Genomic DNA, 115,343 nt, shown 5'->3' with positions numbered 1-115,343 from the left:
TATTATCTTCATGTCTCCTCCTAGCTTAATACTGATCTTGATATTACAAGTTTATGTATTTCGGATGTTCCTTCGTATATTTCAGTTATCTTTGCATCCCTATACATTCTTTCCAGCGGATAATCCTTCATGTATCCGTATCCTCCATGTATCTGTAATGCTAGGTTGGTAACGAACCTGGCCGTTTCCGATGCATTCAATTTGGCCATGGCAGCTTCCTTTGTATGAGGTTGACCGGTTTCTTTTAGATAAGCAGCATAATAAGTAAGCCACTTAGCCGACTCTATTTTGGTTGCCATATCTGATATATACCATGTCAGTCCCTGCAATGCTGTCAAAGGCTTTCCAAACTGAACTCTGGTATTCATATATTTAACACTTTCTTCAAGAGCTCCTTCTGCTATTCCCAGTGCCTGGGCTGCCACTCCTATTCTCGCTCCATCCAAGGCAACCATTGCAATATTGAACCCCTTTCCTTCTTTTCCAACAAGGTTTTCTTTAGGCACCCTGCAATTGTCAAATATGAGTTCCACCGTTTCAGATCCGTGTATACCCATCTTCTCCTCTATTTTTCCTATTGTAAATCCAGGAGTTCCTTTTTCAACTATTATGCATGACAGGCCTTTAAGTCCCTTGGAAGGGTCTGTCAATGCAAATACCGCTACATACTGGGCCTGTCCTCCTCCCGAAATGAAGCATTTTGTCCCATTTAATACATATTCATCCCCGTCAAGTGTAGCAGTAGTTTTCGCTGCTCCGGCATCCGAACCTGCATTCGGTTCCGTAAGAGCAAAAGCCCCTACACAACCTCCACTTGTCACTCTAGGCAGATATTTTTGCTTTTGCTCCCCGGTTCCATATTTCTGTATCACCTGTGCAAATATGGTGTGGATTGAAAGTATGGCCGCTGTAGCCCCACATTTCTTTGCCAGTTCCGATACTACTATTACCTTCTCCGTATCGCTTCCCCCTGCTCCACCATATTCTTCTGGTGTTCCAATTCCTGTAAACATTACTTCCGTCATCTTGTCAAATGTTTCCCTGGGAAATCTTCCTGTTTTATCTATTTCCGCAGCAATCGGCGATACTTCGTTTTCTGCAAATTCCCTAGCTACTTTTCTTAACATCTCTTGTCCATCTGAAAATTTAAAATCCATATTCATATCTCCCTATTAAAATCTTGTTGCTTAATATGTCATTTTTTCTAAACAAACTCCCTCTCATATGCTACGCTTTTTATGAAATTTGCCTCTTCCATTTCTTTTATCTCATCCATTGTATATCCAAGACTCATTAAAATCTCTTCGTTATGCTCTCCAATCAGTGGAGCGTCGCTTTTTACATTAACGTTGACATTATTGAACTTAATTGGCGGCATTGCCATGAAGCTTCTGGTTCCGTCACGATTCTCCACCTCATGGATATAATTATTTGCAAGAGCCTGAGGATCATTCAGCACATCCTCTACTCCTTGAATCCTTTCGTGTGCAATATCAACAGCTATCAGTTTATCGTGCATTTCATCCTGGCTCCAGTTCTTAAAAGCATCAGAAATGATTTCAATTAATTCGGGAGAATTTTCCTTAGCTCCTGCTCCTGTACAGAATTTCTCATTCCCTATAAGATCTTCTCTTTCAATAACCTTGCAGAACGAATCAAAATATCTTTCATGTTCCAAAATAGCCAAGAATATCCATTTTCCATCCTTACACTCATAAGAATTGATAACCGGTGAATTAGCCATGGTTCTTGTTTTTGGATACTTATCGCCGTATTGAACTGAGGCAACCAATGAACTTAAGTTCCATATTGCTTGGGTAAACAAGGATACCATTACTTTTGCACCAACACCAGTTCTTTGCTGTTCGTAAAGAGCCGCTGCAATTCCTCCTGCCAGACTGCATGAGGTTGTAGCATCACCAAATCCTATTGGAGGATTGACTGCTGTTCCAATTTCTGCAGCATCAGACATGGCTCCGCTACGTGCCCAGAATGCAATTACATCAAATCCAGGATTATCTTTTGCCGGGCCTTCATCACCGTATCCATTTATTTGCGCCCATACAATTTTGGGATATTTTTCATGTACGGTTTCATAGTCCAATCCCAGTTTGTTAAGAGCTTTTGTTCTGTAGCTGCTGACAAATACATCTGCTGTTTCCAGCAACTTATGCAGAATCTCCATCCCTTTTTCAGATTTCAAGTCAATTGAAATTCCTCTTTTTTCCGAATTGTAGCAACTATACAGCGGGTTTGCCCCAAAATCTGCAGGAGCACCCATGCCTGCACCGGTAGTTCTTCCAGGATCTCCCCAAAACGGTTCCACTTTTATTACATCCGCACCCCAATCTGCAAGTATTCTTGCTGTTCCTGGACCAGCTATGAAATATGTTAAATCAACTACTTTTACTCCTTTTAATGGCTTATACATAATATCCTCCTATAATTTAAAGTTTTTAATGTTTTTATTTTATTACGGCAACATCGGAAACAATGAGAACAGAATAACTGCAAGCACAGAACCGATAAACGGTGTTACCACTGTCAACCAGAATATCAATCCATAGGCATCCTTATGTGTCTCATTGCACAATCCATTTGTTACTGTTACAATATATCCATTGTGAGGCAATGAATCCAGAGCCGCTGAAGATATGGTCATTGTTCTGTGGATAGCTCCTGCAACTGCTCCTCTTGCCAAATATACAGGTGCAAGCAATGGTGCCGCTATTCCCAATCCTCCTGATGCCGATCCTGTTATTCCGGCTATTACTGTTGTTCCCACAGCTATACCTACATAGTCAGGTCCTGGAATGTTCACCATTGAATCCACTACTGCAGGGAATGCCGCTGCCGCTTTCACCATTGCTCCAAATCCTACAACTGCACATGTATTCGTTATCGAAACTATGGACATTTTACTTGCTTCTCCCAGATGGAAAAGTATCTTTTTGTTGTCCTGGTATTTGTTGAGCATTATTATTACTAGAACCGCACCGATAAAGACTCCCGCTTCTATAGGTACTAATGTTTCTCCTCCAACCTTTATGTTTATTATCAATATCGTAACTATAAGCGGTATCAGCGCCAATATTCCACTAGGATACTCTGCATCATCATGGAATGAATCCACCGCTATTGCTGCAAACGCTTCTCCTTGCGTCATGGCATTGTTCACTACCCTTATCAAGATGACTGATCCAAGTACAAGGATGAAGCCGGAACATATGAACCCTATTACTGTTCCAGCCATCAAGTCGGTTCCCAGTGCTCCTGCTGGAATTATATTGTGTATCTGCGGTGCACCAGGTGCTACCATTGCAAATGTTGAACATCCGAATGTCAATGCTCCAGGTATGAACCTTCTTGGGTATCCAGCCTGCTTGAACACCTCCAAAGCTATGGGGAATACTGCAAAACTGGCAACAAATACGCTTACACCACCGTATGATATGATTCCGCATGCTAACGGTATTGATATCAGCGCCATCTTGTTCCCGAACTTGCTTACTATCATGCTGGCTATTGCCTTTGCTCCGTTGGTTACCTCATATGCCTTTCCCATGATGGTTCCAACCAGAAACATCAGGAAGTACTTCTGGAAAAATCCAACAAAACCTCCAAGATAGTTGACCTTTAATCCATCATATAGATTTATACCTCCTGTAACGGCTACTATGGAAGAACATATAATTGCCGTAACATATATGTTTATACCTTTCATAATGAATATGACTAAAAGTACAAATGCTATAATGATACCTACCAAACTTATAAGTATATTTCCTGACATTGATTTCTATTCTCCTTGATTTTTTATTGTTTTTTGTGTCTAATTTTGCAGAATTGCGTCTCTAATTTGATAATTCTAACAATTCTTGAAATTAGCGTTTCTTTTTTCAAGAAATGCATTCATCCCCTCGTCCTTGTCATCTGACGCAAAAGTCAATGCAGCCAAATCTTTTTCAAGTTCCAGCGCTTTCCTCAGATCCATATCAAACCCCTGGTTTATAGATATCTTGGAATATTTTACAGCCATAGGAGCTTTTGCAACAATCATTTTCATCATGTCAAGTGATTGGTTAACAAGCTCTTCCAATGGAACCACTTTATTAACCAATCCCATGCTGCAAGCCTCATCTGCCTTAACCATCCTTCCCGTAAAAATCAGTTCCTTTGCTATTCCTGTTCCCACAAGTCTTGATAGACGCTGTGTTCCACCAAAACAAGGTATTACACCAAGATTAACTTCAGGCTGCCCAAATACCGCCTTATCCGAAGCTATTCTTATATCACAACTCATAGACAGTTCACAACCGCCGCCAAGAGCATATCCATTAACCGCTGCTATTACCGGTTTCCCCAGATCTTCGATTTTGTTAAATATACTTTGTGCAAATTCAGCATAGTTTCTGCCTTCTTCTGCTTTGTAGTCCTTCATCTGTGCAATGTCCGCTCCAGCAACAAACGCTTTCCCTTCACCGGTTATTATCATTCCGTATACATTTTTGTCCATCTTAACTAGTTCAATTATTTGTTCTAACTCCTGAAGTGTATTGTTGTTCAGGGCATTCATAGCTTCAGGCCTGTTCATGACCACCATAGCGATACCGTCTTCAATATCTAATTTGATATTTTCAAGTACCATATCTTCTTTTTTCAATAAATCTATCATTCTAACCTCCTGAGTATTTATTTTACAAAAGATAATGCAAAATCCTTGCCAATTTTTTAACATTTATATTCTTTTAAAAATTTATCTCATTCATTTTTGTTGATAACCAATATCGATGCCATATATTATATGCTATTAAATGGTTAGTCTACATACCTCCCACAAATGAACTGATTGCTTTTCTACTTATTCAGCTTACAGCAGGACAGCTGTTTCCAATGAAGGAATCATTACTATAATTTTTAATCTGGTAATATTCCGATTATTTCTTAAATTGATTTCAAGTACATTAAAGCTTAGAATAATTAAATGAATATGATGTTGCCTACTAAACATAATAATATCTTTCATAATATGGATTTCTTTTACAATTCATTATTTTTTGTCTCATTTTGTAGAAACATGTCTCAATTTAGATAATTCAATAGTGATACCAAGCATCCATTGGTATTCTTAGTTATTTTATTAACAATATAATTAAAATTATTCTTTTCATGAATTTTTGTCTCAATTTTGATAATCTTAACAATTTATGAAATTTGCTGCTCTTTTCAGGAAAATATCAAATAATATAGATTTCAGCTTCATATATGACCTGGTAAAGGATAAGTACTGCGAAAACAACGGAAGACCAAGCATAGATCCAGTTGTTCTGTTCAAGATGATATTCATAGGATATTTGTTTGGAATAAGATCAGAAATAAGGCTTATAGAATAAATAAAATACAACATAGCCTACCGATGGTTTTTAGGAATGGGATTGGATAAGTTGGGAGTCCTAGGAGCAATAACAAAAAGGAAAGAACCAACACCAAAGGGAAAGATGTCCAAGTTGAATTTCACCTATGTAGAGGAATGGGATGTAGTAATGTGTCCACAAGGACATTCCATGGAATACAAAACAACGACAAGACAAGGATATTTAGAATATCACAGTAATAAAGATGTATGTATCAATTGCCCTAAGAAAGAAAAATGCTTGTATGAGAAATCTAAGAAAAGGATAATAAGGCTCCATGTCTGGGACAAACATCTTAGGGAGATAGATCAATTCACAAAGAAAACTGATTTGGGAAAGAGGATCTACAAAAGAAGAAAAGAAACGATTGAACGTGCTTTTGCCGATTTGAAGGAATTGCACGGATTTCGTTATGCCCGATTCCGGGACTTGAAGGAAAACCCGTATGAAAATGGGAATTTGAACTAACCCCTAAAAGTTAGACCTAAAAAATCTAACTTTTAGGAGGTCTGTTTTTTAATGTTTAAGATGATAAACATTTTATTAGCTTGGCACACCCGGAATAATTTAGGTTTCGTGAAAAGCCAGGTATTCAATATTCACATGCTTAAAATCACTTGTAGTGGATGTCACATACTGCATCTATGATTTTGTTCAATTGGCCATAAATCTCTGAGTCTTTGCCAGACAACATTTCTTCATCAAAAGGATGTGGTGCATTGGTAGCAAATATCATCAAATTTTGAGATTCAGATTCTCTGTTTTTTCCATTTCCAGTAGCCAAAAGACATGCAGAATTAAATATGTCTTTGATGTTTTCATACTCACAATGATAGGCCTTGGATTCAGTAAACTTAAGATAATCCAATATGTTTATAATGAGCAGACCCTGTTTATCCAGGTGGGATTGATACCTATTATAATTGCCTTTACCAAGAAAACGGTCTTTTAATTCTTGATCCAAGCATGGAATATCCAAAAATACAATATCATATTTCTTGTCTGATGTTTCCAAATATTCAAAGGCATCTATTATTTTGACATTAATTTTATTTTCATATTTATCAAATCCAAAATACTCTTTGGCAACAGAAAATATTTCAGGATCAATCTCACATACATCTACGTTGCAATCCGGAAACAAAGCCTTAAAATAGAGCGGAGTTACAAAAACACCACCACCAAGAACAAGAATGTTTTTAGGTAGCATGTCCATTTTCTCAATTAAACGAATATACTGCTGATGCTGTTGTAAGTAAAAAGAATTCCTCTCAATATCAAAAACACCGCTAATGCTATAATCGGTGAACAGATATCGTATTCCGTTTATATCCATAACTGCAATGGTTTGAAACTCACTTTGCCTGACAGTTATTAAACGGTCTATTGAAAATGCGCTATCATTCAGTAAATAGTCAACCTGCTGATCGTTAAGCCCAATCTTCAGACATGCTTTATTTATCCATGCCTGGATCTCTTTAGACTCATAAAGACTACCGTCTTCATTTGTGATAAGATATCCGTTTTTTGTTCGTTTGGCGTTCTTTTGAATTGACTGCCTAATCAGTTCTTCCAAATCATTTCTAAGCGGAATTTTCAAAAATGTATCTTTATCCTCCAAGTAATAATTAACATATGCACCGTCTTCTTGCCAAAATATATCAGAGCACTTCAATGCTGCCACCTGACTTACATCAAAAAAATAATAGATCATCAGAGAGATGGCAATTCTGATTTCAATTGGAAGATCCGATAATGACAATAACTTTGATATTTCTGTTGAAGTTAAAACCCGTTTATCTTTCATCTCATATCCTTAAAATAGCTTTATTAATTTCAAAAGCACTTCCACTTACCGATACCGATAAGAAAAAGTGCCTCATTCGTAACAATTTAATTTTTACCTTAATCAAATACTATTGATTAATCTGCTGATTTATGATGGCACTATCAACTTCATTATCAATATCAGTCGCATCAATATTTTTTTCAAAATCCAAAATCACAAATTGTCCAACATGATCAAATTCTCTTCTGTTATCTGCAGCCATTTCAAATCTCCTCTATCAATATTTACATAATACTTTTTTTATTATATACTACATATGATTATTGTGTCAATAAAACTTAACACTTCATATTTCAAAAGGCGGACACTATTAATGGAAAAAAACAACATGAAAATTCTACTGCATTATTTTGCAAAATTCAGGAAATCAATCATCCTTGGCGTTGTCGGGATTTTTGTTCTATCTTTATTCTTATTGCCAACACCATTTATTACAAGGTATATCATTGATGATCTGATTCCAAACAAAAATACCACAATGCTCATCAGTCTGCTTTTAATATTATTGCTTTTTATTATCCTTCAGAAGGTCATTAGTTATCTTACAAGCTATATCTTTATAAAAATCAACTCAAAAATCATTATTGACCTTCGAAGCGATCTCTTGAAAAAAATATTAATGATGAAAGTAAGAGAGAAGGAACAATTTACAACCGGATACCTGATATCGAGGATTCAAGACGATACAAAGGCTTTGCAGTCTCTTTTCGTCAATTCATTTGCAGGAATACTAAGGGAAATCTTAAAATTCATATTCGGATTTATTGCACTGCTCTACCTTGATGTAAAACTGGCATTAATTACATTTTCCCTGCTACCAGTCTATATTATGTTGACTTATCATTACACTGTTAAGATAAAACAAAAATCATCCGACACATATGAAAAGACAGCACTCATGACTTCTCAACTTGAAGAATCATTATCGCTTTCCGATGTCTTTAAAATATTCGGAAAAGAAATTTTAGGAGTAGAAAAATATCATACTCGTTTAATTGACAATTATACTTCCTATATGGAACTATCCAGGAATGTGATATTAAATGGGGTGCTTCCCGTTTTTATCCTTGATCTAATTCCAATTATTATCATCGGTATTGGAGGGCTGAGAATCATTGAAGGAACTTTTACATTAGGAAGCTTGGTTGCATTTACCAATTTTATCTCTTTCATTTTTGGGCCTGCCAATAGAATCATAGGCACCAATATTCAAATTCAACAAGGCCTTGTAGCCTTAGATAGAGTGGTTAAATTCTGGAATATTCAAGCGGAAGAGAGCGGAACAAAGACTCTGCAAAAAATAAGAAACATTGAATTTGATAATGTTTCCTTCCGTTATCCGCAATCTCCAGACAAAATAGTAATTCAAGATTTGAATCTTGAAATAATGGATTGCAATTGCATAGGACTGAAAGGAATCTCCGGAAAAGGAAAGTCTACAGTTGCCAAATTAATGCTGAGGCTTTATTCACCCCAGTCAGGTCTAATCAAAATCAACGGTCTTGACATCATGGAATATGATGTCAACAATATCAGAAACAAAATAGGATATGTTGCCCAAGAGCCTTTATTAATGAACGACAGCATTTTAAATAATGTTTTGCTTGGATTGGATAAAGACAAGGAAGCAGAACTCAGCTTTGACGATAAGAAACTTATGGCCATGAAGGCACTGGACCTGTCAAGCGCCGGTTTTGTTTATGAACTGCCTGACGGTATCTTTTACCAGGTGAAAAACTACGGAGACAGTCTTTCAGTAGGACAAAAACAGAGAATAGCAATTGCACGTGTTCTAATCAATCAACCTGACGTTATTATATTGGACGAAGCAACCGCCAACCTTGATTCTGAAAGCGAAGCGAAAATATTTGAAACCTTCAATCGATTAGCGAAAGATATTATTACAATAATCATAAGCCATGATATGAAAATACTATCAAACTGTGATAAAATTATAGAGTTGTAGCCAAAAAAGAAACGAGCCTCTGAAACCTTCAACCTTCATCAGAGTCCATGGCACTAACAAAGCTAAAGGAGTAAGATAAAAATGCGAATTCTAAAAGAAAACACGGGAGCAATAATAATCGACCTGCAGGAAAGGCTGGTCCCACACATGCATGAAAAAGATGAGCTGCTTAAGAATACGGAAATACTCATTAAAGGCTTGACGGCTCTTGGGATACCCTATTTTGTAAGCGAACAGTATCCCAAAGGGATTGGACACACTGTGGACAACATATCCGAAATACTTGGAGAATGTGAATATCTGGAAAAAATGTCATTCAGCTGCTGTGATGAAGCATCCATAGATGGAATATTGAACAAAATGGACAAGAAATGGATCATCGTAGCGGGTGTAGAATCACACATATGCGTTCAGCAAACAGTCATAGACATGCTGGAAAAGGGCTGTGTTCCTGTTTTAGTTGAGGATTGCGTATCCTCAAGGAAGGAAAACGACAAAAGAATAGCCGTCGAAAGAATGAGACAGGCAGGAGCTATAGTTACAACCTATGAATCCATACTGTTTGAGCTGTGCAGATATGCAGGCAACAGTACGTTCAAGACCATTTCCAACCTGGTTAAGTAACTAAAGAACAACTACTTTTTTGATCAATATGGAATACATGATATAGTTCCTACCAATTATCAAGTCGACAAGAAAGCAAGGTGAATTTAAATTGAGATTTTAAATTCACCTTGTTTTTTATGTCCTGCCATATACTACTTCAATCTCTTATACTCGACTAAAAATACAGTGATATAATATAACTATGAAGGTGATATGTATGAAGCAAATAATCATTATATTTCTAATGACATTACTAACTATTTCTGTGACATATCCGTCTGCAAACATAGAAGCACATGCATCCGATGGTATACACCTTGTTGTGGACGGCAATGACATAACGCATCTGTCTGAACCTGTAATCGAGAATGACAGAACCCTTGTACCCATACGGTTTATTTCCGATGAAATAGGGGCTGAAGTTTCATGGAACAGTGAAACCAGGACTGTAGAAGTAACAAGGGGAGATGACAATCTCAGGCTTATGATCGACAGCAAGCTTATTCAATACGACAGGGGTATTCACTACCAGATAAGCGACGTGGCTCCCCGCATCATTAACGACAGGACCTATGTCCCCCTGAGGCTTGTCAGCAATGCCCTGGGAATAGGAATAGAATGGGATAAAGATGGAAGAATAGTATATGTGGATTCCAACAAATCCTCAGAGATTGAACCCTTCTACGGCCTCGACATCGTACTGGAGGACGGAACAACCATAGGGGGCTCAAGAGAAATAACAGTAGACATACCTGGAAAATACACAAGCATGGACGGAGAACTGAGGCTTCTGCTTCTCGACAGTAAAACGGGGTCCGGATTCATACGGGGACGTGGCAAGCTTTCCGATTCCACCTTCACCTTCATTCCTCATATGGAAGACAAGGGAGACATGGTCCTTGTTGCAGTGGTCTGTGATGAGGATGGAAACATCATTGAAGCCGATGCTGCAGCCGTAACAATGGATGTGGAACCTGAAGTCGTTCTTCCTGAAATAGCCGACCACAGCAGACACTACGACAGTATAACCATGACACCGGAGATGAACTTCCTTGCATCATATGTGGAATATGAATTCGTAAATCTGGAAAACAAGAAGATAATATATAGCGGTACAGTTGACCCCTACGACAGCTACACATGGACTCCCGGCTTCTACGAATCCGGCGACTACATCATGACGGCAATTGCCTACGATAATGACGGAAACATCTATGAAAGCGAAGATGTCTATATAACAATGGATGTAAAAAGGATACTGAAACTGAAGGGCGTATCGGAAGGAATGATTATAAACACTCCCGTAACGCTCATTGCATCCAGGAATTTCGATGTGGATGAAACACAATTCATCGCTGTTGACAGGAATACGGGAGTGGAGAGGATACTGAAGACAATACCCTACGGAAGCTATGAATGGTTTCCTTCCGCCGCAGACGGACTGGAAGGCGAGTTCGACCTTAAGGTACGAGTAAAGGATTCAAGAGATGGCAGCATGCCTGTCGCTTCGAGAAGCACCGACTATGCCAAAGAAATGGATGCAAAGGAACTTGACGGCAGCTATTATGAAAGTGCCCCTGTCCATGTGACCGTGGACACAAGCCCAAACCTTATCATAAAGGGCATAGGACCCAACCAGGTCATCACTTCCCCTGTGGACATCTATTCCGTCAACAATGCAGGGATGGAAAATATACAATACTATTTGAAAAACAGGGACACAGGTGTCTTGCGAATGCTGGGGGAAATCGACAGGGACAGCAAGCTGAATTATGTTCCAAAGGAAGGAGATGCAGGAAGGGTCAGCATCTTTGCAAGAGGATACATGGAAGGCAGGGCAATAGACAGTGAATACATGAACCTCAGTGTATACACTGGAAAAACCTACAGTTCAAGACCCCTTATGGACAAGTCGGAATTCAAGGATTTCGTATCTGAAATGGCTGTGGAGTCATACAAAAAAACAGGAATGTCGGCTGCCTTTCAGACAGCCCAGGCAATCCATGAATCGGGATGGGGCCAGTACATACCTGTAGACAAGTACGAAGGAACCTTCTCCAACAACCTTTTCGGAATAAAGGGGACCGGAACAAATGGTTCAATCATAGCAAACACCTGGGAGGTCTACAACGGCGTTTCCTTCAGGGTCGACGATTACTTCAGGTCATACAATACGCCTTATGAAAGCTGGAAGGACCACAAAGCCTTCCTTCAAAAGGAAAGGTATGCAGGATTCAGGGAAGTCATGCACGACTGGACTCTCGGAGCCTATGCCATCAGGAGGGCAGGCTATGCAACGGATCCATCCTATCCTATGAAGCTTATGAACATCATAAAGAAATACGGCCTCTACGAACTCGACCGGATATCAATTTAACTGCAGTGCAATAAGGATTCCAAAAAAATAAAATTGGCGGGCAAGGCCCGCCGTTTCCATCTTCGTAAGAACTTCTGCAGCACAGTCGATTGTCTGCTGCAGTGTTGCATATTTTAATCATTCCTTTTTCAATTACCCGCGTTTCCGATTCTCTTTTTGTCCCCCCGGACATCAAGTCTTCCGATGATGGCTGTTTACATCTTCAAATACGTCTAATGTATTACGTCTTCTATTATATTATTCAAAATAGAATAAAAATCAATAGTTCACAGCTATTTTTAACGCTGGTTTACAATATTTTTACATATTTTTAATCTCCAATATTCAACTAAAAGCTCTCAGCTTTTTCATATATCTCTTCTATGCTCTTCCTCGAGAGCATCCTGTTTATTGCGTAGGAGATTATTATTATACCTATGACGTCAACTACCAGTCTGGTTACTGCAAACCTTGGCCCAAGGGAATTGAACTCGAACATGAACATGGGTACCTTGGTTGTCGACCATGCCCCTATGAAAATGAGTATGTTTGAGAACTTCGCTCCCTTTTTCATAAGAACGGCAGCCACGGGAAAGGCACCGTAGAGAGGACCCATGGTTGCCGAACCCATTATGAAGGAAATTATGACTCCCCTTATTCCCGAATGCTCGCCAAGATACTTTATCATGGTCTCCCTTGGCACCCATACATCCATAAGGCCTATGAGAATGAACACCGCAGGAAGGACAGACAGCATTTGAAAAAGGGAATCTGTCGTTACGGTGACAGCCTTTTTCCCCAGCTCTTTGTCGACTGCAAACATGACTGCCATTGCTATTATAGCTACGATTGGAAATCTGTATTTTTTTAGAACCATACTCCACCTACCACCTTTCCTATAATATATGCTACTATGAAAGACAGAAAATAGGACATTACATTCCTCATTATGGCAACCTTTTTGCCGAAATATTCCACTTCAACCGGGAATGTAGCTATACCAACCATCATCAATGTAGATATGAAGACACCTATCTGCATTATGCCTGCTCCGTTGTCCAAGAGGACCTTTGCCATGGGAAATGCTATAAACCCTGGAATAAGGGTAATTGATCCGACTATACTTGCAATGGCTACTCCCAATGCTCCCGACTCTGCCCCTATGACCCTTGATACCGTTTCTTCATCAAAAATCGCAAGCATGATTCCCACAAAAATTATTACTCCCAGAAACTTGGGGAAGATATTTGCAAAGGACTTCCACGCCTTTTTTAATGCCATTTTTGTTTTTTTCCTGCTTTTAAAAAATGACAATGCCAGAAAAACACCTGCAATATAATACATCTATTTACACTTCCTTTCGCCCTCACCTTTTTACTCATAAAAATTGATCCGTACTTTATATTATAAACCCATTTCAGACATATGTCATTAATTGATTCCAGGATAAAATTCTTGTATAGGTACAGTTTGATGATATAATATAGACCCAATGAAACTTTAATTTAAATTTTTTGGACGGTCAAACGATGATAAATGAATTTATTAAAGCCTTCAGTCTGATATTCCTGGCTGAAATGGGAGACAAGACACAACTTCTTGCACTGGCCTTTGCAACACAGTACAGACTGATAAGCGTACTAACCGGCATAGGAATAGGAGCATTCCTGAATCACAGCCTTGCCATAGCTCTTGGAATATATATATCCAGCTTTATAGATGGAGTAATAATACAAATGATTGCAGGGGCTGCCTTTGTGGGATTTTCCATATGGACATTGAGAGTTGAGGATGAGGATGATGAAGATTCCGGAAAAACAAAGGGATTTGGTCCTGTTTTAACTGTGGCTGTGGCATTTTTCATAGGCGAACTCGGCGATAAGACACAGCTGACCGCCGTTGCACTTGCAATAGATTCATCAGTCCCGGTTCTTACCCTTGCGGGAACTGTTTCAGGAATGCTTGCCACAGGACTTCTTGGTATAATAGTAGGCCGATATATAGGCGGAAGGATTCCGGAGCTGACAGTTAAGATTTTTGCATCTGTCATATTCATGGGATTAGGCCTGGTTAAGCTATACAACTCTGTTCCCGTAAGATATCTTACAACAACCAACATTGTACTGTTCCTGTTGATAGTATCTGTGGCATTGGCAATGTCAACCTATTCCATTGTCAGGATGAAAAGGCAGGGAATGGAATCCGCACTCAAGGCAAGGTTCAGAGAACTCCAGGAATACTATGTTTTGATGAATTCAAAAATAGATTCAGTCTGCCTTGGTACAGGAGCATGTGTAAACTGCAAAGGTCCTGATTGTCCCGTAGATTGCATCAAGTCATTAGTCAGATGCCGATTGAGGCTGGGAACTGATATGGAACTGGATTATTTGTCCCAGGATTTTGAAACTTCAGGAAAAAGCTTCGACAAGGAAAAAGTCATTGATTGCATAAGACTTACCGAGGAAGCAATGGAGATAGAAAGAAATTCCGATGAAACAAGGGAGCTTGAAACGGTTATGGCATTGCTCCGGGAACTGTTGGATTAGGAAAAGGCTTTGCAGATTGCTGCAAAGCCTTTCTTGTAGTCTACATACATGTTTAATTTTTAATATGAGATTTACTTCTCCAGCCTGGCCTTCTTGTAAGGCACTATTCCTCCGGCATCCAGTACTTCCTTCAAAAATCCTGTCATTGGAACTATGGAATATTCCTCGTTCTTTGTCTTGTTGACTATCTTTCCCTTGTCCAGGTCAATTGATATTTCATCAAGGTTGTCAATCCTGTCCGCCTCGGGGCACTCGATCACCAGTATTCCAAGGTTGATTGCATTCCTGAAGAATATTCGGGCAAAGCTCTTTGCGATTACAGCTTCAACTCCCAGGGCCTTCAGAACTGCAGGTGCCTGCTCCCTTGACGAGCCGCATCCGAAATTCTCCTCTGCCACTACGAAGTCTCCGCTCTTGAAGTTTTCCGTAAAATTGGCATGATGCTCGAAGGTGTACTGCTTTATTGCATCTATGCTTGGCAGGCTCAGATGCTGGCTTGCAACGATCTGATCCGTATCTATGTTGTCTCCGAATTTTATTACCTTGCTCATTACAGCACCTCCCTTGGATCGCTTATCTTTCCTGTTATTGCCGACGCAGCCACTACTGCAGGGCTTGCCAGGTATATGAATCCGTCCTTGCTTCCGACCCTTCCAATAAAGTTCCTGTTGGCAGTTGAAAGAAGCCTTTCACCGTCTCCAAGAAGACCTTCCGACCCGAAGCAGGTACCGCAGCTTGGATTTGAAATCATGGCTCCGGCGTCCATGAATATCTCAAGGAGTCCTTCTCTTGCCGCCTTCTTGTATATCTCCCTTGATGCCGGAGTAACTATGAGTCTTACATTTGGCGCTATGGTCTTTCCCTTAAGTATGGCCGCTGCCACCTCAAGGTCCTCGTAACGTCCGTTGGTACATGCTCCAATGAAGAATTCATCAATCTCCATTCCTTCAACCTCGCTTAGGTCGCATACATTGTCTACTGTATGGGGGCATGCTATCTGTGGCTCTATTTCCGAAACATCATAGTTTATGATCTGCTCGTATTCTCCGTCTGTGCATTCTTCATCGTCAAAGTCGACTTCCCTTCCCTGGGCAGCCATGTACTCCCTCACCTTGTCGTCAGGCTTGATGTATGCAAACTTTCCTCCCGCCTCGATCACCATGTTGCAAAGAGTGGTCCTTTCAGATATGGACATTGCCTCAACCGCAGTCCCCTCGAAAAGGACGGCCTTGTATGTAGCTCCCTTTGCAGTCATGTCGGCAATTATCTTCAGTATCATGTCCTTGGCGTAGACGCCCTTCGGTATTTCACCGTCAAGTATGATCTTGATGGTTTCAGGCACCTTCAGCCATGTCCTTCCATCCATCCACGACACTGCGATGTCAGTGGATCCCATTCCGGTGGAAAGGGCCCCTACGGAACCGTAGCTGCATGTATGGGAGTCGGCTCCAATAATAAGCTGTCCCGGCTCCACATGCTTTTCAAGCATTAGCTGGTGGCATACTCCTACTCCGTCGTAGACATATTTAAGGTTGTTCTTCACTCCGAATTCCCTCATTATCTTGTGGGAGTTTGCAGCAGCGATGGTATTGCTGGGTATATAGTGGTCCATTATCATTATGAGCTTCTCATTGTCCCAAACCTTGTCGCATCCGAGCTGGTTTTCGAATATGTCTATGTTAAGGGCCGTAGTTCCGTCGTTGGTCATTACCAGATCCACTTCCACTTCCACTATTTCTCCCGGCTTCACACTGTCGACGCCGGCATGTTTAGCAATGATTCTTTCTATTTCATTCATGTTTTCACCTGTCCTCTATAGATATTGTTTACAGTCCGTCTATGCCTTTTCCGCCATTTCCTTTCTTACGGATTCGATTATTCCACCGTCCTGGAGAAGTTCAAGAACCCTTCCGGTCATGGGCTCGAAAGCAAGGTCTTCTCCAGTTGTATGGTTGCGACACTTGCCCGTCGTTATGTTGAAGGACACTACATCCTTGTGGTTTATCCTGTCATAGAGATCATCGCCTATCTCCAGCGGGCAGATTCCATTGTTTACACAATTTCTGTAGAATATCCTTGCAAAGGACTTCGCAGCAACAAGCCTCACCTTTGATCCCCTGATGGCTATGACTGCCTGCTCCCTTGAGCTTCCGCATCCGAAGTTGGTATCTCCCATTATTATGTCTCCGTCTTCAACAGTTGATGCAAACTCCGAATCGATATCCTCCATACAGTGCTTTGCAAGTTCGCTTTCCACCTTTGTAGTGAGGCATCTTGCCGGTATTATCACGTCGGTGTCGACGTTCTTTCCATATTTGTATACTTTTCCCTTGAATTCCATTATAGGCCCTCCTGATATTCCGTTATGACTCCTGTCAATGCAGACGCTGCAGCCGTAATGGGTGATGAAAGGTATACAAGGCCCTTCTTGCTTCCCATTCTTCCAACGAAGTTTCGGTTTGTTGTGGACAGGCATACCTCTCCGTCTCCGATTATTCCGAAGTGTCCTCCGAAGCATGCACCGCATGACGGTCCGTTTACAAAGGCTCCGGCATCTATGAATATCTTCATGAGTCCTTCCTCCACAGCCTTCATGTACACTTCCTGCGATCCAGGAGTTATGAAGACCCTTACGTCCTCGTGTACCTTCTTGCCTTCAAGGATTTTTGCAGCCTTTCTGAGGTCCGAAATCCTTCCGTTCGTACATGACCCTATGTATACCTGATCGATCTTCGTTCCAACAATCTCGCTTACAGGGACCACATTATCAGGAGACGACGGCTTTGCAACCTGCGGAGTCAGTTCGCTTAGATTCACTTCGATTATCTCGTCGTATTCAGCATCATCATCTGCTGTTACAAATTTGAAGTCCTTTTTAAGAACGCCTTCCAGGTACTCCCTTGTAATTTCATCCTGCTCTATTACACAGTTCTTTGCACCGCCTTCTATTGCCATGTTGGCGATTGTAAACCTGTCGTCTATGCCAAGATGCTTAAGTCCTTCTCCGACAACCTCTATGCTCTTGTACCTCGCGCCCTCGGCGCTTATCTGTCCAAGGACATTGAGTATTACATCCTTCCCCTGGATATTGTCTCCAGGCTTCCCTGTCAGCACAACCTTTATTGCACTGGGGATCTTCATCCAAAGATGTCCCGTAGCTATTGCAGCGGTGATATCCGTAGTTCCCAGTCCTGACGAGAATGCTCCAAGGGCTCCGTAGGTCACAGTGTGTGAATCGCTGCCCAGTATTACGCTTCCCGGTGAAACATATCCCATGTCCGGAAGTATGGTGTGGCAGACTCCCTGGTTTTCGATTACATTGAAGCCGTATCTCTTTGCATGCTCCCTTGTGTACTTGTTCTGGTTTGCAGAACTTATATTTGGCGCAGGCGCATAGTGGTCTATTACAACCAGTACATCCTCGGGACTGTGTGGCTTCTTGCAGTTCATGCTCTCCAATATGTCCGGTACCAGTGGAAACATTACATCCGTCACCATTACAAGATCAACATCTATTTCCTGTATCTCTCCAACCTTGACTGATTCCATGCCGCACGCCTTAGCAAGTATCTTCTGTGTCATTGTCATGCCCATGATATCACCCCGTATTTTCCATATTTATTCATATAATCAAATCTCCTTTCAAAAATATATCCAGAAAATATAACGCTCTTATTGCAGAAACTATTCCGTGACATATATTTTATGCTATTTATGAACAAATTAAAACCGTAAATTACAAAAAATTAATATTTTCTTCAAACATTTTCCCATTCATCATCCCCCAATCATATTTCAGTCTTAAAGCTCCCTTCGTGTCTGAAAACGAGGAGTTTTTTATTGTCTTTTGTGCTATACTTTTAATAACGAAATCAAGAAATGTTATAGAAAAAGATTAAGGGGTGAAGTAATGATCTACTTTAAACGACATACAAAATGGGGCGACATAACAGTTTGTATTGATGCTGAAGCTAATATTGCAGGTTTGTGGTTCGACGGGCAGAAGTACTTCCCTGACATTCCTGAAGATGCCTGCTGGATTGAAGACATTCCCGAAAATTCGAGCAGCGATTTTCCGGCTGTTCAGGCTCGCGTCGACAGACAAATGGAAACCATAAAACAATTCGATATCCAAATGATGGAATACGAAGAAGGAAAAAGAAAGTCCTTCGACCTTCCCCTGTGTCCTGAAGGAAGTGAATTCAGACAGGCCGTGTGGAACGAACTCCTTAAGATCCCCATGGGACAGACTTCCACCTACGGTGAAATCAGCGCCAGGGTTGCAGCCCGACAGGGGAAAGAATCAATGTCTCCGCAGGCTGTCGGAGGTGCTGTTGGTCACAATCCCATTTCACTGCTAATACCCTGCCACAGAGTAATTGGCGCAGACGGCAGTCTGACCGGTTATGCCGGCGGTCTTGACAAAAAAGCCGCACTTCTGAAACATGAAAGTTTGAAAATATAAAAATGGTGAGCTCATCATGTAAAATTCCATAGTGAGCTCACCATTTTATATTTCCCAGGAAATATTACTATTCATTTTCAGAAGTCCAATATATGATATTGTTGGAATCCCTTCTTCAAAAAAATCATAATCCATCAGATCTTTCTGTATATTTTAAGTAACACTTTTGTCACCCAAAGTAAACACTCCCCCTTTGCCTCAACTTATATGCATTGATATTTCAACGTATTTCCAAGAAATATGATGGCACGGATTTTGCTTCAAAATCATTGAGGTGATAAAATGAAAAATCAAAAACGAATCAAATACATTATTTTAAACACATAGTCAATATTATAATATATAATTGAATTAGGAATTTTAGGTGGTGAAATATGAGCAAATCGATAATTACACGTATCATTCTAATTTTTATACTTCTCGGAATCATACCCCTTGTATGGGTAAACATACTGTACTTCAGCGTTGAACAAAAGGAAAATGAAAATTTCTCAAAAGAAAGCCTTGGCAAACTAGTCGAAGAGAAAAGCACTGTACTCTCCCAGGACCTTAAAAGGGTGGAATACGAAATTCTTCATCTAGCAAAATTAATCGAACTCACCTTTGAAAAGGAAACAACAAGCAGCGTTTACTCCGAAGCAGGCACCATCAGCATCTATATACCTACACCGGACAATATCACCCAGTACCAGAAAACAACAATGGAGAAATTCGAAGAAATCACTCCACTCTTTGCAACAGCCCGAAACAGATTATCCGACATGGGATGGATATACTTCATTACCCCTGACAACCTTATGTTTCTGACCCCTCAATCAAACCTTGACAGTTTCGGATATGATCACAACTTTGAAAACGACATATACTATTCTATAGCAACGCCTGAAAACAACCCTGGCAGACAGCTTTTATGGACAACTCCCTATACGGACTGGCTGGGCAAGGGATGGACAATAACCTGCTCATACCCTGTTTACGTCAACGATGAGTTTCTGGGAGTATTGTCGGCAGATGTAACATCAAAGGATATAAGCTCTATCCTTTCGGATTTCAGATTGTCAGATTCGGGCTTTGCGTTTCTCATCGACAGTTCGGGAAGCGTGATATACCATCCTGAATCAGAAGCAATTAGCAGGGACAAGGGAATGCCCTTGTCAATGAACCTCATAACCGAAAACCAGAACAAGGAATACGAGTCTATCCTTCTCGATATGGCAAACGGAAATAATGATTTCAAAAATTACATCAACAACACAGACGGAAAGCTGCATGCAATAGCCTACTCAAACATAGACTATTCAGGCTGGTCCCTTGGAATTGATGTCAACTGGGACATGTATAAAAATATCACGGGTGCAAACAAAAATTATCTGCTGCTCATCAGTTTTGTTTCCATATTTATATTTACAATAATTGGGATCCTTCTTTACAGATTGATTTCCCTGCCCATAAGCAAACTTGTAACACATACACGCACCATCACTTCAGGCGATTACTCAACCAGAATACATATCGGTTCAAATGATGAAATAGGAGAACTGGAAAGTGCAATAAACACTATGACCGATTCCATAAGTGAATATACTGAAAATATGAAATACAAGACAAAAGAAATGGAAGCTGTGTTTAATAGTTATCCACAGATCATGATGAAAATCGACAAGGATTTCAACATACTTCTCATGAACAACAAGGGCATGGACATAATATCAGAACCTTCAGATACAGGAAAGGAAATAATCGGGCAAAAATGTTATTCGTCAATCTTCAACCGTTCCGATTCCTGTGAAAACTGTCCATTGAAAAACAAGCTTTCATCGACAGAGGAAATAACCAGAGAAATAACAAATGGGACTCAGCTCCATAGAATCACCAGTTACCCGATAACAGCCAAAAGCGAGCCTGTCAGGGAGTGGGTTGTATTCAACAGCAATATTACAGAAAAATACCTTCTGGAAAAGACTCTGGTACAAAGAGAAAAAATGGCAGGAATAGGTCAGATGATGGCAGGGGTTACCCATGAACTCAAAAATCCACTGATGGTGATTAAAGGTGCTGAACACCTGCTTAAACTTACAGTTTCCGAATCTGTGTCCAGCAAGGAAACTACTGACGAGATTAATGAGATTTTTCACATGATAGACGAAAGCGTGACAAGGGCTGAAAATATAATAAGCAATGTTCTTGATTTTTCAAGAAAATCAACAGAAAATGAAGAACTTGTCGATATCAACAAAATCCTTGAGCAAGTACTCCTGATTGAAAGCCACTCAATGCTGAGGAGCAGCATCATCATCAATACAAAATACGATAATGAGCTATCCAGGATTCATGGAAACAGGGACATCCTAAAACAAATATTTATCAATCTCATATCAAATGCCGTACAGGCACTCCCCAAAGAAGAACCGAGGCTTGATATATCTACTCGTTCACTGGGAGAGAATGCTGTTGAGGTCAGGATTGCCGATAACGGCTCGGGAATTCCGAAAGACATAATGGATAAGATATTCAAGCCATTCTTTTCAACGAAAGGAAAAGAAGGATATGGTCTTGGGTTGTGGATTGTCAAAAGAGAGATGGACAAGATGGGTGGTACAATAAAAGTCATAAGCGATGATGAAGGAACTGAATTCACGCTTATATTCAATAAACGGGAAGGTGATGCACATGATAGCTAGCAATATTGTACTGACTGATGATGATGCCGGAATCACCGGCATATACGGAAAAATTCTGGAAAAAGAAGGATATACGGTACATACGGCAAATGATGGTGAGGAAGGTTTGAATTTAATTGAAACTTACGACTGCGATCTCATAATAACCGACATGTACATGCCCAAAATGGGAGGACTTGAATTCATCAGCAGGATCAGACAAATAAACAAAGAAATACCGATTATTGTAATAACCGGAGAAGGTTCCATAGAAAATGCAGTCAAAGCTGTCAAACTCGGAGCTTTTTCGTACATACAGAAACCTCTCGATGTGGAGCAGTTTGTAATCGAAGTAAAGAAGGCAACAAGCATTGCAACAATAGACAAACAGAACAGGTACATGAAAGAGACATTGACCATTGCAGCCGACTCGTTCATCGGTGACTCGCCGGGAATAAAAATAATCAAGGATAAAATAAATATAATATCAAAAATCGACTCCAATGTATTGATACTGGGAGAAAGCGGTACGGGTAAAGAACTGGTGGCACAAAGCATTCATGACAACAGCAGCAGAAAAGACAATCTGATAGTGAAGGTAAACTGTGCGGCGCTTAGTCCCACACTTCTTGAAAGCGAACTATTCGGCCATGAAAAAGGATCATTCACAGGAGCTATTGCAAGAAAAATCGGCAAGTTTGAAATCGCAAACGGAGGAACCCTCTTCCTTGATGAAATCGGCGAAATGAACATGGATATGCAAGCCAAACTTCTTAGAGTACTTCAATACAAAACATTCGAGCGCGTAGGCGGAAACATTCAAATATCCTCCAACTTCAGACTTATTGCCGCCACCAACAAGAACCTGGAGGAAGAAATATCCAAAGGTAAATTCAGGGAAGACCTGTATTACAGGCTCAATGTCATTCCTCTCAGGATACCTCCCTTAAGAGAAAGAAAAACCGATATCAAGCTATTGATAGACTATTTCTCGAAAAAGTTTGCTGCAGAGTTCTGTAAAGAACCCATTGTAATTTCAGATGAAATTATCAATAAATTCCTTGACTATGAATGGCCGGGCAATATTAGAGAGTTAAGGAATGCAATAGAAAGGCTCTCGGTATATTCATTGAACGGGGAAATAATCTACGATGAACTGCCTTCCAGAATTTCAAAAAAAGAAGATCTCAAAATCAACTTAAATAACAATCTGTCCGAAGCCAAAGGAATTTTCGAGAAGGACTATATACGAAAATCCCTCGAGATGAACAACTGGAACGTAAGCAAAACAGCAGAGCTGCTTTCCCTGACCCGGAAAAGCCTCTACGAAAAAATCAACAAATACCATCTGAAATCAAATGAATAGTGTATATTTTGCGTAAAGGATGTTACTGAAAGGTAACATCTTTTTTATTGCAGCATTTCACCCTACTTCCTCACACACCTTGCAAACACTCACTCTTGGGCAAAATACTTTTTTTGGCATGATACTTGCTTATTATATTGTCATAAGATTCCCGGGAAATATTCTTAAAGATTTTAAAGAGAAGAGAGGTTTATCATGTTTGATGAAAGGAAATATGTTTCGTTCTATTACGAAACAGCAAAAGATCTACCAAAAGTAAAACCAGACCCGGCAACAACTGCCATGCTCGTTGTCGACCTTCAGAATGAGTTTGTTCTTAAAGACTACGGCGAAGGAAAGATGTTTAAGGAAATGGGCGAATGGGACAGATGGGAACCATACTTTGACAGACTTCACGATGTTGTAATACCTAACAACAAGAAGCTGATCGACTATTTCAGAAACAACAGCATGGAAGTTACATATGGAAGGATAGCCTGCCTGAAAAACAATGGCGAAGACAGGTCCCCAGTACAGAAAACTCCCGGCTGGAATGGAATGTTGATACCTGTCAAGTCTTTCGGAGCACAGATGGTTGAGCCACTGACACCTGAGGAAGATGACATAGTCGTAAACAAAACAACAGACAGCGTTCTAGCTGGTACAAACTACAGCCAGCTTATCGCGAACATGGGAATAAAAACGGTTGTTGTAACAGGTATTGTGACAGACCAGTGCGTTGCTTCCACTGTAAGGGATCTTGCCGACGAAGGATTCAAGGTAATAGTAGTCGAAGACTGCTGTGCTGCCGCTACAATGGAACTGCACGACGCAGAACTTAAAATCATGAACAACATCTACTGTCAGGTAACGGATCTTGAAGGAGTAATAAAACTTCTAGAGGAGAACAAATAAACAAATAAAATAACGGAGGAATTTATAAATGTCAAATCAACTGAAAAAAGAATTGTCAATGCATCAGGTAATTGCAATGGCAGCCGGTGGAATGATTGCAGCATGGATGGTTGAAATCAAATATTGGTTTGAACTTAGCGGTCCCGGCTCTTTCTTGGCACTGGCGGTATGTGCATTATTCGTACTTCCATTGTGTCTGGTTTATTCGGAAATGACATCCATGCTTCCCTTTGCAGGTGGCGAAAATGTATGGATTTCAAATGCATTCAACTGGGATATAGGATTTTTCTCGGGATGGGCTTTAATACTTCTATACGTAATGGCAATGCCAACAGTTTCATACGGAATTGCAACAATGTCAGGATACATATATCCCCTTGAATTCAATCAGGTTAAAGTAATAGCCGCAATCATACTGGTTTTATGGTATATTCTGACCAATTTTGAAATAAAATGGCTGGCAAGAATTCAAAGCGTTATGTTCTGGAGTACACTTTGCGTATCGGTATTTGCTTCAATTACATTCATCACAAGCGACAGCTGGAGCTATGCAAACCTTGCAAGCAGCCCAAGCTGGTTCCCCAACGGTTTTACAGGATTTTCAGCTGCAGTTGGACTTCTGATAATGAAATTTGTGGGATTCGACCTGATTCCACAATTGGCTGAAGAAGCTAACTTCCCTACCAAAAAGCTATGGAAAACATTTATCATATCCCTTGGACTTACACTTCTTGTTTATGGACTTGCAGTATTCGGAGTAGGTGGAATAGTAACATCTCAATGGGTAATGGAAACAGACATAGTCGACCCGAGAGTTGCAGACATAATAGGAATGCACTGGCTTGGACTGGCTATAGTAATAATGGGAACAATAACCTGTATTACAACACTTTCAGGCTTCTGGCTAAGTGCATCGAGAACAATATACGGTGCGGCCAGACAAAGACAGCTTACATCTAAACTTGTAGCAATCAACAAATACGGTCAGCCGTGGAAAGCAAATCTGGCAGTTGGAGTATTGTCAATATACTTCACAGTATTCGCTCCTGAAAGCTGGATAAACTATATCTATTCAATCTATGGAGTAACTGCAGGACTGGTATACTTCATGGTTGCAGTATCCTTCCTGATTTTGAGAAAGAAACAACCAAACTGGGAAAGACCTTTCAAAGCACAGGCAGGAAGCTTCATCGGCATAGTAAGTGTTCTATTCACTGTATATATTATCTACACATGTGCAGCAGCAATGAGTTTCTCATCATGGATGGTACTTCTTCTGTACTTCGCATTAGGATTTGGATTCTATGTATATGCTAAAGCAAAACAAAAATCAGATCCTGAAAATTGGACGGCACACATACTTACACCGGATGACAAGGAACAGATTGAAATAGACTCAGCACAATAAAATAGCCAACCATATCCAAAGACCTCCAAGCAGGACAATCAGTTCTGCCGGGAGGTCTTTTTATCGTAATATTCTTCCCCTTAGCTACCCCTGGAAAATTTCACCCATCCTACAATAGTAGCTGCTACAGCAAAAAGCACTACTGCGGCAGAAAAGTATACAACTATATCAAAAACCATCACGAAACCTCCTCTTCAATATCTTCAGGTTTAAAATAGCCTGTTGCCGTTTTTCTGCCAGCAATGGCTTGCATCAGAGAAAAGACTATGAGGTTTGCGATTATTCCTGCAATAAGGGCAGGTACTCCCATTGGCTCTCCCAACCCTATGGGACCCCAGATCAATGTGACTGCCATGCCTGAAACGATAGCCGGCAGACCTGCATAAGGCGAAACCTTCCTTTCAAGAGCATCCCCCCATAAAAGAGCTATGACAATAGGCGGAATAATTGAGGGAGCCCAAAGATAGTAGGTATATATCATCAGGTCCATAACGCTTGGCACCGTGATGGCAGCAATTATTCCCCCTGCTCCCACTATTATGGTAACAAGCTTTGATACCTTAAGCATAGTTCTGTTATCTGCTTTTTCATTTATAAACTTGTGATATATGTCTCTCGTAAAGATCACTGCAGTATTGTTCAGGATGGAATCCCCCGTTGACATTATTGCTGCAAGCATTGCTCCGAAAACTATGCCTACAACGCCTGTAGGAAGAAATTCCTTTACCACTGTACTCATGACCATGTCGGGATCGATATCCGGCAGCAGAATCACTCCCGCCAAACCTATGACTATGGCCAATATGGTGAAAAATCCGTAATAAAGTCCAAATAATGTCACTCCCTTCCTGGTGCTTCCCGGGTCTTTTGTTGTCAAGTATCTTTGCACATAAAAAGGTGCAAGGGCTTCCCCAAGAAGGAAGGTAAGGAAAAATGCAATCAACTTGAGCATGGGCCAGCCTGCCGTTATGGATAGATGCATCTCGTCAAGCCCAGCCATCAATGCATCTCCACCTCCAACCCTTGAATACGTCAATAGAGCAGCCATGGTGATTCCCGTTGCAAGTACTATGAACTGGACAGCATCGGTATAGATGACTGCCCACATTCCTCCTGCCCAAGTGTACAGCACGACGATTGCGGAAGCTCCAACAGTCAGGGGAATAAGTCCGAATCCGGTTATGGTCTGAAGTATCTTTCCCATGGCAAGTATCTGTACTCCGAAAATACTGATACTGTAGACAAATGTGAAAATTCCGGTTACAAGTCTACCGGCCTTGCCGTAATAGTAGCCCATTATGTCTCCGACCGTATATATGTTGCCCATTTCTCTCATCTTTGGCGCAATGAAAACTCCCGTGAGCACCTGGTTCAACACAAATCCTATGGTTACAAAAAAAATGACTATTCCTGTATGATAAGCATAGGAAACCCTTCCTATGGTAGCTCCACCACCTGTTGCAGTGGCCGCCATTGTTGCAAAAAGCAATGCTGTAGGTATCTGTCTGCCTGCAACTGCATAGTCGTCGAAGGAGTCGATTTTTTTTGAAGACATAAATCCTATCCCCAATACTGAAATGAAATATACAACAATTATAGCCATATCAAAAAAACCTAAACCCATTGGATACCTCCTGCTTTTAATTACTATTTATTATACCATTTTGACATGCCCTTTAGAACTTCAAAAGAATAAATGCGCTGAAAAAGACCGGGACTCATTTATCCCGGTCTCTGTAAACTATATGACCTTTCTTGTTTTATCGTATCCTGCCAGTCTGTAATCCGTCCATTTTGAACTGACAAATCTGGCAAGTGCCAACATGTTCAGAGATGCCACTACGAAAAGCAGCAGATCCACTATGTCAAATATTATGTCGAATCCGAATACAGCCAAGGTTCCAGCTGCTGTTATTATCCCAAGATATATTCCTATGTTCAAGGTTTCGCTGTTGTCGAAAAGCTGTCCCAGGTAGAAATAACTTCCCAGAAGAGTAGTCATGGCTGACAGCAAGGTGAAAATGCAAAGGACGACCAATCCAAACATTCCTGTAACCTTTTCAGCCGTTAGGAAGTAACCTCCCAGTCTCTCGACACCGCCTGCAGGCAATGAAAAGTAGCCATTATGCATGCCGTATGATGTAATATAGCTGGTTACAACTATAGCCACCAGAATGGTTGTGATTGTAGGTATCAAGGCTATCTGCCCCGCTTCTCTCGGCTTGCTGTCCGCTTCTACAGCTGCCATTGCCATTGCTCCTATGCCCGGTTCGGCAGTCTGCATCACACGCTGCATCCCCAGGATGAATCCTGTTGGAACGCCCAGCATCGCATTTATGGGTTGGGTCAATCCTTCCATCATGCTGTTGATGAATACCGGCATAAAGGATGTTGTTCTGGCAATGAAGATGCCAAAGAATATGAAGTACAGCATGACTGCTGAAAAAATCATATATGTCATGCTGTTTATAAAGACACTGTGTTTCCTCGACAACACTATCCCGGCAATTATGGTTATCATGGGTATGACAATAAATACATATCTTTGGAACTGAGTCAGCATTATGCCTGACGACCTGCTGGTTATGATGGTCACCACACTGTCTATTCCCGAGAATTGGAAACCTCCAAATCCAAGGATATACAAAGTTGCAAAGGACAGGCAATAGAGCATTCCTGCCCTTGGTCCAATAAAGGCAGCTATGTACTTCTTCGGTGTCATGTTGATTATTTTCGAGATGACAGTCTCGCAATAACTGACCGGAACCATTATTATGGAGCCTATAACACCCCACACGGCCATGGCTTCAATGTTAACCTGCCCGTTACCGTAAAGTTTCGACAAGCTTCCCAGAACTCCTATGATTGCACCTGTACCTACCATGGCACCCAGACTGATTGATGCGGGACCTATGACGTTCTTAAACTTCAGATTGCTTTTTCTGCTTGTTTGAGGCTGAATCCTGAATATAAACCTGATAGTCAGATACAGCCCAAGAAGCAGCATGAAAGGAAGAAAAACCGGCCAAATGGTATCCGATACCACACCTATTCCTTTCTCAACTATTTCAAACAAAACTTCCATACTTCAAATCCTCTTTTCTAATCATTTGTCAAAGCTGTCTCCAAGGCTTTGCCTTTGTTTGCTTCGGCATCCTTGCCTATTCTGGCAATTCCGAATCCTGTAAATGCACAGAACATAGACATTACAATTCCCAGATAACAAGATATTGCCCATATTCCATAATGCGCCACATCTACTCCAAGCACTTCCATGTAGAATATTCCGGAAGCTCCCCAAGGCACGAATGGAAGCCACATTGTAGCGGAATCTTCCAGGGTTCTTGAAAGGTTCTTTGCATGAAGTCCCATTTTCTTGTAAGTATCCTTCAAAAGTGTTCCTATCATTATGAAAGCCACTGAAGCAACTCCCGCAGTGAATACCATCACGAGACTGCCTATGATTGTAACTCCAATCAGCTGCCATACCTTGCTTATCTTGGCGCTGAACAGTTCCATAATCGCTTCCAGACAGCCGATTTTCTCTATGATTCCTGCAAAGGAATAGCCGCATATGATAGTGATGACAATGTTCATCATGGACTTGATTCCACCGCGGTTTGCCAGTTTAAGCACAGGTGCTATTATCGTATCCGGATTCAATCCCTTAGCTGCAACCATATTTACATTAAAGCCCGATACCATTGCTGAAACTCCATCGCCTAAAGCAAATCCATGGATGGTCGCACCAAGGATAACAGCCACAACAGAAGACAAAAGCATTAGAGGAACAGTAGGCATTTTTTTCATGGATCCTACTAATATTATGGCTACGGGAAGCATCAACAGTATGCTCCAGTTATACATGGCATCAAGATTAGCCATTAATAGTCCGACACTCTCGCTGTTTCCTGCCTCCATTCCGGCAAAACGGCTGCCCACTGCAAAATATACTACCAAACTTATGATTGCTGCCGGAATAGTGGTATAGAACATGTGCCTGATATGCTCGAATAATTCAGCTCCGCTGACCATGGGGGCAAGATTTGTAGTGTCTGACAGTGGTGACATTTTGTCTCCGAAAACGCCACCTGCAATTATTGCTCCTGCTGCCATCCCCAATGGTATACCCATCTGGCTGGCGACGCCCATAAGAGCTACACCGGCAGTTGCCGTAGAGCCCCACGCAGTACCGGTAGCAGTTGAAACTATACCGACAATTATAAATGCAGTTACCAAAAACAGGGACGGACTGATGAGCTTCAATCCATAATAGATCATCATGGGGACCGTACCCGAATATATCCATGTTCCAACAACAATGCCCACTGTCATGATTATGTACATTGTAGGCATACTCTGTTTCAACTTCTCGGAAATGCCTTCCTCCATCTCCTGATATGAATATCCAAGCCTTTTACCCAATACTGCTGCATATGCAGCACTTAGAAGCAGCAACTGCTGAATACCAAATTTAAATATTCCCTTGCCTATACCTATGGCTGCAAACATAAAAACTATACAAGACAATGCTTGACCAAAAGTCGGTTTTTTCTTCATTAGAATTCTCCCTCTCTTTCATATACTAACAGTTTCCCTTTAATCCCTCTTAAGTCACTATCAAGTACTGATGAACCGGGGAATCGGGTTAAGGACCCGACTCCCACTATGATTAGACGCTGGCTATAAGATCTTCGAGACTGAATCCGTCAAAGCCAAGCTTGTCAAGGGTCAGCCCTTCTTCCCTGAAATCCCTTTGAAGCATTGTTCCACCGAGAGTTATAACAGAGTTGATGTTGGGTGTAGGGATTCCTGCAACAAGTCCCAGATCCGCCCAAAGCACCAGACCTGTAGATATGTCTTCTGTGAAATATCTTGCTGTACAGCTTGTCGGTCCCTTGATTTGAGTAAATACCGGACTGGTATTGAAAAGTTCCTGAAGGTCATCCTCTTCATTCACGAAGTAGCCTCTCCTTGCTCTTGACTGTACGGCATCTTCAATTTCAAACCCAAAAGCCTTTCCTATGGCCATCTGCTCCCTTTCAATCCCTCTGAGAACATTGGTAGTATGTTCAGTAATACCTTCCTTGTAAAGCCAGAAATCACCATTGGAATAATCAATCCGTCCTGCATTCAGGAGACATGGTCCAGGATGCACTACAGGATTTCCATTCTCCAGGGTTACATGCCATATGTTCTCTGCTGCAACAAGTCCGTCATAAAGTTGCAGGCAGGCATCAAGCAGTTCCTCCGTATCCTCCTTTGGATATGCAGCAACAAAAAGCTTTTCAACCCTCAATGACAGTTCCACTTTTGCTTCGTCATAGAATGCCCTTGTACCGTATGTAAGTGAATTGGCCTCGCATATCTTGAACCTCTTCTCAATGCCCATCTCTCTTGCCTTGTTGACAAACCTTACACATCCCATGGCAGCCGCACCATTCATGAATATAACCTGATCTTCTTCGACAACAGGCGCCAGTACCTCAGCAAATGTCTCAATTGCAAATCCAGGTATTACAAGCATAACAACCTGTGCATCCTTTATGGCCTCTTCGATATTATCTGTAACTGTCGCTATCTGGACAAATTCCTCACCTCTGTCATCTTGAAGCAAAGCACCTCCCTTTTCCTTGATTGTGCTCAGATTCGAAAAAAATTGGGGCAATTCATATAAAGAAGTCTCCAGCCCCTTAGTCTTCAAATCTACTGCTGCAGTAACTCCTCCGTTACCTCCGCCCAGCACAGCCACTTTTTTAACTTTCATAATAATCCTCCTTGATTTCAACCTTTCGTATGTAACACTCTGTTCTGCAACTTAAGTATAGCAAACGTTTTCTCGGCGATATACGGACTTTTACCCAAAGTTCTTTGTGCTTCAGCACATATTTTTGTTAAATTTTTATCATTATCGCATAAAATGAGGATATCCCCAAAAACTAAAAAAGAGCCTATCATATTTGATAGACTCCATTCCCAATGCTACTTGGTCATGATAAAAGGTTCTCAATGCAAAATGCCAGGTAAACCCTTACAAAATCCTCAGTATCGGACAAGTCACAGTCCAGTAGCTTCTTGATTTTTGATATTCTGTAATTCACTGTATTTCTGTGCAGAAACAGCAGTTCGGCAACTTTCTTCTCGCTCCTGTTATTGTTTATATATAAACGAAGCAGTTTTTTTAATTCCGTATCTTTCAATTTATCATATTCATCCAATACACCAACGGTATCCTGGTAGTACTCCTTCAACAGCTTGTAATCAACGCGCGACAGGATTTTGTATACTCCAATATCCTCGAAATGTACAATACTGTTCTTCAAATTCTTGTTTCTTCCAATCTTGATGCACCATTTAGCCTGCAGGTAAGAGTCGGATATTTTTTCTGCCCCTTTCTGATTCATGCCTATTCCGATGTTGAAGTCATAGTCAAGAGAGTTCAATGCATCCAACAGTTTTTCAACAACCTGATTTATCACGTCAATTGAGTAATCGGCAAAGAGAAGGACAAGGTTTCTTTCCAATTCAATAAAAAACGATTTTGTCCCTGCAGACAGCAGTATCATCCTTATTTTTCTAATTATCTGTTTTTTCCTATTGTCCTTTGGAAGTTCTATTCCTTCACAAAATTCAAATATGGCAACACCATAGGTATCATTCTCCCTGCATCCGTGCTCCTTGAACATAGGCAGATACAGTTCAGTCTTCTCACTATAGGATATGGCATTTTTAAAGGCCTCTTCCAATTCCTTGTCAATGCGGTCGTATTCCAGAAAAAGCATGCTGAAGTCCTTCATCATCATGGGAAGACTGTTTTCCCATGGAACCTCCATCAACGGATAGTCATGTTCATTGCAATAATCAATAATCTCCTTAGGTATCTCCTTGATGTTCTTTCCAACATGGAGCACCGTTGCACTGGAATTCGCCTCATGCTGATTCTTGACAAGATTGAACAACTGTTTTTTGCTCTTAATGGCCAGGCCTGTGGTAAACAGCAAAAGCCCTTCCTCCAAATATTCGAGAACTTCACAACTCTCCATTACACGGAACCACTTCACATCCCTGTTCAATCCCTTTTCACCCGCCACAAGGCTGATGCCGTGCTCTTTGGCAATATCCAATACATCATATACTTTGACTGTCATTTAATGTATAACCTCCATCTCTAATGCTTTCTATTTAATACTCCCAAGTATTCGTTTTGCTATGGCTTCATATCCCTCATCATTTGGGTGAAGTCCGTCCACTGAAATGTACTCATTTGAATTGTACTTGAAAAGATCGTAAGTCGGAACATACAGGGTGTTTTCATACATCTCCATGAGCTGCCAGGTTCTATTGTTCCATTCAAGCAAATACATGTTTCTTGTCTTGTCATCACCGTCACCGGGATTAAAGAGACCGAGGAATACAACAAGTCCCCCTTCATTGGCGCTTCTTATGCTTTTTAGTATGAAATCAACATTGTACAAATACGCCCCCAAGGCAGATTGAAATGCTTCCGCCTGATCAACGGCAGACTCATTCAATATATCCCTCAAGTCATTTCCCCCTATTGATATTATTATTATGTCAGCATCAGCAAATCCTTCAACCGTTTGCGGATCCTTCACCTGTTCAACCAGTTCGATGGAACGCATGCCCTCCACAGACAGATTGTAAAGATTGACAGGTTTACCTCCGTTGAGGTCGCCGCTTTCAACCATCCTTCCTACAAATCCTTCTCCTGAAATGTCCCCCGTACCTCTTGCCAGGGAATCCCCCAAGGCAATTATTCGATACTCTCCGACATATTCCTGGGGTTTTTCCACTTCAACATCCTCCTCGTCAACCGTCTCCTTAGTTACCTCTCTCCCTATGGATAGGGCCTGGCTGAAGCCTGCTATGAAGACGACAATGCCTATAATGAAAATCAGGATGAATACATGCCAATACGACTTTCTGTACATTTTACCTCACCTCACATCATGACAGAATATCCTCACGGGTAAACTTTATAAAAGCCAAAACAAGGGATCCCGTTGCCCAGCCCAGGAGGACAAGAGTTGAAAACGTCATGCTCAACCCTTCAAAAATTATGAATTCGCCGGACAGGAAAGACACAAGATTCATGTTTACGGTAAAAAGGTATCTGGTAATCTTCCAGTCCGCTATGAACAGGCTTAGGAAGCTTCCTCCAATCAATGCCGACATCATGATCCCTATTGAAGCCGATGTGCTTTTCACCATAACGGAAACCATTAGTGAAAGACAGCCTATTACAAAGGCAACATAGTAGCCTATGGAATAAACCATTACAAGATACTGCCACCGTGGTATTGTTCGAATTTGTGATGCATCAAGCCGTCCCTCCAATATCCTGAAACCCGTTATAACAGGCTCGTTAAATCCACCTTGCCTGAAGACCACAATGGAAACAAGCCAGGAAATAATCGCAATGGAGATTATTACAACCATTTCCATTATAGTGATGGCCCACAACTTGCTCAGAAGGATTTTCCACCTCTGGACAGGTCTTGTGAGCAAAAGCTTGATTGTACCGCTGTTGAATTCTCCAGACACTATGTCTGCAGCAAGTATGATTATCATAAGAGGCAAAAGCAAAAGAATTGACTGCTCCATGAAATCCCCCATGAATTTTGCCGATGTGGGACTTATGGGATTGATGCCCTTGTCGAGATAAAAGCTGAGCTGGTCTATTCTTACGCGAAGAGAAGCTCTTCCCTCTTCAGGTATATATGGATTGTTCATTCGGCGCTCCAGGTCTGACAGTTGCTGTCTTATGAGATTTTCCCACTCCGTTGAATTCTCAATTCCCATCTCGTCAGCTACCCTTTGCTGCATCCTGGATATTGTGTAATTCTCGCCGTAGGCAAACAAACCGATAATAACCAGTAGAATGACAACTATCACATGCAGTCTTTTCTTGCAGATGATTTTTGCCACTTCATTCTCAACTAGACTAACCAATTGTTTCGCCTCCAGTCAACTCAATGAACAATTCCTCCAGAGTCCTCTTGGTCCTGAATACAGTCCTAAGACCTATTCCGGAATTGACAAGCGCCTCGTTTATCTCTGTCAAATCATCATCCACGAATGCATTTATTGCATTGTCATCGTCTACATATGAGATGATATCAAATTCATTTCTTAATAGTCCAACCGCTCTTTGAACGTCATCCACCTGCCATATCACTTTCCTGCCCATGGTAAGATCACTTACCTTTGAAGTTCTGATGATCCTGCCATGCATTATTATTGCAACTTCATCACATATCATTTGTACTTCCGACAGCAGATGGCTTGAAAGCAAAATAGAAATATCAGAGTTCGAAACCAGAGATTTCAACAGTTCCCTGAATTCTTTAATGCCTGCTGGATCAAGTCCGTTTGTGGGTTCATCCAATATCAGAAGACTTGGTTTTTTCATAAGTGCCTGGGCAATCCCCAGCCTCTGTTTCATGCCAAGGGAATAGGAACTCACCCTGTCATTTATCCTGTGGCTCATTCCTACAAGTTCAATGGTGTCCCGTACATGACTCTTTTCAATGATCGGTTCCATTGCCCTTAGCATCATCAAGTTGTCATATCCTGACATGAATTCATAAAACTCAGGGTACTCAATAATGCAACCGACATTTTCCATAGCCTTTACAAAAGATTTTGCCACACTGTGTCCGCAAATTGATATTCTACCCTTTGACGGTCTGATCAGTCCTGCGATCATTCTAAGGGTCATTGTCTTCCCTGCTCCGTTTGGACCAAGAAAACCGTATATCTGACCTCTTTTTACAGCGAAGCTTATGTCATCCAGTATCGTTCTTCCCTTGATGACTTTTGAAATCCCTTCCAACTCTAGAATATCTTTCATTATATCATCCCTTCAAATACAACATTTTGCCATTATAAATCATATCTTTCCAGGTTTAAAATCATTTTTGAAATTACTGCCTATAAACTAATTATATCACAACCTGTAAAACCATGTCCGCCCCGGGAAATCAATTTGACATATATACACCATGGAGTATAATTAAATTATAGGCATATGATTATTCTTTGTTGAGTGAGGGATTAAAATGAAGGGTACCGGTGATAATAAAACGGATTTTTCTGTAGAAACAAACGAATTGAATCATATTAAAAAGGTAATCGGAATTATAAGCGGAAAAGGAGGAGTAGGCAAATCCATTGTGGCCTCTATGCTCGCTGTAATAATGAGAAGGAAGGGATATAATGTAGCAATTATGGATGCTGATGTAACAGGTCCGTCAATTCCCAAAGCCTTCGGTGTCCATGAATGCATACCGACATCAGACATCGGCATGCTTCCTCCGAAAAGCAAAACAGGTATTGAAATCATGTCCGTAAATTTTTTATTGGATAACGAAACAGACCCTATCGTATGGAGAGGGCCTCGTATATCTGCAATAATAAAGCAATTCTGGAAAGACGTGATATGGCAGGACATAGACTATATGTTCATAGACCTGCCTCCGGGAACAGCAGATGCATCGCTGACTGTATTCCAGTCCATCAAGGTTGACGGCATAATCGTAGTGACTTCACCCCAGGACCTTGTATCCATGATCGTATCCAAGGCAATAAAGATGGCAAACATGATGGACATTCCCATAATCGGCATAATCGAAAATATGTCATGGTTTACCTGTGATTTTTGCGGCAAAAAATACCATATTTTTGGCGAGAGCAAAATCGATGACATATGCAAAGAACACAATATAAGACTGCTGGGCAGAATACCCATCGTTCCCGAACTGGCTTCGGCCTGTGATTCAGGTGAAATCGAAAATTTCAAAGGTGATTGGCTGGATGGCGTCCCCGATGCATTGGATTGATCCATCCTTTAATTTTCTTTCTTCAGTGACTCCTTGAACTTCTCATAACCCTTGTTTCTCAAATGGCATGCCGGGCATTCACCGCATCCTTTGCCCTTGATTCCGTTGTAGCAGGTCAAGGTCTCATTCTCTATTACATCGAGGATGCCCAGTTCATAGGCCATTCTCCAGGTTGCTTCCTTATCTATCCACATGAGCGGTGTATGGATGTCGAACTGATAATCCATGGCCAGGTTCAATGTGACATTCAAGGACTTGATGAAGACGTCGCGACAGTCGGGATATCCGCTGAAATCACTCTGGGAAACCCCTGTAACTATATTGTTGATTCCCTTCTGTTTGGCAATTACAGCGGCATATGTCAAGAATATCATATTTCTTCCGTCAACAAAAGTGTTGGGGAGTCCTTCCTCCGGCGCCGTTTCATCAACGTCTATGTCTTTTCTGGTCAGTGCATTGGGTGCAAGCTGGTTCAAGAGACTAAGATCCAAACTGTGATGCTCTATGTTGTGCTTTGTGCAGATTTCCCTTGCACATTCCAGCTCCAGAACGTGCTTCTGACTGTAGTCAAAGGAAACCGCCACTACTTCACCAAATTCTTTCATTGCCCAGAACAAGCACGTTGTACTGTCCTGTCCGCCGCTGAAAACCACGACTGCTTTTTCCGTATTCATAATATTTCCTGCCTTTCTTCTTTAATTCTATAATTCCATACCTTTTCTAGCCTCTGTACATCATCATCAGCTTGCCCATCAGTTCAGGCTCATTGAACCGTCCTTTCAAGGTGGTCGTCAATGTCTTGGTTCCAGGCTTCCTGATACCTCTTGCACTTATGCAGGAGTGCTCGCCTTCTATGATTACTGCAACGTCTTCCGACTCTGTTATCATTCCTATTATCTCGGCAATATCCATTCCGATTCTTTCCTGAAGCTGCAGTCGCTTGCCTGCCATTTCTGCAACCCGTACGATCTTGCTCAGTCCTATCACCTTTTCCGTAGGAATGTAGGCAACTGCAACCTTCATGTTGTACATGAGAGCCAGGTGATGCTCGCAGTAGCTGAAAATTTCAATGTCTTTCAGCAGAACAAAATCATTGCTTCCCTGTTCCACATCAAGATCGTCTTCAAAGGTCACGTCGAACATTTCTGCAATCTCTTCATTGCTGTAGCACATGCCTTCGAACACCTCTTCATACATTTTGGCAACACGCTTGGGAGTGTCAATCAATCCTTCTCTTCCCGGATCATCACCCAAGGCAACAAGAATGCCTCTGATATGCTTTTCTATGGCTGCCGTATCTATCTTCTTTTCTCTTTTTGCAAATTCTGTAATCTTCCTGATTTCCATCTATACCGACCTCTCTTCCGGATTCCAAACAAACTTGTGCAGCTGAAGCTGGAAAGTAACTCCGCCCAGATTCCTTTCTTTCATAAAATCAACAATTGCCTCATAAGGCAGCTCTCCGTATACAGGGCTGAAATACACATTGGTAGTGTCAGTCAGCCTGTGCTCCCGAATCAATTCGTCTGCCCTTTCCAGGTCTTCCATGGTTCCCACAACGAATTTTAAGGTATCCTTTTCAGTCAGATAACTGAAATTTTCCTTTTCCATTCCATTCTCCATTTCACTGGAAGGCAGTTTATAATCCATGGTGAAGGACGGCGGATTTGTCAAATCCATGAAATCCTTCAATGGTACACTGCCATTTGTCTCTATCTCAACGTATAGAGATTCGTCACCTGAAAGCAATTCCAGCAGCTTGTCAACACCTGCCTGAATCAAGGGCTCGCCTCCTGTAATGGTGACATTTACAATTCCTGTCCCCTTGATATAATCATATATCTCTTCAGCCGTCATGGGTTCATATGCCACATCCTTGTCATTGGCCCACATGGTGTCGCAGTATGTACAACGAAGATTGCAGCCTGCGAATCTTATAAACACCGCCAACTGTCCGGCTTTCATTCCTTCACCGTTGATGCTGGTGAATCTCTCAACTACATTGTATTTCATTAATGTCTCTCCCCATTTGTTACTTTTCATATACAGCACTGTTGTTGGGCGTTTCATACACCCTTGTGCGTTTCACATCATAGCCCTTTTTCTCCATCTCGCTGAAAAAGTGAAAAGAAAAATTCTCAGCTGTAGGTCGAAAATCGACTTCTATCATCTTAAATCCATCCTCCACGAGACAGTTCAGTGTTTCCTTCCTCATTGTATCCTTTTGTATGATCAATGCATGATCCAGATCATTCACCAATTCCTTGACGTCCTCTTTTAATTCTGAAAAATCCACTATCATTCCCTTAAGTTTTCCATCTGCCACAAGATTCTCCGACTGGATCTCAACTTCCACCGTCCATCTATGGCCGTGAATATTGCTGCATTTCCCGTCGTAACCGGCCAGAAAATGTGCGCTGTCAAAACTATGCTCAGCTTTCAATAAATACATGTTTTCCTCCTAAAACTTTCCTGATCCGTAATAGCAGCATCCAATTGCGCCATTGAGCTGGGGCTCTTCCAGCCTGATGATTTCATCGTAGTGCCCTTTTAGGTAGTGCTTTACAGCACTGTTGTTGGCAACACCGCCAGCCAGGACCAGCCTCCTGCCCTTGAATCTTGTCAGAAGGGGCTTGAGTCTGTGGTACATGGAATAATTGACCCCTGCGCAAAGCCTCTCCATTGAAACGCCTTCCGCTATTCTCCCTATGAGTTCGGATTCGGAGAATACTGCACAGGTTGAATTCAGTGCCACAGGATTTTCATAATGCTCGCTCATGTCATCCAGGGATACTTCCAGCACATTTGCCATGTTCTCAAGATATCGCCCGCAGGAAGCTGCACATTTTTCATTAAGTTCCAAGTCCGTTGCAAGACCTTTTTCGACCTTGACAATCTTTACATCCTGGCCTCCCACATCCAGCAAAATGAAATCCTTAAGTCCAGTCTGGCAGACGGCGCCGTAGACATGCGCCTTGATCTCGTTTATTGCCTTGAATCGATTCAAGTCCGTATTGTTCCTTCCATAGCCGGTTGATATGCCTATATCAAAGGTCATGCCTAATTTTTCTTCATCCACCTTCAACACTTCATCGTATTGGCAATAGTCACGATAAAAGGACATTGTGCTGATTTTTTTGGTTTCCAGAACCTGCCTGTCCTCCATCAAAACCAGCTTGACTTCGCGGCTTCCCAAATCAATTCCCAATACTTTCATTTCTACTCTCCTTCACGTCAAGAATCATGTCCAAAAATGCTTCAAGCCTAAGCTTTGTCCGTGCATCAAGCTCATTCTTCCTGTCGCCTTCTATGTTCAATACAGGTATGTCCAGCCTGCTCTTGAGATAAATGTCTTCAATGGCCCTGTGGCAGAAAGCCTGGGTGTAATGGATGATGGCGTCAAGCTGCCTCATTTCAATCTGCTTCTCAAGTTCCCCTATCCTGTAGTCGTTGTCGTAGGGATAGGTATAGTCATAATATTGTTCAAAAATATCGTTTGCAGCCTCGTGTCTGGGGAAGGTAAACTCCCGCTGTACTTCGTTGTATACAAACCTTGCATTGAACCCCTCTACGAATTCGTAAATATCCGCTGTCATAGGCGGAACGCCGATATATCCCAGCCTAATTGTCTTTTCTAATGGCTCACGCCCATTTATTTCCTTCATAGCCTCGGAAAGTTCCTTGTCGAAATCTTCCGGCGAACCATTGCAGTCGCTCATGCATATCTGGTATAAATGGTTTTCAAATCCACTGGCTTTGTTTTCTTCATAAGTCAAACGGTCTATTTCCATTGCCTTTTTTCTGATTCCGTTAAGCTCCTGCCTTACATTTTCCACTTGGTCCATTGAAACACCGAATGTTTCCATGAATTTACCTATTTCTTTCTTTACATCATCACGGGAATGGCTTGAGGGATATGAAAAGCTGTGGACCTTAATTCCCCTGAGTCCGAGAACCTCAACCAGCGCCCTGGTGTTGGAACAGTCTCCCTCAACTACACCGACGATTTCCTTGATGCCATGAAGGAGGCAAACTCCATAGAGACCCTTTATCCAGGCACATACGCTTTTGGGGAAACCGTCGCGCTCGGCCATATCAATATATTCATCATAGTTTTCATCAGTTACAAATATGTTGTTAAGGTCAACAGGCTGATAACCTGCTGCAATCAACACCTCTATTGGAACTGTAGTTGTTATCCCAATTTGTTTCATGTATCCTCCAAATGCATAACGCCAATACTTCCAGGTATTATGCGTACTTCAACTTTCCTGAGCCACAAAAAAAAGAGCAGAAAATCTGCTCTAAAAACTCATCAAAACCAAAGACACGATATTTCCCGCATCTCTTGTCCTAGTTTTGTTTAGAGACAGGATGGATTTCGAACTGTCTTTATTTGTTGATATAATCGATACATATTAACATAATTCAGCAAAAAAAACAAGAATTTTTCATAAAAAATATTTTGTACTGCCAAATCATGTCAACCCCCTTTGCTATTATATATATTAATACTTAATATTTTTGAATAAGCAATTCCTATTGGCGGCAAAAGCATTTATAATAGATAATATAGCATGTAGAGGTATGAAAAAAAATTGGAGGAGAACAATGAAATTAAAAGGAAAACGCATTGTAGTATTCATTCTTGCATTAATGATGGTCTTGTCCCTTGCAGCATGTAACGGCACTGAAGAGACACCGGCTGAACCGGAAAGCAGCGAAGTGGAATCAGCACCTGAAGCAGTTGAAAATCAGGAGACTGAAACAGAGGAACCTGAAGATGATCTTGGCTGGAGCTCTGAATTCTATGACAGAGAAGCCATGGAAGGAAAAACCCTCAACATGTATGGCGTTACAGACAAGATAATACCTGTTCTTGAAGCATTTACAGAGGACACGGGCATAGTCGTTGAAAATCTCACAATGAAAAACGGAGAAATTCTTCAAAGGCTCATAAACGAAAAGGATTCAGGCGTAGTTATCGCCGACATCTGGTTCACAGGAGGAGCCGATACATTCATAAGTGCGGCACAGGATGGACTTCTTCATCCGTACAAGTCGCCTGAAGGCGAAATACTCGACGACATAATGAAGGACAAGGACGGCTACTGGCACGGAACGTCGCTGACTCTTGTAAACTGGGTTGTAAACAAACAACTCATAGAGGAAAAAGGTCTTAAAATGCCTGAATCATGGGACGACCTTCTGCAGGAAGGACTTGCAGGAGAGGTGTCAATGTCAAATCCCGCATCTTCCGGAACAGCATACAATACTGTAAGCGCAATCCTCCAGGTTAGAGGCGAAGAGGAAGGTTGGGACTACCTGGATAAACTGATACAGCAGGTTCCATTCTTTACGGCAAGAGGAAGCGACCCTGCAAACATGGTTGTAAACGGCGAAGCGATTGTAGGTATCAATGCAAGCAACGGAGACAGGGAGCTTGAAATAAACAATTCACACATCAAACTTGTATATCCGTCTGACGGAACAGGATGGTGGCCTCAACCCGTTGCAATCGTAGAAGGAACAGAGAATCTTGATGAAGCTAAAGTTTTTGTTGACTGGCTTCTTTCAAGAAAAGGAATGGAAACAATAGCCAATGTAAGATATGCAGCAGTTGCAAGAAACGACTTAGCCATACCTGAAGGAATAGTTGACATCAACGATATCAATCTTTTCCCAGTTGATTTCCAGGCAAATGCTGAAAACAGGGATGGAATACTTGAACAGTGGGCAAGCCACGTAGAATAATTTTTAAGTTAAGGGGCAGTATCATTTGAAAAACAATAATGGCAAATTTATCAAAATCACATATGCTTTAATCGTGGTATTCTTGATATATTTTATCGTAGTTCCCGTCATCAGCGTTGTAATCTACGGCATCGGCTCTGAAGACAGCGTCTTCTTTTCAATTAACGGTTTGAAAAGAAGCTTTGAATATCTTTTTAGAAGCCTGAAGATCTCAGTTCCGGTAACATTGGTTGCAACAACAATGGGCATGATTCTGTCTTTTACACTCAACAGGATTGAATTTTCAGGAAGAAGGGCAATGAGAATCATTGCTCTTCTTCCCTTTGTTAATCCTCCCTTCGTTGGAAGCATTTCTTTCATAATGCTTTTTGGGAAAAGGGGATTAATAACACACAAGCTGCTGGGACTCACGGTGAGTCCCTTCGGTCCAGTAGGCATCATAACAATACAGATACTTGGACTTAGCTCACTTGCATACATATTGATATCCAGTTCAGTCAACAAGGTCGACACAACATTGGAGGATGCGGCAAGAAACCTTGGAGCTTCAGAAGGCGAGATCTTCAGGACGATTACCTTTCCGCTGATGATTCCCGAGATATCCTCAACTTCCCTTCTTGTATTCCTGGCATCGATGTCGGATTTCAGCACGCCGCTGATAATCGGAGGCAACTTCCAGACCCTTGCATCGGATCTGTACATACAGATAACAGGGCTTTACGACATGGAAACCGCTGCCATATCGGGTATCATACTGCTGATTCCCTGCTTCGGTGCATTCGTCCTTCAGAAGTACTATATCTCAAGACAATCGTATTTCAGCGAAGACAGCATGTCTTTGGACATCAGGTACAAAAATATGGGCAGGAAGACAAAAGCTTTCCTCATCGGATTTTGCGGATTGTTTTTATTTATAGTTTTCACGAAATATTTCTTCATAGTAATAGGATCATTCACAAAGCAGTGGGGACATGATTACACACTGACCCTGGAACACTTCGAGGTTTTGTTCACCAACAGGTACAAGCCGTTCATAAACTCTGTGAAGCTTGCTACCGCTAGCGCCTTCATAGCATCACTGTCCGGAGTACTCCTTGCATACCTCATAAGGATGAAGAAGATGTACAAATCTTTCGCTGCAGACTTCATGGCTACGCTGCCGGCAGCAGTACCCGGAATACTTTTCGGCATAGGATATCTGGTAACCTTCAAATATCCCCTGTTCGGAATAGGACGATACATATTTACGGATTCCAAGCCCTTGCTTTTGCTCGGTACCGGAATCATCATATACATCATATGCATAGCAAGATTCATGAACACCGGTTTGAGATCGGGGTATGCACTCCTTGAACATGTGCATCCCGACCTTGAAAAAGCTTCATACAATCTGGGCGCAAGCGAATTTGCCGCATTTGCGGGAATAATATTTCCTTTGATGAAGGATGCATTCTTTGCTTCCTTTTTAAAATCCTTTTCAAGCGGAATGGTTACACTTGGTGCTATAATCTTCCTTTTGCTTCCAAGCAACAAGGTTGCAGTACAGCAGATATTCCAGATAATAACAGGTAACATGATGGGGACGGCGGCAGCAATGGCTTTGTTTCTTTCGGTCCTGACGCTGGTTCTTCTGGGATTCTTCTATTGCATTTTTTATTACAATGACCTGGTGAAAAAACATACTGTAAAAAGGAGAGCGGCTTAAGTGAATATCAAGGTAGAAAACATTACTAAAAAATACGGAGATTTCCTTGCATTGAAGGATGTTTCCCTGTCGGTCAATGAAGGCGAGCTGCTGGCGCTCCTTGGTTCATCGGGATGCGGCAAGACTACATTGCTAAGAATAATAGCCGGACTGATAGAACACAATTCAGGAAGGATATTCCTCAATGACAGCGACATATCAGACTGGCCTGCACAAAAGAGAAATACGGCCATGGTTTTTCAAAACTATGCCCTTTTCCCGCACATGACCCTTGAAGAAAATATTGCATATGGTCTGAAACTCAGGAAACTGAACAAAAAAGAGATCAACATAAAGGTCATGAAGGTTCTCGAAAAGGTGAGGCTTGGCGGACTTGGAAAAAGAAAAATCCAGGAGCTTAGCGGAGGACAGAAGCAAAGGGCTGCTCTTGCAAGAGCTCTTGTCATAGAACCTGACATACTTCTTTTCGACGAACCTCTCAGCAATCTGGATGAAAAGCTCAGGGTATCCATGAGAAAAGAAATCAGAAGGATTCAAAAGGATACTGGAATCACTTCAATATATGTAACCCATGATCAGCGTGAAGCCATGGCTATTGCGGACAAGATTGCAATAATGGATGGAGGAAAAATCCTCCAGTACGGAAATGTAGATGACATCTACTACAGGCCTGAAAACAGGTTCACGGCAGAATTCATGGGACACATCAACATATTCCAGTGCAGTACCCAAAGTTCAGGTCAGGGAAAATACATTGAATTCCTGGGCAAGAGGATTGAAACCGAATCGGAAAAGGAAATAGTAGACATCATCCTGAGACCTGAAGAGGTCGAGATATGTGACGACGGCATAGAGGCAGAAGTAACGGATATCGAAACAATGGGACCCATAATAAGATACCGCCTGAAGGCAGCAGATTATGAGCTTTATTCAGATATGCTGAACAAGTCGGTTAAAAGAAGTATAGACTACGGAGACAAAGTAAAAATAAATTTCAACGAAAATACACTGCACATCTTCTAGGAGAATATGTGCAGTTCTTTTTTATTGCAATAATCCCATTTCATATTCAGGCAATTTTCAGTATCCATTGTCTGAAGTCTCTTGTTTTCTCTGTTTCTAATCTGCAGTCCTTTTCCCTGCCATTACTTCTGTTTCCAGATCTTTGCTCTGCGTCCTGGCCTGCACCTTTTCTGCAAATTTTTCATAATAACCACCTTACAGATGCAACTATTACACTTTACTATTTGCTATCCTAATAGTAAATATTTTTGGATAAATAATGCCTATTTGTAAAACTAGCGCATTTGAAGGATAATATAGAAGATAATACAACATGAGATTATTTAAATTCAGGTCAATTAAAACACTCTGCACATCTTATAGGAGAATATTATGATTATCGACACACACTTTCATACAAAAGAATATTCTATCTGCAGCAGCATAGATATGGAAGCCGGAATCGTGGAAGCCAAAAAACTTGGCCTTGGCGGCATATGCATTACAGACCATGATACAGTCGCCTCAAAAGAACTGGCAAAAAATCTTCAGGACAAATACAGCATCCTTGTAATTCCAGGCACGGAAGTACAAACTGTAGAAGGAGATATCCTATGCTTTGGCATCGACGACATTCCCGAAGGCACCATTACAGCACAGAAACTTGTGGAGCATGTTGAAAAATCCGGAGGTGCCTGTATAGCCGCCCATCCTTTCAGAGACAACGACAGGGGCCTGAAGGAAAACATCTGCAACATCAAGGGAATCCATGCCATAGAAGCCTTAAACGGAAACACCGACGATGAATCCAACATCAAGGCCGAAAAACTTGCCAATGAGCTGGGAATACCCTGCACAGGCGGAAGCGATGCGCACAATCTCAAAAACATAGGCAAATATGCGACAAGATTTCCTAAGGATGTACAGGATGAAACCGGTTTCATCGAAGCTTTGAGAGCGGGCAACATAAATCCTATATCCTTTCATGATGATACAGCTCCTTGTCATGCGGCAAAGTGATTTCCACAAAACAAAAAACAGCAAGGTTTTTTATGATTATCCATAAAAACCTTGCTTTCTATTTTTAAAGCAATAATTCTATTGTATGTTCGGGCAATTCTCAGGATCCATCATCTGAAGTCTCTTGTTTTCTCTATTTCCAGTCTGCAATCCATTTTCCCTGCCGTAACTTCTGTTTCCGAATCTTTCCCCTGCACTCTGACCTGCACCTTTTCTTCCCATTCCATTCATTGATTCAAATGTACAATCGCCGTCGCATTCTCCTGCTCTCTCGAAGGCAGCCTTGTGATTTTCAGAACCTTTCATAAGCTGGGTGAAAACCCTGGCAACAACCGGATCTATGTCTTCATTTTCCAGAAATGTTTCATACATTGCAATATTGTCTATTTCAGCCTGTACTCCTATGGAATATGTTTCTTCCAAACTTTTGGGAAGAGCCGGAACTTCAAATTCAAATTCGGGAACTTCAAGTCCAAAGTAGTCGTAGAGCCTGATAACGGCATTAAGGTGGTTTTCCTCAGCTCTCTTTATGTTTGCAAAAGGTGCCTCGACTCCGAATTTTTCCATTATTGCATCATATTCCGCAAGTGCCTTTGATTCGTCCTGGTATGCATATTCAAGCATTTCTTCAAGTGTATATGATTCTCCTGCAACAACCTCGTCTGCTCCTCCGTCCGCAAATGCAGATACCATTGTTCCCAGCACCATCACTATTGCCAGTAAGGTAATCATTAGTTTTTTCATCGTTATATCTCCTTTCAATTTTTTAATTTGTTTTCCATGTACTAATGATAACCTGCAAATGTGACAGGTATGTGGCATTTAGATGAATTTCCCCAAGGGCATAAAGCCCTTTGGCTAAAATCCTGTATACAGCTAAAACCAACCACTCCAGCCCGTAATAAAATAGCTGAAATTTTGCTTGACTATTTACGGAAAAGGCGTATAATTAGGTCAAAATTACTAATGCAAAATTCTATTTAAGGAGCTGGTTTATAGTAACCGGAAAAATATAATAAAAGATTTTTATGCATCTCCACTATTAAGTATATGTACGGCACCTGAATGTTCCATAGCAAGGTATCGTGTTAGGGTATAACAGATAGGTATGATGCTTTTTTTGTACAAAAAATAGAATCAGGATAAGGCATAATGACGCAGAAAGTTCCATTTCTGCACATTAATCAATATTTTTAAGGAGATAAGAATGGATATTTTACTTTATGATATCAAGCCCGTATATGGCGGCTACGGAGTGTTAAAAGGATGAGTTCAGACAATCACGAAATCCAGGATAACATTAAATCTATAGATTCCATCATTCAACCACCCTTTTCGATAGCCGAAAAGTCAGATATTAAGTTTCTAAAGGAACTTGAAAAGGAAAGTTTTGAAGAATATAGAAGAGAGAGTAATGATACGATCAGAAGAAGCATCACGAGTGATAACCAAATAGTAATTGTTGCCAAAGATGCAGAGGGCATCCGAAGCGGAAGCATCACCCTTAGAAAATACAAGAGAAAGATAAGAATAATGTCAATTGCAGTAAAAAGGAATGCACAGGGAAAAAATCTTGGAAAGGCACTATTGGAAAAAGCAATAGAATGCGGACGCTTTCTTGAATTTAAAAGACTGACACTGGAAGCCGATGCAAACGACAACCGTCTCATAAGATGGTATGAATCCTTTGGATTTGAACAGGTTCGGATTTTGGAAAACTACTACGGTCCTAAAAAACATGCCATTAAAATGGAACTGTTTATCCATGATCCAAATAAATATATTGCTGTTACAGATTTTGATACGGACTTCTTTGATGGATTTGACAATGTCATAGGTGTAAGGGCAACGGATTATTTTGAAGATGAAAAGTACCAGCATGTCAAGGATGTACGAGTATTCAATTTCTGCGCAAAATATAAATATCAGTCCGTAGGATATTACGTATCATTGCTGGCTCTTGCAAGAAATCAGGTTGCTTATCCAAGCGCCGGTCTTTTAAGGGATATTGACAACTACAAGGTGATAAAAAGCATAGGAGAAGAAATAGATGAACTGATACAGGAAAGCTTTTCTACCATTTCAGAAAATGAAATAACCGTTAACAGCTATTTCGGCAAATCAGATATTCCTGAATTCCAAAAATTAATCAATAGCCTGAAAAATCTTTATCCTTCACCGCTCATGCGATACCATTTTGTCAAAAGAGGCACCTGGTCCATGAACAGAATAAAAGTACTGGCATTGAAGGAGACCTTGAATCTTGACTATGATTTGCTGAAATCATACGCCAGGGAATATTTCTCCGATAAAAGGTTTATCCGCAGCTCTTTAAAACGCTACAAGTATTATATGGCAATACTTGTTGATCCTGATGAAAAACTGCCACCCTCGGACAAAGAGGCACTTGACAGATTTGGAAAGGCTGCTGAATTGATCGGGTTTTATGTTGAGTACATTACAAAAAAGGATTTTTCAAGGATTCCTGAATTTGATGCACTCTTCATCAGAACCACCACAAATGTCAACGACTACACTTATGACTTCTCCAGATACGCCTATGCGGAAGGGCTGGTAGTAATCGATGATCCATGGTCAATCTTAAGATGTGCAAACAAGATTTATCTGTTTGAAGCACTTAGAAATGCGAAAGTAAACATGCCTGGCACATGGGTGATAAACTGCAAAAGCAAATACAAGAATAAACTCCGCAATCTGTCATATCCCCTAATCCTCAAGTTGCCGGACAGTGCTTTTTCGGCAGGCGTCTACAAGGTAAGGGATGAAACAGAATGCCTTGAAAAACTCAAGGAAATGTTTAAACGATCGGAATTGATAGTTGCACAGGAATATATGCCTACAGAATATGACTGGAGGATAGGCATTCTGGATGGAAGGTTTCTTTACGCCTGCAAATATTATATGGCTAAAAACCACTGGCAGATAGTAAGCTGGGAAAACGGAGCGGGTGACATAGACGAGGGCGGCTATGAATCGGTTGATGAGTCGGATGTACCTCAAAAGGTTCTTGATGCTGCACTGAAATCTGCATCGATAATTGGGGACGGACTGTACGGTGTGGATATTAAAGTCAAGGGACGAGATGTGTATGTTATCGAAGTGAACGACAATCCCAACATTGACCACATGGTAGAAGATGCGGTCGATGGAGACAATTTATATAAGAAAATAATATTGTCGTTCTACAACAGGCTTGAAAGCAATACGAAAATTTTAAGAACAATATGTTAATAAATCAAGCACAAAAATTCAAAAAACAGGATAAATGATGATTTTGACTATGATTATGACGACCTCGGTGATTGATCCCGTCCATAGTCCATTGCAAATAAATAGTTCATCATATGATACCATAAGAGACTCAGGCTCAAGATGCCCGGGTCTCTTTCATGTATATTTACTTTCCTAAGCTGCCTTGATGGCCTTAGAATTTATTTGTCTAGCAGTATATGTCTCCGGGTCTGTATCCCTCTGGAAGCTCTTCCTCTTCCAGGAATCTGAAACTGTCGTCACGAAGTAGGGGAAGAAACACATCATAGGGTGTATGTGAAAACTCGCATGCATAGCTGTTGGCACCAAACCACTTGCCTTCCTTGCTGCTCAGGTTAAGGCCTCTTGCAAATTTTGTGAAATTCGAGCAGTCATGGACTGCAAGGTTCCATTTCTCCTCATCTGCAATCTTCATAAGCTTCAAAGTCAGCTCTCTGCTCCAGACGGGAGATATGTATCCATGTCTTGAAATGTACATGTTCTCGCCGTAGTAGTTGCCTATGTTGTTTCCATTCAGGTGAAGTTCGGCACAATTGATGAAGTCGGGACCTACAGCCATGATGGCTTCCTTCTTCAACAGAAACGATTCAAAGAACTCCGGCGTCATCGGCGTTTCTATGCCCACACTTCCAATGTACTTTTTGGCGATACCAATGTTCTCTATAACCTTGTCGGAACAGTTCGTAGCACCAAGGTTGAAACGAATCTCGTCAAGACCGGCTTCGCCAAGGGCCTTCAGAGTCTCTTCAGTGGCCAGGAGTCCATTGGTGTAAAGATGCTGGTGGATATTGGCTTCGCTGAATTTTTTGATGACAGAATAATACTTTTCAATCTCCATGAAGGGCTCCAAATAAACATATGCAATTCCGGTAGGTTTATCATGGATTGAGAGAAGCAGGTCTAAATCCTTTTCAAGGAACTTTGTGCCGCCGATTTCCCACATGCCTTCTCCAATAGGAGGTATATCATCAAGTTCACCGTAATTGTAGCAAAACCTGCACTCTATATTGCACTTGTTGGTCTTTCTAACGGCACTCAACCCCGTCCCTAGAAGACACGACCTGCACCCATCGGAAAACTTGTTGTCATCTCCAACATAATATGTCCTGTTTTCCAGGGTCTTAAGACCTCTTATCTCCGACATCAATTTCTCAACATTGTTTTCAACTGCTGCCTCAATTTGTGCAAACACGGCATATACTATTTCCTGCTGCCAGGTCAGAATCTCCTCGTCCTCAGGCATCATTGAAAAAAATTCAAACCACGCCAGGGCATCTTTCTTTGAAATCTTCATTTTGGATCCTCCATATATATCCTGCGGAAGAATCCATATGAATCTTCCGAATATTCTATAATTACTGCAGTTCACATTATAGCATATAAAACCCATTGATTCATCCAGAAACTTTCAAACAAGAAGGTTCCTTTCGGAAAAATGGCATTTTGGGGTTATTTCGCAACCAAGAGGTCTTGAAGGTCCCCTACCGTTTCCACAATATATGTAGCCCCGGCATTCTCCAGTTCCTTTCTATCTCCATATCCGAACAGAACCCCCACTGAATCAATCCCCGTCTTCTTTGCTCCCATGATATCTTGCTTCCTGTCCCCTACCATAAGTACAAGTGATAAGTCTGTAATACCGCAGGACTTCATGGCATAAGCGATGACATCGCTTTTTTCAATTCTTGTCCCGTCAAATTTTGATCCTGCAATATATGAAAAGTATTTATCCATTTCAAGATCCTCCAATATCCTTCTGGCATAAGCTTCGGGTTTGGATGTTGCAACTATGAGAGTCTTGTTTTCTGATTTAAGTCTTGTGAGCAACTCTTCAATTCCCTTATAAACCGAGCTTTCGAATATTCCTTTAGTGGAATAATATTCGCGGAAATACCTTAGTGCTTCATTGGCATCTTCTTCGGAAAATCCACAGAAATTCTTGAAGGAGCTCACAAGGGGAGGTCCAATAAATTTTTGCAGTTCATTCCTGTCAACAATCTCTATATCATATTTTTTCAAGGCATATATTATGGAATTTGTAATACCGTCAATGGAATCGGTAATTGTTCCATCCAGGTCGAATAAGATATATCTGTAGTCTTTCAATTAATAGTCCCCCCCTTTAGCAAAGGTACTGATTCCTGCTTCATTTATATTTGCCCGATTATCTGTTCCAGCCATCTGCAGAAGTCCGCAGAAGCCTTATTGGCCACCTGAACAACGTGTTCGTGTGAATGCTTCTTCTTTTGGATGCCGGTAGCCATATTCGTTATGCATGCAATGCCAAGAACATCCATACCCAAATAATTTGCTGCAATGGTTTCAGGAACCGTCGACATGCCTATGGCATCCGCACCCATCCTGCCAAATGCACGGATTTCCGCTGCAGTTTCATAGTAGGGACCCACGAAACCCGCATATACTCCTTCTCCATAACTGATATTCAGCTCGTCTCCCGTCTTCCTGGCCAGGTCTATGAGGTCCAGCTTGTATGGCTCCGTCATGTCAGGGAACCTCGGTCCGAACCTTTCATCATTTGGTCCAAACAAGGGATTGGCGCCCATAAGATTAATGAAATCATTTATTATCATCAAGGTTCCAGGTTCAAACCCGGTGTTGATACCTCCACATGAATTCGTTACTATAAGCTTTTCAACACCCATCATTTTCATAACATATACGGGGTATGTAACCTCTTTCATAGTATAGCCTTCGTAATAGTGAAACCGTCCCTGCATTGCAACGACTTCAGTGCCTCCTATTTTCCCAAAAGCCAGACGTCCTTCATGTCCTTCCACGGTTGATTTGGGAAAATTTGGTATGTCTTCATAGTCTATGGTGGTCATCTCTTCCATGGAATCTACAAGACTTCCAAGTCCCGAGCCCAGAATCAACCCCACTTTTGCCCTGGTATCTGTTTTACTATTGATATAATTCTTTGATTCAACAACTTTCTCATACATGTTCATCATCTTTTCTCTCCTCCAATATAGATTGATGAGACAAAATTTTTCCTGTCTAAACATGTACATTATACCATCTTTTCAATCAAAAAAGCAGCTTCGCTGCGTTATCCATATCACACTTCGGAAAATTATTGCAAAACAAGAAGGTGCCTTTCGGCACCTTCCATTTCTATGTTCTATTCCATTCTATTTCTTGATGTTCTTCTCTATTTCGTCAAGCTTCTTCGCTGCAAGGTCACGTCCGCCAATTCCAAATGCAATCGCGAAGGCTACTGCAAGTGCGCCTATTAGGAATATGAATGCATACTCTATGATGTTTGATGCAAGTCCCATCTGGCTCAATCCCATGCTGATCGCCAGCATAAGAATTGCAACCTTTGCTATAAGGGAAAGAACCTTGCTGTTTTTGGATTCCGACTTCTCTATGATGCCGGCTATAAGGTTGGCCACATAAAATCCCAATCCTATGATGATCAAGCCTATTATTATGTTGCCTGCTAGAAGGACAAACTGCTCGACCAGTCCGGAAACCTTCGAGAAACCCAGCACGTCCGCTGCCTCAAGCGCCGAAAACAGGACTATTGCAACCATTACCAGCTTGCCTGCAAGCTCTGACAGGTTGAACCTTGTATTTTTGAGTCCTATCAGCTCAGGAACCTTGTTGAATCCAACCTTTTCAAGAATCCCTGTAATCAGTTCACCTACAATCCTTGCAATGAAGTATGCAAATGCCACGATTATGAAAGCAGATAGCAGACTTGGAATGAAATTGAATATCCTTTGCAGCATGCTTGTTGCAGGCATCGCTATGCTTTCAAGTCCAAGTATGTTTAATCCGGATATGATGATTGGAATAAGTATGACAAAATATACTATGGATCCCAGCAATTCCGCCAGACTCGTTTTGGTCTCATCCTTCTCTTCGTCCCTTTTGACTCCCAGCCTGTCCACGTTCAGTGTCTTAAGCAGGTTCGTAACAATTGTCTTTACAAACTTGGCAATGAACCATCCAATGATTACAACCACTGCAGCCGCAAATATGTTTGGTATGAAGCTCAAGAAGGTATCCACCATGTTCTGTACCGGAGAAAGTACGCCTTCCAGTTCAAGGGTGCCGAGTATGGCGGGAAGGAACAACAGGAATACAAGCCAGTAAACCAGTTCTGCAATTGTAGTGCTCAGCTTGACTTTCTTGGGTCCCTCTTCCATCTGTTCTTCAAGTTTCTTGTCTATGTTGCTTTTGCTGAATATGCCTAGAATCAGCTTTTTCAGGAATGTTGCAATCACCCAGGCGATAAGTACCAGTATCAGTGCCCCTATGATCTGCGGCAGATATGCAAATATTGTGTTCAGGATATTGTTGAGGGGCTGTGTAACGATGGTGAGTCCCAGTACCTGAAGGGTGGCAACAAGGACGAATATCAGTATGACGTAGTATACGCCCCTGCTGATGAGGTGCGGCAGGTCCATATCCTTCATCTTTTCAAACTTGTCAAACACCTTTTCATTAATAAACTTGCTTTTTGTCAAAACCTTTTTAATGCCAGAGGAAATGAATCTTGCGATAATCCATCCTATTACAAGGATGAGCACAGCTGCTATCAGCTTACCACCGATGGTCTGAATCTGAATCCAACTTACATCCATAACTAAACCTCCGTATTATTTTTTTATTAATGTTTTCGTGAAAATTCCCAAGTTGATTAATTCAATTATATTCTTTTTTTAGAAATAAATCAAATTTCAATAATACCTGTTCAGTTTCTCAACCCTTCCGATATCCCTTGTGGTAATAAATTATGATTAACAACTCTCCTTATATTATTTCTTTCAGTTTTAAGGTATACTTTAACTAGGAAAAATAGACATGAGCTAGAGAGGACTGACCGCAATTGAAAATGGAATGGATTTGATTGAATCTGTTATAGAATAATTACCAAAAATATTAGAAAATCTGAAGGAGAAAATCATGAAAAATTATAAAAATATGAAACCTCAATTTGATTACCAGGAATTAATTGATGAACTAAAAAGTGAAGTAAGGGCAGGGAGCTTAACGGAAAATGATATTATTCAAGTTCTAAGATCCCATAAGGCTGACAAGAATGGTTACTACCCAATTATCGACTGGCATTACAACAAGGAAACCATGGAAATGGAACTGGCCCCGGACAGCCTCGATGACGAGGAAGATATCCGGGAAAAGAATATAATAAGAGAACAGTATCTGGAAGACCTGCCTGTTCTTAAAGATATGACCGTTAAAGCATGTCTGGCAGAGATGTTTGAAAAAAGCAAGTAGCGGTCAAATACGAAATTATGCTTAAAAAATGGAGCTGTCAATTTTACTGATATTATCAACAACATCAAAGATTTCTGCTGATGTTATCCACAATTACTGAATTTGACAGTGTCTTTTGTTGATATCTTAATATCATAATTAAATGCTTAAAAGCAATAATGCGTAAAATACGAGACTATGAATAATGAAACCTGCGACAGCACCTATACCGGCACTTCTTGCTTTAAGTGGATAGCTGTTTTTCCATGCAAAATATAGAATTAATCCAACCAATGGAAATAGAAAACCTAAAACCATTATTCCACAACTTTTCCCATCTCCATTGGTTTGCTTGGATTTATTGCCTCCTGACCTTCTAGGCATGATTACATCTGCTGCGCAAATTGAACACTGATACCGTTAGGGTCCTTTACATAGAAGAATCGAATGTGTGGATTTGGCTGCACAGGCTCTCTATATATTTCGATTCCCGCTTCCTTCAATTCCCTAATCTTGTCATCAACTGAATCTGTTGAAAAACCAATGGATATCTGGTCGCTTACCGGATATGAGTCTCCGTCTCCTGCATCTATCAGCTCCAACTGGGTTCCACCGTCACCCAGGAAGGCAATTTCAACTCCCGGGCGTGCCTCAAACCGTCTGTTTACAGACAATCCTGCAAAGGTTTCATAGAATTTGATTGATTCATCCAGATTTTTCACATGCAATGTACACCATAAAAAAGACATAATATTTCCTCCTGTTTTGATAATAGTATTTTTATTATGAAGATAAAAAGCAAAGTAAATTAATATATCAATACAATAGAACCTACAGGAATATTATCATATATGTACTTTGCAGCATCGACCGGCAACCTGATACATCCATGGCTTGCAGGTTCGCCAATTTTTTCGGCTTCCTCCACTATGATGTTTCCATCCTTATCGAAAGGTGTAGAGTGAAAAAGATAAATCCATCGAAAACCAACCCAATATTTCAAACCTACTCCAAATCGTTCGATATAAGACCATTCTCCTCTTCTACCATCTTCTATTTCAAAGATTCCTTTTGGAGTGAAGCTGTCCCATACTCCGCTTGATCCCAGTGATTCTTTTACTAAATCTCCATTTTTGAATATTTTCAATGTCTGGTCTTCATGAGTAAATATAAGGACATATTCACTGCTGTCCTTGTTGTATTCATGTGGAGGTATTTCCTCAGTCCGTATGCTAATTGCTTCTGCATAGCCTTCCGAGCCATCTTCAAGCCTTACTTTAAACCAACCAAAGGGAACAGTTTCTATCAATTCTACTTCCTCATAATCTTCAAGAGTGCCTATAATATTGCCCTTATAACTATTAATATCATATACGTTTATTTCGCCATCAGTCTCATTAGTGTCCAATACCTGCCCCATATATATTTTAGGTTCCTCAACTTCAGGAGTTGAACCTTCTTGTTCTGTATCGATTTGACTTTCGGTAATAATTTCTTCTTTCTCTTCTTTTTGTTGTGTGTCTTCCTTCAGGACACATCCGGTCACCATTAATGCCATTGTTAATAAAAATATCACTTTTCTGTTTTTCATTATACTGATTCTCCAATTATTTTTTTATTTCTTAATCCCAATTCAGCATATTCCAATAACTATTCTATCACTAATTGTATGCACCTACAATAATAAATCAAAGAACCATATTCCCTCTCAATGACTTCGTCTGAAGCGAGAATATAAGCCACTACCCTCTTGGCGTAAAATTATAAATAACCACAAAAATACAAAAAAGCAGAATAGATGAAGTATTACAAACATCCATTCTGCTCTCGAATTAAAGCACCTTATCCAAAAATTCCCTTGCCCTGTCGGACTTTGGACTTTCAAAGAATACCTCGGGTGTAGTGTCTTCAACTATCCTTCCTTCATCAAGAAAACATATCCTGTCGCAGACATTCCTTGCAAATCCCATTTCATGAGTGACCAGGGCCATTGTTATTCCCGTATGGGCAAGGTCCTGTATTACCGTCAAAACCTCCTTGATCATCTCAGGATCAAGGGCCGATGTAGGCTCGTCAAACAACATTATCTCCGGCTCCATGGCAAGGGCTCTTGCAATTGCAACCCTTTGTTTCTGACCTCCGGAAAGCTTCCCGGGATATACATTTTCCTTGTCCTTCAGACCGACCTGCTCCAGCAGAGCCATGGATTTCTTGTAGGCTTCGTCATAGCTCATTTTCTTGACTTTTGTTGGAGCAAAGGTCATATTCTCTATTACAGTCATATGGGGGAAAAGATTGAAGTGTTGAAAAACCATGCCGACATTTTGACGTATTTTCATGATATCAACATTGGGAGCAGTAATCTCATCATCCTTAATGAAGATTTTCCCTTTCGTGGGCACCTCCAACAAGTTCATGCATCTCAGCAAGGTGGATTTACCTGAGCCGGAAGGTCCAATAATGGATACAACTTCTCCTTTTGAAATATTAAGGTTTATTTCCTTCAATACTTCAAGCTTTCCAAAACTTTTATAGACATTTTCAACTCTGATCACTTCTTCTCACCCACCTTTCAAGTCTGTTGGCAAACAGTGTAAGGACCATTACCAGAACATAGTATGTGGCGGCTGCCAGCAGATACGGCTCAAAGGCCCTGTATGTTATGTTCTGAATCATCTGGGCGCCTCTCATTATATCCGTTACACCAATCATGGCAACCAATGATGATGATTTCAACAGTCCAATAGCTTCATTTACCAGTGAAGGCAATATCATCTTAAGAGCCTGGGGAAACACAATCTTTTGCATCATGAGCTTGTAGGGCACTCCCAGGGACATTGCAGCCTCTCTCTGGCCCTTGTCCACCGACATGATTCCGCCCCTCATGATTTCAGATATGTATGCTGCAGCATTGAGACCGAAGGTAAGTACGGCTGCTTCAAGTGCAGTGATGCTGTATCCCGTTACCTGAGGCGTTGCATAATAGATGAGAAACAGTTGAACCAGCAAGGGTGTTCCCCTGAACACGGAAGTGTATGCATTAGCAAGTGCCACCGGGATTTTTTTGCCGGACACCTTGACAAGGGTGAGCAAGGTTCCCAATACAAAACCTGCAATCATTGAAAAAAATGTAAACAGTAAAGTTACCCATATGCCATTAATAATCAAAGGTACATATTCTGCCGTAGTTCTAAAATCCAGTATCATTTGCCATCAATCCTTTCGTGTTTTTTAGGAAACTGTATTTACTGAGCAAACTCCTCACCACACCATTTGATGATAAGCTTGTCCATCTCTCCATTCTCAAGCATCTTGTTCAATTCAGCATTGAATATTTCAGTAAGCTCCGAATCTTTCTGGAAAGCTATTGCAAAACTATTCTCTCTGCTCTTGTCGTATTCCAGAACATCAAATTGAAGGTCCGGGTTTTGTTTTACAAATTCTGCTGCCTGATTTGCATCAAGAATTGCTGCATCTCCTCTCTTGTTAAGAAGTTCCTGGATTACTGCAGGTGTTCCATCGATTGCAAGTACTTCTGCATCTGCTATATTGTCATTTGCCCACATTTCATAAGTTGTACCAAATCCTACAACAATTTTCTTTCCTTTTAGTTCTTCAAGAGTAGTCAACGGCATGTCTTTTCTACTTACTGTTGCTATTCCCGGATAGAAATATGAAACAGAAAAATCCACATTCTTCAATCTTTCAGCAGTAGGTGATATTCCGGAACATACGAAATCAGCCCTGTCGCTTTGAATTGCACCAACCAATCCTGCAAAAGCCATATCTGTAATCTCATAAGTGAAACCAAGCTGTTCAGACAGATATTCAACCAGCTCAAGGTCCATTCCAATGAAATTTGTTTTTCCATTTACAATTTGAACAGATTCAAAAGGTGGAAATGTTGCATTGATTGCATATCTCAGGTGTTGACCCTCGAGAGGTCTTTTGTTCTCTTCCGGATTGTTGGCAACTTCTTCTGCCGGTGCCGGCTCTTCAGCCTTTTGAGCACACCCTGTTACCATTGACATCATTAAAATCAAGACCAATCCAATAATAATACTCTTTTTAAACTTTTTCATACTTTCCTCCATCTTCAATAATATTTTATTCAATATCTCTATATCAATATCCAGACAGTAAGTTAATTTGCATGATGGAAAATAATTTTTATCATCATATAATACTATAACTTATCCACTTCTGAATAATCAATATCCTAATTCACAATCCCATGATTGTCATCTGGTTTCCTTCGATTTCTCCAATTTCGACTCTTCAAAGTAGTTCAGCATTTGAGTACCCGTCGCATACCACACATTTCCCAATTCTTCCATATAGTCAAGCAAGTCTTCAAGCATTCCTATCCTGCCCGGCGCACCAATCGCCTGAGGATCCAGTTGCAGTACATAGCACAGACCATAATCATGGCAACCATAGAATTCGTCTTTCCAGTTGCTCAATACCCCTGTATAATTGGCAATCCTTCCCTGTCCAGCAGGAAAAGCGGGCTTGTAGTTAAATGCAAAATACGGCAAATCGTAATTGACCCAATGTATTGGTATCTCAAGCAATTCCATATCATTTCCCAAATCATTGTAATATGGACGGTCATCATCGCTAAGATTACTTGAATAGCACAAACCGTTATTTTTGGCAATTCTCAAGGTGTCCATAGTCAATTCACCTTCAGGACTTCTGAATCCTCTTGGTTTTACACCGCATGATTTTTCAATGGCTGAAATGCTTTTCTTGATAACCTCATCCTGCTCCGCTTCTGAAAGCAAAGCCATATTTTCATGCCTGTATCCAAGTGATGCTATTTCATGCTCCTGTTCTCTTATCTCTATGATTTTATCCCCATAGTTTTCTGCAATCCAGCCAGGCACGAAGAAAGTTCCTTTTATATTTCTCTCCTTCAATATGTCAAGAATCCTATTAAGTCCTCTCTTCATTCCATATTGGCCCAAGGAGAGAGTTTTAGGCATGTTTTCACACTCCGGGTCAAGCTGCAGCCAAAACAACTCAGCATTCAGATTTATTGTTATCATGACAGCACATTTTTTACCCTCAGGCCATTCTATCTTTTCAACAAACACAGCATTTCCTCCTCAGTCAATTGTTATCCCTGAACCAATCAGCAATCTCAGTCCCCGTTGCCACCCATACATCTTCTCTGGTCGCTATACTCTTTAGAAGATATTCCAGTATCTGTATCCTTCCCGGAGATCCTATGACCTGGGGATGGAACATATATGAAATGCAGAGTCCGTATTTGTGGTGCCCTTCAAATTCCCTGTAGAAATTGTCCTGCACATTTTTGTAACAGGAAATCCTGTCCTGTCCTGCCGGTTCTGCAGGGTACATGTTGTAAGCCATTGCAACATAGTCGTCCACTTCCCACTTGGTGGGTATTTCAATGAAGTCTGTTTCACTTCCATCAATGACGGTTCTATAAGGCCTGTCATCTCCTCTCATGGAACTGGAATACATGAAGCCTCTGTCATACAGCAGCTTGGGCGTATCTACGGCCCAGTCCCCTGAAGGAGTACGAAATCCCGTCACTTCACGTCCTATCAATTTTTTGAATATTTCCTGGCTCTTTTCAATTATCTCTATCTGTTCTTCAGTAGATTTCCCGGCGAATCTTTCATGGGCATAGCCATGATGTCCAATCTCATGTCCGGCATCATCTATTCTTTTCACCACTTCAGGATACCTTTCGGCTGTAACTCCCGGAACAAAGAAGGTAGCTTTAACTCCGTACTTGTCCAACTTGTCAAGTATCATATCAATACATCTTTTGGGGCCGTACTGCCCTATGGACAATGACTTGATATATTTTCCCCCGTTTGGAAGATCTCTGTTGCCGTTTTCCCACGTGGTGTCTCCATCCAGATCGAAAGTAAACATTACGGCACTTCTTCTATTGCCAGGCCATTTGTTATATTCCATTTTTTCTCCTCTTATACATCAATTGAATTAACAGCAAAATCATATGTATTTCCACTTACAATCAATGCAATATTCATGCCAAATTATTAATAAAAATACAAAACTCTCAATCCACTGCAACTCTAACAACTCGTTTGTGATCTGATCCATGACTATCATTTACAACAGAACAAAAGAGGCGTATTAGGTTAATCATTAACCTAATACGCCTCTTTCTATATATTCATCAATTATTTCCAAAAGCATTTGCCCATCCTGAGTAATAACACTGCCACCTCGACCTTTTGCAGACCTTACAAAACCATATCCTGAAAGTTTGCTCAAGGCCTTTCTTACTTCTGCTTCTGTATAAAAACCGCCACTCTCAACAATTTTTTCCAACAGTCTGCTGCGGCCATACCGTTCTCTCTTCTCCAGTGAATCATTTAAAATGGATAATACCTTGCCGTACAATTCGATATCCCTGCCTTCATTGAGTACGAACTTGTCTATTATAGTCGCCGTATGGCCTACATCACTTTTTTCCAAAACGGCCTTCCTCTCCTTCAATGGAGGGAGATCCTCTACTTCAATGATTTCCTTGTCCTTACTGGTTAAAAATTCAACCATATTCCTAAGCTCTCTGACATTTCCCCTCCAGGGGTATTCCACCAAGGTTTTCTCAACATCCTTGTGAAGCTTGATATTTGAATCCATCTTGTCTGCCATAGCATAGAACAAGGTTAAAATATCCTCTTTTCTATCCTTGAGATCCGGCAGGGACAGAGGCAGAACATTGAGCCTGTAATACAAATCCTCCCTGAAATCTCCTTTCTCAACCATTTCATACAAATCCCTGTTCGTCGCCGATATTATCCTTACATCTATGTCAATGGTCTTATTGGACCCAATCCTGGAAACCTTCTTTTCCTCCAACACTCTAAGCAGTTTAGACTGGAGCTGCAGAGGCATATCGCCAATTTCATCAAGGAAAATTGTCCCCCTGTGAGCCAGCTCAAAGTATCCGATCTTGCCGCCTTTCTTTGCACCTGTAAACGCCCCTTCTTCATAGCCAAACATTTCGCTTTCCAGCAAGTTTTCCGGTATTGCAGAACAGTTTACTGCAACAAAATTATATTTCCTTCTTGAAGAAGCATTGTGTATGCTTTGTGCAAACAGCTCCTTTCCTGTACCGCTTGAACCCATAATCATTGTTGAAGCTTCAGCCCTGGCTATCCGCTTTCCCGTTTCTATGACGCTTTTCATTACCCTGCTGCTGCCGATGATATCCTCAAAGGTATGCTTGGCAACATGATTCGTTCCGCTGAGCTTGGACCTCATACCGTGCTGCTTCTCTTCAACCTCTTCAAAGTCAGTCAGAGTCACTATATGGCCCACATTTTCATTCTCGAGCCTTATTTCCACTACTGTTGCAATCAAATGGGCGTGTTCAATATCTATAAGCTTTTCATCTTTTGAATTAATGTCCAGTTCCGGAAGTATTTCCTCTATGTTGAATCCCATAAGGATCTTCGTTCTTTGGGACAGCAGTTCCCGCGCCTTTTCATTGGTCAGATATATCCTTCCCAGAACATCGGTGATTATTATCCCTTCATTCATCAGTTTGATCAAGGTGTTGAGCTTCTCGGTCATTCCTTTTCTGTCTTCAAAGAGCTTATCCATGCCTGAATTGATATAATACAGCTCGTTCCTGGCATCAACGGCCTCATTGGCGGAAAATTCTTCATAAACACCCAGCTTATGTGCAATATTGAACAGACTGTTCATGTCTACAGAACTTTCACCTAGATCGATAACCGTATCCATTCCCTCCGGAACAAGATCAGTTTCGTTGGGAGTGATTGCAACCCCGATAGACTTATCATATTCCTCCTGACCATAGTATGGATATAGTTCGATATCCCTGAAGCCGGCATCATACATGAGAGTTATTGTATGCATGCATGACCTGTTGTCAAAATTCACAAGCAAAGCCTTTGTGCCCTTGGGCACTTCTGCAAGTTTCTCAATCTGCTTGTTGTTCAAGGTCACTGCCAGGACAATGATTTCCGATCCGCTTCCAATCTTCCTGCGAACCTTCTGAAAAATATTGAATGCAGACAATAAAACAAAATCTTCCTCCAGGGTATCTATACTGTCGACTTCATCAATTGAATAGGACTTGAATTCGGCATATTTACCCAGATAACGCGAAACATTCATCATCAAAAAATCTGCATATTCTTTTACAGTTGCAACCACAGCTATACTTTTCATAATCTCTCCTAAAAACCTAATATCATAACGAAATTATACTAAAGGTGCAGTCACTTTGCAAGAAAGCTGGTTTTACAGCTCCACATTGCTGTTGTTCATGAAGGGAGGATACACTGCCGGATTGTGTCGCATACCCAGTCTTGCACACATCTCTGCATAGGCAACGGAAATGAATGCAGGATCAAACACCTTCACAGGCAGCTCTTCCTCTATCATATCTCCATAGCTTGCCATTCCCAGACAACCAAGAATCACTCCATCCACCTGCTCCTTATCCACTGCATCGGCACAGACATTCTTCAGGTATTTTCCAGTAATTCCGGGGTCTGATCTCAGCTCCATTATAGGTATATCAAGGGCCCTTACAGAAGTCATCTTTTCCCTTGCTATGCCGTTTCTCATAAGCCTTCTATATGTTCTGGGTATATTTATACGCTCTGTAGTTATTACCGTAAATCTGTTGCAAAGCATGTTTGCCGCCGACAACGCTGTTTCTCCCGGACCTATGACAGGTATCCTTACATTCTCCCTCACGGCATCTATCCCCACATCACTGAAACAGTATATGACGATGGCATCAAATCCATCCTTCTCCGCCTGTATGCTCTCCTTCACCAGTTCTGCAGCGGCAAAGGCCTCATCAGTATTGCAGTCCAGTTCATCCGGACCTCTTTTTATGCAGTCTACAGATATTCCAACTCCTGGCGAAAGTGCCTTCGAAAGCATAACTTCCCTCTCATCAAGTGTTTTTCTATCCATTGCCTTATCCGGCATAATCACCTTTATCTTCATTACATCCTCCTGTTGCAACAGTTTTGTTTTTCCTTGGATTTCAACATTCTAAAAATTGTTTTCCCGGCATCACTTACTTTTGTGCCGCCTCTTCCCTTCTTTATGACAACCAATCCGTAATCCTGAAGTTTCTTCAACACGCTTCTTACCTCCTGCTCGGAAAGATATATGCCCCTCTCCTTCGACATGACGGAAATGCTTCTTCTCCCTATCCTCTCATTCCTGTCATAGGACTTGACTAAGGATTCAAGTACAAATATTATTTCATCAATATTCCAATTCTCATTTATGAATCTCTCGTACAATCCATCATATTCACCGGAAGTTTCAAAAGAATATTTCTTCTCTGCAACAAAAGGCAAATGATTCAACCCTACAATATTCTCGTCGATATTGCTGAGGTATTCAACATAATTTACCAACTCCCTGATATTACCGGGCCAATCGTGTCTGTAGAACTCTCGTCTTGCCTCTTCATCAATAACAAATTCAGAATGCAGCCGCTTCTTATATTCATCAATTATTAAAAACATATCATCCTTCCTGTCCCTAAGGGACGGAATCTTGAGAGGCAACACATTCAACCTGTAATAAAGGTCCTGTCTAAACTCCTTTGATTTAACCATGTCTGCAAGGTTTTGATTTGTTGCCGATATTATCCTTACATCCACGTCGATGACTTCGTCTCCACCTATCCTCATAATTGTTCTTTCCTGGAGGACTCTCAACAATCTTGCCTGCAGCCCCAGTGACACTTCACCTATTTCATCAAGAAAAAGAGTCCCCTTGTGTGCAAGTTCAAAGAGCCCTATCCTTCCCTCTTTTCTAGCACCTGTGAAAGCTCCTTTTTCATATCCGAATAATTCACTTTCCAGAAGATTTTCCGGCAGCGCCGCACAGTTTACAGCTACAAACTGATAATCCTTTCTATATGACTCGTTATGTATGGCCTGTGCAAAAAGTTCCTTACCCGTTCCACTTTCTCCAGTAATCAGTACTGAAGAGTCCGACTTGGCCATCCTTTTTGCTATGGATTTACAATCATTTATGGCAGTACTATCTCCCAGTATATCATTAAAATTGTATTTAGCAACATGCCCTTTTCCTCTGAGCTGTACCCTGATCTCATGCTGTTTCTTTTCAATCTCCGTAAACTCTTCTATTACCGTAACAATACCATGGAACTTCCCTGCATTGACTATGGGCGACAATGTAAGGACAACATTTTTTGAGTTTATTGATATCAACTTTTGAACTCTGCCTTTACCTGATTCACTGACAGCATCGCAAGGAATGTCGCTTAAGACTTCATCAGCCCTTTCTCCAATAATCCTTCCCTTTCTATATCCGATTATTTTCTCGGCTGCTGCATTGTATGAACGTACTATTCCATCCGAACCGATCATTATTATTCCCTTATCAATGGAACCAAGGATAATGTCCAACTGCCTGTTCAACATCCTGTTTCTACCTATGATGTTCTCTATGCCATAACTGAAGTGCACTATTTCATCATAGTATCTCTTGAATGCTTCACTTTCAATCACTGTATCGATCTCAAGCTTCGCAGCAATATCCGTTATGGTACTTATATCAAGTACTCTATGACCTATATCAATTGTTTTTTCGACGAAATCCGGTACAAGTCGTTTTTCACCTGGAGTTATTGCCAGCGACCTTTCATTGACAGTCCCTGCTTCGGGATAATAGGGAATAAGCTTATATTCGCTGTATCCAAGTTGATTCAGCAGCAGTATCGTCTCAATGCACACCTTGTAGTTGATGTTCACCAGCAAGGCTTCAGTCCCTTCAGGAAGCTCCCTCAACATATCCAGACCTTTCTTGGCAAGGGTATATTCCGCAACAATTATTTCGGTACTATTGCCAACAAGCTTCTTGACTTCTTGAAAAATGGTAAAGGAGGATATCAGTACCAGATCCGCTTCAATAAGATCATAACTGTCATGTGAATCCAATGAATATTTTACCAAATCAATGAATTCACCAAACAATGGCTCGAGTTCTTTATAATAAATATCAACAGAATATGAATGCCTTGATACTATGGCAAGTTTTCTCTTTTTCATAAAACCACCTTCCCGGATTAATAGGTAGTGTCAAGTATGACACTACTCTTTTTTATAAACATCAAGTAAATGCAAGGTTTCCAGGCTTTTTTGAAACAAAAAAGCAATGACCCCCTTTTTAGGTTATAATTAGAGTTCCGACACAACTAAAAATACCAAAAAGGATGGTCATTGCTATGGACTCAATTGTAACCTATTTACTTGCGTATAATCAATATCTTTTACAAATTATTTCTTATCTTCTTAATTTCATCTTGAAATATATACCACTGAAAAAGCTCCTCGATGATACCGACAGCCCCAAGTACAACAAATTCAAGGTAGACAGGCTTCCCAAAATATATCGCTTTGAAAAAGTGGACTATCAGCTTCTCATCGGGTATTACGAGTATATGGACGGTAAACCTTTTAAGCCTGTCAAGAGACGCAAGGACAAGGGTGTTCCCGAAAACATAACCTGTCCAAAGTGCGGTGCTCCCCACATTTACCTCTACAACAACAATGGCGATAAAGGCCAGTATCAATGTAAGGTTTGCAGAACTACCTTCAAGGAATCTCATCACGTCGACAAACCCACAGTTTTCAAGTGTCCCTACTGCGGACGTACCCTGTCGCTCATCAAGGAGAGAAAAGAATTCAACATCCACAAGTGCTTGAATAACCACTGTCCATATTATCTGGAACAGCTTAAACGGCTGTCTCTCAAACAGATAGCTGAAGAGAAGCACAAATTCAAACTTCGCTACATCTACAGGGAATTCACCATCGAATTCATGAAGATGGATCTTAACACGCTTCCAAAAAGAGCTATCAACTTCAATTTCAGGAAATTCAGTCCTCATATCATGGGGCTTTGTCTTACCTATCATGTCAATCTCAATCTTTCCACCAGGACTACTGCCGATGCCCTCCGGGATATCCACGGTGTCAATATATCTCATGCCACCGTTGCAAACTATGCAATGACTGCAGCTGCTGTAATCAAGCCCTTTGTAGACAACTACAAGTACAAGCCATCCAAATCCCTGGCTGCCGATGAAACCTATATCAAGGTCAACGGCGTTAAGCACTACGTCTGGTTCATCATGGATACCGTCAAGAAATCAGTTCTCGGCTATCAGGTCTCCGACACAAGATCAACAGGTCCCTGTATCCTTGCCATGCGCATGGCCTTTGAAAAATTTACGAAGTTCCCTCAAGATGCCATCAAGTTCATCGCAGACGGCTTTACTACCTATCCCTTGGCACAACAGGAATTCTTCAGAGAAGATAAGAACTTTGAACTCATTCAGGTCATTGGACTTACAAACGATGACGAGGTTTCCACCGAGTATCGTTGGGCCAAGCAGATGATTGAGAGGCTCAATCGTACCTTCAAGTTTTCCTATCGTGTCACTAATGGCTATTCCAGCTCCGATGGCGCCTTCTATGGCGTTTCCCTCTGGGTGGCTTACTACAACTTCCTTCGTCCCCACAAGGTCAACAAGTGGAATGTGCTCAATGAAGTCGAAGGATTCAAGCCTGATATGAACATGCCCGCCAAATGGCTCATCTTGCTCCGTCTTGGTCAGGAAAAAATTCTTGAATTACAAGAAGCTAAACAGATTTCTGACTTCTGTTCCTAGATTCTTGAGCCTGAGATTCTATCAGCCATTTACATGCCCTTTACTGCGGGGAAAATACAATGCTATACTGTTGCATTCGAGATGGGGAAAGTCCTTCTGTTCCTGAGTTCCTTCGCCATCGATGGTTACCTTGCAGCATTGTTTTTGCGTGCAGTCAAGGGTGGCTGATCACCTTTTTCATCAGTATTTTTGGTCTATATTTCAGTTTTCTAGTTTCAAATATTTACAATTTTTGTACTTTGGTTTTTCATACGTTACTTTACACTACCGATTAATAATCAATAAATAGAAAAATTCAAAGCCGTAAAGTCTTTATAACTCAACTTTACAGCTTTGACCTATTTTATCTGCCAAGCATTATGTCATTACCTGTCAGGTCGCCAATTTTCGATGAACAGTCATCAAGGAATACTTTCCCTGCTTCTATCTGCCTTCCGACCTCCGTCGGTGCAGTACCACCAAATGATGTTCTCGCGTCAACACAGGCTTTGATGCTTATATCTCCCATGGAATCCCTTGTTATCCGCAAATCAATTTCCTGCAGTTCATCATCTGTAAGATCTTCCAAAATACACCCTTTGTTTTCACAGATTTTAACCATTTTACCCACTATCTCGTGGGCTTCCCTGAATGGTATATTCATTTTCACCAGCTGTTCAGCAATGTCTGTAGCATTAAGAAACCCCTTGTCCAGCTGCTTCTCTATCATATCCATCCTGAAATCAGTCTTCTCAAGCATGTTTGCAAAGATTTCAACGCTTGCCTTCCAGGTATCTACCGCATCAAAAAGTCCTTCCTTGTCCTCCTGAAAATCCTTGTTATACGCAAGAGGCGTCCCCTTCATTACTGTCAGCAGTTGAGTCAGGTCACCATATACCCTTCCAACCTTTCCTCTCAGCAATTCCGCCATATCCGGATTCTTCTTCTGGGGCATGATGCTGCTTCCTGTACAATAACTGTCATCAATCTCTATATATGAAAATTCCTGGGAATTCCACCACACAAATTCTTCCGCCCACCTTGAAAGATGCATCATGGAAATTGAAGCGGCACTCAGGAAGTCAAGACAATAATCCCTGTCGCTTACACTGTCCATTGCATTCTCTGTAGGTGCGGAAAAACCCAAAAGCTTTGCCGTCGTATGTCTGTTTGTTGGCAGGGTGGTCCCGGCCAAGGCGCAGGCTCCCAAAGGGCACAAGTCCATTCTTTCATAGGCGCTTAATAACCTGTCAATATCTCTTCTGAACATCTGGAAATATGCCATGAAGTGAAAGCCAATAGTCACCGGTTGTGCATGCTGCATATGAGTGAATCCTACGGTAATCTTATCTGCATATTTTTCCGCCTTCTCCAGTATGACCGATTCCAGGTGCACAAGTCTGTTCAGGATTTCCCTGATTTCATCCTTGAGATACATCCTCCCGTCAACCTGGCACTGGTCATTTCTGCTTCGTGCAGTATGCAGCTTCTTGCCTACATCTCCTATCCTGGCAATCAATCTGCTTTCAATTCCCATGTGGATATCCTCGTCCTCGACATCAAATACAATCTTACCACTTTCAATATCCTGTAAAATGCCGTTAAGGCCGTCAATAATCGAATCCTTCTCCGATACCGTCACAATACCCTGCTCCGCAAGCATGGTTACATGGGCAATGCTGCCTTCTATATCATTTTTATACAATCTCTGGTCATATCCTATGGATGCATTGAAAGTCTTTACAATATCATCCATGCTCTTTTCAAATCTGCCACCCCATAAACTAGTCATTCTACCCTGCTCCTTTATACTGTTTTAATCTGAGATTTCATTCTCTCTATTTCTTCGATTGTAGTATTTGGTATCTTTGTACCGAACCGCTTTGACAGAAAGATCATTGATGCAACAAGAACCACTACGGCAAGTCCCAGTGCCGTAACACTGCCTGTAAGTCCCGCAACTATGTAGGCCATAAAACTTATGACCCCGTTTAGCAAAGCATAAGGGATCTGTGTCTTGACATGGTCTATATGATCACATCCCGCACCTGTTGAAGCAAGAATCGTAGTATCGGATATAGGTGAGCAATGGTCTCCGAAGAGTCCCCCTGAAAGTACGGCACCTATACATACATGTATCGGCGATCCCAAAGTTACAGCCATTGGAATAACAAGAGGCATCATTATGGCGAAGGTTCCCCATGATGAGCCGGTTGCAAAGGACATTACAGCTCCTATAAGGAATACCAGACAAGGGACTGCCCATCCCGGCAACGTTCCCTGAGTCACCTCTATTATGTAATTTGCTGTTCCAAGACCTTTTCCCACTGTTCCCAAAGCCCATGCCAGAACAAGTATTACCGCAACGTTCATCATCTTGTTCATGCCTTTGAAATAAATGTCAAAACTTTCATTCAACGTGTTGACCTTGTCTTTTACCATCAACGATATTATTGTAATTGCAGCAAATAGATATCCCGTGCTCAGTGCTGTTCTAAATGCACTGCCAGGCACCTTCTTGAATGGAAAACCAAGCGGTGCAAGTATTCCAAAAAGTGTTACAAACAATACTATCAGCGGAAGCCATATCAGAATGGCTCTGCTGTTCTTGTTAACTTCATCATTGGCCATTCTAAGAGGACTTGAATTCGGCCAGTACCTTTCACCTGTATCCAGAATCCTTCTTTCAGCCTTTGCCATTGCACTGAATTCATACCCGGTGAATGCTACAAGCGGTACCATTGTTACTGCCATTATCGGATAGAACTGGAACGGGATAGCCTTGATGAATGCCGTCCAGTCAGACTCCATAACTCCAAGAGCTTCAAACTCCTTCTGTATGAGCCCCATTACGTAGACACCCCAGCCGATAAAAGGAACCAGGACAGCAACAGGAGAAGCAGTGGAATCAATAATCCATGCAAGTTTTTCTCTAGATACCCTAAGCTTGTCAAACAAGGGTTCAGATATTGGACCTACAATAAGAGGGGTTCCAAGATCCGAGAAAAATACAATAATTCCACCCAGCCATGTTGCAATCTGTGCCTTGAATCTATTGTCGACGATCTTGGTTATGAGCTTGGCAAAAGCAGCAGCCCCACCGGATTTCTCCATAAGACCTACAAAACCACCAATAAACACCAGCAACACCAGTACTCCTGCATTATAACTGTCAGTCAATTGAGTAAAAACGTATTCCTTAATCATAGTTGTAATCGCAGTTATTGGATTGCCGCCTACCAGTATCATAACTCCTGCAAACACTCCGATAAAAAGCGCCGGTATTACATTCTTGAATTTAATTGCAATAGTAATTGCCAGAAAAACAGGCAACAATGATAAAATTCCTACATGTTCCATTTTAATCCTCCTAGTTCTTTGAATATGCCAATAACATATCCATGATAATTTGTTTGGTTTAAATAGCTATTCATATATACATCAAGCAATTATCATGCCAGAAAACAAAAATGTAAATCAAATGGACATTCACACCAGAAAGGGCCTGTTTTCAATAAATATTTGATTTTGTATAAAGATGCAATTTTTAAAAGTTATTTACCAAAGGGTTAATACGGTTGTTTAAAGATTACACTTCGACCAAATAAACCCTTTTAAAATGCATATTTTCATGTAAAAAGACAGAACAGAAATCAATTTTCTGATGTCTGTTCTGTCTTTTTATAATTTCACTTTTGAATTAAGCAAGCTTTTCGATGCCGCAGTTCATACCATCCTTTCCAACACAAATGAAGCAGGTCTATCCACAATTTTCGCAAACTATCCACATTCCGGGGATAACTGCCATATTTAAGACCGCATCTGTATTTCATTATTGTTTATTTTAACCTTTTCTAATCACCCTCTAAAGAATACAGTATATATAAAGTCAACCATCAATATGCCCAGAACTGTAATTGACGTTATGGACAGCTGACGGCTGTCCATTCTGCCGGTAATTTTTTCAAATAACGGCTGGATCACATAAAGGAAGAACACTCCCCCCAGTCCGAATCGTATGGAAGGTGACAGGGCTATCCTCCCCTGGAAGTGTATGTCATAGTCAACATAGGTCTGCCAGGGCCAGGAACCGGTAGTCCATTCCATTATATAACTGGTGATTAGCTCAAGAAGAGTCGCCACAGTCATGCATCCCAGGAATACAGGCAATATCCACAAGAGCCTTTTACCGAAGCTTTTGTTCCTTATGATTGGATAGATTGCGAACAGAAATATCAACGCTCCCACACCATAGACGGGACAATAGGGTCCGAAGAGAACTCCTCTGTTTGAAAAACCCCATTTGTACACCACAACCTCCAAAAATACTTCATATATCCATCCGAACATTGAATACATTATGAAATACAGTATGTATTTTCTTAAATTCAACAATCTGTTAAATTTAATGTTATTTGTGTTTTCATTTATCATGACCTTCCCCCTTGAAGTATAACAATGTGATATCATATTTTTGAGCATATTAGGTATAATTGCTATTTATTATTCTATCACAAAAAAGGACCCAAACTCCATAATCAGTTCAGATCCTTGTTACAATTCCAGATTCAGTTTTCTAGCATTGTTCCTTCTTCTGTGACTTTCCCTGTCCATACCTTCTTTACTTGACCTTTGAAGATTCAGTAACACTTAGGATATTTACAAGCTTGTTCTTTCTAAGCTTATATATCTCATCTCTGGTAAATTCATTCCCATACTTCATTTCATCATCTGCATTAAGATATGTTACATAATACTTTGTGTTCATACTTGAAACCTCCGTTTAATTATTCTAAATTTTATATAATTATACATTGCATACTGTATGAAGTCAACACTTTTCTAATAAATATATATGGCAAAATCGCTCTTCACACTGAAACAGCGTATCAAAAAACCTCCATCTGTGGAGGTTAATCAATTTCACTATATTTTTCATTTATTGATTTTGTGAATATTCCATGTATATATTTTCCGTATCGTGATTGTACACTTTGCTTATTACATCACAGTTCTCTTACATTGATTCCATATTTCCGAATCTTCCTGTATATGGTGGACTTGCTCATGGAAAGCTGTTCGGCTGCCTTTAGTACATTCTTGTCGCAGCTTTTTATGGTGGCTATTATATTTCTTTTCTCCACGCTTTCCATATCTAGTATTCCATCACCAGCTATCTCTATTGCTGCACCATGGGTCATTTTCTCTTTGTTGTTTATTATATGGTCGGGAAGATATTCTGCGGTTATGACGTTGCCGTCACAAAGATAATAGGCTCTTTCGACAATGTTTTGCAGCTCCCTGACATTACCGACCCATCTGTATCTTTTCAGTGATTCAAGGAAGTCGCTTCCGTATATTTTAACACTGTTGCTGTTCTGGGTATTCAGCTTCAACAGAAAATGATTTGCGCAGATACTTATGTCGTCATCACGTTCCCTTAGAGGCGGCAGCTCCAGCTTGAAAACATTGAGCCTGTAATACAGGTCATGCCTGAAGTTCTTGTTCTCCACCTCTGTCAAAAGATCCCTGTTGGTTGCCGCTATGACCCTCACATCAAGCTTCTTCTCATAGTCGCTTCCTATTCGCCTTATGGAGAAATTGTCAAGGACCCTCAACAGTTTTGCCTGTACTTCCATTGGAAGTTCTCCGATCTCGTCGAGGAAAATCGTTCCTCCGTCAGCCAGTTCGAATTTACCGATCTTCCCGTCCTTCAGGGCACCTGTGAAGGCTCCTTTCTCATAGCCGAAGAGCTCGCTCTCTATGAGCTCCCTGGGAAGGGATGCACAGTTTATGGCAACGAAAGGTCCTTTGCTTCGCGGACTATAGTTGTGTATGGACTGGGCGAAAAGCTCCTTGCCTGTTCCGCTTTCCCCTTCTATCAATACATTGCTTCTTGTCTTTGCGATCTTCTTGGCCGATTCAGCGACTTTCCTTACAGATTCGCTGTCTCCAATAATATCTTCAAAATGATAGGTTGCTATATTTCCTGCAACCTTGTTTACAGTTCTGTGAAGATATTTGGTTTCCTTGAAGGCGATATTGAAACCGAATATCTTCTTGTCTATGATTATTGGAACAATATTGACGGAACAGTTGATCCTTCTACCGTCAACTATTGCTGTGGATTCCGTCAGGAATACATTGCGCTTTTCCGGCAGCCTGCCATAATCAAGGTCTGTGAAAATATCCCTTATGTCCATTTCCAATATTTTTTCATGTGGAACAAAAAGTATGTTGGATGCCTGATTGTTGGCTCTTATGACATTCATGTCCTTGTCAACAATGACCATGCCGTCCGATGTGCTTTCAAAGGTCGTTTCAAGGAGTTTATGGGATTTCTTAAGGGCCATCTCCCTCTCGATGGTATATATGGCGGCAACAACAATGCCCAGGGTATGGGTATTTGACATGTTCTTGTCACCGGACATGTCAAGGCAGCCAATTATGTTTCCGTCTTCATCATGAATGTTGGCTGCAGAGCAGGTCCACGAATGGTGTTCTATGCAGTAATGGTCCTCTCCTATGAAATGGACAGGCTTGTCAATGGCAAGTGCCGTTCCTATGGCATTGGCTCCGATTTCTTCCTCGCTCCACAACATGCCCGGATTGTACCTGAGTCGATCGGCTTTTTCATTGTATATTTCATCACCTATTGCCTCTATCAACAGTCCATTCCTGTCGGACAAAACCAGTGCAAAGTGAGAGCTTGTAACAATCTCATGGAGATTTTCCATAATGGGACGGGCAATGGCAAGGAGCTCCTTGTTTTCTTCCCGGGCTCTCTCGTATGCCTCAATGTCAATACCTGTACCCATTCCTTCCATATGGTTAACGCCGTATTCCTTGCATCTTTTCCAGGCATCTGCAATTACAGGGTCTACATCTTCCGAAATGATATCGTCATTAACAAATTTCAACCAGCTTTCCTTACTCGCATGAAGCATCTGTACATCTCCTCCCCTTGAATATCCGAATACTGTAAATCTTATATTAACAAGTATATAACCTGACAGTCGAATAAACAAGTATAACAAGCAGTACCATAATCAATGGCTTCCTTTACAGAAAACTTCATCCGCATGGAAGGAGCTCCTTACAAGGGGACCTGAAAAGACATTGCTAAAACCCAGTCTTTTGCCGTACTCTTCATATCCTCCAAATGCTTCAGGCCTTATATATTCCTTAACGGGATAATGGTCCGGTGAAGGCGAAAGGTATTGTCCAAGAGTCATTATGTCGCAGTCATGTTTTCTTAGGTCCTTCATGACCCTTATAACTTCGTCAACAGTCTCCCCAAGACCCAGCATCATGCCGGACTTTGTTGTTATGTTTTGGTCTATCTTCTTGGCATTGCTCAGTACTTCAAGGGATCTCTCATATTCAGCTTCAGACCTTACCTCCCTGTAAAGCCTTTTTGCAGTCTCCACATTGTGGCCCAATACATCAGGTCTACTGTCCAGAACTACCTTGAGGGCATCGACATCTCCCTTAAGATCCGGTATTAATAACTCCACCTTTATATCCCTTCCCAGATCCTTTATGGTCCTCACAACACTTGCAAAATGTCCGGCACCTCCATCGTCAAGGTCGTCCCTGGTGACAGATGTTATGACCACGTATTTAAGCTTCATCTTGAGCACCGCATCGGCAATCTTTTCCGGTTCATATTTGTCTATTTCTTCAGGCCTTGAGCTTGTGACATTGCAGAACCTGCAGTTTCTCGTACAGTTCCTGCCGAGAATCATGAATGTTGCAGTCTTTCTTGAAAAGCAGTCTATGACATTGGGACAGTTGGCTTCCCTGCATACGGTATTTATTGAATTGTCGTCCAGTATCCTTATTACCTTTACCACATTGGGGTCATATGAATACCTTGTCTTCAGCCATTCAGGTCTCTTAATATCCACTTCTCGACACCTCCAGCATATTTTCAATCCCTTCACCAAAGTATACCAGTTCATCGTATCCGAACATATCGGCAAAATATTCAAGTACCAGTGATTCAGCAACTTCCTCATCCTGCTTGAATCCTGTCAGCTCTTCAAGGGATACCACTCCCTTGTCAGTTATTCCGCATGGATTTATCAGCTTGAAATAGTCCATGTCCGTATTGACATTGAATGCAAAGCCGTGCATGGTCACCCATTTCTTCACGGAACATCCCAGTGCAGTTATCTTGTCATTTTCCACCCAGACGCCCCTGTGTTTCTTGTCCCTGCCTGCACATATCTGATATTCTTCCCTAAGCATCCTGATGAAGAACTCCTCAAGATTGTATACGTATTGTCTAATATCCTTGTCGTGATTGTTAAGATCTATTATGGGATAGCCCACAATCTGCCCGGGACCATGGTATGTTATGTTTCCTCCCCTGTTTGTCCTTACAAGGCTCACTCCCTTTTCCTCAAGTAACTCCCTTGTTGCAAGAAGATTGCTGTCCTTTCCTTCACCGCAGTCAAGACCCATGGTCAGTACATGGGGATGCTGAAGAAGGATTATGGTATCGTCGATGAGGTTTTTCTTTCTCATGTCCATTACCCTTAGCTGTATATCAAATCCCTTTTCATATTCGATTTTTTTGAATCTCAATACATTCAATTTCATTTCAATACTTCCTTTAAACTTTGGCGTAAGTGATTTATTTCGGCAAGTGTATAGCCGAAGAATGGACGGCATGGGCAGCTTCATGAAAAGCTTCGCTGACTGTAGGATGGGCATGTATTGTGCTTATTACTTCCTCTACTGTAGCCTCGAGACGAAGGGCCATACACCCTTCGGAGATAAGGTCCGTTGCCCTTGGTCCCGCCATGTGGATTCCAAGTATCTCATCTGTTGATTCATCAACAACAAACTTGACCAGGCCTCCACCTTCTCCCATTATGAGGGACTTGCCGTTTGCATATAGGGGAAAGCGGCCCACCTTTATACCGTATCCCGTCTTGACTGCTTCCTCTTCCGTCATGCCTACTGAAGCAATTTCAGGTCTTGTATAAACGGCTGAAGGTGTTGTTCTCATATCCATCTTGGATTTCTTGTTCATGGCGTGCTCCGCAGCCACTGTTCCTTCAGCCGATGCAACATGAGCAAGGAGGATGCCTCCGTTGCAGTCTCCTATTGCATAAATGCTGCCTATGTTTGTCTGCATTGTCAAGGGATTCACTACTATGGCTCCTCTTTCCGTCTTCACTCCGATGGCTTCAAGGTTAAGTCCGTCCGTCTTTGGCCTTCTTCCAGTTGCAAGAAGGACCTTGTCAACCTTGAATGCATCCTTGTCCGTTTCAACAAGAAGACCGTCGCCCTCCCTTCCTATGGAATTGACCCTGGTGCTTGTAAGGATGCCCACGCCATTCTTCAACAGCTCCTCCTTGAGTATGCCTACGATCTCCTTGTCCATTACTGAAATCAGTTCAGGAAGCATCTCCACAATTGTGACGTCGCATCCCATTGAAGAATAAAGGCTTGCAAACTCACAGCCTATTACTCCTCCTCCTATGATGCACATGCTTTCCGGTATTTCCTCCAGTGACAGTGCCTCGGTGCTTGTTATAACTCCGTCATTGTCCACTCCCTTTATTGGGAGTATGATGCTTTCAGATCCTGAAGCGATTATTGCCTTGTCAAAGTCGACTATTGTTTCATTATGGCTTTCATCCCTGACACAGATCTGGTTTTTTCCCGTAAATGATGCTTCGCCGTTTATAACTGAAACGCCGTTGGAATTAAGAAGGACTTCCACTCCTCCCACCAGCTGACTTACTATGGCATCCTTCCTTTTCTGAAGATTTGGCCAGTTAAGGGATACTTGACCAATATCTATTCCAAGTTCGGAAGACTCGTGAAGCATGGTTCTGTAAAGTTCAGATGTATGAAGAAGGACCTTTGTAGGTATGCAGCCGACATTGAGACATGTTCCTCCAAAATGTTTCTTTTCTACAATAGTCACCTTGGCTCCCAGTTGAGAAGCTCTTATTGCGCTGACGTAACCACCCGGTCCGCCACCGATTACTACAATATGCATAAGCTTCCTCCTTTTACAGCATCAATATTTCAGGACATTCGATATATGTCTTGAATCTTTTCAGGAAGTTGGCAGCCACCGCTCCATCCACGGCCCTGTGGTCCGCAGTAAGAGACAGGGTCATAAGGGGCTTTGACTTCACTTGTCCATTTTCCATGAAAAGAACATCTTCTATGGCATTTACGCCGAGAATTGCCACTTCAGGCTGGTTGATTATGGGCGAGAATGCATTCATTCCAAACATGCCCAGGTTGGTGACTGTAAAGGTGCCTCCCTGCATGTCGTCAGAAGACAGGTTGTTGCTCTTTGCTTTTGACGCAAGCTTCCTTACTTCAGCCGATATCTCCTTCAGTCCCTTGACGTTCGCATACTTCACTACGGGAACAACAAGTCCCTCATCTATGGCTACCGCCACCCCTATGTTGGCATAATTTCTTGTAATTATTTCATCACCGTCTATGGTTGAATTTACCAGAGGGAATTCAAGCAATACGCTGGATGATATCTTAACCAGCAAATCGGTAATGGTAAGCTTCTGGGTTTCCTTCAGGCGGTTTTTCAACTTCAGGAGTTCGGTCATTTCAACCTTCATATCATAGGTAACAGCAGGAGAAACATCCCAGCTCTGTGACATCCTTTCCGCTATTACCTTCCTCATCTGACTCATCGGCGCCCTCTCTTCCTGAGGATTTGCCCTTGCTGCTAGGCCCTGGGCCGTACTGTAGTCCACTACATCCTGCTTCATGATCCTTCCATCCTTGTCAATATCTCCAATGTCGACATTCAAGCTGGATGCCAGTTTCTTAGCAGTTGGACTGGCCTTGACCTTGTCCCTGTTCTCAAGGTACTTTTCAACATCTTCAACACCTATCCTGCCCTGATGTCCCCCTCCAGCAACATCCTCCAGGCTGACACCGAGCTCCTTGGCTCTTTTTCTTGCAGCAGGGGATGCCTTGATTCTTCCCCCTGCCTTTACAGGCTCGCCGGCTTTCTTCTCCAATACGATCACTTTCTTTTCTTCAAGGGGTTTTTCAGCAACTTCATCTCCCAGTACCGATGAGATATCCTCGTCCTGGTCTCCTATTACGGCTATGGGCAGCAGACATGCCACCGAGTCTCCTTCCTGCGCCACTATCTTTCTCACATAACCGGAATAATTGGATTCTATTTCATTTGCAAGTTTATCCGTAGTGACTTCAAGCAAGGCATCGCCTTTATTTATAAAATCTCCTTCATTTTTAAGCCATTTGCCAATCTTTCCTTCCTTCATTGTCAGGCCAAGCTTGGGCATAACGATTATATCAGCCATTTAACTTCCTCCTTAATCTCCTTCTATAAAGAGACGGCAAAGATATATCAATGCCATCTCCATGATTTTTTATTTAAAACATTTTCTTTGCAGCACTTACAATATCTGTTGAGTTTGGTATTACATAACTTTCCAGGGTCGGAGTGAAAGGTATGGGTGTATTCAATGCCCCTATCCTTGTTATAGGTGCATCCAGATAATCAAACATTTCCTCGGAAATCATGGCGGAAATCTCTCCACCGAATCCGCCTCTTCTATTTTCCTCTGTTACTACCAAAACCTTGTTGGTTTTCATAACGGATTCAGATATGGTTTCCTTGTCAAAGGGATACAGTGACCTTGGATCTATTACTTCCGCTTCTATTCCTTCATTAGAAAGCTGTGCAGCAGCTTCAAGAGCATCATGGACCATTTTTCCGGTTGCTACGATTGTCAAATCAGATCCTTCCCTTTTCACATCGGCAAGGCCTAGAGGGATAGGCTTAACATCATCTTCAACTTCACCCTCGAATGCATAAAGAAGCTTGTGCTCCACAAACATTACCGGATTATCGTCCTCTATTGCACTCAACATCAGTCCCAATGCATCCTGAGGAGTCGACGGGTATACCACCTTCAATCCAGGTACATGGGTAAGCCATGCCTCCAGGGACTGTGAATGCTGGGCAGCAGCCTGAACTCCAGCACCGGCAGGAAGTCTTACAACCATCGGCAATGTAATCTTTCCACCGAACATGTATCTCATCTTTGCAGCCTGGTTAACAAGCTGGTCCATTCCAACTGTTAGGAAGTCTATGAACATGAGCTCTGCTACTGGCTTGAGTCCCGTTGCAGCAGCACCTACTGCCGCACCTACTATTACACCCTCGGAAATGGGGGTATCCTTGACTCTCTTGTCGCCGAATTCTTCATGAAGGCCGGCAGTAACACCGAAGCATCCTCCAAAAGCTCCAACATCCTCTCCAAAGATTAGAACATTTGGGTCTTCCTTCATTTTTATCCTCATACCTTCTCGAATTGCTTCAGAATAAGTCATTTTCCTCATCTTGCCCTAACCTCCTCAATTATATCTGTAAATATATCTTCAACTACCGATTCCACAGACGCATAATCACTGTTCTCTGCAAATTCTATTGCTGCAGCCATTTCCTTGTCCAAATCCTCGTTCAATTCCTTCAATTCCTTCTTGGTCAATATCTTGTTGTCAATGAGGAAGGATTCAAACCTTGGAACGGGATCCTTTGCCATCCATTCCTTGACTTCCTCCTCCGGCTTGTATGCTCCCGGATCACCTTCAAAGTGGCCTCTGTGACGGTATGTCTTGCACTCGATCAATGTAGGCCCTTGTCCCAGCCTCGCTCTCTTGATGGCTTCCTCTGCAGCTTCGTGAACAGCAAACACATCGTTTCCGTCAACTGTAACGCCGGGCATATTGTAGGCAACAGCCCTGTCTGAAACGTCCTTGATTGCCTGGTGTCTGCTCTGGTTCATTGATATTCCATACAAGTTGTTCTCACAAACGAATACCACAGGCAGTTTCCATATGCTTGCAAGATTCATGGACTCATGAAAAGTTCCCTGATTTGTAGACGCATCGCCAAAGAAGCAGACACATACCTGGTCAGTTTCACGATATGATATGCTGAGTCCTGCACCTACTGCGATATTGTGGCCTGCTCCAACTATTCCATTTGCTCCAAGTATTCCTTTTTCCGCATCGGCTATGTGCATGGATCCTCCCTTGCCCTTGCAGTAGCCGGTTTCCTTGCCGTAAAGCTCCGCCATCATAAGGTTCAAGTCTCCGCCCTTTGCAACAATATGCCCATGTCCACGATGGGTACTTGTTATATAATCCTTGTCGTTCAAATTAGCACATACTCCTGTTGCCACAGCCTCTTCACCTAAATACAGGTGAACAAAACCAGGTATGCTTCCATTTGCAAAAAGATCCATTGCCTGGTTTTCAAATTTTCGGATTTTCATCATGGTCTTGTACATGTCTACAATCTTATCGTTTGATAAATTCATTCTTTTTCCTCCAACTTTTTATTGAGTAATTTGCATCAAAATTTCTTTTCGAACCAACGTCAACTCATGCAACTGTCTTGAGTATCAGTACCACCTCCCAAACAATATTGATGCATAGAGTAGATCTTTGTTTGTTCCTTCTTGCCTCTATATGAAGCAATTACCATGCCAACGTTTTCCAGCAAGAGGTGACAATGCCCTTAAACCCTTAATATGACTGTATTTTAAATTTATTTATATATAAAAAACACCTTCCTGGCCCCTTAATATTCCCATTTTTAACACTGAATTTTCCCATTCCTGACACTATTCCCATTATTGGGACCAGTTTCCAGGTAACAAAAAAAGCCGCCTTATAAGGCAGCCCTTCACCAATATCAAAAACTCCAAAAAACAAAACCAGCTCTCTTAGAATTGTCTATGAGAACTGGTTTCTATATTTCTGCTTTCATGTTGCTCCTTTCGGGTTTTGCCCCTAGGCAGAATTATCGCAACATATTTTCATCTATGTTACTCAACATTCACTAGTCTGTTTTTTCCAATGGGCAATTTTTTTCATTCATCTTACTTGATTTACTTTTGTTTATTTCCATCGATTATTTTTCAAATCATTCTTTCAAACCTTTATTATTGGTTATTATTTGCAATTCAGGGGCTTTAATCCTTTTTTGCAATTTTTCCAAATTTTACCGGATTTGAATTCCTGGTTTTTGATCAATTGATTTCATTTAAACATTTCTATCTTTCTGATGTCTTACTTGATTTACTTTTTTAACTTTTTCAATCTCTTTTTAATCAATATTGCAGATTTTTCTTTTTGGTACTCTTTTGTTTATCAAGAGTCTTTGCCCCTGCTTCACAATTTTCCCAATCTTACTAAATTTGCTTTTCCTTGATTTTTCATCGACTGAATTTGTTAATTTTTCAATCTTTCTGATGTCTTACTTGATCTACTTTTCAATTTCTTCAATTATGTTTAATCAATATTGCAGATTTTTCTTTTTGGTAGTCTTTTGTTTATCAGAAGTCTTTGCCTCTGCTTCACAATTTTCCCAATCTTACTGGATTTGCTTTTCTTGATTTACATTGATTGAATTTGTTGAATAATTTCAATCTTTCTGATTTCATAATAGATTTTCTTTTTTCAATTTTTTCAATCATGTTTGATCAATATTACAAATTTTTCTTTTTGGTAGTCTTTTGCTTATCAGGAGTCTTTGCCCCTGCTTCACAATTTTCCCAATTTTACTGGATTTGCTTTTCTTGATTTTTCATCGATTGAATTTGTTGAAATTTTTCAATCTTTCTGATTTCATACTTGATTTACTCTTTTATTCTAACTTTTTCATTCATTTTTATTCAATTCAACAAATTTTTCTTTTTTGATTATTGTTTGCTTTTTTAGGGTTTCTAATCCTGTTTTGCAAATTGTTAACCAAATTGTACTTGATTTGTTTTTTTGATTCCGTGAATGAATCCGTTAAAACATTTCAATCTTTCCGACTTATGAATCCTTTTGCCTGTCTTGGTTTGACAGGTTTGGTGTTTGTTGTATCTACGATTATATCACAAAGTTTTATTAACGCAAGGGCTTTTCTTCATGTATATTGTATTCATTTTAATACACGAACATTAAAATTTATAGAAGCATTACAGACCTTTATCTTTCGTGTTTTTTCCATATCTTTTCATGAAATATATAATATTTATTCATCATGTGCTATAAATCATCAAACAAAAATATCAACAATAATATGAATATTTATCACAATACTGCTGATTACCACCAGTGTCTGTGTTATAATAAACCTTGTACAAAGGAGCCGGACATTGCCGGATCAATCTTTTTCTTATTAGGAATAACTCAATATAAATATATAACTATCGGAGGATCTTATGAAAAAATTCGAAGTGGTCAAAAAAATGCCTAGTATTGAAGACTATCTGAATATCAGAAAGCATACACTGGGAGAAAAGACCCGTGCTTCTGCAAAACTGGCTATCGACAATTCGTGGTTTGGTGTCCATATAACCATCAAAGACAAGACCATAGGAATGGGAAGAATGATAGGAGACGGATGCACCTTCCACATAACGGATGTAACAGTCCTTCCCCAGCATCAGGGACTTGGATTTGAAGGTGTCATTATGGAGGCCCTTGTGAACTACTACCGAAAGAACGCTCCAAAAGACGGCTGCCTTACAGTTATTGCCAAGGGAGAAGCAAAGAATCTGTACAAGAAATTCAACTTCGAGGAAACCGCTCCAAAGTCCGTAGGAATGAAATACAATAATATGCTGTAGCATTTAACCTTACTAAAACAAAACCAGCTCTCATGTTTATGGGAACTGGTTTTCTATTTCTTTATATAATTACATCAAGGATACTGTACTTTCTCTTCATACCTCAGATATGTCTTGTACAGCACAATTCTGAAAAACGTCCTTACAACTCCTCCAAGGAACCATCCCAGAAAAACGAAAGCCAAGGGACCGAGTATCCAACTTGAATACCTGACCACCATCATCATTGACAGAACAAGTATGAACATGGGCTTGAAATGGCGTTTTGCAAGCCTGAAGCTTGCTCCCAGTCCTTTGAAGACACCAAGGTCGTCGTTGACTATAGCTATTGTCCAGGTTGCAAAGTATGCTCCTATGACAACAGTCAAGAACACAACAGCCCATCCTGCAGTTGGTATTCCCAGTATTACTGCATATATGACAAAAAATATTATCAGCAAAGGGGACAGTATGAGTACAAGGAAATGAATAAACAGTTTTCCTCCAAAAACCCTCATCATATATCTTTTTATGCCCGTAAGGAAATGTTCCCTTGTAGGCTTCTCTCCATTTATGGCCGCCCTGTAAAGATTGATGCTCCCCACTTCTATTAGAGCCCAGAATATCATGAAGATGATATAGCCGAAGACGAGAAAGATGAACATAGGAGCGAGGATGCTTATGATCACTTCAATATCCCTGGCGCTGCCTATGCCGGACAAGGCACCGCTTATGGCAGTGATTCCTATGCTTATGACTGCATAAACTCCTATAATCAGAGTCATTATCAATTTAAGGAAGACAGGGACGAATACACCCTTGTATTGTCTGGACAGCTCAAATACAGCCTTTCCGTCATCCATCAAAAAGTCAAACCACATCTATTCCACCTCCCACGAGGATCTTTCATCAGGTTTACTTACATTATCCGCATACATTATGAAGGATGCGAGTCCGAAGAATATCTGGAATACCATTCTAACAAGTGAGCCTACTATTACTGCTATTGATATTACTGGAAGCATAACATAGAATCCAATCTTGATATAGGGAAGTGCCTTCAAATATCCCTGGTGAACGGTAATGTCCGGAGGCTCAATATCAATTGGAAGGTCATCCATGAAGTTGGACGATGAATTTGAAGAACTGCTTCTGGAATTGGACTTCCACGAACCGTTGCCTAAATTAAGGAATGATTCCCTTATGATGACAAGTACGCTCAGCGGTATGAAATGCTCAACTGCAAAATGGAAACCTCTCTTGAATCCTTCAATAACAAATACATCATCCACGGCCATTGACACCTTCCACATTATTGTGAAAACTGAAATCATGAGAGGTATGAGAACAAAGCCCGTCAGCAACGACAAGACCCCTATGATGATGTATGGAATAAAAATCAAGAGCCACACGATGAGCATGATGAAATCTGCAAGAAGGAATTTCAGGAAATTCTTTCTCACCCCTTCGAAGAATTCTCCCGACCTGAGTTCCCTTTCATAGATGCAAACCCTGTACATGTTGAAGAGTCCTGCTTCAATTACTATACCACCTATGATACCGAGTAATATCATTCCTGCGATCCACCATGCCAAGCCAAAGACAGCATCCTTTATGACATTTTCGCTGAATCCCGTATATTCGAAGCTGACTATGACCTGGTATATGAAAATACCAAAGGCAAGAAAAATACAGGTTTTAACTAGTATAAGAATAATTTGAGGCATATAGAGCTTCCTGTTTTCCACATTCAAATGAAATGCATCCTTGAAGTAGTCAAACAGCCTGGCAACGTCTTTCATATCTAATCACTCTCCTGTTACAATATTTTTATTGCAATCATTAATATAATTTCCTGTGAAATTTCATAAGGTGATTCAAGTATCGAAAGTATATGTTTGTTGTTTTATACCTGCATGGTCTACACCTATATTTTACCATAATTATCCCTTTTGGCACTGTTTTATCCACAAAAAAATCCATTTCAAGAAAGTTTATCCACATTTGATCAAAGTTGAAAGATATTTTGCATTTAAACGCCAACTTTCATTGACAAATCAACAAATAAGTGTATAATATTACTTACCGGTTTTATAGAGAACCGGTAAATTGTCGGGACGTGGCTCAGCTTGGTAGAGTACATGACTGGGGGTCATGGGGTCGCAGGTTCAAATCCTGTCGTCCCGACCAAAACGCTATATGCATTTAAATATCAACGAAAAACACACTTCAACGAAGTGTGTTTTTTTAGTATTAGACTAATTAGTCATATGGTCGTTAATATATAAAAATTTATTTAATCCTCTAAGCCTTACAACAACTCGAATATTGCAAACATGAGGGGTATTGTAACAAGTGAAAACAAGTGTGTCATCACTACTATCTTTGATGAAAAGTCAACCTCGCAGTTGAACTGGCTGGCTATAACAACAGCTATTGCAGGTGGAGGCAGTGAAGCATATATGAGACACACTCCTTCAATCAAAGGATCCATTTCAATTATTGACAGTATAAACACCATGATCAAGGGAAAGAACACAAGCTTAATGAAGGTTGCAAGATATACAAAAATATCGCTTAACATTTCAGACAGCCTGACCCTTCCTATCCTTGCGCCTATTATGAACATTGCAAGGGGAGTTATTATCCCACCAACGGAATCAATCATATTCTCTACGATATGGGGTATCTCTATTGAAAAGAAGAATATGCAAAGGCCTATATATACTGAAATCATGTTGGGATTAAGAAGCATTCCCTTAAGCTCCCTTTTTCCGAACTTGTCGTAGAAGATGGACATTCCGTAGGTCCACATGAGAAAGATAACACTGACATAAAACATTGAAGCAAAGAAGGTTCCCTCTGCTCCGTATACCTGGTAGACTACTGGAAATCCCATGAATCCGCAGTTTGTCAGTGCATTTGTATATCTCATGACCTTTCTCTTTCCGATATTCTTCACCTTCATTAGAATGAAATGGTTGAGAAAAACCGTTCCAGCTGTAAAAAGAAATGCCAGTTTCAACACCTTGAATCCAAGGTCCATTTTTTCAGGAGAATATTCTATATTGAATGATTTGATAACCAGTGCCGGTATTGCTATGTTTAGAAGCATGAAGGTGAACGCCTGCTCCACTTCTGTGGTTATTATTCCCTTTTTCACCAGGAAGAAACCTATGGCTATGAGGAAGCCCATTATAAGCACCGAGTTTACTACTGTAGCTAGTATCATAAAAAACCTCTTATTTATTCAAATTGTCTGCCGACATTGAAACAGCCAGCAATTTAAGTGCTGACTGTATATTTCAATAAATTGACAATTTAGATTATTCTATATTCCAAGAACATTTGAAAGGTATCTGAATGCTCTTGTAAAGAATCCTGCCTTTTCCATGTCCCTTGTAGCTTTCAAAGGTATTTCCTTGATCATTTCATCGTTGAGGAATACTTCCATTCTTCCTACAACATCTCCCTTTGAAATGGGAGCTTCCAATTCTTCATTGTAGATGTTTTCAGTCCTCATCGTTGTTCCGTTTTCAACAAGCTTGTAGAAGTCTTCCGATGCAACGACTTGAAGATTCATGTCCAAAGCATTTGGAACCAGTATCTCCTCCACAATGTCATCCTTGTTGATTATCTTTTCTATGAAGAAATTGTACAAGCCGTATTCAAGCATTGTCTTTGACTTGTTTACCCTGTCCGATTCGCTGTGTGCTCCCATAAGGACGGCTATGATTCTTCTGTCCTTGTTGCTGTCTTCCTTGTCCACATAGGGCATTGTTGAAACGAGGCACATTCCAGCCTTGTCCGTATATCCCGTCTTCAGTCCGTCAACACCCTCAAGTTCTTCAAGAAGCTTGTTGGAGGCGTTTTTGACAAAGTTTCTTTCAGGAATGATAACTTTCGTTTGTGAAGTAACCTGGGTAATGTCCGGATATTTTTGCAGTATGTATCTTGCAAGCTTGAATACATCTTCTGCAGACATGAAGTTCTGGTCCGTTTCCTCATAGTCTATGGGCATTCCGTTTGGATTGATGAACCTTGCAGTGGTTATTCCTATTTCCCTTGCCTTGTCATGCATCTGTCCCACGAAAGTGTTCACATTGCCACTGACATGCTCGGCTATGGCAACTGCCGCATCATTTCCCGACACTATGAGCATTGAATTCATAAGGAGTTCAAGCTTCAGTGATTCCCCTGAGAGAAGATACAGTGAGCTTCCTCCGCTGTTGGCTGCATTTTTGGAAATGTATACGTCATCATCAAAGGACACTTCACCGGCATCAATTGCCTCCCTTGCAAGGAGATAGGTCATGAGCTTTGTGATGCTGGCAAGCTCGACGGTTTCAGTAGAATTGTACTCATAGAATATTTCGCCTGTTTCCATGTCTCCTACAATGGCAGACCTGATATCCTGGCTTACATCTATTTCAGCAAAAGCTGCAGTAATGTTAATGAGAAGCATTACTGCAACAATCAATGATATTTTTCTGAATCTATATCTAGAATTCAATTTTCTCTTTTCCTCCAAGATACGGTCTCAATGCCTCTGGCACTGTTACTGTACCGTCTTCGTTCTGACAGTTTTCAACCAACGCAGCGAAGGTTCTTCCAACTGCAAGTCCGGATCCGTTCAAGGTGTGAAGAAACTGTGGCTTTCCATTGTTGAAAGGTCTGTATCTCAAGTTTGCCCTTCTTGCCTGGTAGTCTTCGAAATTTGAACATGAAGAAATCTCCACATATCTTCCGTAGCTTGGCATCCACACCTCGATGTCGTAAGTCTTTGCCGATGAGAAGCCTGTATCTCCCGTACAAAGCTCTATTACCCTGTAAGGTATGTTGAGCCTCTTGAGTATCTCTTCGGCGAATCCTGTAAGCTTTTCGAGCTGCTCGTAAGATTCCTCCGGCTTGGAAAGCATAACCATCTCTACCTTGTCGAACTGATGGTTTCTTATAAGACCTCTGGTGTCCCTACCTGCAGATCCAGCCTCAGATCTGAAGCATGGAGTGTATGCAGTCATATAGACGGGCAGGTCGTTTTCTTCAAGTATCTCGTCCCTGTAGATATTTGTCACAGGAACCTCTGCAGTAGGTATTAGATAGAAGTCCTTCTGTGGAATCTTGAACATGTCTTCCTCGAATTTCGGAAGCTGTCCGGTGCCTACAAGACTGTCCCTGTTCACCATGAATGGAGGTGAAATCTCTGTAAATCCATGCTCTTCAGTATGAAGGTCAAGCATGAAGGATATGAGCGCCCTTTCAAGCTTTGCTCCCATTCCCTTGAACATTGAGAATCTTGCTCCTGTAATCTTCGTAGCCCTTTCAAAATCAAGTATTTCAAGGTCTGTTCCTATGTCCCAGTGAGCCTTTATTTCAAAATCGAATTTCCTGGGCTCTCCCCATTTTCTGATTTCCTTGTTTTCATCTTCTGTCAATCCAACGGTAACATCGGGGTTTGGAGTATTTGGTATGTAGAGAAGTTCATTTCTTATTTCAGCATCTACAGCCTTAACTTCTACATCAAGCTCCTTAATTTCAGCAGAAAGCTTTTTCATTTCAGCAAGGGTTTCCGTTACATCTTCTCCAGCCTTCTTAAGCTTTGGAATCTCCTTTGATACCCTATTCTGGTTTGCCTTCATTTCTTCCACTTTCTTAAGGATTTCCCTTCTTTTTTCATCCAGTTCTATTACCTTGTCTATTGAAAGATTTGGGTCTCTTCTTTTCAGCAGTTCATTGATTTCTTCCGGGTTTTGTCTGATTCTTTTGATATCTAACATTTTTTCCTCCTAGGTTTAACCTTTAAATAAGGTTTTTGGGTTGTCCTATAATAAAAAAACTCCCGTCCCTGTATAAAGGGACGAGAGTATTGAATACTACCGCGATACCACCCTGATTACTGCAAATAATAACTGCAGTCGCTCAAATGAGTTAACGCCTCCAACGTGCAGGTTTTTCAACCCCTGCAGACTCGGGAACGGATTCAACAGCATGTTTTGCCTCTTCACACCAACCAGAAGCTCTCTTTAAAAACATGTCAGCCTACTGCTTTCCTTCACAGTCATAGCTACTTTCTTGTAATAATATTATACTATAATATCTTTGTCAAGACACTCGTTTATTTAATTTATAATTACTTTTCATCCAGTACATGCTTCTTTATGAGTCTATAGGCCTTTGATTGACTGATGCCAAGTACTTCAGCCACTTTTATGCTGGTTTTGTACTGTTTGTAATATTCATTGATAATTTTTGATTCCACTGAATCCATCAATTCATCAAAACTCTTTTCCTTTTCAATCATTGAATTGAAGGTATGTGTATTGTATTCAAAAATTCTTTTAGGAAGATCATTTATCTTTATTTCCTTGTCTTTCGACAATACTACAGCCTTTTCAATGATATGTTCAACCTCCCTGACATTGCCGGGCCATGAATAGTTGAAAAGTACATTTAATGCTTCAGGACTTATCTTACATTTTCTAAAATAGGAATTATTGAATTTATCGAGAAAATAGTCTATGTATAATTTCAAATCTTCTCTTCTTTCCCTTAAAGGTAAAAGCTTTATTTCAAAGGTATTCAATCTATAGTACAGATCTTCCCTGAATGCCTTTTGTTCAACCATTGATGAAAGACTTCTGTTTGTTGCAGCTATTATCTTCACGTTTACTTCTTTTTTTACACTTCCACCAACAGGAATAAATTCCTGATACTGGAGGAAATGAAGAAGCTTTGCCTGAAATTCCAGAGGTATTTCGGAAATTTCGTCAAGAAAAAGTATTCCATTGTCAGCTGCCTCAACCAGACCTTCTTTGCCCCTTGCATTTGCTCCTGTAAAAGCTCCTTTCTCATATCCAAACAGCTCAGATTCAATTAGATTCGGATTCATACAAGCACAGTTGATGCTTACAAAAGGTTTGTTCTTATATTTGCTGCTGATATGCATATACTTTGCCAAATGACTTTTTCCCGTACCTGTTTCCCCTATGAGCAAACATGTTGATTTAAGGTTTTTTATTTTATTGATGTTCGACATGGTTTTTTCCATTTCCTTACTTTTGTAAATATATTCCGTGTCTTCGTCTGAATCAAACCATTCGCAATCAATACAGTCATTTTTACTGAATTCATTCAGAGTATTTATTTCATTGACATTTTGACCTACATACTTGATATCGTTGTTCTTGTCAAAAATAGGTGTGGAAATGGTTACAATGTCTATACCCTGATTTGTTATTTGTCTTTTTGCTACTATCTTCTTTTTATTATAGACTTCAGGCAGAGTAGAATTTCCCCAATAAGTTTCATCCAAGTCGGAAAACTTCTTCCCTATCAAATCTTCAGGATCAATTCCATAATGCTTTTTAGTAGCATTATTGACATAAACGAGTCTATAATTATCATCATAGATCATTATTTCATCATGAAGGTTATCTATAACTCTTCTAAATTCCTTGTCACTTATAAGCATAACTTACTCCATATATTTCTTTATATACATGATATCAGATTGAAGCAACGTTTTCACTGACAAAATTTTCTTGATGAAAAATTCACATGATCCGATCCTTTATATCAAGTCAAGTAATTCATCATTATACCTTTTAGCCTTTCTTGCTATGGTCGGCTGACTCACATCAAGGATTCTAGCCGCCTTATATGTACTTTTGACTTCTTTCATAACCATTGTAATCAATTCCCTTTCAACTTTTTCCTTTGCCTGTTTGATGGGAATTACCTTGTTTACAATTATATCAGGAGTATCGTCATTCAATTTGTTCTTTACTATATTCATTATTTTTTTTTCATTCAGATGGTCAAACTTGTCAGAAAGCCTGTTTATGTATGTTCTTTTAAAAACACCTGTCACTTTAAATTCCAGATTTCTCACCAATATGTACCTGCTTTGAATATCAGAAATATTGTCCAAGTTTTCCAATAAACAAAAATCTTCAGAACCGTAATCGAATATATTTTTGTCTTTACCAACATCCTTCAACAGAAGATCAAACAATATATCCCTGTCAATTATCCTTATTTTTCCAAAATTATTTTTGTTTACAATTATTGTGTTACAATCTTCTTTAAATATGTTTACAGCCATGTCTACCGTAACATCACCCGAAATTTCAAACACGGGATTCATTAAGTAATCAATCAATGTTTCAATTTCTTCAATGGGTTTTTTTGCCCTATTATAAATTCTATTATTTTTCATACAATCCTCAATTCAAAACCATGACATCATAACGAAAACTTTTCAATATACTATGCGTTTTTGACTTTCCTAAGCTATTGCACTTTTCCAGCGTTGATACTATACTCTTTTCATGGTCTTTTAATTGTTATCTATTTTCTAGTATATAAGCCATAATTCACCTTACGTTCGTATACTGATATCTATATAATACTACTAAGAATAGTTGGGTATTATAATATATTCATACAAAAATATAATAAATTTTGGATAAAAAGATGTGGAGGGATGAAACATCCCTCTTTTATTTTATTCAGCTATTGATTTAATTTCCCTTTCTTCCTTAACGGCTACTTTAGGCATCAGTATTTCACCATAATCCTCTCTCATCCATTTCATTACGGAAACAACCATTATCAACAATATTGGCATGAGAGGAAGAGCAACAACTATCGATGCAAGCTGTACTGTCTTAAGTCCTCCCGTAGCAAGAAGCCCGACAGCAAATACTCCCAGGAATATCGCCCAAAGTGTTCTGTTCCATTTATTCGGTTCCTCATCACCCTTAATGTTTTTAGTTACCTGCGCCGACAGTGTAAATGCAGCTGAATTGAGAGTTGTAGCAAGAAATACTACGCACAAAACGGTAAACACCGGTATGATCAGCTGGTTTCCTAGAGGAAGAGAACTCAATATGGCCACTATTGTTCCCGTTGTGCCCAGTTCTGCGACAATTGAAGCAACATCCATCGCCCCTGATATCTGGACATCTATTGCATATCCTCCCCAGATTGCAAAGAATACCCAACATCCTAGACTTCCAAATATCAATTCGCCCAGTATAACCTGCTTAACCGTTCTACCTCTTGATATCCTTGCAACAAACAATCCCATCATAGGAGCATATGCAATCCACCATGCCCAGTAGAATACTGTCCATCCTTCTGGAAATCCTGAATTTGCTATAGGATCTGTCCACAAGCTCATTCTTATGAAATCAGTAACCATTAGTCCAAGACTGTTTACCCATAGATTAAGAATAAATATTGTAGGTCCTACAATAAATACAAATGCCAACAGAAAATATGCAATATAGGTATTGAAATCAGCAAGCTTTGCCATACCCTTCTGTAATCCTGAATAAACGGTAACTGCTATTAATGCTGTAAATATGGTCAGTACAATGATCTGAAGTGAAAAACTTTCCTGTATTCCAAGCATATGTGCAAACAGCGTAGTAACAAGGGGGACAGCAAGTCCAAGAGACGTACCTACTCCGCCTATCATTGCAAATATTACAAGTACGTTTATCATTTTACCGGCAAATCCTTCTGCATGTGAACCTATGACTCCCTTGCAGGCTGTACTCAATCTAAGAGTGGAAGCTCTTTTTACGTGTATTGAATATGCAATGGGTATTGTAGGTATACAGTAGATAGCCCACGGTGTTACACCCCAGTGAAACTGACCCAGCATTCCTGCAAATTCGGCAGCCATTGATGTACCTGCAGCAACTCCCAGTGGTGGTCCTCCCATGTAGTAAACAGGTTCAATAAATGCCCAGTAAACTATTGCAATACCGATGCCTGCACAGAAAATCATTGCAGCCCATGTATAATTTGAAAATTCAGGTTTTTCACCAGGCTGACCCAGGAAAATGTTGCCCCATCTGCTGAGTGCAAGCCAAATCAGGAACACAACACAGAAAAGTCCGAAAAGTAAAAATGCCCATTTGAAATTTGATGTTATAAAACTGAAAACGGCATTTACTACAATTCCACCTTTTTCCTTGAACAATGCCAGAGGTATTGAAAGCAAAAGTGTTAAAATAATGGACGGCAGCATCAAAGAATAATCAATATTTTTTTTATTCATGAAATTTCTCCTTTTTATATAATATTCTGTTCTTTTAATTCACTAATTTTTCCCTTTTCATATCCAATTTCTTTCAAGATTTCATCAGTATGATGTCCGAGCAAAGGTGACGGCTTTGAAATGACAGGCAAGTCCCTCGACAGTTTTATTGGGTTACCTACAACTTTTATACTGCCCGTACCAGGATCTGCAAGTTCTACTATCATATCTCTTTCTATAAGCTGTTCGTTATCAAAAGCCTCTTTAATATTCATAACCGGTGCACAAGGTATTCCAGCACCTGTAAGTTTTTCTTCAATTTCTTCCTTTGTTTTGTCTTGAAGCAGGTTATCTATTATTTCCTTCAGAACCATACTGTTTTTAAGTCTTTCTTCATTGGTTTCAAATCTTTTATCTGACAGTATTTCATTATCACTGACAATCGAACAGAATGAATCCCACATTTTCTGGTTTTTAACTGCTATTGTTACATAGCCGTCCTTTACCTTGAAGATGTCACATGGCGAGTAGTGGGGATTCATATTTCCAATTCTTGTAACCTTTTCTTCTTTAACCGATGAAGCCATAATCGGATTATCCAGCATCATCAACAATGATCCCAGCATTGTAACATCTATTTTCTGTCCCTTGCCTGTTTTTAGCTTGTGGTAGTATGCAGTGGCTATACCCATGAACAGAAGAAGTCCCGTAAAACTGTCGCCTATTGCAGGTCCTATTTTTGTTGGATCACCACTTTGGAATCCTGTTACGTCCATCAACCCGCTTATTGCCTGTACAACATTGTCATAGGCTGCAAATGAAGAAAGAACTCCAGTTTCTCCAAAACCTGAAATAGCAGCGTAAATTATATCAGGCTTAATTTCTTTCATTTTGTCGTATCCGATGCCATACTTGTCCAACGTACCGGCCTTAAAATTTGAACATACTATATCGGCATCCTTTACAAGATCAAATATGACCTTCTGACCTTCTTCGCTTCTGAAATCAAGTGTTATGCTTCTCTTTCCCCTGTTGAATGAACTGTAATATCCACTGTAGTCGTTTTTGAATGGACCCCATCCTCTGGAAACATCTCCAGTATCTCTTCTCTCTATTTTGATTACATCCGCTCCGAAATCCGCAAGATTCAGTGTTGCAAAGGGACCGGCATAGGCATGTGTAAAATCAATTACTTTTACTCCGTCAAAAATACCCATTGTTTCTCTCCTTTATTTATATAATATCTTCTCTCTTTAAAGTATTAATCCTGTCGTCACTGTATCCCAGTTCCTTTAATATGTCCAAGGTATGTTCTCCTACTGAAGGGGCCTTGCTTTCAAATACTACAGGAGTATCGCTTAGTTCAATAGGAAGACTTGGTACTTTAAACTCGCCTACAAAATCATTCTTCATACTGCTGAGAAAACCGTTTTCAGTAACATGGGGATGATTCATCATAGATTCTATATCGTTCACCTCAGCACTTGGAATTCCATAATCACGGCACAATCTTTCAATATCGTATTTTGAACAGTTTTCAATATGATCTGCAAGTATGGGCCTCAAGTTGAACAGGTAGTCATCACATCTTCCTGTATTTGTACTGTATACGGGGTGGGTCACCAGCTCAGGCATGTCCACTACATACTTGGCGAAATTCTGCCATTGGATCTCGCTTGCCACTCCGACTGCAACAAATCCGTCATTGGTTTTAAAAGTGTCATATGGAGCACATGCGGGATCGAAATTACCCTTTCTCGTCTGTATCTCTTCGTTAAGTGAATATGCGGCTGCGGCTGCTTCAATGGTTGAGAAGAGTGAATCCAATAGTGAAATATCCAGTTTCTGTCCAAATCCGTCCATTCTTTTTCTTATAAGAGCCAATATTACTCCAGATGCCATATATCCTCCGGCATAGTGTTCTCCCATTGCAGGACCCGACTTGATCGGCTCTTCATCAATTACACCTGTCATATCCATTGATACACCATATGCCTGTGCCGTACAGCTTGATCCGGGCTTGTTTTTCATGGGACCTGTATGACCGTAATATGATTCCGATGCATATATTATTTCAGGATTTATCTTTTTTACATCTTCGTATCCCAATCCAATGCCATCCATATAACCCGGTTCGCTGCTTTCGCAAATTACATCAGCTTCCATTATGAGTTTTTCAAGAACTTCCTTTGATTCTTCCTTTTCAATATCGACAGACAGACTCTTGGTACCTTTTCCAAGATAGGAAAAGAACAAACTACCATTTTCGATGACAGGCTCATAATTCCTGATTTTTGAACCTTTTTTTGGATTTTCAATTTTGATAACTTCCGCACCGAAGCTGGCTAGGTACATGGTAGCCAGACTTCCGGCAAGGTTGTCGGTAAAATCGACTACTTTAATATTTTCAAGTGGTTTTACCATATTTTCCTCCATAAGCTAGATTTTGTATTTGTTCTTTTATAAATGTTAATATATTAACCTGAAGATGAATAATGCAATTACCATACCAAAAAAGAAATCCTAAAATAACAATACTCTGTAATCGTTGAAATCACCCTGTTTATTTAAATGAATATTTTATAATGGGATATTATAATGTGTGTAAATAATCAAATTTCCAGCAATTGATTAGTCATTTTTGAATAATAAAAAAACGATTACCCTATAAAAGCCAAGAATCATTGATTTCTCAATGTAAATTTCATTTTAGTCACATTTGACTAATTATTCAATCTTGACTAAAATTTGCAAAAAAAAAGTATTGATAAGATATTTCTCATCAATACTTTTAATATTCATGTTTTTAATTTCTTACTGTGGATTTATTGGAGTTACAGGCTGCTCAGCCGGTTCTTCATCAGTAGTGGGTTCCTCCTCAGGCTCTTCAACCTCTAGCTCTATTCCTTCATTTATTTCAAGCTGGGTGAGAACCTTCTTAAGCTGCTCTATGTATATGCCGTATCTTGCCCATTCACCGTTTTTCAAAGCTTCATCGGCTTTTTTATAGAGTTCATTTGCTTCTATTATGAGGTCCTTTGTTGTCTTGTCCTCTATTCCACCACCTTCACCCGAATCATAGTCCGATCCGAAGAGACTGTTGAGTGCCTCTTCCAGAGTGTCCTCCATCACTATATTGTCTGCATAGGCAGCTATTACCTTCTTCATTTCAGGAAGACTGTTTTCATTGTCGGCCTGCAGGTATATTGGCTCGATGTAAAGAAGCGATTCCTCTATTGGTATTACAAGGATATTTCCCCTCAATACGTTTGATCCTTCCTGGGACCACAGTGTGAGTTGTGGAGATATCTCGGAATCCTGATCAATCCTTGATTCTATCATGTTGGTACCAGGTATATTCTCATTCTTGGAATACCTGTAAAGAACAAGTTCACCGTATTTATCGCCGTCATTTCTTGCCGCAAAGAGTGCTGTCATATTGTTCTTTCCTACTGGTGAATAAGGTACCGAAAGAAGGAATTCAACATCGTCTTCACCCGGAAGCTCGAACATCACATAGTTTGATTCAACCTTCTGCACAGCTTCCATATATTTCTCCTCGGAAATTTCCCAAAGGTCCTCTCTTCCGAAGAACACTGTTGGATTTTCCATGTGGTAAGTTCTGTATATTTCAGACTGAACGTTGAAGTACTCCTGAGCATATCTTATATGTTCCTTGATTCCCTGAGGCATTTCGTCAAGGTCCTTGAACAGATCCGGAAATATTTCCCTGTATGTGGCAGCAAGTGCGTCTGTCTTGTCTGTAATATAGAAATCCGTATCTCCGTTGTATGCATCTATTACAACCTTTATAGGATTCCTTATGTAGTTGTATGAATAGTCTTCTATAGGCTGTGAATATGGATATTTTTCACTCAAGGAGAAAGCTTCAATAATCCAGTAAAGTTTTCCGTCATCCTGGTTTACTACAAGATACGGATCTGATCCGAATGTAAGGAAAGGCGCAATCTTCTTGACTCTTGTCAGTATGTTCCTGTGAAGTATTATTCTACTGTCAGAGTTTATGTTGTTTGAAATGAATATCTTGAGACTGCCCTGTCTTATGGTGAACAGAAGCTTGTTCATTCCCGAAAGTTCAATTCCTGCAGTTCCATCGTAGAATGTCATTACGTTGTCCGAACCCGAAGGATAGTCGAATTCCTCCTCATCCGTATTTACTATTACATAGTCGTTTGTCATCTCGCCGAAATATATTTCAGGCTGAGTAATATTAAGGTCTGTAGTTGTAGTGGGAGGTATGTCCTTTACTAGAAGGATTGGCTGCCCCTCTGATGTTACATTATTTACAGGAGACAGTGAAAAACCGTATCCATGGGTGTACTTGAGAACCTGGTTGATCCAAGTCTGTGCCTGTGAGTCAAGCTTTGACTGGTCAAGCTCTCTGGCAGACAGAAATACCTGTTTGTATTCTCCATTTATTGTATATCTGTCAATGTCAACATCGTTGTAAACATAGTATGGTCTTATACCCTGAATCTGGTTGTAGACCTGCTCTATAGGCCTGTAGTCGTTGATTCTTATATTGTTTATTATCTTGCTGTTAACATTTATGTCATTCTTGGAAAGGTCGTATTTTACCGGATACTCCACTTCCTTTACATTTTCAAGACCGTAGGCTTTCTGGGTATATTCAATGTTGTACTCTATGTACTTCATTTCCTTTGATATCTGGTCAGGTTCAACTACAAAAGTCTCAACAGCTCCTCCAACAATTCCACCTGCTATGGTTATAACTATAAGAGCTGCAGGCATGGCAAGGGCCAGTATGAGATTCTTTCTTCTTGCTCCCAGAAAGAAAGTAACGGCTCCAGCAATGGCTGCAACAGCAGTAATCCTATAAAGCTTCAGTGAAACCATTATGTCGGTATATGACGCTCCGTAAACCTTACCTCTTGTGGAATACAGCAAGTCATAGGATCTCAGCCAGGACCTTATTCCAAGAATCAAAAGGAACGCTGCTCCAAAGAATGCAACCTGATTCAATATATTGGTTATTGTCTTTTTGTCTATTGTATCGTTAAAAGGTTTTCTCTTGTGGCTGAGCTCCTCAAAATCTATTACCTTTTCTCCTGAACGCATTCTCGTAGTAGTCTTTGCAGTAAAGATTATCATATTGAATGCTACAGTTATGACAATAAATATGAACAGCATAGCCATAAGGAAATTAAGTATGCTGTTTATGAATGGAAGCTTGAATACATAGAATCCTATGTCCTGGTTGAATATAGGATCTGAAACATTGAAAAGCTGGCCATCTATGAATTCAAGTATTTCAAACCACATTGATGATACAACGGACACAGTGAAGAAAAATGCCAGAACAATTGAACCGAGTCTTATTCCAAGATTGACCTTTTTCATGTTGTCCTTGTCCAGGGTCAGGCTCATTTCCTTGAAATACTTCTTCTTCAGGTATGTGAGGTAATAGTTGAATACAATCATTAGAACTATGAAAAGAGGAACTCCTATCATGAACTGGGTTCTCAATTTTGTCAAAAATGTACCTGTGTAACCAACTTCGCTGAACCATTTGTAATCCGATACAAATGAAATAAGGCTGCCGAAGGAACTGATGCCAACCACTATCACCAAGAAGATGATTATTCCGAAAATATTAGCTTTGTTTAGAGTGTTCTGTTTCTTTTTGTTATCCGCCATGCAATCTCCCTCCTATTTTGTCTGTCTCAATCTATTATGCAACGCAATACACGTAGTTTTCAAAATTAGTTTCTATTCATTATACCTTTTATACATACCCATTTCAACAGGTTAAACAACAAGATTATTCATAAATAAAATATGTTTTCTTAATATTATATTTTACACGTACCTTTCAAATTTTAATTACAAAAAAGCACCGGAGTGTCTCCAGTGCTGATTCTCCTTATTCTACAATAAATCCCTTTTCCTTGAGCTGTCTCTTTATTTCATCCAGAATTTCCCTGGATGGAGCCTTTATCTTGTGAAGATGTATCCCATCATTCATTCTTGAAAGAGGCTCTGCATTGCTTTCCTCCATTTGAGAAAGGAAATTCTTCACATCAAGCCTTGATTTTATCATAAGCTTTCCGTTGAATTCTCCATAAAAGGGATGGTCAACCGTTACATCTATTACTTCTCCACCGTTGTCTACAACTATATTAAGCTCTTCCATGATTTCTTCATTTGATTCATGCCTGCTTACTATTTCCTCTATGAATCCTTCAAGCTCCTTGCCTGTTATTATATATCCCTGGGGTGTGGCAGTTATTTCATATCCCTCAGCTCTAAGTACTGCAATATCCTGTACTATAACCTGTCTGCTCACATTGAACAACTCGGCAAATCTGCTTCCTTTTGTAGGTTCATTTGACTTAATTAGATGGTCTATCAATTTTTTTCTTCTATCGACTGTGTTCACCTATTTCACCTTCTATTTTTTTTACTTTCTTTAATTGCAGGAAATCATACCCTGCTTTTATAGTCGATTATTTTTCTTTCATATTCATTTTCCATGTATTCTGATGTAAACAAAAAATCCGCCGTCGATCTGTTCATTGCAACCGGTACGTCATAAAGTACAGATATTCTCAAAAGGGCCTTTACATCAGGGTCATGAGGCTGTGAAGTCATAGGGTCCCAGAAGAACAGCACGAAGTCTATCTCACCTTCTGAAATTTTAGCACCTATCTGCTGATCTCCGCCCAGGGGTCCGCTTTTATATCCATAAACATCAAGTCCCGCCTCTTTTGAAATGATGGCTGAAGTTGTTCCTGTTCCATAGAGATTGTGACATTGAAGTTTTTCCCTGTTTGCCTTCACCCATGCAAGAAGGTCATTCTTCCTGTTGTCATGTGCTATAAGAGCAATATTCTTTCTTTTCTTCATAATCATATCCATTTAAAAACTCCTAAAATCAAGTCATCCACAAAATCGGATAATTCACTTTCCTTCACATTATTTGGAAATTTTGTCATATTCAATCTTGAATTTCTCAAGAACCTTTTTTTCTATTCTTGAAACAGTCACCTGGGATATGTTGAATTCCCGGGACAGCTCCATCTGTGTCTTTTCACCATTTATATATCTTTCGTTCACTATGGCCTTTTCCAGTGTATTGAGATTTTCCATTACATTGTTTATGAAGTCCTTGTCTTCAAAATTCTTGAAATGGAAATCCTCCTCTCCAACTACATCCATAAGACTTATGTCGTTTTCCTCACTGCCGTTTTCATATTTCATATCAAGTGACTTGGGTGTAAAAGTCTTGCTTGCTTCCATTGCTTCAAGGATATCCTCTTCAGAACTGTCCAGATATTCCGCTATATCCTTAACAGATGGAGTTTTCTGCATCGTCTGAGTCAAGTATACCTTTGTATCGCTTATCTTCTTTGAAAGCTCCTGTATCCTTCTGGGCATCTTAAGAGTCCAGCTCTTGTCCCTGAAGTATTTCTTGATTTCTCCAAGTACGGTAGGTGTTGCAAAACTTGAAAATTCAAATCCCCTTTCAAGGTCGTATCTTTCAATGGCATACAAAAGCCCTATGCACGCAATTTGATAAAGATCATCATAGTCAATTCCCTTGTTTACATACTTCTTTGAAATTATTTCAGCAATATATTCATATTTATTGAAAATTTCATTTCTCAAATCCTTGTTAGACTTGTCCCTGCTGAATTCAAGAAACATTTCGTGATTTTTCACCCTTTTATATTCACTCATACCAAACCCTTAAGAACATTTCTTTACTATTGTAACTCTCTTTCCTTCCTCATCAATACTGTATTCATCGGAAAGACTTTCAATTATCAGCATGCTTAGATCATCATCTTCAACTCTGAAGTCTCCCTCATTCATATCTGTAACATCGATTTTTATAAGGTCTCCATCCAATATGAATTCAAACCTTAGATTCCTGTTGTCATCCTTGATGTATCTGATAAACATTACGCTTATTTCAGCAACAAGAATCTTAAGGTCGTCTACTTCGTCTATGTTGAAATCCAGCTTGTTGACTATTGATGATGTAGTAAGCCTTATTATGCTTATGAAATCTGATTTTTTGGGAATATCCAAGGTTATCCTATCGCTCATGTCCTCACCTATATTATCTCAAAGACATTGGTCAATCCCGTGATGTCAAACAACTTGTATATATTAGGCTTCAGATTGGTGAGACTGATTTTGGAATTGTTTGACCTTGTCTTCTTCAGAAGGCTTATCAATACTCCAAGTCCGGTGCTGTCCATGTACTCAAGGTTTTCACCGTCAATTAGAATTTCATTGCTGTCCTTGAACATATCCAATACAACTTCCTTGAAATCAGGCGATGTCACTATGTCTATATCACCTGCAGGCAAAACTACTATCTTGTTCTCTTCCATTCTTTTCTCAATCGTCAACGCCATGGATTTACCTCCTAGTCTTCATCAAATTCAATTTTTGTCAAGGATACTACGCTGTCGCCTTCGTTAAGCTTCATTACCCTTACTCCCTGGGTTGCCCTTCCCATTGTGGAAACCTCGGAAGCACTCATTCTGATTATGACTCCGTCCTTGCTTATAAGCATTATATCATCTTCCTTGTCAAGAATCAGAGAACCCACTATGTCACCAGTCTTCTTGGTTATCTTATATGTCTTGACACCTTTTCCTGCTCTTGCCTGACATCTGTAAAGGTCTGTTTTTGTCATCTTTCCATATCCGTATTCGGTTATTACAAACATTTCCTTCTCTTCCTCAAGGATGTCCATTGATACTATTTCATCGTTTCTCTCAAGTGTTATGGACCTTACTCCTGAGGCAGTACGTCCCATGGACCTTACTTCCTCTTCCTTGAATCTGATTGCTTTTCCTTTCTTGGTTACAATGAATATGTCTTCTCCACCGAGAATCTTGCTGACTCCGTTTAGTTCATCATCTTCTGAAAGCTTGATTGCAATGATTCCGGATTTTCTGATATTGCTGAATTCGTCAATCCTTGTCTTCTTTATCTTTCCAAGCTTTGTAGAGAAGATAAGCTCCTCGTCCTCATATTCCTTGTCCTTCATGGGAATAACCTTGGTGACTTTTTCTCCTGATTCCACAGGTATAATATTTATTATAGCAGTTCCCTTGGCCTGTCGTCTAGCCTCAGGTATCTCATATGCCTTAATTTGATAAATTTTCCCTCTGTTAGTGAAGAAAAGAAGGTAGTCGTGGGTCGAAGTTATGAGTATGTCCTTCACATAGTCTCCCTCTCTTGTGGAGAGTCCCATTATTCCCTTTCCGCCTCTCTTCTGAGCTCTATAGGTATCTTCAGGCATCCTCTTAACATAACCGTGCTTAGTTATGGTTATAGCAACATTCTGCTCTTCAATGAGATCTTCATAGTTGATTTCTCCTTCATCGGAGTTGATGCTTGTTCTTCTGTCGTCACTGAATTTATTCCTTACTTCAGTCAATTCTTCCTTGATGATGTTCATTAGAAGAAGCTCGTTTGCAAGGATTTCCCTGTATTTATTGATGAGCTTGATAAGTTCTGCATATTCCTCGTCTATTTTTTCCCTTTCCAGACCTTGCAGCCTTCTAAGCCTCATATCCACTATTGCCTTAGCCTGGATTTCGGAAAGTTCGAATCTTTCCATCAGCTTAAGCTCCGCATCGTTGTATGAAGCTCTGATTATTCTGATTATTTCATCTATGTTGTCAAGGGCTATTCTCAATCCTTCAAGGATGTGTGCCCTGGCTTCCGCCTTATTTAGGTCATACTGTGTCCTTCTTGTAATTACATCCTTCTGGTGCATTACATAGTAGTGAATCATTTCCTTGAGGTTAAGTACCTTTGGCTGATTGTTCACCAGTGCTATCATGATTATGCTGAAGGTATCCTGCATCTGAGTATGCTTGTACAGGTTGTTCAATACAATGTTGGGATTGTAATCTTTCTTGATTTCGATTACTATCCTCATTCCCGTTCTGTCACTTTCATCCCTAAGGTCTGTAATTCCCTCTATCTTCTTGTCTCTTACCAGATAAGCTATTTTTTCTATAAGTCTTGCCTTGTTGACCTGGTACGGTATCTCTGAAACAACGATTCTTGACTTGTTGTTCTTCATTTCCTCGATTTCAGTTACGGCTCTGACTACTACCTTGCCTCGTCCCGTCCTGTAGGCTCTTTTTATGTTTTCCTTGCCTATGATAGCTGCACCTGTTGGAAAGTCCGGACCCTTTATATATTCCATCAGCTCGTCGACAGTAATTTCATCGTTGTCTATATATGCTATTGTTCCGTCAATCACCTCTCCCATGTTGTGGGGTGGTATTGAACTTGCCATACCAACTGCTATACCGTTCGATCCATTAACCAGAAGGTTAGGATACTTGGCCGGAAGTACACATGGCTCCTTTAGCGTTTCATCGAAGTTGAACTTGTAGTCTACAGTTTCCTTGTTGATGTCCCTAAGCATCTCAAGTGCCATCTTTGACATCCTTGCTTCAGTATACCTCATTGCAGCCGCACCGTCTCCGTCTATGGAGCCGAAGTTTCCGTGGCCGTCGATAAGTTCGTATCTTGTTGAGAAGTCCTGAGCCAGTCTTACCATTGCATCATAAACTGCAGTATCACCGTGTGGGTGGTACTTACCCAGAACTTCACCGACGATACGTGCAGATTTTTTATGGGGCTTGTCGGGAGTCATTCCCAATTCGCTCATTGCATAAAGTATTCTTCTATGAACAGGTTTCAATCCGTCTCTGACATCAGGCAATGCTCTGCTTACAATAACAGTCATTGCATAATCAAGATAGGATTTTTTCATTTCTTTTTCTATATCTACCTGAAGAACCCTGTCATTACCTGATTCTATATTATCCATCATTTTCCTCCAAATCCAACAAATTTATATATCTAAGTTTTGAACGTATTGCGCATTTTGCTCTATAAATTCTCTTCTTGGCTCAACCTTGTCGCCCATTAGAGTGGTAAATACCTCATCTGCTTCAAGAGCATCGGCTATTTCAACCCTGAGCATTGTCCTTGTTTCGGGATTCATTGTCGTATCCCAAAGCTGATCGGGATTCATCTCTCCAAGACCTTTGTATCTCTGGAGTGTGTACTTGCTGTCCCTTCCCACTTTCTCATCCAGAAGCTTGTCAAGCTCCTTGTCCGAATATACATAGTATTCACTCTTTCCGGACTTCACCTTGTATAGTGGCGGCTGTGCTATGTATATGTTGCCGTTCTCAATGAGAGGCTTCATGTATCTGTAGAAGAATGTGAGAAGAAGCGTTCTGATATGGGCTCCGTCAACATCGGCGTCTGTCATTATTATGATTTTTCCGTATCTCAACTTGGACTGGTCGAATTCCTGTCCTATTCCGCAACCGAAAGCCGTTATCATTGCACCTATCTCGGCAAAATTCAGAATCTTGTCAATCCTTGCCTTTTCAACATTGAGTATCTTACCCTTCAATGGGAGTATAGCCTGTATCTTCCTGTCTCTTCCCTGTTTTGCAGATCCGCCGGCGGAATCTCCCTCTACCAGGAACACCTCGCACTTGTCAGCATCCTTCTCGGAACAGTCTGAAAGCTTTCCTGGAAGCGACAGCCCTTCAAGGACATTCTTTCTTCTGGTAAGCTCCCTTGCCTTCCTTGCTGCTTCCCTTGCCTTTGCTGACTTCTGGGCCTTGTCAATTATTACTTTTGCTTCCTTTGGATTTTCCTCAAGGAAGGCTGTAAGGGAATCATTGACTAGAGACTCAACGATACCTCTCATCTCGCTGTTTCCAAGCTTTGTCTTGGTCTGTCCCTCGAACTGTGGATCAGGAAGCTTCACTGATAATATTGCAGTCATTCCTTCCCTGATATCCTCTCCAGTAAGGTTGTCTTCCTTTTCCTTTATGATGTTGTTTTTTCTTGAATAGTCATTAAACACCCTTGTAACTGCAGACTTGAATCCGCTCAGGTGGCTTCCGCCCTCATGGGTGTTTATGTTGTTTGCAAAGGAATAGATGCTTTCGCTGTATGCATCGGTATACTGGATTGCCAGTTCCACTGAATTTCCATCCTTGATTCCTTCGTAATATATTATTCTGTTGTGTATAGGATTCTTCTTCTTGTTTAGATATTCAACAAATTCCTTTATTCCTCCGTCGAAATGGAACTTGTCGTTTGCTCCGCCTCTGTCGTCGGAAATATTGATGTTTATTCCCTTGTTTAGGAAAGCCATCTCCCTGAGCCTGTGCTGAAGTGTTCCATAGTCGAATTCTATTTCTTCGAATATGGTATTGTCAGGCAAAAACTCTATGGTTGTACCCGTACCTCTCGCATCTCCAATTTCCACAAGCTCTGTCTGGGGCACTCCCCTTTTATATTCCTGTCTGTACTTCTTGCCGCCTCTCTTGACTTCCACTGTAAGCCATTCGGAAAGAGCGTTAACTACAGATAGACCGACTCCGTGGAGTCCGCCTGATACCTTGTATGCATCAGAGTTGAACTTACCCCCCGCATGGAGGACTGTAAGTACTGTCTCTACTGTTGATTTTCCTGTCTTTGGATGTTTTTCAACAGGTATTCCGCTACCGTTGTCCGTAACCCTTACGGAATTGTCCTTGAATATTTCCACGCTTATTGTGTCACAGACTCCTGCAAGAGCCTCGTCCACCGAGTTGTCCACTATTTCGTATACCAGATGGTGAAGACCTCTAGGTCCTGTTGAACCAATGTACATTCCCGGTCTTTTCCTTACAGGTTCAAGCCCTTCCAGAACCTGTATCTGTTCGGCCCCGTAACTTCTTTTTTCTTCCGCCATATTGCACCTCTATTCCATAATCTGTTTTATATTTCCATTTTCAACATAAAATATCTTCTTGTTCTTTTCCCTAAGGATATTGAGAAGATCCGTATCATCTGTTGAAGTTATTATCGTCTGTATCTTGTCTGTAAACCTGATGAGATAATTTTTCCTGTTGTTGTCAAGCTCAGAAAGCACATCATCAAGGAGAAGTACCGGATAATCATCCTTTTCCTCGTATATTATGTCTATTTCAGCCATTACAAGTGAAAGGGCAGCCGTCCTCTTTTGTCCCTGGGATGAATAGAATTTAGAATCCATTCCGTTGATCAGTATTTCTATGTCGTCCAGATGTGGTCCGTACAGGGTGGACTTTCTCATTATCTCCCTTTCCAGGCTCTTTTCTATCTTTCTATAAAAAATTTCCTTTATGTCATCTTTACCAAGACCGTTGATTTTACCAAGGTTTGACTTGTATGTGGCATCAAGTATTTCCGTACCTCCGGAAATCTCCTCATGGATTTTTCTGGCAAGCATTCCAATCCTTTTTAAATAATCCAGACGATACATTATAATATCTGTGCCCGTATTAATCAAATGTTCATTCCAGATCGGAAGCATTTTTTTACTTTTTGGATTTTCAAGAATCTTTTTTATGAGATTGTTTCTCTGTATGAGTATCTTGTTGTACCTTGTGAGAAGATACTTGTAGTTGGGCTTTATCTGTGAAAGCTCCACATTGAGATATCTCCTTCTCTCCACAGGACTTCCCTTTATGAGGTTTATACTGTCTGGAGAAAATACAACAACGTTTGTAAGTCCTACAAGTTCGCTGTATTTTTCAAGGGAAAGGCCGTTGATCTTGATTTTTTTCTTGCTTCCCTTGAAAAAATCTATTTCTATATCCTTTACATCGGATTCTCTGACAAATTTTACATTTACCCTTGAATGGTCTTGATCACTTGTTATGAGATTTTCATCCTTTGAAAACCTGAATGACTTTCCTATGGAGCTTACAAATATTGATTCCAGAAGGTTTGTCTTTCCCTGGGCGTTGTTGCCTATAAAAATATTCAGCTTCCTGTTTAGATCGATATCTATTTCATTGAAATTTCTGTAATTTTTAAGATGTAATCTTTCAACATGCATGGAAGCCTTCTATTCGACTATGTATTCATTGCCGTTTATTTCAACTATATCGTTTTTTCTTATTTTTTTTCCCCTTTGATGGGCTGTTTCTCCATTTACAGTCACATGTCCTTCAAGTATCATGATCTTTGCCTCCCCGCCAGAGGAAACCTCGTTCACAAATTTCAGGAACTGGTCCAGTCTTATGAATTCGTCTCTAATAGTTACTTTTTCCATATTATCTCCTAACTTATCCTTACAGGCAATACAAGATAGATGAACTCTTCATTTTCAGGCAATTTGAAAATACACGGATTGAGGCTTCCCTGGAATATTGCAGAAAGCTCATCATCCTCCACAACCCTTAAAAGATCAAGGATGTACTTTGAATTGAATCCTATCTTGATATCATCGCCTTCCATCTGAACCTCTATATTTTCTTCTGCATTACCATATTCGGATGTTGATTCTATCTTGAGGTTGTCGTCTTCTATAGTTATTATTATCAGATTGTTCTTGTCTTCCCTTGCAAGAAGGGATACCCTCTCTATACTATTTTTAAGATCAATTGTCTTAATGTTTATCTTTGTCTGATATCCATCCTTTATTATGTCCTTGTATTTAATGAATTCCCCTTCGAGAAGATTTGATATTATTACCGTGTCATCAAATACGAAGGATACATGGGTTTCGGACACGAGCATTTCAACATCCTGGTCTTCATCCTCCAGTATTCTTGAAACTTCAAGAAGAGATTTGCTGGGAATAATGATGTTGCATTCACCATCGAACTCCACTTCTTCCTTCTTTACAGACAATCTGTATCCGTCTATTGCCGCAAAGGTGCATACATTTTGCTCAAGCTCCATGAGGCATCCTGTAAGTACGGGCTTCATGTTGTCCTGTGCTGCTGCAAAGGTTGTATACTTTATCAACCTTTTGAGGGCCTGTGATTTCATGTTTATGGACATACCTTCGTTGTAGAAGGTATTGGAAGGATATTCATCTGCAGAGTTGCAGAGTATTACAAAATCGGACTTCATGCATTTTATGTCCATCTTGTTGTATTCATCCGTAGTAATCTCAATACTTGACTTTGACGGAAGCTTTCTCACAAAATCACTTATAAGCCTTGCATTTGCTACGATGGCACCGTCTTCGCTTGACTGGCAGTCTATTGTCGTCTTTATTCCAAGATCAAGATCTGTAGCCGTAAGGCTAAGCTTGTTGTTTTCCACTTCCATGAGTATTCCCGTAAGTATAGGAGTTGTTGTTCTTACTGATACGGCTTTCTGGACAATACCTATGGCTTTTGACAAATCACTTTGATTCACATTACATTTCATATATATCCTCCTGTCTATTAGCTTTCCAAGCGTCTTAACAATGGCATAGGCCATTGACGCAGCAAAGCTGCTTTATTCTATAGTTGAGTTCCAAGATGCAAGTTTTCCTTCACAAACTGACTTTGTTAGTGTATTCCACCGCTTTGTAAAAACCTTAAGTTTTTACAAAAACATGCAAGGAATGAACCATGCCTTGCAGGGGCTTTTTTCATTGCTGCAAGTTTGTCAACAATAACAAACCAGCCTAGAAGCGTTTTTGATGTTTATAACTAATATATATAATAAATATTTTAGTAATAGTAGTAGGTCCTGTGAATTTGTTGATAACCTGTTGAATAAAACAGTATAAGCAACTTAGGGATTTTTTGGCCTGTGGATAAAAAATGACAACTTTTTTTGTAATTTTTTATCCACACCATATCAACACCTTGTCAATAGACTTGTTAAATAAGCTCAGCCTCAAGGTCTTCTATCTGTTTTTTAAGCTCTACACTGTCCTGCAGGTCCTTTTCGATCTTGTTGTAGGCATGCAATACAGTGGAATGGTCACGTCCTCCGAATTCCTCTCCGATTTTTGGAAGGGAATGGTTTGTATGCTTCCTTGTAAGATACATGGCTATCTGTCTTGGATAGGAAATGTTCTTTGGTTTTTTCTTTGAATCTATATCCGTTACAGTAATATCAAAATAGTTTGATACGGAATTCTTGACAAGATCTATGGTTACTACCTTTTTCTTGTCCGAAATCAGATGCTTCAATGCTTCATGGGCTAATTCCATATTTACTTCCTTATTAGTAAGGGATGAATATGCATATAGGCGAATGAGTGCACCTTCAAGCTTTCTGATATTTGACTGTATGTTGTTTGCAATATATTCTACTACTTCGTTGGATACTGCGTAGTTTTCATCTTCGGCCTTTTTCCTCAATATTGCAATCCTCGTTTCAAGATCCGGCGGCTGGATGTCTGCTATTAGACCCCATTCGAATCTTGACCTGAGCCTGTCTTCCAGTGTTGGAATTTCATTTGGTGGCCTGTCTGATGAAATTATTATCTGCTTGTTGTCGCCGTGGAGAGTGTTGAAGGTATGGAAAAACTCTTCCTGGGTTCTTTCCTTTCCTGCAATAAATTGAATGTCGTCTACAAGCAAAACATCTATTTTTCTGTATTTGTTCCTGAATTCATCATTCTTGTCGTCTTTAATTGAATTGATTAGGTCGTTTGTGAATTTCTCGGATGTTACATATAATATGTTGGCATCGGGATTGTTTTGACTAATATAGTGTCCGATTGCGTGCATAAGGTGGGTCTTTCCAAGACCAACTCCTCCGTACAGGAAGAGGGGATTGTACGCCGATGCAGGAGTTTCAGCCACTGCAAGTGATGCGGCATGGGCAAACCTGTTGCTGTTTCCTATTATAAATGAGTCGAATTTGTATTTTGGATTTAAGGAAGGAATTGAAGAGTTCTCATCCATATTGCTGCTTTTTCTGCTTTTAACAGGTCTGGCCGGCTCCTCTATTTCTTCTCCAGGTATGAGTATCTTGACATCAATGTCTTCATTATTAAGTATATAAGAAAAAGCGTTCTTCAAAAGAGTTATATATCTTTTGGAAAGCATGTCCCTTAGAAAATCCTCCGGAGCAAGCAGGTATGCATTGTTGTTCACAAGAGACAAGGGCTTTATAGGCTTGAACCATGTGCTGAAACTGACCTCATTCAAATCTTCCTTAATAATATTAAGAACTTCATTCCATATTTCATTAATATTATTGTTCATAAAAACCTCCACAAAACGATGATAATGTTGATAAATAAAATGCCTATATGATGAATCAACATGTTGTTCTCATGTTATAATAATGGTATGCACAGTATTACATGTTGAAAATATGCTAAATTAAAAAATTATCCACAACCGAGGCAGGATAATTTTCCATAACATTAAAGTTATCCACAACTAGAACAATTCTACCAAATTTTATCCACAATTTCAATGAAATAAAAAAAATATATTTGCATATTTTCAATAAATATATTATAGTAACACGTGTAAAAATGAATTGATAAAAGGAGATATTTATGAACTTGCCCAATTTGAAAATTGGAAATCTAAATGCAAAGATTCCAATTGTATTAGGTGGGATGGGAATAGGAGTCACAAGATCAAAACTTGCTTCTGCTGTAGCCAATGAAGGTGGAATAGGAATTATGTCCGGAGTCCATATGGGTTACGACCAGCCTGATTTCAAGACAAATACCTTTAAGGCAAATGTCAGAGCCATCAAGGAACAGATAAGACTAGCAAGGGAAATGAGTCCAAAAGGAATAATAGGAATAAACTTCATGACTGTAATGAACAGATACAGCGATTATGTCAAGACTGCAGTTGAAGAGGGAATAGACCTTATTGTTTCAGGTGCCGGACTTCCGTTGGAGCTTCCTGGACTTGTAAAGGATACCAAGACCAAGATTGTTCCAATAGTTTCTTCGGGAAGGGCCCTTAAGATAATATTGAAGAAGTGGGATGCAAAATACCAAAAGACCGCTGATGCAGTGGTCATAGAAGGAATGAAGGCTGGAGGACATCTGGGTTTCAAGGTCGAAGAGCTTGCCGAAAAAACGTTCTCTTTCAAGGAAACAATTGCCGATGTTAAGAACATTCTTGAAAAGTATGAGGAAAAATACGGAATGAAGATACCTGTTATTGCTGCAGGAGGAATATTCGACAGAAATGATGCTGAGGAAGCAATAAGAAACGGAGCTGATGCAGTCCAGATGTCAACAAGGTTCATAGGCACGGAGGAGTGCGATGCAGCGGACGAGTTCAAGCAGCTTTTCGTTGAAATGAAGGAAGAGGACATAGAGATTGTAGTGAGTCCCGTAGGTCTGCCTGCAAGGGCATACAGGAACAAATTCATAGAAGAGATTAAGGCGGGAGCACAGAAACTGCCCGAATCATGTACAAAATGCATCAAGACTTGCGATGTTGGAAGGGAACCTTATTGTATTTCCGAGGCGCTTATAAAGGCTGTTACGGGAAATGTTGACGAAGGTCTCATATTTACTGGAACAAACGGATACAAGATAGACAAGATAACAACCGTCAAAGAAATTTTTGATGAATTTCGTTAAATTTTATTAGATAATTTGAAGATATGGTGGGTTGCAGTATTAAACCCACCATATGTTGTATTTTCAATGAATTTCAAAAATGTATCTTATATAATTGTCTTGACATATATTACCAATATTAATATAATCTAATGTAGACTATTATGGAATGCTATTTTTTGTATCTAAGATACAATATCCGGTAATGCGACACTGTCGCTTTATCCTGGCCAACTGCGGCGATACTTACCGCTGCTGAGGTGAAAGCTACATAGTCGCTTTATCGTAACATATATACTGTGCAAGGAGGTGTTTAAGTTGAAAAGAACTTATCAACCAAAGAAAAGACAAAGAAGCAAGGAACATGGTTTTAGAAAAAGAATGAAGAACAGATCTGGAAGAAACATTCTTAAGAAGAGAAGATTAAAGGGAAGAAAAAGATTGTCAGCGTAAGGCCTATTTTAAGGCCTTTTGTTCTACTAAAAACGGACAATACTTGCTTTAGTGGGTTAAATATCATATTTAACGGAAGGATTCGAGGGGCTTTGAGCCCTTGGGATCTGGCTTTCCTTTAAATCAGTCGGGTGAAGTACAAATGAATAAAGATAACATGATTACAGACAACAAGGATTACAGAATGGTCTACAACAGGGGAAAATCCTTGTCGGACTACAATTTGGTGCTTTTTGTACGAAAAAGAAGAGATAAAAAACTGAGATTTGGAATCACCACAGCCAAAAAGATGAAAAGGGCTGTGGACAGGAACAGATTCAGACGAAGGATCAAGGAAATAGTAAGAAAGAATTTTGATTCTGTGGAAACAGGATACGATATAGTAATAATGGGTAGATTGAACGGAAAAGATGCAGATTTCTGGAAGCTCGAGAAATCTTATATAAGACTGCTGAAAAAGTCGAAGATATGGAAGAAGGAAAAATAATTGAAAAGGGTAATGATAGGTATAATTAAAATATATCAATATTATTCTAGCAGAAACGGACGAAGCAATTGCAGGTTTTACCCCACGTGCTCCCAATATTCCCTGGAAGCATTCGAGAAATATGGGTTTTTCAAGGGAATGTATTTAAGTTCAAGAAGAATTTTAAGGTGTCATCCTTTCAATCCCGGAGGATACGACCCTTTAATATAACTGGAGGTTTCGAATAATGCAGGTAGTAGCAAGACCAATAGGTTTAATAGTAAAGTATATTTATAAACTATTGTCGGTGGCGGACAATAATGTGATATCAGCATATGCACTGGCTATAATAGTTTCATCCCTTATACTCAAGTTTGTGCTTTTGCCCCTTACAAGGAAACAGACGCAATCCATGAAGGCTATGCAGGAGCTTAACCCTGAAATAGCAAAGCTCAAGGAAAAATACAAGAACGATTCTGAAACACTTAACAGAAAAACTATGGAGCTGTACAAGGAATACAATGTAAATCCCGCAGGTGGATGTCTTCCCTTGTTGATCCAGTTTCCGATAATGATAGGTTTCTTTTATGTACTTAGAGATCCAGTGCAGTACATTTTCGGAGACCAGGCTACCTTTGATGCAATAAACAAGAGTTTTCTTTGGATAAAGGACCTTGGATATGCAGCAAATGCAGTTCTTCCATCGGGAGATATAAACGGTATAGGACTTGGGATGGAATTGCCTTTCATAGGTGCTGCAGTGCCTGTACTTGCAATAATTGCAGGTGTTACGACATATTTTTCAAGCAAGATGACCACTGCTCAATCACCGGCTGGAGGAAGCGATCAGCAAAGAGCAACCCAGAATACGATGACAATTATGATGCCGTTCATGATATTCTTCTTTGCCCTTAATTTTCCGGCAGGTCTTACCTTGTACTGGGCAATCAGCAACGGTTTCCAAATGGCACAGCAATATATTGCTTTACACAACGGGAAAAAGGTTCTGGAGGTTAAATCAAAATGAAATTCATAACTAAGGAAAGCGACACTATAGAAAATGCTGTAAGCGAAGGATTGGAAGAGCTGAAGGCAGATATAAATGAAGTTGAGATAGAAATAATCCAGGAACCTTCAAAGAGTTTCCTTGGACTGATTTCAAAAAAGGCAAAAGTCAAGCTTACAATAGTGGACGGGCCAAGAGAAAAGGCCAAGGGATTTTTGGATACGCTTCTTGAAAAGATGGATGTTGACTGCAAGTATGAAATCAAGTTTGAAGATGATGTGCTTAATGTAGATATTTACGAAATAAACGATAAGGACAAGGGTATAATGATAGGAAAGAGAGGAAAGAACCTTGACTCCCTTCAATACATACTCAGTCTAATAGTAAACAAGGGCAGACAGTCCTATGTGAGAACCATAGTCGATGTTGAGAACTACAGGAGCAAGAGAGAGGAAACTCTTATTAAACTTGCAAAGAGAATGGCTGACAAGACCAGATTCTACAACAAGAAGATCAAGCTTGAACCAATGAATCCATATGAAAGAAGAATAATCCATTCGGCATTGCAGGATGAAGAAGACATCATTACATACTCGGAAGGCGAAGAACCATACAGAAAAGTAATAATTGACGTAAAATAAGTTAAATACCCGGTATATATCGGGTATTTTTTGGTTACACTCCGTAATCTTGTATAAAAATTTAAGCCGGTTAACCGGAAAATTCTATATGAATGCTCCCTACTCCGTCAGCACGACAATCTCTTTTTTATAAGGATGATTGACGTGCCTCCAAGTCGAGACCTCGCATTCATATCAAATTTTCCTTTAGTTGAATATTGTTTTTTATTCAAAATTACTTCGTTTAGGGTAATAGGTTGGAAGCTTGTTTTATTGGTATTGGGGTGTAATCATGTTATAATTATATTCGGATGGTTTTGTAATTTTTTAATTGTAGAAAATATTCACGAAAGGGTGATTTTATGAATACTGATACTATAGCCGCATCGGCAACATATCCGGGTATGTCCGGAATAGGAATAGTAAGGGTAAGCGGAAAGGATGCCATAGGCATTGTAAGCGATATATTCAAGAGTAAAAACGGAAAGAAGCTTTCAGAACTTAAGAACAGGATGATGTACTACGGATGGATAGTTGATCCTGAAAAGGACAAGGTAGCAGATGAAGTACTGGTTGTGGCAATGAAGGGTCCAAACACATTCACAAAGGAAGATGTGGTTGAAATCAACTGCCACGGAGGAATTGTGTCTGTTGAGATGATACTTGGAATACTTATTTCAAGAGGAGCCAGGCTTGCTGAAAGAGGAGAATTCACAAAGAGGGCCTTTTTAAACGGAAGAATTGACCTGACCCAGGCAGAGGCTGTAATGGACCTTGTGAGCTCGAAGACAAGAAACAGCTTCGACCTTTCCTTGCATCAGCTTGAAGGAAGGCTTTCAAAGGAAATAAGGAATATCAGGCAATCACTTATGGACCTGATATCACAGATTGAGGTCAATATAGATTTTCCCGAATATGACGAGGAAGAGATGACTGTTGAAAACATAAAGAATATTTCCCGGGAAATACTTAAACGCTTCGACAAGCTCATCAAGTCGGCAGATACGGGCAAGATATACAAGGAAGGTATAAAGACCCTTATATTAGGAAAGCCCAATGTGGGAAAATCATCCCTCATGAACTATCTTCTCAACGAGAACAGGGCTATAGTGACTGAAATTCCAGGAACTACCAGGGATACAATAGAGGAATTTGTGAATCTTGCCGGAGTTCCCTTAAAGATAATAGATACGGCGGGTATAAGGTATACGGACGATGAAGTTGAAAAGATAGGTGTTAAGAAGGCACTTGACAAGATAAATGAGGCTGATCTTATATTGATGATTTTCGATGCCTCGAAGGCCCTTGAAGGTGAAGACATAATGATAATCAAGGAAATCCAGGACAAGAAGGTATTGTATCTTTTGAACAAGACGGATCTTCCGGAAAAAATAGATTTTGAAAATTTCCATAAAATCAAGGAAGAGGTAATAAAGGTTTCAATCAAGGGCAACAGGGGACTGGAAAAAATAGAGAACAAAATAAAGGAAGAATTTCTGAAGGGTGCATTGGATGTGGATGATGACATCATAGTCAGCAACATGAGACACAAAAATCTTCTTATGAAGGCAAGAAAGTCCATTGAAGAAGTGCTTGAAAGCATAGAAAAATCCCTGACCCTGGAATGTCTGGAAGTGGAT

At 40.4% G+C, this 115,343-nt stretch carries 103 protein-coding genes, 1 tRNA gene, 1 pseudogene and 1 other annotated feature (2 of these 106 running past the window's edge); of the genes and pseudogenes, 28 read left to right on the top strand and 77 right to left on the bottom strand.

What is annotated here, in order from left to right:
• The 5 genes from BUB05_RS01300 to BUB05_RS01280 form a co-directional block, all read right to left on the bottom strand.
• Window positions 1–12, bottom strand: partial view of an electron transfer flavoprotein subunit beta/FixA family protein gene (locus BUB05_RS01300; RefSeq protein ID WP_073045900.1) — the 5' portion only. It extends 783 nt beyond the left edge of the window; only the first 12 of its 795 coding nucleotides appear in the window; it begins with the start codon at window positions 10–12; the stop codon falls past the left edge of the window.
• 8 nt (window positions 13–20) lie between these two features.
• The gene (acrC, locus tag BUB05_RS01295) at window positions 21–1,157 is read right to left on the bottom strand and encodes an acryloyl-CoA reductase (RefSeq protein WP_073045897.1); all 1,137 of its coding nucleotides are present in this window, start codon (window positions 1,155–1,157) and stop codon (window positions 21–23) included.
• Between the two features lie 47 nt (window positions 1,158–1,204).
• Window positions 1,205–2,431 (bottom strand): CaiB/BaiF CoA transferase family protein, encoded by a 1,227-nt coding sequence (locus BUB05_RS01290; protein ID WP_073045894.1) that lies wholly within the window; start codon window positions 2,429–2,431, stop codon window positions 1,205–1,207.
• A 42-nt stretch (window positions 2,432–2,473) separates the two neighbouring features.
• The gene (locus tag BUB05_RS01285) at window positions 2,474–3,793 is read right to left on the bottom strand and encodes a GntP family permease (RefSeq protein ID WP_073045891.1); all 1,320 of its coding nucleotides are present in this window, start codon (window positions 3,791–3,793) and stop codon (window positions 2,474–2,476) included.
• 75 nt (window positions 3,794–3,868) lie between these two features.
• Window positions 3,869–4,675, bottom strand: coding sequence for an enoyl-CoA hydratase-related protein (locus tag BUB05_RS01280; protein WP_073045888.1), 807 nt, complete (start codon window positions 4,673–4,675; stop codon window positions 3,869–3,871).
• Window positions 4,676–5,222: 547 nt separating this feature from the next.
• Here BUB05_RS01280 and BUB05_RS01275 point away from each other — a divergent pair.
• Window positions 5,223–5,390: pseudogene (locus BUB05_RS01275) on the top strand (transposase); the annotation flags it as partial.
• 39 nt (window positions 5,391–5,429) lie between these two features.
• Window positions 5,430–5,882 (top strand): transposase, encoded by a 453-nt coding sequence (locus BUB05_RS01270; RefSeq protein ID WP_073045881.1) that lies wholly within the window; start codon window positions 5,430–5,432, stop codon window positions 5,880–5,882.
• Between the two features lie 145 nt (window positions 5,883–6,027).
• Here BUB05_RS01270 and BUB05_RS01265 read toward each other — a convergent pair whose 3' ends face one another.
• Both BUB05_RS01265 and BUB05_RS18920 read right to left on the bottom strand, forming a co-directional pair.
• Window positions 6,028–7,221, bottom strand: coding sequence for a fused MFS/spermidine synthase (locus BUB05_RS01265; protein ID WP_073045879.1), 1,194 nt, complete (start codon window positions 7,219–7,221; stop codon window positions 6,028–6,030).
• A gap of 109 nt (window positions 7,222–7,330) precedes the next feature.
• A complete protein-coding gene (locus BUB05_RS18920; RefSeq protein WP_281257983.1) occupies window positions 7,331–7,465 on the bottom strand; it encodes a hypothetical protein in 135 nt (44 codons plus the stop codon).
• A 111-nt stretch (window positions 7,466–7,576) separates the two neighbouring features.
• Here BUB05_RS18920 and BUB05_RS01260 point away from each other — a divergent pair, with 111 nt between their 5' ends.
• The 3 genes from BUB05_RS01260 (at window position 7,577) to BUB05_RS01250 (ending at window position 12,212) form a co-directional block, all read left to right on the top strand.
• Window positions 7,577–9,229, top strand: a complete 1,653-nt coding sequence (locus BUB05_RS01260; RefSeq protein WP_073045876.1) for an ABC transporter ATP-binding protein — start codon at window positions 7,577–7,579, stop codon at window positions 9,227–9,229.
• Window positions 9,230–9,310: 81 nt separating this feature from the next.
• Window positions 9,311–9,853 (top strand): hydrolase, encoded by a 543-nt coding sequence (locus tag BUB05_RS01255; RefSeq protein WP_073045873.1) that lies wholly within the window; start codon window positions 9,311–9,313, stop codon window positions 9,851–9,853.
• A gap of 199 nt (window positions 9,854–10,052) precedes the next feature.
• Complete coding sequence (locus BUB05_RS01250) at window positions 10,053–12,212, top strand: stalk domain-containing protein (RefSeq protein ID WP_073045870.1); 2,160 nt, start codon at window positions 10,053–10,055, stop codon at window positions 12,210–12,212.
• 328 nt (window positions 12,213–12,540) lie between these two features.
• On the opposite strand, the gene BUB05_RS01245 is transcribed toward BUB05_RS01250, so the two are convergent.
• The gene (locus BUB05_RS01245; RefSeq protein ID WP_073045867.1) at window positions 12,541–13,068 is read right to left on the bottom strand and encodes a permease; all 528 of its coding nucleotides are present in this window, start codon (window positions 13,066–13,068) and stop codon (window positions 12,541–12,543) included.
• Window positions 13,059–13,535, bottom strand: coding sequence for a permease (locus tag BUB05_RS01240; protein ID WP_073045863.1), 477 nt, complete (start codon window positions 13,533–13,535; stop codon window positions 13,059–13,061). Before BUB05_RS01240 ends, BUB05_RS01245 begins: the two co-directional genes overlap by 10 nt.
• Window positions 13,536–13,720: 185 nt before the next feature.
• Between BUB05_RS01240 and BUB05_RS01235 the strand changes: the two genes are divergently transcribed.
• Complete coding sequence (locus tag BUB05_RS01235; protein WP_073045860.1) at window positions 13,721–14,737, top strand: TMEM165/GDT1 family protein; 1,017 nt, start codon at window positions 13,721–13,723, stop codon at window positions 14,735–14,737.
• 71 nt (window positions 14,738–14,808) lie between these two features.
• Here the strand turns inward: BUB05_RS01235 and BUB05_RS01230 are convergent, their stop codons facing one another.
• From BUB05_RS01230 to BUB05_RS01215, 4 genes are read right to left on the bottom strand one after another with little or no spacing between them, the layout of a single operon-like run.
• Complete coding sequence (locus BUB05_RS01230) at window positions 14,809–15,288, bottom strand: LeuD/DmdB family oxidoreductase small subunit (protein WP_073045857.1); 480 nt, start codon at window positions 15,286–15,288, stop codon at window positions 14,809–14,811.
• A complete protein-coding gene (locus BUB05_RS01225) occupies window positions 15,288–16,535 on the bottom strand; it encodes a 3-isopropylmalate dehydratase large subunit (protein ID WP_073045854.1) in 1,248 nt (415 codons plus the stop codon). Before BUB05_RS01225 ends, BUB05_RS01230 begins: the two co-directional genes overlap by 1 nt.
• A gap of 39 nt (window positions 16,536–16,574) precedes the next feature.
• On the bottom strand, window positions 16,575–17,078 hold the full coding sequence (locus BUB05_RS01220; RefSeq protein ID WP_073045851.1) for a LeuD/DmdB family oxidoreductase small subunit: 504 nt from the start codon (window positions 17,076–17,078) through the stop codon (window positions 16,575–16,577).
• Window positions 17,078–18,331 carry a 3-isopropylmalate dehydratase large subunit gene (locus BUB05_RS01215; protein WP_073045848.1) on the bottom strand — a complete coding sequence of 418 codons (1,254 nt, stop codon included), beginning with the start codon at window positions 18,329–18,331 and terminating at the stop codon, window positions 17,078–17,080. Before BUB05_RS01215 ends, BUB05_RS01220 begins: the two co-directional genes overlap by 1 nt.
• 316 nt (window positions 18,332–18,647) lie before the next feature.
• Between BUB05_RS01215 and BUB05_RS01210 the strand changes: the two genes are divergently transcribed.
• From BUB05_RS01210 to BUB05_RS01190, 5 genes are all read left to right on the top strand, one after another.
• Entirely contained in the window at window positions 18,648–19,202 is a 555-nt protein-coding gene (locus BUB05_RS01210) for a methylated-DNA--[protein]-cysteine S-methyltransferase (RefSeq protein WP_073045846.1), read from the top strand.
• Between the two features lie 374 nt (window positions 19,203–19,576).
• On the top strand, window positions 19,577–21,883 hold the full coding sequence (locus BUB05_RS01205; protein ID WP_073045842.1) for a HAMP domain-containing histidine kinase: 2,307 nt from the start codon (window positions 19,577–19,579) through the stop codon (window positions 21,881–21,883).
• The gene (locus BUB05_RS01200) at window positions 21,873–23,228 is read left to right on the top strand and encodes a sigma-54-dependent transcriptional regulator (protein WP_073045838.1); all 1,356 of its coding nucleotides are present in this window, start codon (window positions 21,873–21,875) and stop codon (window positions 23,226–23,228) included. The genes BUB05_RS01205 and BUB05_RS01200 overlap by 11 nt, the downstream gene beginning before the upstream one ends.
• A 195-nt stretch (window positions 23,229–23,423) precedes the next feature.
• Entirely contained in the window at window positions 23,424–24,122 is a 699-nt protein-coding gene (locus tag BUB05_RS01195) for a cysteine hydrolase family protein (protein WP_073045836.1), read from the top strand.
• A gap of 28 nt (window positions 24,123–24,150) precedes the next feature.
• Entirely contained in the window at window positions 24,151–25,530 is a 1,380-nt protein-coding gene (locus tag BUB05_RS01190; protein WP_073045834.1) for an APC family permease, read from the top strand.
• A 178-nt stretch (window positions 25,531–25,708) separates the two neighbouring features.
• Here the strand turns inward: BUB05_RS01190 and BUB05_RS01185 are convergent, their stop codons facing one another.
• The 8 genes from BUB05_RS01185 to BUB05_RS01150 form a co-directional block, all read right to left on the bottom strand.
• On the bottom strand, window positions 25,709–27,154 hold the full coding sequence (locus tag BUB05_RS01185; RefSeq protein WP_073045831.1) for a sodium:solute symporter family protein: 1,446 nt from the start codon (window positions 27,152–27,154) through the stop codon (window positions 25,709–25,711).
• Between the two features lie 117 nt (window positions 27,155–27,271).
• Entirely contained in the window at window positions 27,272–28,615 is a 1,344-nt protein-coding gene (locus BUB05_RS01180) for a sodium:alanine symporter family protein (protein WP_073045828.1), read from the bottom strand.
• Window positions 28,616–28,632: 17 nt separating this feature from the next.
• On the bottom strand, window positions 28,633–30,090 hold the full coding sequence (gene nhaC, locus BUB05_RS01175; RefSeq protein ID WP_073045826.1) for a Na+/H+ antiporter NhaC: 1,458 nt from the start codon (window positions 30,088–30,090) through the stop codon (window positions 28,633–28,635).
• A gap of 112 nt (window positions 30,091–30,202) precedes the next feature.
• Window positions 30,203–31,297, bottom strand: coding sequence for an NAD/NADP octopine/nopaline dehydrogenase family protein (locus BUB05_RS01170; RefSeq protein ID WP_073045823.1), 1,095 nt, complete (start codon window positions 31,295–31,297; stop codon window positions 30,203–30,205).
• Between the two features lie 223 nt (window positions 31,298–31,520).
• Window positions 31,521–32,678, bottom strand: a complete 1,158-nt coding sequence (locus BUB05_RS01165; RefSeq protein WP_073045819.1) for a PucR family transcriptional regulator — start codon at window positions 32,676–32,678, stop codon at window positions 31,521–31,523.
• A 30-nt stretch (window positions 32,679–32,708) separates the two neighbouring features.
• Entirely contained in the window at window positions 32,709–33,482 is a 774-nt protein-coding gene (locus tag BUB05_RS01160; protein ID WP_073045817.1) for a GDSL-type esterase/lipase family protein, read from the bottom strand.
• Window positions 33,483–33,498: 16 nt separating this feature from the next.
• Window positions 33,499–34,503, bottom strand: coding sequence for an ABC transporter permease subunit (locus BUB05_RS01155; RefSeq protein WP_073045814.1), 1,005 nt, complete (start codon window positions 34,501–34,503; stop codon window positions 33,499–33,501).
• A complete protein-coding gene (locus tag BUB05_RS01150) occupies window positions 34,496–35,404 on the bottom strand; it encodes an ABC transporter ATP-binding protein (RefSeq protein ID WP_245819696.1) in 909 nt (302 codons plus the stop codon). Before BUB05_RS01150 ends, BUB05_RS01155 begins: the two co-directional genes overlap by 8 nt.
• Before the next feature lie 208 nt (window positions 35,405–35,612).
• Between BUB05_RS01150 and BUB05_RS01145 the strand changes: the two genes are divergently transcribed.
• Window positions 35,613–36,392, top strand: coding sequence for an Mrp/NBP35 family ATP-binding protein (locus tag BUB05_RS01145; RefSeq protein WP_073045809.1), 780 nt, complete (start codon window positions 35,613–35,615; stop codon window positions 36,390–36,392).
• Window positions 36,393–36,400: 8 nt separating this feature from the next.
• Here BUB05_RS01145 and queC read toward each other — a convergent pair whose 3' ends face one another.
• From queC to BUB05_RS01115, 6 genes are read right to left on the bottom strand one after another with little or no spacing between them, the layout of a single operon-like run.
• Entirely contained in the window at window positions 36,401–37,066 is a 666-nt protein-coding gene (gene queC / locus BUB05_RS01140) for a 7-cyano-7-deazaguanine synthase QueC (protein ID WP_073045806.1), read from the bottom strand.
• A 46-nt stretch (window positions 37,067–37,112) separates the two neighbouring features.
• Window positions 37,113–37,739 carry a GTP cyclohydrolase I gene (gene folE / locus BUB05_RS01135; RefSeq protein ID WP_073045803.1) on the bottom strand — a complete coding sequence of 209 codons (627 nt, stop codon included), beginning with the start codon at window positions 37,737–37,739 and terminating at the stop codon, window positions 37,113–37,115.
• Window positions 37,740–38,405 carry a putative 7-carboxy-7-deazaguanine synthase QueE gene (gene queE / locus BUB05_RS01130; protein WP_073045800.1) on the bottom strand — a complete coding sequence of 222 codons (666 nt, stop codon included), beginning with the start codon at window positions 38,403–38,405 and terminating at the stop codon, window positions 37,740–37,742.
• A gap of 19 nt (window positions 38,406–38,424) precedes the next feature.
• Window positions 38,425–38,844 (bottom strand): 6-carboxytetrahydropterin synthase QueD, encoded by a 420-nt coding sequence (queD, locus tag BUB05_RS01125; protein ID WP_073045797.1) that lies wholly within the window; start codon window positions 38,842–38,844, stop codon window positions 38,425–38,427.
• 9 nt (window positions 38,845–38,853) lie between these two features.
• Window positions 38,854–39,609 carry an acyl-CoA dehydratase activase gene (locus tag BUB05_RS01120; RefSeq protein ID WP_073045793.1) on the bottom strand — a complete coding sequence of 252 codons (756 nt, stop codon included), beginning with the start codon at window positions 39,607–39,609 and terminating at the stop codon, window positions 38,854–38,856.
• Window positions 39,590–40,606, bottom strand: a complete 1,017-nt coding sequence (locus tag BUB05_RS01115; RefSeq protein WP_073045791.1) for a 2-hydroxyacyl-CoA dehydratase family protein — start codon at window positions 40,604–40,606, stop codon at window positions 39,590–39,592. The genes BUB05_RS01120 and BUB05_RS01115 overlap by 20 nt, the downstream gene beginning before the upstream one ends.
• Window positions 40,607–41,003: 397 nt before the next feature.
• Here BUB05_RS01115 and BUB05_RS01110 point away from each other — a divergent pair, with 397 nt between their 5' ends.
• From BUB05_RS01110 to BUB05_RS01095, 4 genes are all read left to right on the top strand, one after another.
• On the top strand, window positions 41,004–42,146 hold the full coding sequence (locus tag BUB05_RS01110) for an ABC transporter substrate-binding protein (protein WP_073045788.1): 1,143 nt from the start codon (window positions 41,004–41,006) through the stop codon (window positions 42,144–42,146).
• 25 nt (window positions 42,147–42,171) lie between these two features.
• Complete coding sequence (locus tag BUB05_RS01105; protein ID WP_073045786.1) at window positions 42,172–43,851, top strand: ABC transporter permease; 1,680 nt, start codon at window positions 42,172–42,174, stop codon at window positions 43,849–43,851.
• Window positions 43,852–44,874: an ABC transporter ATP-binding protein gene (locus BUB05_RS01100; protein WP_073045783.1), complete on the top strand. Its 1,023-nt coding sequence runs from the start codon at window positions 43,852–43,854 to the stop codon at window positions 44,872–44,874.
• A 372-nt stretch (window positions 44,875–45,246) separates the two neighbouring features.
• Window positions 45,247–45,873, top strand: a complete 627-nt coding sequence (locus BUB05_RS01095; RefSeq protein ID WP_073045780.1) for a PHP-associated domain-containing protein — start codon at window positions 45,247–45,249, stop codon at window positions 45,871–45,873.
• A 78-nt stretch (window positions 45,874–45,951) separates the two neighbouring features.
• Here the strand turns inward: BUB05_RS01095 and BUB05_RS01090 are convergent, their stop codons facing one another.
• Complete coding sequence (locus BUB05_RS01090) at window positions 45,952–46,617, bottom strand: ferritin-like domain-containing protein (RefSeq protein ID WP_073045777.1); 666 nt, start codon at window positions 46,615–46,617, stop codon at window positions 45,952–45,954.
• 522 nt (window positions 46,618–47,139) lie between these two features.
• On the opposite strand from BUB05_RS01090, the gene BUB05_RS01085 reads away from it, so the two are divergent.
• On the top strand, window positions 47,140–49,125 hold the full coding sequence (locus BUB05_RS01085; protein ID WP_094762612.1) for a GNAT family N-acetyltransferase: 1,986 nt from the start codon (window positions 47,140–47,142) through the stop codon (window positions 49,123–49,125).
• Between the two features lie 208 nt (window positions 49,126–49,333).
• Here the strand turns inward: BUB05_RS01085 and BUB05_RS01080 are convergent, their stop codons facing one another.
• The 4 genes from BUB05_RS01080 to BUB05_RS01065 form a co-directional block, all read right to left on the bottom strand.
• Entirely contained in the window at window positions 49,334–50,458 is a 1,125-nt protein-coding gene (locus BUB05_RS01080) for a radical SAM protein (protein ID WP_073046236.1), read from the bottom strand.
• Window positions 50,459–50,613: 155 nt separating this feature from the next.
• Window positions 50,614–51,270, bottom strand: coding sequence for an HAD family hydrolase (locus BUB05_RS01075; protein ID WP_073045774.1), 657 nt, complete (start codon window positions 51,268–51,270; stop codon window positions 50,614–50,616).
• A 44-nt stretch (window positions 51,271–51,314) separates the two neighbouring features.
• Window positions 51,315–52,127: a purine-nucleoside phosphorylase gene (locus tag BUB05_RS01070; protein ID WP_073046232.1), complete on the bottom strand. Its 813-nt coding sequence runs from the start codon at window positions 52,125–52,127 to the stop codon at window positions 51,315–51,317.
• 189 nt (window positions 52,128–52,316) lie between these two features.
• Entirely contained in the window at window positions 52,317–53,777 is a 1,461-nt protein-coding gene (locus BUB05_RS01065; protein WP_073045773.1) for a mechanosensitive ion channel, read from the bottom strand.
• Window positions 53,778–54,099: 322 nt separating this feature from the next.
• Between BUB05_RS01065 and BUB05_RS01060 the strand changes: the two genes are divergently transcribed.
• Window positions 54,100–54,432, top strand: coding sequence for a hypothetical protein (locus BUB05_RS01060; RefSeq protein WP_073045770.1), 333 nt, complete (start codon window positions 54,100–54,102; stop codon window positions 54,430–54,432).
• Window positions 54,433–54,570: 138 nt separating this feature from the next.
• Here BUB05_RS01060 and BUB05_RS01055 read toward each other — a convergent pair whose 3' ends face one another.
• From BUB05_RS01055 to BUB05_RS01005, 11 genes are all read right to left on the bottom strand, one after another.
• Window positions 54,571–54,795 (bottom strand): hypothetical protein, encoded by a 225-nt coding sequence (locus tag BUB05_RS01055; protein WP_073045766.1) that lies wholly within the window; start codon window positions 54,793–54,795, stop codon window positions 54,571–54,573.
• A 2-nt stretch (window positions 54,796–54,797) separates the two neighbouring features.
• Window positions 54,798–55,160: a VOC family protein gene (locus BUB05_RS01050; protein WP_073045763.1), complete on the bottom strand. Its 363-nt coding sequence runs from the start codon at window positions 55,158–55,160 to the stop codon at window positions 54,798–54,800.
• 59 nt (window positions 55,161–55,219) lie between these two features.
• A complete protein-coding gene (locus BUB05_RS01045; RefSeq protein WP_073045761.1) occupies window positions 55,220–56,002 on the bottom strand; it encodes a L,D-transpeptidase family protein in 783 nt (260 codons plus the stop codon).
• Window positions 56,003–56,243: 241 nt separating this feature from the next.
• Window positions 56,244–56,966, bottom strand: coding sequence for an amino acid ABC transporter ATP-binding protein (locus tag BUB05_RS01040; protein ID WP_073045758.1), 723 nt, complete (start codon window positions 56,964–56,966; stop codon window positions 56,244–56,246).
• Window positions 56,953–57,618 (bottom strand): amino acid ABC transporter permease, encoded by a 666-nt coding sequence (locus BUB05_RS01035; RefSeq protein ID WP_073045755.1) that lies wholly within the window; start codon window positions 57,616–57,618, stop codon window positions 56,953–56,955. Before BUB05_RS01035 ends, BUB05_RS01040 begins: the two co-directional genes overlap by 14 nt.
• A gap of 38 nt (window positions 57,619–57,656) precedes the next feature.
• A complete protein-coding gene (locus BUB05_RS01030) occupies window positions 57,657–58,493 on the bottom strand; it encodes a substrate-binding periplasmic protein (RefSeq protein WP_073045751.1) in 837 nt (278 codons plus the stop codon).
• 159 nt (window positions 58,494–58,652) lie between these two features.
• The gene (locus BUB05_RS01025) at window positions 58,653–59,510 is read right to left on the bottom strand and encodes a polysaccharide deacetylase family protein (protein WP_073045748.1); all 858 of its coding nucleotides are present in this window, start codon (window positions 59,508–59,510) and stop codon (window positions 58,653–58,655) included.
• 16 nt (window positions 59,511–59,526) lie between these two features.
• A complete protein-coding gene (locus BUB05_RS01020; RefSeq protein WP_073045746.1) occupies window positions 59,527–60,366 on the bottom strand; it encodes a polysaccharide deacetylase family protein in 840 nt (279 codons plus the stop codon).
• 195 nt (window positions 60,367–60,561) lie between these two features.
• Window positions 60,562–62,622: a sigma-54 interaction domain-containing protein gene (locus BUB05_RS01015; RefSeq protein ID WP_073045743.1), complete on the bottom strand. Its 2,061-nt coding sequence runs from the start codon at window positions 62,620–62,622 to the stop codon at window positions 60,562–60,564.
• A 72-nt stretch (window positions 62,623–62,694) separates the two neighbouring features.
• Complete coding sequence (locus tag BUB05_RS01010; protein ID WP_073045741.1) at window positions 62,695–63,414, bottom strand: aspartate/glutamate racemase family protein; 720 nt, start codon at window positions 63,412–63,414, stop codon at window positions 62,695–62,697.
• Window positions 63,414–65,501, bottom strand: coding sequence for a sigma-54 interaction domain-containing protein (locus BUB05_RS01005; RefSeq protein WP_073045739.1), 2,088 nt, complete (start codon window positions 65,499–65,501; stop codon window positions 63,414–63,416). The genes BUB05_RS01010 and BUB05_RS01005 overlap by 1 nt, the downstream gene beginning before the upstream one ends.
• Before the next feature lie 176 nt (window positions 65,502–65,677).
• Here BUB05_RS01005 and BUB05_RS01000 point away from each other — a divergent pair, with 176 nt between their 5' ends.
• The gene (locus tag BUB05_RS01000; protein WP_073045737.1) at window positions 65,678–67,126 is read left to right on the top strand and encodes a DDE-type integrase/transposase/recombinase; all 1,449 of its coding nucleotides are present in this window, start codon (window positions 65,678–65,680) and stop codon (window positions 67,124–67,126) included.
• A 343-nt stretch (window positions 67,127–67,469) separates the two neighbouring features.
• Here the strand turns inward: BUB05_RS01000 and argH are convergent, their stop codons facing one another.
• The 12 genes from argH to BUB05_RS00945 form a co-directional block, all read right to left on the bottom strand.
• Window positions 67,470–68,897, bottom strand: a complete 1,428-nt coding sequence (gene argH, locus BUB05_RS00995; RefSeq protein WP_073045734.1) for an argininosuccinate lyase — start codon at window positions 68,895–68,897, stop codon at window positions 67,470–67,472.
• A gap of 14 nt (window positions 68,898–68,911) precedes the next feature.
• On the bottom strand, window positions 68,912–70,465 hold the full coding sequence (locus BUB05_RS00990; protein ID WP_073045731.1) for a Na+/H+ antiporter NhaC family protein: 1,554 nt from the start codon (window positions 70,463–70,465) through the stop codon (window positions 68,912–68,914).
• 498 nt (window positions 70,466–70,963) lie between these two features.
• Entirely contained in the window at window positions 70,964–71,539 is a 576-nt protein-coding gene (locus BUB05_RS00985) for a putative ABC transporter permease (protein WP_073045728.1), read from the bottom strand.
• A gap of 187 nt (window positions 71,540–71,726) precedes the next feature.
• A complete protein-coding gene (locus BUB05_RS18620; protein ID WP_175548489.1) occupies window positions 71,727–71,873 on the bottom strand; it encodes a hypothetical protein in 147 nt (48 codons plus the stop codon).
• Window positions 71,874–72,111: 238 nt separating this feature from the next.
• Complete coding sequence (locus tag BUB05_RS00980) at window positions 72,112–74,052, bottom strand: sigma-54-dependent Fis family transcriptional regulator (RefSeq protein ID WP_073045724.1); 1,941 nt, start codon at window positions 74,050–74,052, stop codon at window positions 72,112–72,114.
• A gap of 102 nt (window positions 74,053–74,154) precedes the next feature.
• Entirely contained in the window at window positions 74,155–75,015 is an 861-nt protein-coding gene (gene lipA, locus BUB05_RS00975; protein ID WP_073045721.1) for a lipoyl synthase, read from the bottom strand.
• Window positions 75,005–75,712, bottom strand: a complete 708-nt coding sequence (gene lipB / locus BUB05_RS00970) for a lipoyl(octanoyl) transferase LipB (RefSeq protein WP_073045718.1) — start codon at window positions 75,710–75,712, stop codon at window positions 75,005–75,007. The genes lipA and lipB overlap by 11 nt, the downstream gene beginning before the upstream one ends.
• Window positions 75,713–75,746: 34 nt before the next feature.
• A complete protein-coding gene (lpdA, locus tag BUB05_RS00965; protein WP_073045715.1) occupies window positions 75,747–77,126 on the bottom strand; it encodes a dihydrolipoyl dehydrogenase in 1,380 nt (459 codons plus the stop codon).
• A gap of 13 nt (window positions 77,127–77,139) precedes the next feature.
• Entirely contained in the window at window positions 77,140–78,435 is a 1,296-nt protein-coding gene (locus BUB05_RS00960) for a dihydrolipoamide acetyltransferase family protein (protein ID WP_073045713.1), read from the bottom strand.
• A gap of 73 nt (window positions 78,436–78,508) precedes the next feature.
• The gene (locus BUB05_RS00955) at window positions 78,509–79,480 is read right to left on the bottom strand and encodes an alpha-ketoacid dehydrogenase subunit beta (RefSeq protein WP_073045710.1); all 972 of its coding nucleotides are present in this window, start codon (window positions 79,478–79,480) and stop codon (window positions 78,509–78,511) included.
• The gene (locus tag BUB05_RS00950; protein ID WP_073045706.1) at window positions 79,477–80,463 is read right to left on the bottom strand and encodes a thiamine pyrophosphate-dependent dehydrogenase E1 component subunit alpha; all 987 of its coding nucleotides are present in this window, start codon (window positions 80,461–80,463) and stop codon (window positions 79,477–79,479) included. Before BUB05_RS00950 ends, BUB05_RS00955 begins: the two co-directional genes overlap by 4 nt.
• A 208-nt stretch (window positions 80,464–80,671) precedes the next feature.
• Window positions 80,672–80,860 carry a hypothetical protein gene (locus tag BUB05_RS00945; RefSeq protein ID WP_073045703.1) on the bottom strand — a complete coding sequence of 63 codons (189 nt, stop codon included), beginning with the start codon at window positions 80,858–80,860 and terminating at the stop codon, window positions 80,672–80,674.
• A gap of 1,499 nt (window positions 80,861–82,359) precedes the next feature.
• Here BUB05_RS00945 and BUB05_RS00940 point away from each other — a divergent pair.
• A complete protein-coding gene (locus BUB05_RS00940; RefSeq protein ID WP_073045700.1) occupies window positions 82,360–82,767 on the top strand; it encodes a GNAT family N-acetyltransferase in 408 nt (135 codons plus the stop codon).
• Window positions 82,768–82,841: 74 nt separating this feature from the next.
• Here the strand turns inward: BUB05_RS00940 and BUB05_RS00935 are convergent, their stop codons facing one another.
• Together BUB05_RS00935 and BUB05_RS00930 are read right to left on the bottom strand one after the other, a co-directional pair.
• Window positions 82,842–83,627, bottom strand: coding sequence for a hypothetical protein (locus BUB05_RS00935; protein ID WP_073045697.1), 786 nt, complete (start codon window positions 83,625–83,627; stop codon window positions 82,842–82,844).
• A complete protein-coding gene (locus BUB05_RS00930) occupies window positions 83,628–84,548 on the bottom strand; it encodes a hypothetical protein (RefSeq protein ID WP_073045694.1) in 921 nt (306 codons plus the stop codon).
• 311 nt (window positions 84,549–84,859) lie between these two features.
• On the opposite strand from BUB05_RS00930, the gene BUB05_RS00925 reads away from it, so the two are divergent.
• A tRNA-Pro gene (locus tag BUB05_RS00925) sits at window positions 84,860–84,936 on the top strand.
• Window positions 84,937–85,057: 121 nt separating this feature from the next.
• Here the strand turns inward: BUB05_RS00925 and BUB05_RS00920 are convergent.
• The 20 genes from BUB05_RS00920 to dnaA form a co-directional block, all read right to left on the bottom strand.
• Entirely contained in the window at window positions 85,058–85,978 is a 921-nt protein-coding gene (locus BUB05_RS00920; RefSeq protein ID WP_073045691.1) for an AEC family transporter, read from the bottom strand.
• A gap of 99 nt (window positions 85,979–86,077) precedes the next feature.
• Window positions 86,078–87,259, bottom strand: a complete 1,182-nt coding sequence (locus BUB05_RS00915; RefSeq protein ID WP_073045689.1) for a D-alanyl-D-alanine carboxypeptidase family protein — start codon at window positions 87,257–87,259, stop codon at window positions 86,078–86,080.
• Entirely contained in the window at window positions 87,249–88,523 is a 1,275-nt protein-coding gene (serS, locus tag BUB05_RS00910; RefSeq protein ID WP_073045686.1) for a serine--tRNA ligase, read from the bottom strand. The genes BUB05_RS00915 and serS overlap by 11 nt, the downstream gene beginning before the upstream one ends.
• A gap of 73 nt (window positions 88,524–88,596) precedes the next feature.
• Window positions 88,597–88,811: a binding site (T-box leader), on the bottom strand.
• A gap of 65 nt (window positions 88,812–88,876) precedes the next feature.
• On the bottom strand, window positions 88,877–90,217 hold the full coding sequence (locus tag BUB05_RS00905; RefSeq protein ID WP_073045685.1) for a sigma-54 interaction domain-containing protein: 1,341 nt from the start codon (window positions 90,215–90,217) through the stop codon (window positions 88,877–88,879).
• Between the two features lie 99 nt (window positions 90,218–90,316).
• Window positions 90,317–90,964, bottom strand: a complete 648-nt coding sequence (locus BUB05_RS00900; protein ID WP_073045682.1) for a hypothetical protein — start codon at window positions 90,962–90,964, stop codon at window positions 90,317–90,319.
• Between the two features lie 288 nt (window positions 90,965–91,252).
• Entirely contained in the window at window positions 91,253–92,818 is a 1,566-nt protein-coding gene (locus BUB05_RS00895) for a BCCT family transporter (RefSeq protein ID WP_073045680.1), read from the bottom strand.
• A 14-nt stretch (window positions 92,819–92,832) separates the two neighbouring features.
• Complete coding sequence (locus tag BUB05_RS00890) at window positions 92,833–94,014, bottom strand: CaiB/BaiF CoA transferase family protein (protein WP_073045679.1); 1,182 nt, start codon at window positions 94,012–94,014, stop codon at window positions 92,833–92,835.
• 16 nt (window positions 94,015–94,030) lie between these two features.
• Window positions 94,031–95,221: a CaiB/BaiF CoA transferase family protein gene (locus tag BUB05_RS00885; protein ID WP_073045677.1), complete on the bottom strand. Its 1,191-nt coding sequence runs from the start codon at window positions 95,219–95,221 to the stop codon at window positions 94,031–94,033.
• A 390-nt stretch (window positions 95,222–95,611) separates the two neighbouring features.
• Window positions 95,612–98,476, bottom strand: coding sequence for a UPF0182 family membrane protein (locus BUB05_RS00880; protein ID WP_073045674.1), 2,865 nt, complete (start codon window positions 98,474–98,476; stop codon window positions 95,612–95,614).
• 226 nt (window positions 98,477–98,702) lie between these two features.
• A complete protein-coding gene (locus BUB05_RS00875) occupies window positions 98,703–99,218 on the bottom strand; it encodes a transcription repressor NadR (RefSeq protein ID WP_073045671.1) in 516 nt (171 codons plus the stop codon).
• 44 nt (window positions 99,219–99,262) lie between these two features.
• Window positions 99,263–99,691 (bottom strand): methylglyoxal synthase, encoded by a 429-nt coding sequence (locus BUB05_RS00870; protein ID WP_425430033.1) that lies wholly within the window; start codon window positions 99,689–99,691, stop codon window positions 99,263–99,265.
• Between the two features lie 63 nt (window positions 99,692–99,754).
• On the bottom strand, window positions 99,755–100,519 hold the full coding sequence (locus tag BUB05_RS00865) for a SigB/SigF/SigG family RNA polymerase sigma factor (protein ID WP_073045666.1): 765 nt from the start codon (window positions 100,517–100,519) through the stop codon (window positions 99,755–99,757).
• A gap of 9 nt (window positions 100,520–100,528) precedes the next feature.
• A complete protein-coding gene (locus tag BUB05_RS00860; protein ID WP_073045664.1) occupies window positions 100,529–100,891 on the bottom strand; it encodes an ATP-binding protein in 363 nt (120 codons plus the stop codon).
• Between the two features lie 8 nt (window positions 100,892–100,899).
• Window positions 100,900–101,205, bottom strand: a complete 306-nt coding sequence (locus BUB05_RS00855; RefSeq protein WP_073045661.1) for an STAS domain-containing protein — start codon at window positions 101,203–101,205, stop codon at window positions 100,900–100,902.
• 11 nt (window positions 101,206–101,216) lie between these two features.
• The gene (gyrA, locus tag BUB05_RS00850; protein ID WP_073045658.1) at window positions 101,217–103,655 is read right to left on the bottom strand and encodes a DNA gyrase subunit A; all 2,439 of its coding nucleotides are present in this window, start codon (window positions 103,653–103,655) and stop codon (window positions 101,217–101,219) included.
• 21 nt (window positions 103,656–103,676) lie between these two features.
• On the bottom strand, window positions 103,677–105,587 hold the full coding sequence (gene gyrB / locus BUB05_RS00845; RefSeq protein ID WP_073045654.1) for a DNA topoisomerase (ATP-hydrolyzing) subunit B: 1,911 nt from the start codon (window positions 105,585–105,587) through the stop codon (window positions 103,677–103,679).
• 9 nt (window positions 105,588–105,596) lie between these two features.
• Window positions 105,597–106,718 carry a DNA replication/repair protein RecF gene (gene recF / locus BUB05_RS00840; protein ID WP_073045651.1) on the bottom strand — a complete coding sequence of 374 codons (1,122 nt, stop codon included), beginning with the start codon at window positions 106,716–106,718 and terminating at the stop codon, window positions 105,597–105,599.
• A 9-nt stretch (window positions 106,719–106,727) separates the two neighbouring features.
• Window positions 106,728–106,934, bottom strand: a complete 207-nt coding sequence (locus tag BUB05_RS00835) for an RNA-binding S4 domain-containing protein (protein ID WP_073045648.1) — start codon at window positions 106,932–106,934, stop codon at window positions 106,728–106,730.
• Between the two features lie 8 nt (window positions 106,935–106,942).
• On the bottom strand, window positions 106,943–108,043 hold the full coding sequence (gene dnaN, locus BUB05_RS00830; RefSeq protein ID WP_073045644.1) for a DNA polymerase III subunit beta: 1,101 nt from the start codon (window positions 108,041–108,043) through the stop codon (window positions 106,943–106,945).
• A 443-nt stretch (window positions 108,044–108,486) separates the two neighbouring features.
• Entirely contained in the window at window positions 108,487–109,824 is a 1,338-nt protein-coding gene (gene dnaA / locus BUB05_RS00825; protein WP_073045641.1) for a chromosomal replication initiator protein DnaA, read from the bottom strand.
• A 302-nt stretch (window positions 109,825–110,126) separates the two neighbouring features.
• On the opposite strand from dnaA, the gene BUB05_RS00820 reads away from it, so the two are divergent.
• From BUB05_RS00820 to mnmE, 7 genes are all read left to right on the top strand, one after another.
• A complete protein-coding gene (locus BUB05_RS00820; RefSeq protein WP_073045637.1) occupies window positions 110,127–111,179 on the top strand; it encodes an NAD(P)H-dependent flavin oxidoreductase in 1,053 nt (350 codons plus the stop codon).
• A gap of 297 nt (window positions 111,180–111,476) precedes the next feature.
• Complete coding sequence (gene rpmH / locus BUB05_RS00815) at window positions 111,477–111,611, top strand: 50S ribosomal protein L34 (protein WP_073045633.1); 135 nt, start codon at window positions 111,477–111,479, stop codon at window positions 111,609–111,611.
• 142 nt (window positions 111,612–111,753) lie between these two features.
• A complete protein-coding gene (rnpA, locus tag BUB05_RS18615; protein ID WP_175548488.1) occupies window positions 111,754–112,098 on the top strand; it encodes a ribonuclease P protein component in 345 nt (114 codons plus the stop codon).
• Complete coding sequence (gene yidD / locus BUB05_RS18610; RefSeq protein ID WP_175548487.1) at window positions 112,099–112,308, top strand: membrane protein insertion efficiency factor YidD; 210 nt, start codon at window positions 112,099–112,101, stop codon at window positions 112,306–112,308.
• Between the two features lie 16 nt (window positions 112,309–112,324).
• Window positions 112,325–113,104 carry a YidC/Oxa1 family membrane protein insertase gene (locus tag BUB05_RS00805; protein WP_073045630.1) on the top strand — a complete coding sequence of 260 codons (780 nt, stop codon included), beginning with the start codon at window positions 112,325–112,327 and terminating at the stop codon, window positions 113,102–113,104.
• Entirely contained in the window at window positions 113,101–113,724 is a 624-nt protein-coding gene (gene jag / locus BUB05_RS00800) for an RNA-binding cell elongation regulator Jag/EloR (RefSeq protein WP_073045627.1), read from the top strand. Before BUB05_RS00805 ends, jag begins: the two co-directional genes overlap by 4 nt.
• A 341-nt stretch (window positions 113,725–114,065) precedes the next feature.
• Window positions 114,066–115,343, top strand: partial view of a tRNA uridine-5-carboxymethylaminomethyl(34) synthesis GTPase MnmE gene (gene mnmE, locus BUB05_RS00795; protein ID WP_073045625.1) — the 5' portion only. 99 nt of this gene lie beyond the right edge of the window; 1,278 of the gene's 1,377 nt are visible here — the first part of the coding sequence; the start codon lies at window positions 114,066–114,068; its stop codon lies off the right edge, out of view.

Source organism: Dethiosulfatibacter aminovorans DSM 17477 (genome assembly GCF_900142005.1).
Lineage (GTDB): Bacteria > Bacillota > Clostridia > Tissierellales > Dethiosulfatibacteraceae > Dethiosulfatibacter > Dethiosulfatibacter aminovorans.
This window is presented reverse-complemented; position numbering and strand designations above follow the sequence as displayed.

Coding starts and splice junctions, on each gene's coding strand:
- BUB05_RS00865 (WP_073045666.1), bottom strand. CDS start 100,519: ATGAGTGAATATAAAAGGGTGAAAAATCACGAAATGTTTCTTGAATTC.
- BUB05_RS01120 (WP_073045793.1), bottom strand. CDS start 39,609: ATGAAAGTATTGGGAATTGATTTGGGAAGCCGCGAAGTCAAGCTGGTT.
- BUB05_RS01010 (WP_073045741.1), bottom strand. CDS start 63,414: ATGAAGATAAAGGTGATTATGCCGGATAAGGCAATGGATAGAAAAACA.
- queD (WP_073045797.1), bottom strand. CDS start 38,844: ATGTATTTATTGAAAGCTGAGCATAGTTTTGACAGCGCACATTTTCTG.
- BUB05_RS01235 (WP_073045860.1), top strand. CDS start 13,721: ATGATAAATGAATTTATTAAAGCCTTCAGTCTGATATTCCTGGCTGAA.
- queE (WP_073045800.1), bottom strand. CDS start 38,405: ATGAAATACAATGTAGTTGAGAGATTCACCAGCATCAACGGTGAAGGA.
- BUB05_RS00930 (WP_073045694.1), bottom strand. CDS start 84,548: ATGAAAGACGTTGCCAGGCTGTTTGACTACTTCAAGGATGCATTTCAT.
- BUB05_RS00885 (WP_073045677.1), bottom strand. CDS start 95,221: ATGGTAAAACCACTTGAAAATATTAAAGTAGTCGATTTTACCGACAAC.
- BUB05_RS00985 (WP_073045728.1), bottom strand. CDS start 71,539: ATGATAAATGAAAACACAAATAACATTAAATTTAACAGATTGTTGAAT.
- BUB05_RS00920 (WP_073045691.1), bottom strand. CDS start 85,978: ATGATACTAGCTACAGTAGTAAACTCGGTGCTTATAATGGGCTTCCTC.
- BUB05_RS01205 (WP_073045842.1), top strand. CDS start 19,577: ATGAGCAAATCGATAATTACACGTATCATTCTAATTTTTATACTTCTC.
- BUB05_RS00960 (WP_073045713.1), bottom strand. CDS start 78,435: ATGGCTGATATAATCGTTATGCCCAAGCTTGGCCTGACAATGAAGGAA.
- BUB05_RS00870 (WP_425430033.1), bottom strand. CDS start 99,691: ATGATTATGAAGAAAAGAAAGAATATTGCTCTTATAGCACATGACAAC.
- BUB05_RS01165 (WP_073045819.1), bottom strand. CDS start 32,678: ATGACAGTCAAAGTATATGATGTATTGGATATTGCCAAAGAGCACGGC.
- serS (WP_073045686.1), bottom strand. CDS start 88,523: ATGTTAGATATCAAAAGAATCAGACAAAACCCGGAAGAAATCAATGAA.
- gyrB (WP_073045654.1), bottom strand. CDS start 105,587: ATGGCGGAAGAAAAAAGAAGTTACGGGGCCGAACAGATACAGGTTCTG.
- BUB05_RS01200 (WP_073045838.1), top strand. CDS start 21,873: ATGATAGCTAGCAATATTGTACTGACTGATGATGATGCCGGAATCACC.
- BUB05_RS01030 (WP_073045751.1), bottom strand. CDS start 58,493: ATGAAAAAGTTTAAAAAGAGTATTATTATTGGATTGGTCTTGATTTTA.
- BUB05_RS00940 (WP_073045700.1), top strand. CDS start 82,360: ATGAAAAAATTCGAAGTGGTCAAAAAAATGCCTAGTATTGAAGACTAT.
- BUB05_RS00905 (WP_073045685.1), bottom strand. CDS start 90,217: ATGCTTATAAGTGACAAGGAATTTAGAAGAGTTATAGATAACCTTCAT.
- BUB05_RS01045 (WP_073045761.1), bottom strand. CDS start 56,002: ATGAAAAACAGAAAAGTGATATTTTTATTAACAATGGCATTAATGGTG.
- BUB05_RS00835 (WP_073045648.1), bottom strand. CDS start 106,934: ATGGAAAAAGTAACTATTAGAGACGAATTCATAAGACTGGACCAGTTC.
- BUB05_RS01185 (WP_073045831.1), bottom strand. CDS start 27,154: ATGGGTTTAGGTTTTTTTGATATGGCTATAATTGTTGTATATTTCATT.
- BUB05_RS01180 (WP_073045828.1), bottom strand. CDS start 28,615: ATGGAAGTTTTGTTTGAAATAGTTGAGAAAGGAATAGGTGTGGTATCG.
- argH (WP_073045734.1), bottom strand. CDS start 68,897: ATGACTAGTTTATGGGGTGGCAGATTTGAAAAGAGCATGGATGATATT.
- BUB05_RS01195 (WP_073045836.1), top strand. CDS start 23,424: ATGTTTGATGAAAGGAAATATGTTTCGTTCTATTACGAAACAGCAAAA.
- BUB05_RS01190 (WP_073045834.1), top strand. CDS start 24,151: ATGTCAAATCAACTGAAAAAAGAATTGTCAATGCATCAGGTAATTGCA.
- BUB05_RS01210 (WP_073045846.1), top strand. CDS start 18,648: ATGATCTACTTTAAACGACATACAAAATGGGGCGACATAACAGTTTGT.
- BUB05_RS00820 (WP_073045637.1), top strand. CDS start 110,127: ATGAACTTGCCCAATTTGAAAATTGGAAATCTAAATGCAAAGATTCCA.
- BUB05_RS01240 (WP_073045863.1), bottom strand. CDS start 13,535: ATGTATTATATTGCAGGTGTTTTTCTGGCATTGTCATTTTTTAAAAGC.
- BUB05_RS00855 (WP_073045661.1), bottom strand. CDS start 101,205: ATGGCGTTGACGATTGAGAAAAGAATGGAAGAGAACAAGATAGTAGTT.
- BUB05_RS01090 (WP_073045777.1), bottom strand. CDS start 46,617: ATGAAAAAACTAATGATTACCTTACTGGCAATAGTGATGGTGCTGGGA.
- BUB05_RS01215 (WP_073045848.1), bottom strand. CDS start 18,331: ATGGGCATGACAATGACACAGAAGATACTTGCTAAGGCGTGCGGCATG.
- BUB05_RS00890 (WP_073045679.1), bottom strand. CDS start 94,014: ATGGGTATTTTTGACGGAGTAAAAGTAATTGATTTTACACATGCCTAT.
- lpdA (WP_073045715.1), bottom strand. CDS start 77,126: ATGCATATTGTAGTAATCGGTGGCGGACCGGGTGGTTACGTCAGCGCA.
- BUB05_RS01095 (WP_073045780.1), top strand. CDS start 45,247: ATGATTATCGACACACACTTTCATACAAAAGAATATTCTATCTGCAGC.
- folE (WP_073045803.1), bottom strand. CDS start 37,739: ATGGAAATCAGGAAGATTACAGAATTTGCAAAAAGAGAAAAGAAGATA.
- dnaN (WP_073045644.1), bottom strand. CDS start 108,043: ATGAAATGTAATGTGAATCAAAGTGATTTGTCAAAAGCCATAGGTATT.
- BUB05_RS01115 (WP_073045791.1), bottom strand. CDS start 40,606: ATGAAACAAATTGGGATAACAACTACAGTTCCAATAGAGGTGTTGATT.
- BUB05_RS00805 (WP_073045630.1), top strand. CDS start 112,325: ATGCAGGTAGTAGCAAGACCAATAGGTTTAATAGTAAAGTATATTTAT.
- BUB05_RS00950 (WP_073045706.1), bottom strand. CDS start 80,463: ATGAATTTATCAAACGATAAGATTGTAGACATGTACAAGACCATGATG.
- jag (WP_073045627.1), top strand. CDS start 113,101: ATGAAATTCATAACTAAGGAAAGCGACACTATAGAAAATGCTGTAAGC.
- BUB05_RS01080 (WP_073046236.1), bottom strand. CDS start 50,458: ATGAAGATTTCAAAGAAAGATGCCCTGGCGTGGTTTGAATTTTTTTCA.
- BUB05_RS01230 (WP_073045857.1), bottom strand. CDS start 15,288: ATGAGCAAGGTAATAAAATTCGGAGACAACATAGATACGGATCAGATC.
- BUB05_RS01150 (WP_245819696.1), bottom strand. CDS start 35,404: ATGAAAGATATTCTAGAGTTGGAAGGGATTTCAAAAGTCATCAAGGGA.
- BUB05_RS01255 (WP_073045873.1), top strand. CDS start 9,311: ATGCGAATTCTAAAAGAAAACACGGGAGCAATAATAATCGACCTGCAG.
- BUB05_RS01265 (WP_073045879.1), bottom strand. CDS start 7,221: ATGAAAGATAAACGGGTTTTAACTTCAACAGAAATATCAAAGTTATTG.
- nhaC (WP_073045826.1), bottom strand. CDS start 30,090: ATGAAGAAAAAACCGACTTTTGGTCAAGCATTGTCTTGTATAGTTTTT.
- gyrA (WP_073045658.1), bottom strand. CDS start 103,655: ATGATGGATAATATAGAATCAGGTAATGACAGGGTTCTTCAGGTAGAT.
- BUB05_RS01170 (WP_073045823.1), bottom strand. CDS start 31,297: ATGAAAGTTAAAAAAGTGGCTGTGCTGGGCGGAGGTAACGGAGGAGTT.
- BUB05_RS01225 (WP_073045854.1), bottom strand. CDS start 16,535: ATGAATGAAATAGAAAGAATCATTGCTAAACATGCCGGCGTCGACAGT.
- BUB05_RS00990 (WP_073045731.1), bottom strand. CDS start 70,465: ATGGAACATGTAGGAATTTTATCATTGTTGCCTGTTTTTCTGGCAATT.
- BUB05_RS18920 (WP_281257983.1), bottom strand. CDS start 7,465: ATGGCTGCAGATAACAGAAGAGAATTTGATCATGTTGGACAATTTGTG.
- BUB05_RS01285 (WP_073045891.1), bottom strand. CDS start 3,793: ATGTCAGGAAATATACTTATAAGTTTGGTAGGTATCATTATAGCATTT.
- BUB05_RS01110 (WP_073045788.1), top strand. CDS start 41,004: ATGAAATTAAAAGGAAAACGCATTGTAGTATTCATTCTTGCATTAATG.
- BUB05_RS01290 (WP_073045894.1), bottom strand. CDS start 2,431: ATGTATAAGCCATTAAAAGGAGTAAAAGTAGTTGATTTAACATATTTC.
- BUB05_RS00895 (WP_073045680.1), bottom strand. CDS start 92,818: ATGAATAAAAAAAATATTGATTATTCTTTGATGCTGCCGTCCATTATT.
- BUB05_RS00860 (WP_073045664.1), bottom strand. CDS start 100,891: ATGAGCGATAGGATAACCTTGGATATTCCCAAAAAATCAGATTTCATA.
- BUB05_RS01070 (WP_073046232.1), bottom strand. CDS start 52,127: ATGTATGAGAAAGTTGTTGAATCAAAGAATTATATCAATAGTAAAACA.
- BUB05_RS00955 (WP_073045710.1), bottom strand. CDS start 79,480: ATGAGGAAAATGACTTATTCTGAAGCAATTCGAGAAGGTATGAGGATA.
- BUB05_RS00900 (WP_073045682.1), bottom strand. CDS start 90,964: ATGAAAAATAATAGAATTTATAATAGGGCAAAAAAACCCATTGAAGAA.
- BUB05_RS01015 (WP_073045743.1), bottom strand. CDS start 62,622: ATGAAAAGTATAGCTGTGGTTGCAACTGTAAAAGAATATGCAGATTTT.
- BUB05_RS01060 (WP_073045770.1), top strand. CDS start 54,100: ATGAAAAATTATAAAAATATGAAACCTCAATTTGATTACCAGGAATTA.
- acrC (WP_073045897.1), bottom strand. CDS start 1,157: ATGGATTTTAAATTTTCAGATGGACAAGAGATGTTAAGAAAAGTAGCT.
- BUB05_RS01145 (WP_073045809.1), top strand. CDS start 35,613: ATGAAGGGTACCGGTGATAATAAAACGGATTTTTCTGTAGAAACAAAC.
- BUB05_RS01270 (WP_073045881.1), top strand. CDS start 5,430: ATGGGATTGGATAAGTTGGGAGTCCTAGGAGCAATAACAAAAAGGAAA.
- BUB05_RS01245 (WP_073045867.1), bottom strand. CDS start 13,068: ATGGTTCTAAAAAAATACAGATTTCCAATCGTAGCTATAATAGCAATG.
- BUB05_RS00880 (WP_073045674.1), bottom strand. CDS start 98,476: ATGGCGGATAACAAAAAGAAACAGAACACTCTAAACAAAGCTAATATT.
- lipB (WP_073045718.1), bottom strand. CDS start 75,712: ATGAAATTGAATGTATTGAGATTCAAAAAAATCGAATATGAAAAGGGA.
- BUB05_RS01250 (WP_073045870.1), top strand. CDS start 10,053: ATGAAGCAAATAATCATTATATTTCTAATGACATTACTAACTATTTCT.
- BUB05_RS01020 (WP_073045746.1), bottom strand. CDS start 60,366: ATGGAATATAACAAATGGCCTGGCAATAGAAGAAGTGCCGTAATGTTT.
- recF (WP_073045651.1), bottom strand. CDS start 106,718: ATGCATGTTGAAAGATTACATCTTAAAAATTACAGAAATTTCAATGAA.
- queC (WP_073045806.1), bottom strand. CDS start 37,066: ATGAATACGGAAAAAGCAGTCGTGGTTTTCAGCGGCGGACAGGACAGT.
- BUB05_RS01065 (WP_073045773.1), bottom strand. CDS start 53,777: ATGGATGTAAGTTGGATTCAGATTCAGACCATCGGTGGTAAGCTGATA.
- BUB05_RS01160 (WP_073045817.1), bottom strand. CDS start 33,482: ATGTACAGAAAGTCGTATTGGCATGTATTCATCCTGATTTTCATTATA.
- BUB05_RS01280 (WP_073045888.1), bottom strand. CDS start 4,675: ATGATAGATTTATTGAAAAAAGAAGATATGGTACTTGAAAATATCAAA.
- BUB05_RS01000 (WP_073045737.1), top strand. CDS start 65,678: ATGGACTCAATTGTAACCTATTTACTTGCGTATAATCAATATCTTTTA.
- rnpA (WP_175548488.1), top strand. CDS start 111,754: ATGAATAAAGATAACATGATTACAGACAACAAGGATTACAGAATGGTC.
- BUB05_RS18620 (WP_175548489.1), bottom strand. CDS start 71,873: ATGAACACAAAGTATTATGTAACATATCTTAATGCAGATGATGAAATG.
- BUB05_RS01035 (WP_073045755.1), bottom strand. CDS start 57,618: ATGATACTGGATTTTAGAACTACGGCAGAATATGTACCTTTGATTATT.
- BUB05_RS01260 (WP_073045876.1), top strand. CDS start 7,577: ATGGAAAAAAACAACATGAAAATTCTACTGCATTATTTTGCAAAATTC.
- BUB05_RS00980 (WP_073045724.1), bottom strand. CDS start 74,052: ATGCTTCATGCGAGTAAGGAAAGCTGGTTGAAATTTGTTAATGACGAT.
- BUB05_RS01085 (WP_094762612.1), top strand. CDS start 47,140: ATGAGTTCAGACAATCACGAAATCCAGGATAACATTAAATCTATAGAT.
- BUB05_RS01050 (WP_073045763.1), bottom strand. CDS start 55,160: ATGTCTTTTTTATGGTGTACATTGCATGTGAAAAATCTGGATGAATCA.
- BUB05_RS00935 (WP_073045697.1), bottom strand. CDS start 83,627: ATGTGGTTTGACTTTTTGATGGATGACGGAAAGGCTGTATTTGAGCTG.
- BUB05_RS01055 (WP_073045766.1), bottom strand. CDS start 54,795: ATGCCTAGAAGGTCAGGAGGCAATAAATCCAAGCAAACCAATGGAGAT.
- BUB05_RS01220 (WP_073045851.1), bottom strand. CDS start 17,078: ATGGAATTCAAGGGAAAAGTATACAAATATGGAAAGAACGTCGACACC.
- dnaA (WP_073045641.1), bottom strand. CDS start 109,824: ATGAACAATAATATTAATGAAATATGGAATGAAGTTCTTAATATTATT.
- BUB05_RS01005 (WP_073045739.1), bottom strand. CDS start 65,501: ATGAAAAAGAGAAAACTTGCCATAGTATCAAGGCATTCATATTCTGTT.